Annotated in this window: 90 protein-coding genes and 1 pseudogene (1 of these 91 running past the window's edge); 63 read left to right on the top strand and 28 right to left on the bottom strand. The window is 64.5% G+C overall.

What is annotated here, in order from left to right; translation table 11 throughout:
* The first annotated feature begins 361 nt into the window (after nt 1–361).
* The 3 genes from dtd to arfB are packed head-to-tail and all read left to right on the top strand — an operon-like array spanning nt 362 to nt 1798.
* A complete protein-coding gene (gene dtd, locus GO606_RS15575; RefSeq protein WP_169118359.1) occupies nt 362–820 on the top strand; it encodes a D-aminoacyl-tRNA deacylase in 459 nt (152 codons plus the stop codon).
* A 41-nt stretch (nt 821–861) separates the two neighbouring features.
* Nucleotides 862–1389: a peptide deformylase gene (gene def, locus GO606_RS15570; protein WP_169118358.1), complete on the top strand. Its 528-nt coding sequence runs from the start codon at nt 862–864 to the stop codon at nt 1387–1389.
* A gap of 4 nt (nt 1390–1393) precedes the next feature.
* On the top strand, nt 1394–1798 hold the full coding sequence (arfB, locus tag GO606_RS15565; protein ID WP_169118357.1) for an alternative ribosome rescue aminoacyl-tRNA hydrolase ArfB: 405 nt from the start codon (nt 1394–1396) through the stop codon (nt 1796–1798).
* A gap of 595 nt (nt 1799–2393) precedes the next feature.
* Here arfB and glgP read toward each other — a convergent pair.
* From glgP to GO606_RS15525, 8 genes are all read right to left on the bottom strand, one after another.
* Entirely contained in the window at nt 2394–4088 is a 1695-nt protein-coding gene (glgP, locus tag GO606_RS15560; RefSeq protein ID WP_169118356.1) for an alpha-glucan family phosphorylase, read from the bottom strand.
* Nucleotides 4089–4188: 100 nt separating this feature from the next.
* Nucleotides 4189–5667: an ATP-binding protein gene (locus GO606_RS15555; protein ID WP_169118355.1), complete on the bottom strand. Its 1479-nt coding sequence runs from the start codon at nt 5665–5667 to the stop codon at nt 4189–4191.
* On the bottom strand, nt 5667–6326 hold the full coding sequence (locus tag GO606_RS15550) for a response regulator (protein WP_169118354.1): 660 nt from the start codon (nt 6324–6326) through the stop codon (nt 5667–5669). Before GO606_RS15550 ends, GO606_RS15555 begins: the two co-directional genes overlap by 1 nt.
* A 48-nt stretch (nt 6327–6374) precedes the next feature.
* A complete protein-coding gene (locus GO606_RS15545) occupies nt 6375–7025 on the bottom strand; it encodes a tetratricopeptide repeat protein (protein ID WP_169118353.1) in 651 nt (216 codons plus the stop codon).
* Nucleotides 7026–7040: 15 nt separating this feature from the next.
* Complete coding sequence (locus GO606_RS15540) at nt 7041–7832, bottom strand: SDR family oxidoreductase (RefSeq protein ID WP_169118352.1); 792 nt, start codon at nt 7830–7832, stop codon at nt 7041–7043.
* Nucleotides 7833–7842: 10 nt separating this feature from the next.
* A complete protein-coding gene (locus GO606_RS15535) occupies nt 7843–8496 on the bottom strand; it encodes an iron-containing redox enzyme family protein (RefSeq protein WP_169118351.1) in 654 nt (217 codons plus the stop codon).
* Nucleotides 8497–8507: 11 nt separating this feature from the next.
* The gene (locus GO606_RS15530) at nt 8508–9986 is read right to left on the bottom strand and encodes an AMP-binding protein (protein WP_246979631.1); all 1479 of its coding nucleotides are present in this window, start codon (nt 9984–9986) and stop codon (nt 8508–8510) included.
* Nucleotides 9952–10644 carry a thermostable hemolysin gene (locus tag GO606_RS15525; protein ID WP_169118350.1) on the bottom strand — a complete coding sequence of 231 codons (693 nt, stop codon included), beginning with the start codon at nt 10642–10644 and terminating at the stop codon, nt 9952–9954. Before GO606_RS15525 ends, GO606_RS15530 begins: the two co-directional genes overlap by 35 nt.
* A 167-nt stretch (nt 10645–10811) precedes the next feature.
* Between GO606_RS15525 and GO606_RS15520 the strand changes: the two genes are divergently transcribed.
* From GO606_RS15520 to GO606_RS15500, 5 genes are all read left to right on the top strand, one after another.
* Nucleotides 10812–11420, top strand: coding sequence for a TetR/AcrR family transcriptional regulator (locus GO606_RS15520; RefSeq protein ID WP_169118349.1), 609 nt, complete (start codon nt 10812–10814; stop codon nt 11418–11420).
* Complete coding sequence (locus tag GO606_RS15515) at nt 11417–12568, top strand: efflux RND transporter periplasmic adaptor subunit (protein WP_169118348.1); 1152 nt, start codon at nt 11417–11419, stop codon at nt 12566–12568. The genes GO606_RS15520 and GO606_RS15515 overlap by 4 nt, the downstream gene beginning before the upstream one ends.
* On the top strand, nt 12565–13767 hold the full coding sequence (locus GO606_RS15510) for an ABC transporter permease (protein ID WP_169118347.1): 1203 nt from the start codon (nt 12565–12567) through the stop codon (nt 13765–13767). Before GO606_RS15515 ends, GO606_RS15510 begins: the two co-directional genes overlap by 4 nt.
* 1 nt (nt 13768) lies before the next feature.
* Entirely contained in the window at nt 13769–14479 is a 711-nt protein-coding gene (locus tag GO606_RS15505; RefSeq protein ID WP_169118346.1) for an ABC transporter ATP-binding protein, read from the top strand.
* Between the two features lie 174 nt (nt 14480–14653).
* Nucleotides 14654–15121, top strand: a complete 468-nt coding sequence (locus GO606_RS15500) for a hypothetical protein (protein WP_169118345.1) — start codon at nt 14654–14656, stop codon at nt 15119–15121.
* 157 nt (nt 15122–15278) lie between these two features.
* Here GO606_RS15500 and GO606_RS15495 read toward each other — a convergent pair whose 3' ends face one another.
* Nucleotides 15279–16175, bottom strand: a complete 897-nt coding sequence (locus GO606_RS15495; protein ID WP_169118361.1) for an adenylate/guanylate cyclase domain-containing protein — start codon at nt 16173–16175, stop codon at nt 15279–15281.
* Between the two features lie 377 nt (nt 16176–16552).
* Between GO606_RS15495 and infA the strand changes: the two genes are divergently transcribed.
* Complete coding sequence (gene infA / locus GO606_RS15490; RefSeq protein ID WP_053421905.1) at nt 16553–16822, top strand: translation initiation factor IF-1; 270 nt, start codon at nt 16553–16555, stop codon at nt 16820–16822.
* A gap of 37 nt (nt 16823–16859) precedes the next feature.
* Here the strand turns inward: infA and GO606_RS15485 are convergent, their stop codons facing one another.
* Nucleotides 16860–17843: an HpcH/HpaI aldolase/citrate lyase family protein gene (locus tag GO606_RS15485; protein WP_169118344.1), complete on the bottom strand. Its 984-nt coding sequence runs from the start codon at nt 17841–17843 to the stop codon at nt 16860–16862.
* A 118-nt stretch (nt 17844–17961) separates the two neighbouring features.
* On the bottom strand, nt 17962–18951 hold the full coding sequence (locus tag GO606_RS15480) for a malate dehydrogenase (protein WP_169118343.1): 990 nt from the start codon (nt 18949–18951) through the stop codon (nt 17962–17964).
* Nucleotides 18952–19170: 219 nt separating this feature from the next.
* Between GO606_RS15480 and GO606_RS15475 the strand changes: the two genes are divergently transcribed.
* The 18 genes from GO606_RS15475 (at nt 19171) to moaE (ending at nt 38501) form a co-directional block, all read left to right on the top strand.
* On the top strand, nt 19171–19899 hold the full coding sequence (locus tag GO606_RS15475; protein ID WP_169118342.1) for a GntR family transcriptional regulator: 729 nt from the start codon (nt 19171–19173) through the stop codon (nt 19897–19899).
* A 105-nt stretch (nt 19900–20004) separates the two neighbouring features.
* Entirely contained in the window at nt 20005–20394 is a 390-nt protein-coding gene (gene sdhC / locus GO606_RS15470; protein ID WP_169118341.1) for a succinate dehydrogenase, cytochrome b556 subunit, read from the top strand.
* The gene (sdhD, locus tag GO606_RS15465; RefSeq protein WP_169118340.1) at nt 20388–20735 is read left to right on the top strand and encodes a succinate dehydrogenase, hydrophobic membrane anchor protein; all 348 of its coding nucleotides are present in this window, start codon (nt 20388–20390) and stop codon (nt 20733–20735) included. The genes sdhC and sdhD overlap by 7 nt, the downstream gene beginning before the upstream one ends.
* Nucleotides 20736–20737: 2 nt before the next feature.
* Nucleotides 20738–22531 (top strand): succinate dehydrogenase flavoprotein subunit, encoded by a 1794-nt coding sequence (gene sdhA, locus GO606_RS15460; protein ID WP_169118339.1) that lies wholly within the window; start codon nt 20738–20740, stop codon nt 22529–22531.
* A 19-nt stretch (nt 22532–22550) separates the two neighbouring features.
* Complete coding sequence (locus tag GO606_RS15455; protein ID WP_169118338.1) at nt 22551–23261, top strand: succinate dehydrogenase iron-sulfur subunit; 711 nt, start codon at nt 22551–22553, stop codon at nt 23259–23261.
* Nucleotides 23258–23494 carry an FAD assembly factor SdhE gene (locus GO606_RS15450; RefSeq protein ID WP_053421898.1) on the top strand — a complete coding sequence of 79 codons (237 nt, stop codon included), beginning with the start codon at nt 23258–23260 and terminating at the stop codon, nt 23492–23494. The genes GO606_RS15455 and GO606_RS15450 overlap by 4 nt, the downstream gene beginning before the upstream one ends.
* Nucleotides 23495–23555: 61 nt before the next feature.
* The gene (gene gltA, locus GO606_RS15445) at nt 23556–24851 is read left to right on the top strand and encodes a citrate synthase (protein ID WP_169118337.1); all 1296 of its coding nucleotides are present in this window, start codon (nt 23556–23558) and stop codon (nt 24849–24851) included.
* A 138-nt stretch (nt 24852–24989) separates the two neighbouring features.
* A complete protein-coding gene (locus GO606_RS15440; RefSeq protein ID WP_169118336.1) occupies nt 24990–27818 on the top strand; it encodes a 2-oxoglutarate dehydrogenase E1 component in 2829 nt (942 codons plus the stop codon).
* Between the two features lie 49 nt (nt 27819–27867).
* Nucleotides 27868–29058, top strand: coding sequence for a 2-oxoglutarate dehydrogenase complex dihydrolipoyllysine-residue succinyltransferase (odhB, locus tag GO606_RS15435; protein WP_169118335.1), 1191 nt, complete (start codon nt 27868–27870; stop codon nt 29056–29058).
* An 80-nt stretch (nt 29059–29138) separates the two neighbouring features.
* Entirely contained in the window at nt 29139–30569 is a 1431-nt protein-coding gene (gene lpdA / locus GO606_RS15430; protein WP_169118334.1) for a dihydrolipoyl dehydrogenase, read from the top strand.
* A gap of 88 nt (nt 30570–30657) precedes the next feature.
* On the top strand, nt 30658–31770 hold the full coding sequence (zapE, locus tag GO606_RS15425; RefSeq protein ID WP_169118333.1) for a cell division protein ZapE: 1113 nt from the start codon (nt 30658–30660) through the stop codon (nt 31768–31770).
* Between the two features lie 107 nt (nt 31771–31877).
* Nucleotides 31878–32495, top strand: coding sequence for a class I SAM-dependent methyltransferase (locus GO606_RS15420; protein WP_169118332.1), 618 nt, complete (start codon nt 31878–31880; stop codon nt 32493–32495).
* 188 nt (nt 32496–32683) lie between these two features.
* Nucleotides 32684–34639, top strand: coding sequence for a DNA repair helicase YoaA (gene yoaA, locus GO606_RS15415; protein WP_169118331.1), 1956 nt, complete (start codon nt 32684–32686; stop codon nt 34637–34639).
* A 32-nt stretch (nt 34640–34671) separates the two neighbouring features.
* Nucleotides 34672–36012 (top strand): hypothetical protein, encoded by a 1341-nt coding sequence (locus GO606_RS15410; RefSeq protein ID WP_246979630.1) that lies wholly within the window; start codon nt 34672–34674, stop codon nt 36010–36012.
* Nucleotides 36013–36055: 43 nt separating this feature from the next.
* Nucleotides 36056–36553: a molybdopterin-guanine dinucleotide biosynthesis protein B gene (gene mobB / locus GO606_RS15405; RefSeq protein ID WP_169118329.1), complete on the top strand. Its 498-nt coding sequence runs from the start codon at nt 36056–36058 to the stop codon at nt 36551–36553.
* A 3-nt stretch (nt 36554–36556) separates the two neighbouring features.
* Nucleotides 36557–37762 carry a molybdopterin molybdotransferase MoeA gene (locus GO606_RS15400; RefSeq protein WP_169118328.1) on the top strand — a complete coding sequence of 402 codons (1206 nt, stop codon included), beginning with the start codon at nt 36557–36559 and terminating at the stop codon, nt 37760–37762.
* 4 nt (nt 37763–37766) lie between these two features.
* Nucleotides 37767–38021 (top strand): molybdopterin converting factor subunit 1, encoded by a 255-nt coding sequence (moaD, locus tag GO606_RS15395; protein ID WP_169118327.1) that lies wholly within the window; start codon nt 37767–37769, stop codon nt 38019–38021.
* Between the two features lie 3 nt (nt 38022–38024).
* A complete protein-coding gene (gene moaE / locus GO606_RS15390; protein ID WP_169118326.1) occupies nt 38025–38501 on the top strand; it encodes a molybdopterin synthase catalytic subunit MoaE in 477 nt (158 codons plus the stop codon).
* 112 nt (nt 38502–38613) lie between these two features.
* On the opposite strand, the gene GO606_RS15385 is transcribed toward moaE, so the two are convergent.
* Nucleotides 38614–39123: a phasin family protein gene (locus GO606_RS15385; protein ID WP_169118325.1), complete on the bottom strand. Its 510-nt coding sequence runs from the start codon at nt 39121–39123 to the stop codon at nt 38614–38616.
* 279 nt (nt 39124–39402) lie between these two features.
* Here GO606_RS15385 and clpB point away from each other — a divergent pair, with 279 nt between their 5' ends.
* Nucleotides 39403–41985 (top strand): ATP-dependent chaperone ClpB, encoded by a 2583-nt coding sequence (gene clpB / locus GO606_RS15380; protein WP_169118324.1) that lies wholly within the window; start codon nt 39403–39405, stop codon nt 41983–41985.
* Between the two features lie 206 nt (nt 41986–42191).
* Nucleotides 42192–44093, top strand: coding sequence for a SurA N-terminal domain-containing protein (locus tag GO606_RS15375; RefSeq protein WP_169118323.1), 1902 nt, complete (start codon nt 42192–42194; stop codon nt 44091–44093).
* A gap of 78 nt (nt 44094–44171) precedes the next feature.
* Here GO606_RS15375 and GO606_RS15370 read toward each other — a convergent pair whose 3' ends face one another.
* Together GO606_RS15370 and GO606_RS15365 are read right to left on the bottom strand one after the other, a co-directional pair.
* Nucleotides 44172–44963 (bottom strand): enoyl-ACP reductase FabI, encoded by a 792-nt coding sequence (locus tag GO606_RS15370; RefSeq protein ID WP_169118322.1) that lies wholly within the window; start codon nt 44961–44963, stop codon nt 44172–44174.
* A gap of 186 nt (nt 44964–45149) precedes the next feature.
* The gene (locus GO606_RS15365; RefSeq protein ID WP_169118321.1) at nt 45150–45824 is read right to left on the bottom strand and encodes a hypothetical protein; all 675 of its coding nucleotides are present in this window, start codon (nt 45822–45824) and stop codon (nt 45150–45152) included.
* A gap of 426 nt (nt 45825–46250) precedes the next feature.
* Here GO606_RS15365 and GO606_RS15360 point away from each other — a divergent pair, with 426 nt between their 5' ends.
* The 6 genes from GO606_RS15360 (at nt 46251) to GO606_RS15335 (ending at nt 56229) form a co-directional block, all read left to right on the top strand.
* Entirely contained in the window at nt 46251–48422 is a 2172-nt protein-coding gene (locus GO606_RS15360) for an ABC transporter substrate-binding protein (RefSeq protein ID WP_169118320.1), read from the top strand.
* A complete protein-coding gene (locus tag GO606_RS15355) occupies nt 48422–49399 on the top strand; it encodes an ABC transporter permease (protein ID WP_169118319.1) in 978 nt (325 codons plus the stop codon). The genes GO606_RS15360 and GO606_RS15355 overlap by 1 nt, the downstream gene beginning before the upstream one ends.
* A gap of 4 nt (nt 49400–49403) precedes the next feature.
* Nucleotides 49404–50834, top strand: coding sequence for an ABC transporter permease (locus GO606_RS15350; protein ID WP_169118318.1), 1431 nt, complete (start codon nt 49404–49406; stop codon nt 50832–50834).
* Between the two features lie 190 nt (nt 50835–51024).
* Entirely contained in the window at nt 51025–52074 is a 1050-nt protein-coding gene (gene ku / locus GO606_RS15345; protein ID WP_169118317.1) for a non-homologous end joining protein Ku, read from the top strand.
* Nucleotides 52071–54632 carry a DNA ligase D gene (ligD, locus tag GO606_RS15340; RefSeq protein ID WP_169118316.1) on the top strand — a complete coding sequence of 854 codons (2562 nt, stop codon included), beginning with the start codon at nt 52071–52073 and terminating at the stop codon, nt 54630–54632. The genes ku and ligD overlap by 4 nt, the downstream gene beginning before the upstream one ends.
* A gap of 25 nt (nt 54633–54657) precedes the next feature.
* A complete protein-coding gene (locus tag GO606_RS15335) occupies nt 54658–56229 on the top strand; it encodes a protein adenylyltransferase SelO (protein ID WP_169118315.1) in 1572 nt (523 codons plus the stop codon).
* Between the two features lie 84 nt (nt 56230–56313).
* On the opposite strand, the gene smpB is transcribed toward GO606_RS15335, so the two are convergent.
* Nucleotides 56314–56793 carry an SsrA-binding protein SmpB gene (gene smpB, locus GO606_RS15330; RefSeq protein WP_281503927.1) on the bottom strand — a complete coding sequence of 160 codons (480 nt, stop codon included), beginning with the start codon at nt 56791–56793 and terminating at the stop codon, nt 56314–56316.
* A 75-nt stretch (nt 56794–56868) separates the two neighbouring features.
* Between smpB and GO606_RS15325 the strand changes: the two genes are divergently transcribed.
* Together GO606_RS15325 and GO606_RS15320 are read left to right on the top strand one after the other, a co-directional pair.
* The gene (locus GO606_RS15325) at nt 56869–57306 is read left to right on the top strand and encodes a type II toxin-antitoxin system RatA family toxin (RefSeq protein WP_011239574.1); all 438 of its coding nucleotides are present in this window, start codon (nt 56869–56871) and stop codon (nt 57304–57306) included.
* A gap of 2 nt (nt 57307–57308) precedes the next feature.
* A complete protein-coding gene (locus GO606_RS15320; RefSeq protein WP_169118314.1) occupies nt 57309–57632 on the top strand; it encodes an RnfH family protein in 324 nt (107 codons plus the stop codon).
* A gap of 18 nt (nt 57633–57650) precedes the next feature.
* Here GO606_RS15320 and GO606_RS15315 read toward each other — a convergent pair whose 3' ends face one another.
* Complete coding sequence (locus tag GO606_RS15315) at nt 57651–58139, bottom strand: DUF4124 domain-containing protein (RefSeq protein ID WP_169118313.1); 489 nt, start codon at nt 58137–58139, stop codon at nt 57651–57653.
* A gap of 81 nt (nt 58140–58220) precedes the next feature.
* Between GO606_RS15315 and guaB the strand changes: the two genes are divergently transcribed.
* Nucleotides 58221–59681, top strand: coding sequence for an IMP dehydrogenase (guaB, locus tag GO606_RS15310; protein ID WP_169118312.1), 1461 nt, complete (start codon nt 58221–58223; stop codon nt 59679–59681).
* Nucleotides 59682–59738: 57 nt separating this feature from the next.
* A complete protein-coding gene (gene guaA, locus GO606_RS15305) occupies nt 59739–61316 on the top strand; it encodes a glutamine-hydrolyzing GMP synthase (RefSeq protein WP_169118311.1) in 1578 nt (525 codons plus the stop codon).
* Nucleotides 61317–61662: 346 nt separating this feature from the next.
* On the opposite strand, the gene GO606_RS15300 is transcribed toward guaA, so the two are convergent.
* Together GO606_RS15300 and GO606_RS15295 are read right to left on the bottom strand one after the other, a co-directional pair.
* Complete coding sequence (locus GO606_RS15300) at nt 61663–62964, bottom strand: IS1182 family transposase (RefSeq protein WP_246979332.1); 1302 nt, start codon at nt 62962–62964, stop codon at nt 61663–61665.
* A gap of 123 nt (nt 62965–63087) precedes the next feature.
* A complete protein-coding gene (locus GO606_RS15295; RefSeq protein ID WP_169120845.1) occupies nt 63088–64311 on the bottom strand; it encodes an IS110-like element ISAzo28 family transposase in 1224 nt (407 codons plus the stop codon).
* Nucleotides 64312–64549: 238 nt separating this feature from the next.
* Here GO606_RS15295 and GO606_RS15290 point away from each other — a divergent pair, with 238 nt between their 5' ends.
* Entirely contained in the window at nt 64550–65287 is a 738-nt protein-coding gene (locus tag GO606_RS15290) for a tyrosine-type recombinase/integrase (RefSeq protein WP_246979629.1), read from the top strand.
* Here the strand turns inward: GO606_RS15290 and GO606_RS15285 are convergent.
* The 3 genes and pseudogenes from GO606_RS15285 to GO606_RS15275 form a co-directional block, all read right to left on the bottom strand.
* Entirely contained in the window at nt 65271–66338 is a 1068-nt protein-coding gene (locus GO606_RS15285; RefSeq protein ID WP_169200649.1) for an IS630 family transposase, read from the bottom strand. The genes GO606_RS15290 and GO606_RS15285 overlap by 17 nt on opposite strands.
* A gap of 57 nt (nt 66339–66395) precedes the next feature.
* On the bottom strand, nt 66396–67481 hold the full coding sequence (locus GO606_RS15280; protein ID WP_169120913.1) for a S8 family serine peptidase: 1086 nt from the start codon (nt 67479–67481) through the stop codon (nt 66396–66398).
* 241 nt (nt 67482–67722) lie between these two features.
* A pseudogene (locus GO606_RS15275) lies at nt 67723–68811 on the bottom strand (IS630 family transposase).
* Between the two features lie 371 nt (nt 68812–69182).
* Between GO606_RS15275 and GO606_RS15270 the strand changes: the two are divergent.
* The 3 genes from GO606_RS15270 to GO606_RS15260 all read left to right on the top strand — a co-directional run bounded on the left by GO606_RS15270 (nt 69183) and on the right by GO606_RS15260 (nt 71425).
* Nucleotides 69183–70289, top strand: coding sequence for a hypothetical protein (locus GO606_RS15270; protein ID WP_246979628.1), 1107 nt, complete (start codon nt 69183–69185; stop codon nt 70287–70289).
* Nucleotides 70290–70499: 210 nt separating this feature from the next.
* Nucleotides 70500–70904 carry an antitoxin Xre/MbcA/ParS toxin-binding domain-containing protein gene (locus tag GO606_RS15265; protein WP_169120903.1) on the top strand — a complete coding sequence of 135 codons (405 nt, stop codon included), beginning with the start codon at nt 70500–70502 and terminating at the stop codon, nt 70902–70904.
* Entirely contained in the window at nt 70901–71425 is a 525-nt protein-coding gene (locus GO606_RS15260; RefSeq protein ID WP_169120905.1) for an RES family NAD+ phosphorylase, read from the top strand. Before GO606_RS15265 ends, GO606_RS15260 begins: the two co-directional genes overlap by 4 nt.
* A gap of 112 nt (nt 71426–71537) precedes the next feature.
* Here GO606_RS15260 and GO606_RS15255 read toward each other — a convergent pair whose 3' ends face one another.
* Nucleotides 71538–72023: a LexA family protein gene (locus GO606_RS15255; RefSeq protein WP_246979627.1), complete on the bottom strand. Its 486-nt coding sequence runs from the start codon at nt 72021–72023 to the stop codon at nt 71538–71540.
* Between the two features lie 32 nt (nt 72024–72055).
* On the opposite strand from GO606_RS15255, the gene GO606_RS15250 reads away from it, so the two are divergent.
* The 4 genes from GO606_RS15250 to GO606_RS21960 all read left to right on the top strand — a co-directional run bounded on the left by GO606_RS15250 (nt 72056) and on the right by GO606_RS21960 (nt 75545).
* Entirely contained in the window at nt 72056–73177 is a 1122-nt protein-coding gene (locus GO606_RS15250; protein ID WP_169120929.1) for an IS630-like element ISAzo9 family transposase, read from the top strand.
* 220 nt (nt 73178–73397) lie between these two features.
* Entirely contained in the window at nt 73398–73568 is a 171-nt protein-coding gene (locus tag GO606_RS15245) for a VOC family protein (protein WP_169120841.1), read from the top strand.
* Between the two features lie 59 nt (nt 73569–73627).
* Nucleotides 73628–74905, top strand: a complete 1278-nt coding sequence (locus GO606_RS15240; protein ID WP_169120839.1) for a LodA/GoxA family CTQ-dependent oxidase — start codon at nt 73628–73630, stop codon at nt 74903–74905.
* The gene (locus GO606_RS21960; RefSeq protein ID WP_169120837.1) at nt 74850–75545 is read left to right on the top strand and encodes a LodA/GoxA family CTQ-dependent oxidase; all 696 of its coding nucleotides are present in this window, start codon (nt 74850–74852) and stop codon (nt 75543–75545) included. The genes GO606_RS15240 and GO606_RS21960 overlap by 56 nt, the downstream gene beginning before the upstream one ends.
* On the opposite strand, the gene GO606_RS15230 is transcribed toward GO606_RS21960, so the two are convergent.
* A complete protein-coding gene (locus GO606_RS15230; RefSeq protein WP_169200649.1) occupies nt 75542–76609 on the bottom strand; it encodes an IS630 family transposase in 1068 nt (355 codons plus the stop codon). The two genes, GO606_RS21960 and GO606_RS15230, sit on opposite strands and share 4 nt — an antisense overlap.
* Nucleotides 76610–76693: 84 nt before the next feature.
* Nucleotides 76694–77815 carry an IS630-like element ISAzo9 family transposase gene (locus GO606_RS15225; RefSeq protein ID WP_169120929.1) on the bottom strand — a complete coding sequence of 374 codons (1122 nt, stop codon included), beginning with the start codon at nt 77813–77815 and terminating at the stop codon, nt 76694–76696.
* A gap of 32 nt (nt 77816–77847) precedes the next feature.
* Between GO606_RS15225 and GO606_RS15220 the strand changes: the two genes are divergently transcribed.
* From GO606_RS15220 to GO606_RS15210, 3 genes are all read left to right on the top strand, one after another.
* Nucleotides 77848–78162 carry a LexA family protein gene (locus GO606_RS15220; protein WP_246979211.1) on the top strand — a complete coding sequence of 105 codons (315 nt, stop codon included), beginning with the start codon at nt 77848–77850 and terminating at the stop codon, nt 78160–78162.
* 106 nt (nt 78163–78268) lie between these two features.
* The gene (locus GO606_RS15215; RefSeq protein WP_169120843.1) at nt 78269–80464 is read left to right on the top strand and encodes an iron-containing redox enzyme family protein; all 2196 of its coding nucleotides are present in this window, start codon (nt 78269–78271) and stop codon (nt 80462–80464) included.
* Nucleotides 80461–81492 carry an FAD-dependent monooxygenase gene (locus tag GO606_RS15210; protein ID WP_246979626.1) on the top strand — a complete coding sequence of 344 codons (1032 nt, stop codon included), beginning with the start codon at nt 80461–80463 and terminating at the stop codon, nt 81490–81492. Before GO606_RS15215 ends, GO606_RS15210 begins: the two co-directional genes overlap by 4 nt.
* Before the next feature lie 680 nt (nt 81493–82172).
* On the opposite strand, the gene GO606_RS15205 is transcribed toward GO606_RS15210, so the two are convergent.
* The 3 genes from GO606_RS15205 to GO606_RS15195 are packed head-to-tail and all read right to left on the bottom strand — an operon-like array spanning nt 82173 to nt 83803.
* The gene (locus GO606_RS15205; RefSeq protein ID WP_169120352.1) at nt 82173–82550 is read right to left on the bottom strand and encodes a hypothetical protein; all 378 of its coding nucleotides are present in this window, start codon (nt 82548–82550) and stop codon (nt 82173–82175) included.
* A 50-nt stretch (nt 82551–82600) separates the two neighbouring features.
* Nucleotides 82601–83041 carry a hypothetical protein gene (locus tag GO606_RS15200; RefSeq protein ID WP_246979624.1) on the bottom strand — a complete coding sequence of 147 codons (441 nt, stop codon included), beginning with the start codon at nt 83039–83041 and terminating at the stop codon, nt 82601–82603.
* A 21-nt stretch (nt 83042–83062) separates the two neighbouring features.
* On the bottom strand, nt 83063–83803 hold the full coding sequence (locus GO606_RS15195) for a phage integrase N-terminal domain-containing protein (RefSeq protein WP_246979623.1): 741 nt from the start codon (nt 83801–83803) through the stop codon (nt 83063–83065).
* 1201 nt (nt 83804–85004) lie between these two features.
* Here GO606_RS15195 and GO606_RS15190 point away from each other — a divergent pair.
* The 7 genes from GO606_RS15190 to GO606_RS15165 all read left to right on the top strand — a co-directional run bounded on the left by GO606_RS15190 (nt 85005) and on the right by GO606_RS15165 (nt 90470).
* Complete coding sequence (locus tag GO606_RS15190) at nt 85005–86048, top strand: PRTRC system protein D (protein WP_042330560.1); 1044 nt, start codon at nt 85005–85007, stop codon at nt 86046–86048.
* Nucleotides 86045–86323 (top strand): hypothetical protein, encoded by a 279-nt coding sequence (locus GO606_RS15185; RefSeq protein ID WP_169120350.1) that lies wholly within the window; start codon nt 86045–86047, stop codon nt 86321–86323. The genes GO606_RS15190 and GO606_RS15185 overlap by 4 nt, the downstream gene beginning before the upstream one ends.
* Nucleotides 86277–86804, top strand: a complete 528-nt coding sequence (locus GO606_RS22180) for a CFI-box-CTERM domain-containing protein (RefSeq protein WP_425532215.1) — start codon at nt 86277–86279, stop codon at nt 86802–86804. The genes GO606_RS15185 and GO606_RS22180 overlap by 47 nt, the downstream gene beginning before the upstream one ends.
* A gap of 47 nt (nt 86805–86851) precedes the next feature.
* On the top strand, nt 86852–87346 hold the full coding sequence (locus tag GO606_RS15180; protein ID WP_169120355.1) for a PD-(D/E)XK nuclease family protein: 495 nt from the start codon (nt 86852–86854) through the stop codon (nt 87344–87346).
* A 184-nt stretch (nt 87347–87530) separates the two neighbouring features.
* On the top strand, nt 87531–88178 hold the full coding sequence (locus GO606_RS15175) for an alpha/beta hydrolase (RefSeq protein WP_169120348.1): 648 nt from the start codon (nt 87531–87533) through the stop codon (nt 88176–88178).
* Nucleotides 88175–89386: an XRE family transcriptional regulator gene (locus tag GO606_RS15170; protein WP_169120346.1), complete on the top strand. Its 1212-nt coding sequence runs from the start codon at nt 88175–88177 to the stop codon at nt 89384–89386. The genes GO606_RS15175 and GO606_RS15170 overlap by 4 nt, the downstream gene beginning before the upstream one ends.
* Nucleotides 89387–89507: 121 nt before the next feature.
* The gene (locus GO606_RS15165; protein WP_169120344.1) at nt 89508–90470 is read left to right on the top strand and encodes a KAP family P-loop NTPase fold protein; all 963 of its coding nucleotides are present in this window, start codon (nt 89508–89510) and stop codon (nt 90468–90470) included.
* Here GO606_RS15165 and GO606_RS15160 read toward each other — a convergent pair.
* Nucleotides 90456–91607 (bottom strand): ISAs1 family transposase, encoded by a 1152-nt coding sequence (locus GO606_RS15160; RefSeq protein WP_246979353.1) that lies wholly within the window; start codon nt 91605–91607, stop codon nt 90456–90458. The two genes, GO606_RS15165 and GO606_RS15160, sit on opposite strands and share 15 nt — an antisense overlap.
* A 145-nt stretch (nt 91608–91752) precedes the next feature.
* On the opposite strand from GO606_RS15160, the gene GO606_RS15155 reads away from it, so the two are divergent.
* From GO606_RS15155 to GO606_RS15130, 6 genes are all read left to right on the top strand, one after another.
* Nucleotides 91753–92670 carry a P-loop NTPase fold protein gene (locus GO606_RS15155; RefSeq protein WP_169120588.1) on the top strand — a complete coding sequence of 306 codons (918 nt, stop codon included), beginning with the start codon at nt 91753–91755 and terminating at the stop codon, nt 92668–92670.
* Nucleotides 92670–93506 carry a Qat anti-phage system associated protein QatB gene (gene qatB, locus GO606_RS15150; protein WP_169120590.1) on the top strand — a complete coding sequence of 279 codons (837 nt, stop codon included), beginning with the start codon at nt 92670–92672 and terminating at the stop codon, nt 93504–93506. Before GO606_RS15155 ends, qatB begins: the two co-directional genes overlap by 1 nt.
* Entirely contained in the window at nt 93503–94771 is a 1269-nt protein-coding gene (gene qatC / locus GO606_RS15145) for a Qat anti-phage system QueC-like protein QatC (protein WP_169120592.1), read from the top strand. The genes qatB and qatC overlap by 4 nt, the downstream gene beginning before the upstream one ends.
* Nucleotides 94768–95514, top strand: coding sequence for a Qat anti-phage system TatD family nuclease QatD (gene qatD, locus GO606_RS15140; protein ID WP_169120594.1), 747 nt, complete (start codon nt 94768–94770; stop codon nt 95512–95514). Before qatC ends, qatD begins: the two co-directional genes overlap by 4 nt.
* Nucleotides 95515–95753: 239 nt before the next feature.
* Nucleotides 95754–96368 carry a hypothetical protein gene (locus GO606_RS15135; protein ID WP_169120596.1) on the top strand — a complete coding sequence of 205 codons (615 nt, stop codon included), beginning with the start codon at nt 95754–95756 and terminating at the stop codon, nt 96366–96368.
* Nucleotides 96361–97098 carry the 5' portion of a nucleotidyl transferase AbiEii/AbiGii toxin family protein gene (locus tag GO606_RS15130; RefSeq protein ID WP_169120598.1) on the top strand. Its footprint extends 207 nt past the window's final position, so only the first 738 of its 945 coding nucleotides appear in the window; its start codon is at nt 96361–96363; its stop codon lies off the right edge, out of view. The genes GO606_RS15135 and GO606_RS15130 overlap by 8 nt, the downstream gene beginning before the upstream one ends.

The following is a 97098-nucleotide window of genomic DNA, read 5'->3' as shown; positions in this document are numbered from 1 at the left end:
ATGAAAAAAGGCCAGACGTTGCTCTGGCCTTTTTCACATCTGCCCGCAACGCCAGCACTGGCGCGGGTTCCAGCGATGCGTGCGAAAGGTGCGGGCGCGCCTGAAACCCCGCATTCGTCATAAATTGCACAAAAATGAGGCAGAGAGGGCTCTCTACTCTCTGTTTGTGCGAAGGGCGGTTTCGCACGCGCCCTGTACAAATCAATGGGTTGCGAAGGCATGTTTGAAACGTGCTTTGGCGACCGAGTGCGACCGAGTGCGACCGAGTGCGACCGAGTGCGAGATTATGATGCGAGCAAAACCGTGAACGTCGATCGGGTGCGCGGCGACTCGTTCGAACGCCGTTGGAAAGGCTGATACGATGCTGGCACTGGTACAACGGGTCTGCGAGGCGCGCGTCGTCATCGAGGGCGAAGTCGCAGGTCGGATCGGCCACGGGCTGCTGGTGTTCTTGTGTGCTGAGCGCGGCGACACCGAAGCCGAAGGCGAGCGCCTGCTCGCCAAGTTGCTGAAATTACGCATCTTCGCAGACGGAGAGGGATGCATGAACCGGTCGGTGCAGGATGTGGACGGGGGGCTGTTGATCGTGAGTCAATTCACGCTGGCCGCTGACACTTCGGGTGGCAATCGGCCCAGTTTCAGCGGAGCCGCCGCGCCCGCCGACGGACTGCGCCTGTACGAGGCGTTCGTGCGGTGTGCACGCGACTTGCACCCCGAGGTCCAGACCGGCAAATTTGGTGCCGAGATGCAGGTTCATCTGGTCAACGACGGGCCAGTCACCGTGCCGCTGAGGATCGTGCCGACGGCGCTGCCGGTCTGATCCGATCGTTGTTTCATTATTTCCGATAGCCGACTGAATCCATGACGATCCGCACTCTTCTTCGCATGGGCGACCCGCGCCTGCTCCAGCCGGCCGAGCCGGTCAACGCCTTCGGCACGGCAGAGCTCGCCGCGCTCGTCGTCGACCTGTTCAACACGATGGCAGCCCATGGCGGCGTCGGGCTTGCGGCGCCACAGATCGGCGTCGAGCTGCAGGTGGTGATATTCGGTTTCGAGCGCAGCGAACGCTACCCGGACGCTCCACCGGTACCGCAGACGGTCTTGCTGAACCCGGTGATTACCCCGCTCGGCGAACTTGTCGAGGAGGGCTGGGAAGGGTGCCTGTCGGTTCCCGGACTGCGCGGCATGGTTCCACGCCACAGCCGCATCCGCTATCAGGGCGTCGATCCGCAGGGGCAGACGATCGATCGCATTGCCGAAGGTTTTCACGCCCGGGTGGTGCAGCACGAGTGCGACCACCTGGCGGGAATGCTCTACCCGATGCGGGTGCGTGACTTCAGTCGCTTCGGCTACACCGACGTGCTGTTCCCCGAACTGGACAAGGCATAGCCCGATGCGATCCGCGTTCGTGATCCCGCCCGGTGAAGTCGAGATCACCGCAATCCGCGCCCAGGGCGCGGGCGGGCAGAACGTGAATAAGGTGTCGAACGCAGTGCATCTTCGCTTCGACATCGCCGCCTCCACCCTGCCGGAGGCGATCCGCACGCGCTTGCTGCAACTCGGCGACCAGCGCATCAGCAAGGACGGCGTCGTGATCATCAAGGCGCAGAAATTCCGCAGCCTGGAGAAGAACCGGGCCGAGGCGCTGCGGCGGCTGGAAGAACTGATCGACCGCGTTGCGGCACCACCCAAGGCGCGCCGCGCCACCCGGCCGACGCGCGCCTCCGTTACCCGGCGCCTGGAGGGCAAGGCGCGGCGAGCATCGGTGAAAGCGGGGCGGGGAAAGGTGGGCGAGTAGGGCGTGGAGCCGGCCGATGGCGCATCTCGGCGCCCTGCGGCAAGCGGCGAATCAGGCCGCGTCGAGCAGCTTCGTGCATTCGGCCATCAGTGCGCGGGTCAGGTCGGATTCGTACGCTTGCCGCACCCCACAGGGCCAAGGCTGCCCCGTTTGCCCAGACCATGCGGGAATGCTCGATATCGAAGATCCAAATTGGCGCGGTGAGCAACTTGAGAACTTGACAGCGCTCCTGTAAGGGAATCTGGGATGTGTCCAAGATGGAAGAGATCCACAGAATTTGGATGCCTGAATTATCTCCTCTGAATGGAGTGCGGAGCGTGTCGGACGTCTCGAATTTGCGGCTCGCCCCCGTTTGGGCAACTGCTCGACCGGCCGTATGCGCTGGGCCCCCTGCGGATCACCTTGCATGACCACGCTTCGTGGGGCAAGTCAGCGTTCGGAGCGGCCTTTGGTTATGACGCCGAGGATGTGGATCGGGAGATCGTCGCGGACAACGCGCCGGCCGACCGCCTGGGGCTGGTGTTTGACTCGGATCCCCGGCACGACAAGGGTGCCTGGGGTGACCAACTCGGATTCGATGCCGGAGCCTTCTGTCCTAGCGCATGTACGCCTCGGCGACGTAGCGGCGCATCATGCGATGGCTGTTGAAGTACGCCGCGTTCTTGCTGATCGCGCCCTTCATGAGCGCGATCCAGCCGCTGCGGTCGTTGCCGTTGCCGCGGTACAGCGGCAGCACGACGTTCTCGAGCTTGTCGTACAGCGACTGGGCGTCGTCCTCGCTTGCTGCGCAGTTGCCGACCGCCCAGCCGGTTACGCCCTCGATGCAACCCTCGATCCACCAGCCGTCGAGCACGCTCAGGCTCGGCACGCCGTTGAATGCCGCTTTCATGCCGCTGGTGCCCGATGCCTCGAGTGGGCACAGCGGGGTATTGAGCCAGACGTCGACGCCGGATACGAGAGTCAGCGCGATATCCAGGTCGTAGTTCGGCAGGAAGGCGATCGGGATGACGTCGTGCAGGTCGCGCCTATGCGCGTGCAGCGCTTCGATGAGCCGTTTGCCTTCGTCGTCGCGCGGGTGCGCCTTGCCGGCGAGGACAATCTGGAACGGATGCCGGCGGGCGATCGCCTTCAGCCGTTCGAGGTTGGAGAAGAGCAGGTCCGGGCGCTTGTAGGCGGTCATGCGCCGCGCAAAGCCGAGGATCGGCCACTGCGGTTGCAGCGCGACGCCGCACGCCGTGCGCACCTGCTCGATGAGCCGCTCTTTCGCCTGCTGATGAGCGTCCCAGATCGCGCTGTCGGTGATCCGGTCGGCGCGTGCGAGCAACTCCGGCTCGCAGCACCACCCCGGAAGGTGCGCGTCGTAGAGGGTGGCGAAGCCGGCACTTGTCCACCTTGCCGGATGCACGCCATTGGTGATCGACCGCACGTGATAACCCGGAAACATCAACCGCGAGACTTCGGCATGACGCTTGGCGACGCCATTGACGTATTCGCTGAGGTTCAGCGCGAGGTGGGTCATGTTCAGGCGCTCGGGGCCGGCGAGGGACTGGAGCGTCGCGATGTCGATGAAATCCCCGAGCACGCGCTGCACGAGTTCGTACGAGAACTGGTCGTGGCCGGCGTCGACCGGCGTGTGCGTCGTGAAATTGCACAGCGTGCGCACGCGCGGTATGTCGTAGCGTTGTTCGCCGGGGCGCAGGTTTTCAGCTGCATACGCATGACGGCGCAGCAGCTCCAGCGTCAGCAACGCCGAATGCCCCTCGTTCATGTGGTACTGGCGCAGCCGGTAGCCGAGCGCGCGCAGCATCCGCGTGCCGCCGATGCCCAGCACGATCTCCTGCTTGAGCCGGTACGCCGCATCGCCGCCATACAGGTAATGCGTCAGCTCGCGGTCCGCGCCTAGGTTTTCGGGCAGGTCGGTGTCGAGCAGGATGACCGGTTGCCTTCCGCCCATATGTCCTTCCAGCACGTACAGCCAGCCGCCGACCCATACGTCGCGGCCCTCGATCGGCACCGTGACTTTCGCCTCGAGCGGCCTCGCGTGCTGCGCCGGGTCCCATGGATCGGCAAGCTCGACCTGCCGTCCGCGCCCGTCGAACTCCTGGCGGAAGTAGCCTTTGCGGCTCACGAGGCTGACGGCGACAAGTGGCAGTTCGAGGTCGGCGGCGGCGTGGATCGTGTCGCCGGCGAGCACCCCGAGGCCGCCGCTGTACGTGGAGATGTCGTTGCGCAAGGCGATCTCCATCGAGAAGTACGCGACGCGCGACCGGTCGATGAAGGATTCAGGCATCGTGCGTCTCCGTGGGCGGCGGCCGATGAAGGACCGGCTTGCGGATGAAACCCGGGCTATCCGGCAGGCGCGCACTTCAAACCGGCAATATCGATCGGCTTCATTCTAAGCCTGAGCGGTCGCGGTGGTGCTGGCGAGGCAGGTCGACACGGACGTCTAGGCCGCCGAGCTCCGCGTCGCCCAGCGTGATCGTGCCGCCATGCAGTTCGACGACGCGCTGCACGATCGACAGGCCGAGGCCGGCACCGGCGCCGGTGCCGGTGTCGCCACGCAGGAAACGCTCGAAGAGTCTGCCTTTCATCGCGTCGGGCACGCCCGGGCCGCTGTCTTGCACGTGCAGCGTCAGGCTGTGCGGGGCTGTCTGCAGGGTCACGCGCAGGCGGCCGTGCTCGGGGGTGTACTGGATCGCGTTGCCGACGAGGTTCTGCAGCAGCACGGCGAAGCTCGTGCGGTCGGCCTGAATGCGGTAATCGCCCGTTTCGTCGGCGACGAAGGTCAGCTCCTGCCCGCGTTCGAGCGCCAGCGGGATGATTTCCGCCAGTTCGTTACGGATGAAGACGTGCAGGTCGAGCGTCTCGACGCCCAGTTCGACCGCATTGGGCTCCAGGCGCGCCAGCGTCAGCAGTTGCGCGACCAGGCGGGTGGAGCGATCGACGCCGCGCACGAGCTGGCGCAAGGATTCGGCGCGGTCGGCCGGATCGGGGGCGTCGAGAGCGTTCTGCGCGTGAATGCGCAGCACCGCCAGCGGCGTGCGCAGTTCGTGCGCGGCGTCGGCGAGGAAGCGTTTTTCCCGTTCGAGCAGCGCATTGAGCTGCTGCAGCAGGCGGTTCAGCGCGGCGACCATCGGCTCGAGTTCCTGCGGCAGCCGGCCGATGACGAGCGGGGCGAGGTTGTCCGGGTTGCGGGCCTTGATCAGCACCGCCATCTGCTTGAGCGGGCGCAGGCTCCAGCCGATCGCGACCCACATCAGGACGGCGAGCAGCGGCAGCCCGATCACGTCCGGCAGCAGGCTGCGCAATGCGATCTTGCCGACCAGCTCGCCGCGCACATCCTCACGCTCGCCGACGACGATCCATGACGCATCGCGCACATCCTGCAACACGAACACGCGCCAGCGATGAGTGTCGATCGGCACGTTGTGGTAGCCGACGAGCCGGCTCGCTGCCACCGTGGGCGGCGCACCGACGGGCTGCGCGACTTGCGGCGGCAGGTCGGCGGCGAGCGTGGAGACGAGACGGGCGAACAGATCGGCCGTGGCGCTCGCCGACTGCAGCACGATGCCGGCCCTGTCGTCCAGCACCTGGAACGCCACCTTGCTTTCGTACGGATGGCCGGGCCGCTTCGCCTCGCGGGCGCTGGAAGCCTGGTTCAGCGTCTGTTGCAGGGATTCGCGTGCAGACGGCGTCATGTCGCGGTCGACCATGCCTTCGAGCAGCCGCGCGGTCTGAGCCAGCTGGGCATCGAACAGCTCCTCGATCTCGTGCTGCGCGTCGGAATAGCTTTTCCACGAGATCGCCGCCATCGATGTCGCGAGCAGCCCCAGCACGAGGACCAGCGTGCGCGTGCGGATCGAGCCCATCAGGCCTTGTCGACGAGATAGCCGACGCCGCGCACGGTGCGGATCAGTTCCGGGAAGAATTTCTTCCGCAGGTGATGGATATGCACCTCGAGCACGTTGCTCTCGGCTTCCTCGCCCCAGCCGTAGAGCACCTGCTGCAGCTTGTCGCGCGTCAGCACGCGGCCGGGTTGCGCGATCAGTTCGTGGAGCAGGATGAATTCCTTGCGCTGCAGGCTTACCGTCTGTCCGTTCCACGTCACGGACTGGCTCGCGGGGTCGAGCGTGATGCCGCGATATTCGAGCGCCGGCTGCGGGCGATTGAAACTGCGCCGCAGCAGCGCGCGCAGCCTGGCCTTGAGTTCGGCGACGTCGAAAGGCTTGACGAGATAATCGTCGGCTCCGGCATCGAGCCCGGCGATACGGTCGGTGACCGAGTCGCGGGCGGTCAGTACCAGCACCGGTGTCGGATTCTCGGCGCCCCGCAACTGGCGCAGCACTTCGAGCCCGTCGAGCCGGGGCAGGCCGAGATCGAGCACCGCCAGCCCGAAACTCTCATGAGTCAGCGCGTGCAGCGCGCTGGGGCCGTCCCGCACCCAGTCCACCGTGTAGCCCTCGGGCTTGAGCGAGGTCAGGATCCCTTCGCCAAGGCTCGCATCGTCTTCCACCAGCAGAATCCGCATCGAGCGTTTTTCCCTTCGTGTCCTGTTCGTCCGTATCGCCGTGCCGAATCAGTCGAGTTCGGCCTCGACCTTGCCCAGCAGCGCGCGGATCTCGGCCCGGCGTCCTTCGTCGGCCAGCTTCCGCCCCGGGCGATCCGCGGCCGCCTGGGCGCGCACCAGCGCTTCCCGGGCCTGAGCATAACGCTTCTGGCGGTACAGGTAATCCCCGTAGAAATAATTCGGATCGATGCCGTCCGGGTTGATCTCGAGCGCTTTTTGCAGCAGTGCTTCGGCCTGTTTCTTGTCGCCGAAACCGATCGGCCAGCCGGGGACCTGGTAGTACAGCGAACCGAGGCTGGTGTAGGCCGAGCCGTTGAGCGCCTGCGGATCGATCGCGACGGCGGCCTCGAGGCTCGACCGGGCCTCTTTGACCAGGCCCAGCGCACCGAGCCCGCCTTTGGCGCCGGCCCAGGTGCTCAGGATGATGCCGCGCCAGATCAGCAACTCGGCCGCATTCGGCTCCGCTTTCACCGCCTGGCCCGCCGCCTCGCCGAGCTTCTCGAAGGCGGCTTCGCGCTCGTCCTGCGGCAGCCGGTAGTTGATTTCGGCCCAGCGCGACTGCAGCTCGACGAGGTGCTGGCGGGCTTCGTCGCTGAGGGCGAAGGCTGGCAGACTGCACAGGCAGGCGAGGGCCAGGACGAGATTGCGCAGGATTTGCATTGGTGTTTTCTCCATTCAGGTTCGTGTGCGGGCAAAACGCTTGATGACGGGCAGCTGCTTGCGCAGCGCCTGGTCAACCTGTCGCGGCAGCAGGTTGTTCAGGCGCACGAAGAGCTTTTCCGGCCAGCCGAGAAAAAGCTCTTCGCGTTCGTCGCGCAGCGCCTTCACGACGGCCGCGGCGACGACCGACGCGTCGTCCATCGTGACGCCGAGTTCCGCGTTCATCGCGACGATCTCGGTACTGTTCATCGGCGTGCGCGTGGCGCGCGGTGCGATATACAGCACCTTGACGCGGGTGTCGGCGAGTTCGCGGCGCAAGGCTTCGGAGAATCCGCGCAGCGCAAACTTGCTCGCGCAGTACACGCTGAAACCGGGATAACCGATCGAGCCGAAAGTCGAGCCGAGGTTGAGCACGAGCGACTTTTCGCGCTGGCACAGCTCCCGCAGCAGGCGGTGCGTGAGTTGCAGCGTGCTGGTGACGTTGAGTCCGATCAGCTCGGCGATCGCATCCTCGTCGTGGTGTTCGAGCAGGCTGAAGCGGTTCGTCCCGGCGGCGTTGATGAGGCAGTTCATGCCGCCGAAGCGCCGCACGGCGGCCTGCACCGTGTCGCGTCCGGCAGCGGTGTGAATGTCGGCCTGGACGACCTCGACCTGGCCGGGAAAGCGCCGGGACAACGCGTCGAGCGGCTCCGGGCGGCGCCCGGCCACGAGCAGGTGGGCACCCCGGCGGCACAATTCGTCCGCTACGGCCTGCCCGATCCCGCCGCTAGCACCGGTGATCAGGACCCGGCAATCTTCGATCTTCATCGCTGTCTCCTCACGCCGCCGCAGGCAGGCTGCGGAAAATGTCGCCGTACAGGCGATAGACGACGCGCGCCGTGTGCACCACGGCTGCCTTGTCAGCCGCGTCGTCGAGGCGATTCATCAGGTTCTTGAACAGCTCGATGTGTTCCAGGTCCAGGCTGCCGTGCGAGTTGAGGTAGCTGAAGGCCTGCGGCGGCAGGCCGAGCCGGTCCTGGATGATGCCGGCGGCGCGGGTCGCGAGCGTGACGCTGGTGCCTTCGAGGACATTCACCATGCCGAAGAAGCTCACCGGGTTGTCGCGGGCGATGCGGTCGTAAACGTAGGCGACCATCAGTTCGGTGGGCAGGCTCGGTGTCGCGCGGCGCACTGCGTCGGCGTCGCCGCCGCACGCGCGGATGTCATCTAGGATCCACTTTTCATGGCCGTTTTCCTCCTCGATGTATTCGGCGACCGCCGAGCGCAGCCATTCGAGCCGCTCCGGCAGACGGGCGCCGCACGCCATCAGCAAGGGCACCGTGTGCTTGACGTGGTGGTAGGCCTGGCCGAGAAAGGCGACGTAGCTTTCCAGCTTCACGTCGCCGCTCATCGCCTGCCGGATGATCGGCGCGCTCAACAGGTGGTCGCGCTCGCTGGCGGTCTGTTCGAGCAGGGATTCGTAGAACGACATCAAGTGTCTCCTCAGAGGGTTGCGGCGGCGATGCGCCGGTCGATGGCTCCCCGGTAGCGTTCAAGCAGCGCGGAGCGCCGCAGCCGGCCGTTCGGGGTCGCGAGGCCGTTGGCCGCGCTGAAGGGTTCGTCGGCTCGCAGCCAATGGTGCACGCGGGCGTAATCTGGCAGTTCGCGGTTTACCGCCGTCACCGCGGCAGCCAGCGTGTCGTCGGAAAACCCGGGCCCGCGCGGCACAAGCACCGCGACGTTGGCGGGCAGGGCTTCGCCGTGCAGCCACGCCTGCGCGATCGGCAGCTGCTGCACGAGCTCGGCTTCGACCCACTCCGGATTCACGTTGCGCCCGTAGGCGGTGACGAACTGGTGCTTGCTGCGCCCGTGCAGCACGAGAAAGCCGTCTTCGAAATGGCCGAGGTCGCCGCTGTCGAGCCAGTCGTCCGCGGCTCCGGCTTCACCGAGGTAGCCGAGCATGCGCGCGCCGCGAACCAGCACTTCGCCGCCGGGGCCGATGCGCACGTCGGCGTGCGGCAGCGGCCGGCCGACCGTGCCGATGCGCCGCTGCTCCGGGGTATTGAGGCAGACCACCGAGGCGCATTCGGACAAGCCGTAGCCTTCGAACACCGGCAGGCCGAGCGCGTCGGCGCGCTGCAGCAGCCCGGGCGAGACGCGCCCGCCGCCGACTGCGATGAAGCGCAGCGACGCCGGCAGCGCCGCGCCCCGCTCAGCCGCGGCGACGAGCACCAGCAACAGCTGCGGCAACAGGATCAGGCTGTTCGGCTGGCTGCGCTGCAGCGCGGCGAGAAAACGCTTGACATCGAACCCGGTGGCACCGGAGAGGCCGATGTCGCCCATCGGCATCAGGTCGACCGCCGCGCCCGAAAGCAGCGGTGTGTACAGGCCGGCAATGTTTTCCAGCAGCGTCGCGAGCGGCAGCACGCACAGGTGGCGCTCGACCGCGCGCGAACGGCTTGCCTGCCACAGGCTGCCTGCGACCGCCATCTGCGCCGCGGCATTGAGGCAGACGCCTTTGGGCTGGCCGGTGCTGCCGGACGTGTAGGTGATCTTCACGGTGCCGGCGGGCAGCGCGGGCGGGTGGTCGACGTGCCGTTGCGCCATCCGGCCTTCGGTCGCGCCGAAGCCGGCGGGGCCGAAAGGGGTGCTGTCGTCGATGATCAGCGTGTCGACGCCCGCGCTGTCGAGCACGTGCGCCTGCTGCATGGCCGAGAAGAAACCCGGCAGCGGCACGCACACGAGGCCCGCCTGCAGCGCGGCAAGATCCCAAAGGGCCCAGTCGACGCCGTTGTCGAGCGCGATCGCGACGCGGCGGCAGCCGGCGCTGCGCAGGCGCTCGGCGCGCAGCGCGACTTCGTGCAGCGTCTCGCGATAGCTCAGGCGACGGTCGCCCTGTTGCAGCGCGGGCCGCTCGCCCTGCACCCGCATCGCCGCGAACAGCATTTCAGGCGACGGCAGCATCGTGAGTTCCCGTGTCATGGAGAATCCTCTGGTGGCCGAGGCGGTGATAGACGCCCTTGCTCGTCAGGCGCTCGTGGCCGGTGCGAAGGTCGCCGGCCATCAACTTCGGGTGAGTCGCGTAGTAGCTGCCCCAGTCCGCGACTTCGTCACCCATGCGCAGCGGATCGGCATCCCCCAGCGACAGCGGCGACAGATGGAGGCGACGGACGCTGTTCAGCACCTCGGCCGTGCCGGTGAACACCACCCAGTCGAACCCGTGCGCGACCAGCAGATCGGCGAGGGCGACGATCAGCAGCCGGGCGTGCCCCGCGCCGCGGGCGGCGAGGTTGCCGACTTCGACGATGCGTTCGCGCGCCGGACGAAGGCCCGACAGACGGGCGATCTCGGTCTCGACCGGACGATCGAGATAACGCTCGAGGAACAGGGTGTCATCGGCCGCGCTGCGCACGCCCACAACCCCGTGCAGTTGTCCGGCGTCGTCTTCGAGCTGAAGCAGCGTGGGCATGAAGTGACGCACCCGGGCGCCATAACGAGCGGCGAAACGTTCGCGGATGAACGCTTGCGCGGCGGTGCAGGGACCTTCCGGCTCCCGTCCGTCGACGGCGCGCAAAGTCAGCGACGGATCGCGGCCGATTCGCGCTATCGCCTTGTAACAGCAGCCGTTCCGAGGGTTCATTTGAGCATCGCAGTCGAAGATTCGAGGCTCATTGTTGCCGTGCTGTCTTAAGCGAGCCTTAAGCGGACACCATGCGGCGCGTCGGCAACATTTCATCCACGTCACTCTTGCATATTTCGTCCTGCAGGATTAAGTTAGTAAGTAGTTACTTACTTCAAGAGAAGCGCGTGAGCACCCATGTAAAGCATCTTCCTGCGGATGAACGGCGGGCCGGGACGGTCGAAGCCGTGGTCGAGCTGGCGGGGTCGCAAAACCCCAGCGACATCACGACCTCGGCGATTGCGAAACACATGAACCTGACGCAGGGCGCATTGTTTCGGCATTTTCCGACGAAGGACGCGATCTGGCAGGCGGTCATGGAATGGGTCGCCGAACGTCTCCTGGCGCGAATCGACCGGGCCGCACAGGGGACCGAATCGCCGCTGGCGGCAATGCAGGCGATGTTCATGGCGCATGTCGAGTTCGTCGCCGAGCATCCCGGCGTCCCGCGGATGATGTTCGGCGAGCTTCAGCGCGCCGAATCGACGCCGGCCAAGCGCATGGTGCAGACCTTGATCCAGCGTTACGGTGAGCGTCTGCACCGGCTCATCGAGAACGGCAAGGCGTGCGGGGAGCTGTCCGCGACGCTCGACAGCGAGGCGGCGGTCACGCTGTTCATCGGCACGATCCAGGGACTCGTCATGCAGTCGCTGCTGGCCGGGGACGTGGCGCGTATCCGCCGGGAAGCGCCGCGAGTGTTCGCGATCTACCGGCGCGGAATCGGGGCTGCGCAATGAAACGCCTGCCTCTCCAGGGCCGTACCGTCGCCCTCGTGGCGGTGATCGTTCCGCTGCTCGCGCTGTTCATCTACGTCGCGCTGCGCTCGGGCCCGTTGGCGCCGGTATCCGTGACGGTCGCAAGCGTCGAGACCCGGCCGATCACGCCGGCGCTGTTCGGCATCGGCACCGTGCAGACGCGTTACACGTACCGGATCGGCCCCACTTTTGCCGGACGGGTGAAACGGCTCGATGTCCACGTCGGCGACCGCGTGAAGGCGGGCCAGGTGCTCGGCGAGATGGACCCGGTGGACCTCGATCAGCGTATCCGGGCGCAGGGCGCGGCGCTCAAGCGCGCCGAGGCGACGCTGCGCGAAGCGGCGGCGCGTCAGACTTTCGCCCGCAGCCAGGCACGCCGCTATGAGCAGCTCTTCGCCGTGCGCTCGATCAGCGAGGAACTCGCGACGACGAAACACCAGGAACTGCAGATCGCCGACGCGGCGTTGTCCGGCGCCCAGGAAGAGCTGATCCGGACCCGTTCCGACGGCGAAGCCCTCATCGCACAGCGGAACAACCTGCGTCTGGTCGCGCCGGTCGATGGCCTGGTCGCGGTTCGCGACGTCGACCCCGGTACGACGATCGTTGCAGGGCAGCCGGTCGTCGAAGTGATCGCGCCCGAAAGCCTGTGGATCAACGCCCGTTTCGATCAGATCAGCGCGTCCGGGCTGGCCGCCGGACTTCCCGCGCGTATCGTGCTGCGCTCCCACAACGGGCAGACGTTGACCGGCCGCGTGCTGAGAGTCGAGCCGATGGCCGACGCGGTGACCGAGGAGACCCTCGCGAAAGTCGCATTCGATTCGCGGCCGGAGCCGTTGCCACCGATTGGCGAACTCGCCGAAGTGACAATCGCGCTGCCGACGCTCCCCACCGCGCCGGTGATCCCGAATGCGGCGGTGCGCCGCGAAGCGGGGCAGGTCGGCGTGTGGAAAATCGTCGACGGCGATGCACGCTTCACGCCGGTGAAGCTTGGCGCCGGCGACCTCGACGGCCAGGTCCAGGTGCTCGAGGGAGTCCGGGACGGCGAACAGGTCGTCGTGTACAGCGAAAAAGCGCTCACTGCGCGCAGCCGGATCGACATCGTCGACGACATTCCCGGAGCGTCGCGATGATCAGCCTGGCCGGCCGCGACATCCTCCATGCGTGGGGAAAATTCGTTTTTACCGGCATCGGCCTGGGGTTGCTGATCGGTGTGACGCTGACGATGGCCGGCGTTTACCGCGGCATGGTCGACGACGGCAGGGCGCTGCTCGACAACAGCGGGGCCGACCTGTGGGTCGTGCAAAAGGACACACTGGGCCCTTACGCGGAGTCGTCCAGCGTCAATGACGATGTGTACCGCAGCCTCCTCGCGATGCCCGGAATCGCGCAGGCGGTCAACGTCACGTATCTGACGATGCAGGTCCGCAGGGGAGACAGCGACGTCCGGGCGATGGTCGTCGGCATCGCGCCCGGCGAGTTGGGGACTCCCGGCTGGCCGCCTTATCTCGTCGCCGGTCGCCAGATCACGCGCGGGCACTACGAGGCAGTCGCCGACATCGCGAGCGGTTTCAGGGTCGGTGACCGCCTCACGATCCGCCGCAATCATTACGTCGTGGTGGGGCTGACCCGGCGCATGGTGTCGTCGAGCGGCGACCCGATGGTGTTCATCCCGCTCAAGGACGCCCAGGAAGCGCAGTTCCTCAAGGACAACGACGCGATCTGGCAAAGCCGTCGGCGCACCGGCGCGAATCCGGCCTTCAACCGTCCGGGCGTGCCGGACCTGCTGGACGCAGTGATCGCCTCGCAAAGCACCAACGCTTTCGTCAATGCAGTCCTCGTGACCATCAAGCCTGGCCATGCACCGGACGAGGTCGCCCGGTCGGTGGGCCGCTGGAAGCGCCTGACGGCCTATACCCGGCTGCAGATGGAAGACATTCTCGTCGGCAAGCTGATTGCGACCTCCGCGCGGCAGATCGGCATGTTCCTCGTGATCCTCGCCGTCGTCAGCGCCGCCATCGTCGCGTTCATCATCTACACGCTGACGATGGACAAGATCCGCGAGATCGCGGTGCTGAAGCTCATCGGCACACGCAACCGCACGATCGCCGCGATGATCATGCAGCAGGCGCTGGCGCTGGGCCTGATCGGATTCGTCGTCGGCAAGATCACCGCGACGTTCGCGGCTCCGCTGTTTCCCAAATACGTGCTGCTCGTCCCGTTCGACTCGATCGCAGGCTTTTTCGCCGTGCTCGCGATCTGTGTGCTGGCGAGCGTCATCGCGATCCGCATGGCGCTCAGGGTCGATCCGGCCGAAGCGATCGGAGGTTGACGTGAGCAGCAAGGGTATCCGTATCGAAGGCCTGAAAAAGCGCTACGGCGGGGGCGACACTGCCGTCGATGCGCTCAAGGACGTGGCGATGGACGTGGCGCCGGGAGAGGTCGTCGGTCTCATCGGTCCGTCGGGCTCCGGCAAAAGCACGCTGCTGAAGTGCCTCGGCGCGGTGATCGATCCCACTGCCGGCCGCATGACGCTGGGCGATGAAGTGATTTACGACGACGGCTGGAAAGTGCGCGACCTGCGCGCGCTGCGGCGCGACAGGATCGGCTTCGTGTTCCAGGCGCCTTACCTGATCCCGTTTCTCGATGTCACCGACAACGTCGCGCTGCTGCCGATGCTGGCCGGCGTGCCGAACGCCGAGGCCCGCGCGCAGGCGCTCGAACTGCTCACGGCGCTGGATGTGCAGCACCGTGCACGCGCGATGCCGGCGCAGCTTTCCGGCGGTGAGCAGCAGCGGGTCGCCATCGCCCGCGGACTCGTCAACCGCCCGCCGGTGATCCTGGCCGACGAGCCGACGGCGCCGCTCGACAGCGAGCGCGCGATGGCTGTCATCCGCATCCTCAACGACATGGCGTGCAAGTTCGAGACGGCCGTCATCGTCGTCACCCACGACGAAAAAATCATCCCCACGTTCAAGCGCATCTATCACATCCGCGACGGCGTGACCCATGAGGAAGCGGGCGAGGGCAGGGGTTTCGCTTGAGCGAACGGCCCGCCGCCGTGGATGACTTCCGCGTCGCTTGCCGCGGGACGGCGTAGCAGATGTTCTCCAGCGCGCAGGCTGCAGGACCGCTTTTGCCTGTTACCAATCAGGTCTTTCGCGCGGAAGCCGCAATGTTTATGCTTGCGGGCAACTATCCAGGAACTCGGAGCTGCAATGAAGAGCGCAACAGATGAAAAGCGCAGACGCGCGGGTGAACGGGAGAGTGTTTCGGGCGGCCGCCCCGGCGTCGACCCGGCCTTGTGGGTAAAGTGGTCGGAATCGGCGATGCTCGAAGGGATGAAATGGTTCGACGTGTGGCTCCAGGGAACCCAGCGTTTCTGGAGTGCCGGATTCAGGACACTAGGATGTCCCGTCGCCGGAACGGAGGATCTGCGCCGTGCGTCGGACATGCCGTGGATTCCGCATCTCGAAGCCGAAGTCATCCCCTTGCGCCGCAAGACCGATCAGCCCGGAGCGGAAGCGACGCGCATCTCGATGCGGGTGCCGATGCCCTGGCCGATCGGGGGCGCGGACGTGATTTCGCTCCAGGCAATCGTCGGCCGTCGCAGCAGCAAGGAGGCCGAGTCGCAAGGCGGAGAAGATTCAGCCGGCCCGGACGAGGATCGCAGAACGCAGGGGTGAACCGGCCGCGACAGACGTCCCGGCCAGAACGCCGGGATCGTTGAAACCAGGGCGCTTGGCGGGACCGCCGGCTTTCGTCTCAAGAAAACGCCGCGCCGCCCCAGGTTTTCTTGCCCCCCGCGGGGGGCGGAAACGGCAAAGCCGTTTCCTGGGGCGCTCAGATGCAGACGAAGCCGATAAGGTGCGGATTATCGATGCACGTCCTGCCAAGGGCGAAGTGCCCCTGTTTCCTGAGGACGACTTCCTCACGCGACAGCACGAATTCCTTTTCGCCGTCTATCAATACGAAAGTACCGTTGCTGCTGCGGTCGACAAGCACGAACTTGTCGCCGCGCAGTTCGATTTCGGCATGCTGGCGCGACGCGCGGGTATCGCTCAGGCGCAGGTCCGACAAGGGATCCCGGCCGAGCCGCGCGCTGGGCATCTGCGCATTGAGCACAAGGGACTGCGTGCCGAGATAAAGCCGCAACTCCGGTTTTTCCTCAGCGTCGAAGTCGACCGTCTGCACCACAGTCAGGTCGCCCGCCGCTCCGCCGCACAGTAGTTCGAAAGGCTCGGTCAGCCGCGAAGCGCCGCGCAGGCTGCGTGCCTGCAGCGGGCGGAGCAGCGGGCGCCACTCGGCGCTGAGTTGCCGGGCCGTTTCCATCGACGTGATGGCGCGCCCCGGTGACGCGAGTTCCAGCAGGCGCGCCGCGATGTTGACCGTGTCGCCGAACACGTCGCTGTCGTTTTCGACGACGGGACCGTAGTGAAACCCGATGCGCACGGCCAGTTTCTGCCCCGCCGAGAGCGGCAGCTCCCGCACCACCTGGTGAATCCTGAGCGCCGCCTCGCACCCGTGATCGGCTTCACCGAAGACTGCCATGAGCCCGTCACCGGTGTGCTTGACGACCCGTCCACAACGCCGTTCGATTTCGGCGCGCATTTCGTGCAGGCAGCGATCGACCAGCCGGAAGGCCACGGAGTCGCCGACGCGTTCATAAAGGCGGGTGCTCCCGGCGAGATCCACAAAAAGCACAGTGCGTTCCGGCGGGTGAGGCTGAGCGTGGGTCATGGGACGAATTATAAGGAATTGGCCCGCACTTCTGCGTCCTTCTGCCGAAGCTGGGTTCTTGCTTACACTTGGGGAGCTCCGGGGTAATCCTGTATAGTAACCGCGATAACCCAAGCGCCGGCATATACGACCGCAGCGGGCGCCCTGTGCAACCTCCCATGTCCCGGTATTCTCAACGCCTCGACAGATCGGGCGCCGCAGCGGTGTCGGATCTGTTTCCTCCTGCTGCCGGAAGGGCTTCCTCGCAATGCTCGACACGAGGCGGGGGGTGCTGGCGGCGCGGGCGTTTCCCGGAATGCGGAATGTCCGGTTGACGGGTGAGGAGGGGCGAACGCGGGGAAATCCCTCGCCGGATGGATGATTGAAAGGAAAAGGAAATGGCCAAAGAAGAGCTGCTGGAAATGGAAGGGGTCGTCAACGAAGTGCTGCCCGATACGCGCTTTCGCGTGACGCTCGAGAATGGAGTCGAGGTACAGGCCTACGCTTCGGGAAAGATGCGCAAGCACCGCATCCGCATCCTCGCCGGAGACAAGGTCAGTGTCGAACTGTCTCCGTATGACCTGACCAAAGCGCGCATCAGCTTCCGTCACAAGGACGAGCGGCCGGCGGGGGCAGGTGCTCCGCCCCAGCAGTTTCGCCGCCGCTGATGGCAATCATGGCGGCAAATATGCTGCCATGCCGGGACTACGAGAAAAAGCGGCGCATCCCTTCGTCCGGCAGGACCATGCCGGTCGAGCGTGCACGCTGCAGCAGCTCCCAGTAGTAGCGGTAGGAGGCACGGTCGTGGAGCTTTCCGCGATGCTGGATCGGGCCCCAGCCGCCGTCCTGGGCGGCGGCGAGAATGTCACTCGCTTCTTCGACTTCGGAAAAATCCGGTCGCATCGCTTCGATGATCGGAAGGATCTGATTCGGATGGATGCTCCACATCCGCAGGTATCCGAATTCGCGTCGCGCCCGTTCGGCGTCGTGACGGATGAGTTCCATATCCTTGAGTTCCGTCGTCACGTTATGTGATGGAACGACGCCGTTGGCGAGCGCCGCGGCGGCAATTTCGACCTTCGCGCGAACGACGAGCGGATGCGTGAATTGACCCGGGCTTTTCATCGCGGCGCCGGGAATCGCGCCGTGGTGGCCGGAGACGAAATCCATCAAGCCGAAGTCGAGCGATTCGACTCCCGGCAGTGCCGCAATGTCCCACGCTTCGCGCAGGGCGCCGTGCGTCTCGATCAGGACATGGACCGGAATTTCCCGTCCGGTCCGGGCGGCGGCCTCGAGCCGGCGCAGGGTTTCGATCTGGTGGCGCGCATCGGCAGCGGAGCGCACTTTCGGCAATGTGACGAACGCGAGCCGGCTGCCGGCGCGGGCGATGAGGATCTCCAGATCGCGCTGCCAGTGGGGATGCGTGACATCATGGATTCTCGCCCCGATGCGGCCGTGGCGGTTGTCGCCGCCCATCACGATCTCGGCGACCATTTCGGCGTGCTCGGCTTCGGCGCCGGTGCGCGCGCCGTCTTCGCAGTCGCAGGTCAGATCGAAGACCGGACCCATTTCGTGCTGAAGCGCCAGCGCTTTCCTAATCAGTTTTTCCGAGCCGGCGTAGTGATCGACTGCGGCAAGGACGGGAAACGGTTTTTCGCCGGCGAACAGGACCTCAGCAGGGTGTCGCATCGCACATCTCCGTGGGCTGGGAAGGTGCTCGATTCTCGATGGAAGCCCAGCATTCCGCCATCAAAAAAAATGCCGCGGCATCGATCCGCGGCATTCTCTCGCAAGGAACCGGAAACGGTTACTTGAGCATGTCGGCGACTGCCGCGCGCTCGTCTTCCAGTTCGCCGAGGGTCTTGTTGATCTTTTCGCGCGAGTATTCGTCGATCTCCAGCCCCTGGATGATCTTGAAGTCGCCGTTCTTGCACTCGCACGGGAAGCCGAACACGACGCCGGTCGGGATGCCGTAGGAGCCGTCGGACGGCACGCCCATTGTCACCCAGTCATCGGAGCCGAGGGCCCAGTCGTGCATGTGGTCGATTGCGGCGTTCGCGGCAGAGGCCGCCGACGACAGGCCGCGCGCGTCGATGATCGCGGCGCCGCGCTTGCCGACGGTGGGCAGGAACACGTCGTTGTTCCATGCGTGGTCGTTCACCAGCGCTTTTACGGAGTCGCCGTTCGACGTGCAGAAACGGTAGTCGGCGTACATCGTCGGCGAGTGGTTGCCCCACACGACCATCTTCTTGAGGCTCGATACCGGACGACCGGTCTTCGCCGCGAGTTGCGACAGCGCGCGGTTGTGATCCAGGCGCAGCATGCCGTGGTAGTTGTTCGGGTTGGTGCGGCCGACTTTGCGCGCAGCAGCGCCGGCGATGTAGGCGTTGGTGTTGCAGGGGTTGCCGACGACCAGCACCTTGACGTTCTCGTTCGCGTTCTCGGCGATCGCCTTGCCTTGCACGGTGAAGATCGCGCCGTTGGCGGTCAGCAGGTCGGCACGCTCCATGCCGGGGCCGCGCGGGCGGGCGCCGACCAGCAGGCAGTAGTCCGCATCCTTGAAGGCGACGTTCGGGTCGTCGGTGGCGACCATGCCGGCGAGCAGCGGGAACGCGCAGTCCTCGAGCTCCATCATCACGCCCTTGACCGCCTTCTGGGCTTGGGGAAGATCGAGCAGTTGCAGGATCACGGGCTGGTCTTTGCCCAGCATCTCGCCGCTGGCAATGCGGAACAGCAGGCTGTAGCCGATCTGGCCGGCGGCGCCGGTGACGGCGACGCGCACGGGGGCTTTGCTCATGTGAGTACTCCCTCTAAAGCGAATTGAAGACAGTGAGAATGATTGGTCTGTCGCCCGCGATTTCAGTTCAGCGTTCGACTCGGGTGCCTGGTAAAGCCAGCCGCCGGGGCCAAAAGATGTTAGAAGCAAGTATCGCCGATGTCAATTCACCTCTGGTGTCTTATATAAGACACGAGACAGATGATGGACGCTGGAAAATTTTTATGATGAAATGCGCGAATGGCACAGGAATCCCCCACATTCAGTCCGCTTTACCGGCAGATCAAGAGCCTGATCCTGCAGGCGCTCGAGTCTGGCGAGTGGCGTCCCGGCCAGGTGATTCCGAGCGAACAGGAGCTCGCCGCCCGCTTCAGCGTTTCGCAGGGCACCGTGCGCAAGGCCATCGATGAAATGGCGGCCGACAATCTGCTGATCCGCAAGCAGGGCAAAGGCACTTTCGTTGCGTCCCATAACGACCCGCGGGCATTGTTCCGCTTCCTGCGCCTGGTGCCGATGGATGGCGATCTTGCGCCTCCGCAGAGCGTGCCGATGGACTGCTGGCGGGCGAAGGCGGGGCAGGAAGCGTCGCGCATGCTGGGCATCGAACTCGGTGATCCGATCATCATCGTCCGGCGCTTGCTGAAATTCGCCGCCAAGCCCGTCGTCATCGACGAGATCTACCTGCCGGGCGAAGTGTTCCCGGGGCTCACGCTGGAAGTGCTGCAAAGCTGGAGCGGCTCGCTCTACAGCCTGTTCGAAACCCGTTTCGGCCTGCGCATGATCCGCGCACAGGAACGCCTGCGTGCCGTGGCGGCGGACCGCTCGACGAGCGAGGCGCTCAAAGTGCCCGAAGGAACGCCGCTGCTGTCGGTCGAGCGGGTCACCTATACGTACGGAGACCGGCCCGTCGAGTGGCGGCGCGGCCTTTATTCGACCGCGGAGCATTTTTATCTGAATGAACTGAACTGACGGGGCGGGATCGGGCGGAGCATGTTCCGCGTATATAATCCCGGCTCCTTGCAATCTGGGAGAACCGCGTCGGGAAACCGACGCTCATCGAGGGGGTAAAACAATATGTCAGAAGCCATAGTGCGCAAGCAGCGGCCAAAATTCCTGGCCCTGCACGAAATCCGGCTCCCGCTGCCGGGTTTCGTCTCGATTCTTCATCGGGTGAGCGGAGCAGGGCTGTTCCTGATGCTGCCGTTCCTGCTGTTCCTGTTCGACCGCAGCCTGGGATCGCCGGAGTCCTTTGAAACATACAAGAGTGTGGTGGCGAACCCGCTCGCCAAGCTGTTGCTGCTCGGCCTGCTGTGGGCGTACCTGCACCACTTCTGCGCCGGCATCCGTTTCCTGCTGCTCGACCTGCACAAGGGGACCGACCTCAAGTCCGCCCGCAGCAGCTCGCGCATCGTGCTGGTCGTGAGCATCGCGCTGACCATCATCATCGGGGTGAAGTTATGGTAAAGCGTATCGTTGTCGGTGCTCACTACGGCCTGCGCGACTGGATCGCGCAACGTGCCACGGCCGTGTTCATGGTGGCCTTCACCATCCTGTTCGCGATTGCCGCGCTCCGCCTGCCGGAAATGAACCATGAAACGTGGTCCGGCCTGTTCCGCGGCGGCGTGATGCGCTTCTTCACGTTCCTGTTCTTCCTCGCATTGTTCTATCACGCATGGATTGGCGTGCGGGACATTTTCATGGACTACATCAACCCGGTCGGCGTCCGCCTGGTCCTGCATGTGGTAACGATCTTCGTGCTCGTCGGCTATGCCGGATGGGCTGCCCAGATTCTTTGGAGGCTGTGAGCGTGAACGTCGCAAAGCGTACTTTTGACGCGGTCATCGTGGGTGCCGGTGGAGCAGGGTTGCGTGCCGCCCTGCAACTTTCCGAGTCCGGACTGAAAACCGCCGTGCTGACCAAGGTGTTCCCGACGCGCTCGCACACCGTCGCGGCCCAGGGGGGCGTCGCCGCCTCGCTCGGCAACACCACCGAGGACAACTGGCACTGGCACATGTACGACACCGTCAAGGGGTCGGACTGGCTGGGCGACCAGGACGCGATCGAATTCATGTGCCGCAAGGCGAACGAGGTCGTCGTCGAACTCGAACACTACGGTATGCCGTTCGACCGCACCGACAACGGCAAGATCTACCAGCGGCCGTTCGGCGGCCACTCGCAGAATTATGGCCAGGCCCCGGTGTCGCGCTCGTGCGCGGCGGCCGACCGCACCGGCCACGCGATGCTGCACGCGCTGTACCAGCGCAACGTGCGCGCGAACACCCAATTCTTCGTCGAATGGATGGCGCTGGACCTGATCCGCGACGCTGACGGCGACGTCCTCGGCGTGACCGCGATCGAGATGGAAACCGGCGAAGTCTGTATCTTCCACGCGAAGGCGACGATTTTCGCGACCGGCGGCGCGGGACGCATTTTCCACAGCTCGACGAACGCGTTCATCAACACCGGCGATGGCCTCGGCATGGCTGCGCGCGCGGGTATTCCGCTCGAGGACATGGAGTTCTGGCAGTTCCACCCGACCGGCGTGTTCGGTGCGGGCGTGCTGATCACCGAGGGCGTGCGCGGCGAAGGCGGCATCCTGCGCAACGCCTCCGGCGAGCGCTTCATGGAACGCTATGCGCCGAACCTGAAGGATCTCGCGTCGCGCGATGTCGTGTCGCGCTCGATGGTGACCGAGATCAACGAAGGTCGCGGCTGCGGTCCGGACAAGGATCACGTGCTGCTCGACATCACGCACCTGTCGCCGGAAACCATCATGAAGCGGCTGCCGGGCATTCGCGAGATCTCGATCCAGTTCGCCGGCGTCGACCCGATCAAGGCACCGATCCCGGTCGTGCCGACCGCACATTACCAGATGGGCGGCATCCCGACGAACTACAAGGGCCAGGTCGTGGCGCCGAAGGACGGCAATCCGAATGCGCCAATCTCGGGCTTCTACGCTGCCGGCGAATGCGCGTGCGCCTCGGTGCATGGTGCGAACCGGCTCGGCACGAACTCGCTGCTTGACCTGCTGGTATTCGGCAAGTCGGCGGGCGAATCGGTCGTCGAGGACTTCCAGAGCGGCGACCTGAGCCTCAAGCCGCTGCCCGCGGACGCCGCCGACGTGTCTCTTGCGCGGCTCGCCCGCCTCGAAGGGCAGAAGAACGGCGAGAGCGTGTTCGAAGTCGGCCTCGAGATGCGTCGCACGATGCAGAAGCACGCCGGCGTGTTCCGCTTCGACAACCTGCTGAAGGAAGGCGTGGCCAGGATCAAGGAAGTCGCCGAACGTTCCAGGCGCACCGAGATCAAGGACAAGTCGAAGGTGTGGAATACCGCGCGGACCGAAGCGCTGGAACTCGACAACCTGATCGAAGTGGCCAAGGCCACGATGGTCTCAGCCGAGGCGCGCAAGGAATCGCGCGGCGCGCATGTGCGTGACGACTCGCCCGACACCGCGGAATTCCCCAACGGCCGTAAAGACAATGAGTGGCTCAAGCACACCCTGTGGTACAGCGAAGGTAACCGGCTCGACTACAAGCCGGTGACGATGAAGCCGCTGTCGCAGGATGTCGAGCCGATCGCACTCGCGAAACGCACCTACTGAGCGCGGGAGAATGACAGAAATGAACAAGCGCACCGTCAAACTGAAGATGTACCGCTACGATCCGGACAAGGACGACAAGCCGTACATGCAGGATTACACCCTCGAACTCGAACCGTCGGACAAGAAGCTGCTGGACGCGCTGGTGCGCCTGAAGTCGCAGGACGATACCTTGTCGTTCCGCCGCTCGTGCCGCGAAGGCGTCTGCGGTTCGGACGCGATGAACATCAACGGCAAGAACGGCCTGGCGTGCCTGACCGACATCGACGGCCTGCCGCAGCCGATCGTGCTGCGCCCGCTGCCGGGCCTGCCCGTGATCCGCGACCTGATCGTCGACATGACGCAGTTCTTCAAGCAGTACCACTCGATCAAACCATACCTGATCAACGACAACCCGCTGCCGGAGCGCGAGCGCCTGCAGTCGCCGGAAGAGCGCGAAGAACTGAACGGGCTCTACGAATGCATCCTGTGCGCGTGCTGCTCGACGTCCTGCCCGTCGTTCTGGTGGAACCCGGACAAGTTCGTCGGCCCGGCCGGCCTGCTCGCGGCGTACCGTTTCCTCGCCGATACGCGCGACGAGGCCACGAGCGAACGCCTCGACAACCTCGAGGACCCGTACCGCCTGTTCCGCTGCCACAGCATCATGAACTGCGTCGACGTCTGTCCGAAGAGTCTCAATCCGACGCGTGCGATCGGCAAGATCAAGGACATGATGGTCAGCCGGGCGGTATGAGCATCAACCGGGGACGCTTGCGCTGGCAATGCCGTCGGGCTTTTCTCGAGCTCGACCTTGTCTTCGCACGCTTTCTGGAAAGGGATTTCGACCGTCTCACGGACGGTCAACTGGCGGATCTGGAGGACTTGCTGCGCTGCGAGGATCATGAGCTTTGGGCCATGGTCAACGGCAGCGAGCCCTGCGGGAACGACCGGTGGAAGGAGATGATCGGCCTGTTGCGTCAGCAATGACCAGCAGGACGTTCGTTACAGGGAGCTAGTAGTTACTACCGGCAAGCAAAAGGGATGACCTATGAGCACTGAACGCACTGCAACGCTAACCGTCGATGGCAAGACCGTCGAATTCCCGGTAATGACCGGCACCCATGGCAATGATGTCATCGATATCCGCACGCTGGGGGCCAAGACCGGTTTCTTCACTTACGACTCGGGCTTCCTGTCGACCGCGAGCTGCAAGTCCACGATTACGTTCATCGACGGCGACAAGGGTGAACTGCTCTATCGCGGTTATCCCATCGAGCAGTTGGCCGACAAGTGCAACTTCCTCGAAGTCGCCTATCTGCTGAAGAACGGCGAGCTCCCGAACGGGAGGCAGAAGGTGGAGTTCGAGAACACCATCAAGAACCACACGATGCTGCACGACCAGATGACGAAGTTCTACACCGGCTTCCGTCGTGATGCGCATCCGATGGCCGTGATGGTCGGCGTCGTCGGCGCGCTGTCGGCCTTCTATCACGAGGCGATGGATTTCTCCGACTCCGAGCACCGCAACATCTCGATCAACCGTCTGATCGCGAAGCTGCCGACGATCGTCGCGATGGCCTACAAGTACAACATGGGCCAGCCGTTCATGTACCCGCGCAACGATCTCGACTACACGGCGAACTTCATGCACATGATGTTCGGCACGCCGTGCGAGAAGTACGAGCCGAATCCGGTGCTGGTGCGCGCGCTCGACACCATCTTCACGCTCCACGCCGACCACGAACAGAACGCCTCGACCTCGACGGTGCGCCTGGCCGGCTCGTCGGGTGCCAACCCGTTCGCGTGCATCTCCGCCGGCATCGCCTGCCTGTGGGGCCCGGCGCACGGCGGCGCGAACGAAGCCTGCCTGAACATGCTCGAGGAAATCGGTGACGTCTCGCGCGTCGGCGAATACATCACGCGTGCCAAGGACAAGAACGACAGCTTCAAGCTGATGGGCTTCGGCCACCGCGTCTACAAGAACTTCGACCCGCGCGCCAAGCTCATGCGCCAGGTCTGCTACGACGTGCTGGGCGAACTGGGCCTCGAGAACGACCGCCTCTTCAAGCTGGCGATGGAACTCGAGAAGATCGCGCTCGAAGACCAGTACTTCGTCGAGAAGAAGCTTTACCCGAACGTCGACTTCTACTCCGGCATCGTGCAGAAGGCGCTGGGGATCCCGACGTCGATGTTCACCTGCATCTTCGCGCTGGCGCGCACGGTGGGCTGGATCACGCAGTGGGAAGAGATGATCACCGATCCGGAATACAAGATCGGTCGGCCGCGCCAGTTGTACATTGGTGCGGCGCGGCGCGACGTACCGGCGCTGGACCAACGTCCGTAAGAGACGAACAGGGAGAGGCGGCGAACCGGTCCGACCACGACCTCGACGGGATGGCGCGATGTGGCCATCCCGTTTTTTTCGGGGCCGCCGGAGCAATTCGCCGATTGCAGCGATAACAAGACACAGGTGGCAATTAACATGATGAAGCAGCTCCGATCGACTTCGTACCTGTTCGGCGCGAATGCGCCATTCATCGAAGAGCTCTACGAGAATTACCTCGCCGACCCGGCGTCGGTGCCGGAAGCCTGGCGCGGCTATTTCGACGCCCTGCAGGCGCAGGCCGGTGCCGCGGTGCGTGATGTCGCGCATGGTCCAGTCATCGCGGCATTCACCGAACTCGCCAAGCGCGGCCCGGTGCGCACCGTGACCGCGGGCGGCGACGATCGTCGCCAGGTCAGCACGTTGCAGCTGATCAACGCCTATCGCTTCCTCGGCAACCGCTGGGCGAATCTCGATCCCCTCAAGCGCACCGAGCGGCCGCAACTGGCCGAACTCGAGCCGTCGTTCTACGGCTTCACCGAAGCGGACCTCAACCAGAGCTTCAATGTCGGGTCGTTCCACGGCTTCTCGGCCGATCACGCGACGCTGCGCGAAATTCTCGAAGCGCTGCGCCAGACGTATTGCGGCTCGATCGGTTCCGAATACATGCACATCTCGGATACCGGCCAGAAGCGCTGGATCCAGAGCCGTCTCGAGAGTGTCCGCGGCACGCCGCGCTTCTCCGCCGAGATGAAGAAGCGCATCCTCGAGCGCACCACCGCCGCCGAGACGCTGGAAAAATTCCTGCACACGAAATACGTCGGCCAGAAGCGCTTTTCGCTCGAAGGCGGCGAATCGACGATCGTCGCGATGGACGAGCTGATCCGCGTCGGCGGTACGCTCGGCGCGCAGGAGATCGTCATCGGGATGGCCCACCGCGGGCGGCTGAACGTGCTCGTCAATACCCTGGGCAAGTCGCCGTCGATGCTCTTCGCCGAATTCGAAGGCAAGGCGGCGGCCGATCTCACCGCGGGCGACGTCAAGTATCACCTCGGCTTCTCGTCCGACGTGATGAGCCCGGGCGGCCCGGTGCATCTGACGCTGTCGTTCAACCCGTCGCACCTCGAGATCATCAATCCTGTCGTCGAGGGCTCGGTCTACGCGCGCCAGGTGCGCCGCAAGGACGAGACCAAGAGCCAGGTGATCCCGGTGCTGATCCACGGCGACGCCGCGGTGGCGGGCCAGGGCGTGAACCAGGAGATGCTGAACTTCTCGCAGACGCGCGGCTATGGCACCGGCGGCACGGTGCATATCGTCGTGAACAACCAGATCGGCTTCACCACGTCCGATCCGCGTGACTACCGCTCCTCGCTCTACTGCACCGACATCTTCAAGATGGTCGAAGCGCCGATCTTCCACGTCAATGGCGACGACCCCGAAGCGGTCGCGTTCGTGACCGCGCTGGCTGTCGAGTTCCGCCAGGAGTTCAAGAAGGACGTCGTCGTCGATATCGTCTGTTACCGCAAGCTCGGCCATAACGAGCAAGACGAGCCGATGGTCACGCAGCCGCTGATGTACCGCAAGATCGCCAGCCATCCGGGCACGCGCAAACTGTACGCCGACCGGCTGGTGACCGAAGGGACGTGCGCGCCCGACGAGCCGGAAAAGATGATCAAGGACTTCCGCGAGCATCTGGACAAGGGCCAGTTGCTGTACAACCCGGTGTTGTCCGGCCATAACCGCCAGTACGCCGTCGACTGGACGCCCTACATCGGCCAGCCCTACACCGACGAAGGCGAGACCGGCATCCCGCTGACCGAACTCAAGCGCCTGTCCGAGCGCCTGACGACGCTGCCCGAAGGCTTCAGCTTGCACCCGCGGGTCAAGAAGATTCTCGAAGACCGTGCCGCGATGGGCCAGGGCGACCTGCCGCTCGACTGGGGGATGGGCGAGAACCTCGCCTATGCGAGCCTGCTCGCGCAAGGGTTCGGCGCGCGTATCTCCGGCGAGGACGTCGGCCGCGGCACCTTCTTCCACCGCCACGCGGTGCTGCACGACCAGAAGCGCGAGCGCTGGGACCAGGGCACTTACGTGCCGCTGAAGCATATCCAGGACGGCCAGGCCGCGTTGCAGATTTTCGATTCGGTGCTGTCGGAAGAGGCTGTCCTCGCGTTCGAGTACGGCTATGCGACCGCCGAGCCGAACGAGCTCGTCGTGTGGGAAGCCCAGTTCGGCGACTTCGTCAACGGCGCCCAGGTCGTGCTCGACCAGTTCATCTGCTCCGGCGAAGCGAAGTGGGGCCGCCTGTGCGGGCTCACGCTGATGCTGCCGCACGGCTACGAAGGCCAGGGCCCGGAACACTCCTCGGCGCGGATCGAGCGCTTCATGAACAACGCCGCCGAGAACAACTGGCAGATCTGCGTGCCGACGACCCCTGCGCAGATCTTCCACCTGCTGCGCCGGCAGATGCTGCGCAAGGTCAGGAAACCGCTGGTGATCATCACGCCGAAGTCGCTGCTGCGCCACAAGGAAGCCACTTCGACGCTGGCCGAACTGGAAGACGGGAAATTCCGCACCGTCATCGGCGAGACCGAGGCGCTCGATCCGAAGAAGGTCAAGCGGGTGGTGCTGTGCCAGGGCAAGCTTTACTACGAACTGCTTGCCTATCGCCGCGAGAACGCCATCAAGGACACCGCGCTGGTGCGGATCGAGCAACTCTATCCGTTCCCGGTCGCTGCCTTCGGGGCGGCCGTCGACCAGTTCCCGAACGCACGGGAAATCGTCTGGGCACAGGAGGAGCCCCGCAACCAGGGCGCCTGGTACTGGCTCGCGTCGCGCCAGCACCTTGTGAATGTGCTCGGACCGAAGCGCAAGCTTCTGCTGGTGTCGCGTCCGGCGGCCGCATCGCCGGCAGTGGGCTACTACGCGAAGCACAACGCGCAGCAAAAAGCGGTCATCGAGAACGCCTTCGGCCCGCTTCAGGACTGATTCAACTCATAACGCCGAACAATACCGGACAACACGGGGAGAGAAATTCATGTTGATTGAAGTGAAAGTGCCGCAACTGTCGGAATCCGTATCCGAGGCCACGCTGGTGGCGTGGCACAAGAAGGAAGGCGACGCGGTGTCGCGCGATGAGAACCTCATCGATATCGAAACCGACAAGGTCGTGCTGGAAACCCCCGCACCGGCTGACGGCGTGCTGGTGAAGATCGTCAAGGCCGACGGCGAGAACGTGACCAGCGGCGACCTGATTGCCCAGATCGACACCGAAGCGAAAGCGCCGGCCGGGGCCAGGCGCGTCGAGGCGGTCCAGGCTGTTGCCGCGCCGGCACCGGCCTTGGCGCTGGCCACCGGCGGAGCGCCGAGCCCCGCTGCGCGCAAGATCCTCGAGGAGAAGGGCGTCGCTGCCGGGGACGTTTCCGGCACCGGCCGCGGCGGTCGCGTAACGAAGGAAGACGCAGTGGCCGCCCAGCCGCCGCGCGCCGCTGCGCCGGCCGCGGCCGCGGCCGCGGTTCCGAGCGGCGATCGTGCCGAAGAGCGTGTGCCGATGACGCGCCTGCGCGCGCGCATCGCCGAACGTCTGATCCAGTCGAAGAATGAAAACGCGATCCTGACGACGTTCAACGAAGTCAACATGGCGCCGGTGATGGCGCTGCGCAAGCAGTACGGCGACAAGTTCGAGAAGGCGCACGGCGTGCGCCTGGGCTTCATGGGCTTCTTCGTCAAGGCGGCGGTCACTGCGCTCAAGCGTTACCCGATCATCAACGCCTCGGTCGATGGCAGCGACATCGTCTACCACGGCTACATCGACATCGGCATCGCCGTCGGCAGCCCGCGCGGTCTCGTCGTGCCGATCCTGCGCGACGCCGACCAGATGTCGATCGCCGACATCGAGAAGAAGATCGCCGAATTCGGCCAAAAGGCCAAGGACGGCAAGCTGTCGCTCGAAGAGCTCACAGGCGGCACGTTCTCGATCTCGAACGGCGGCGTGTTCGGCTCGATGCTGTCGACGCCGATCATCAACCCGCCGCAGTCCGCGATCCTCGGTATCCATGCCACCAAGGACCGTCCGGTCGTGGAGAACGGCCAGATCGTCATCCGCCCGATCAACTATCTGGCGCTGTCCTACGACCACCGCATCATCGACGGCCGCGAAGCGGTGCTCGGCCTGGTGGCGATGAAGGAAGCGCTGGAAGATCCGGCCCGCCTGATCCTCGACGTCTGATTGACCGGCTGCGTGGCGGACCGGCACGGCAGCTTCGCCGTGCCGGTTGGCCACGCTGTTCCCTTTCTCCGGAGTGAATAATGGCTGACAAGCAATTTGACGTCCTCGTCATCGGCGGCGGACCGGGCGGATACGTTGCAGCGATTCGCGCTGCACAACTGGGCTTCAAGACCGCGTGCGCGGAATCCAACCCTTATGCCGACCCGAAAGGCGAGCCGCGCCTCGGCGGCACGTGCCTGAACGTCGGCTGCATCCCGTCGAAGGCGCTGCTGCACACCTCGCACCTGTTCGAGGAAGCCGAGCATGCGTTTCCGACCCAGGGCATCAGGCTCGAGGGCAAGGTGAGCATCGACGTGCCGGTGATGATCGGCCGCAAGAACAAAGTCGTCGACCAGCTCACCAGCGGCATCAAGGGCCTGTTCAAGAAGAACAAGGTCACTTTCCTCGCCGGACACGGCAGCTTCGAAGGCAACGGGCCGGCAGGGTATGTCGTCAGGGTCGGCGCGGAAACCGTCGAAGCCAGGCACGTCATCATCGCGACCGGCTCGAAGCCGCGCCACCTGCCGGGCATCCCGGTCGACAACAGGATCGTCTGCGACAACGTCGGCGCGCTGGATTTCGATTCGGTGCCGAAGAAGCTCGGCGTGATCGGCGCGGGCGTCATCGGCCTCGAGATGGGCTCGGTGTGGCGACGGCTCGGCGCGGAAGTGACGGTCCTCGAAGCGCTGCCCGACTTCATGTCCTTCGCCGACGCGGACGTCGCGAAGGAAGCGCTGAAAGTCTTCACGAAGCAGGGGCTGGATATCCAGACCGGCGTGACGATCGGCGAGACCAAGGTTGGCGCGGACGGCGTGTCGCTCGCCTACACCGGCAAGGACGGCAAGGAAGCGACGCTCGAATGCGAGCGGCTGATCGTCTCGGTCGGCCGCGTTCCGAACACCGACGGCCTGAACGCTTCCACGGTCGGGCTGGAGGTCAGTGACCGGGGCCAGATCGTCGTCGACGGACACTGCCGCACGAACCTGCCGAATGTCTACGCCGTCGGCGACGTCGTGCGCGGCCCGATGCTCGCGCACAAGGCGATGGAAGAGGCGGTGATGGTCGCCGAGATCATCGCCGGGCAAGCCGGTCACACAAATCTCGACACCGTCCCCGGCGTCATCTACACGTCGCCCGAGATCGCCTGGGTCGGCAAGAGCGAGCAGCAGCTCAAAGCCGAAGGCGTTGCCTATCGTGCCGGAAAGATTCCGTTCATGGCGAACGGGCGCGCGCTGGGTTCCGGCGACCCGACCGGCTTCGTCAAGATGCTCGCCGACGCCAACACCGATCGCATCCTCGGCGTGCATATCATCGGCGCAAATGCGTCGGAGCTGATCTCCGAGGCGGTCGTCGCGATGGAGTTCGGCGGCGCTGCGGAAGACCTGGCGCGCATCTGTCACGCTCACCCGACGCTGTCGGAAGTCGTGCATGAAGCGGCGCTGGCGGTAGACAAGCGGCCGCTGCACTTCTGATCGTTGGCCTGCCGCAAGACAGGGGTGGCGCGGGAATATCCTGGCCACCCCTGATTTCGTTTCTGAACATCGCTTTTTCAGTGCCTTCATGCCCCATCGTGTTCTCAAAGTTGCGCAGCACGGAATGCTCGATGCCTACGAGGCGCAGCTCAAGGCCCGCGGCTACAAGTCCGACCCCGAGCAGCGCGCCGCCGTGCAGCGCCTGCAGCAGCTCTATACGGAATTGATCGGGTTCAAGGCCGCGCGCCGCGGGACGCTGCGCAAGCTCCTCGCCCGGCCGCGGATGCCGCGCAGCGTCTATTTCTGGGGCGGCGTCGGGCGCGGCAAGAGCTTCCTGATGGACTGCTTTTTCGACGCGGTACCTTACCAGCGTAAGCGCCGCGTGCATTTCCACGCGTTCATGCAGGAAGTGCAGAACGACCTGAAGAACTTCAACGACGCGCCCGATCCGCTGCAGCGCGTCGCCGATCGCATCGCGCGCCAGACGCGCCTGCTGTGCTTCGACGAGTTTCATGTCTCCGACATTGCCGACGCGATGATCCTCGGGCGCCTCCTCGATGCGCTGTTCGCGCGCGGCGTCATCTTCGTCATGACATCGAACTATCCGCCCGACGGCCTCTATCCGAACGGGCTGCAGCGCATCAACTTCCTGCCGGCCATCGAGATGATCAAGCGCCGCTTCGATGTCATTGAAGTGGACTACGGCACCGATTACCGTTTGCGCACGCTGGAGAAGATCGAGATTTACCTCGTTCCCGACGACGACGCGGCCGAGCGCAAGATGCGCGAGGATTTTCGTCGTCTGGCCGCGTGCGACGGCGAAACCGGCGCGATCGACCTGCTCGGCCGCCAGCTGCCGGTGGTGCGGCGCGCCCCCGGCGTCATCTGGTTCGATTTCACGACGCTGTGCGGGGGTCCGCGGTCGCAGAACGACTATCTCGAAATCGCCCGCGAGCACCACACGCTGCTGCTCTCCGGCGTGCCGCGCATGAGCGCCGGGAATGCGTCCGAAGCGCGGCGCTTCACGTGGCTCGTCGACGTCCTCTACGATCATCGCGTCAAGCTCGTGATGAGTGCCGAAGTCGAGGCGCACGAGCTGTACACGACCGGCCACAACGCCCACGAGTTCGTCCGCACGGTCAGCCGGCTGATGGAAATGCGCAGCCGCGATTACCTTGCCGAGGCCCACCGCACAGAGTGACGGGGCATGAGGCGCCCGCCGCGCACCCCGTCCCGCTCCAGCTTGAGCGCGCATAATCCCCGGGCGGCTGCTAACATGAGCTGATCATCCGACCCGTTGCGAGTGACATGGACCAGCAAGCCATTACTGCCGCCTACCGTCGCTATGCCCCGGTCTATGACATCCTGTTCGGCCCGGTTTTCGAGCCCGGGCGACGGCGGCTGGTGCAGGCCTTGAACTGCCGGCCGGGCGAGGAGGTCCTCGAAGTCGGCGTCGGCACCGGCTTGTCGTTGCGTCATTACCCCCGCTACGCCCGCGTCACGGGCATCGACCTTTCCCCCCACATGCTCGCGCGCGCGAGTCTCCAGGTGCAGCGCCACGATCTGCGCAATGTCGCGCTGATGGCGATGGACGTGCAGCGGCTGTCGTTTCCGGATGCGAGCTTCGACAAGGTGAGCGCCCTGTATGTCGCATCAGTCGTTCCCGATCCGGCGGTGATGATGCAGGAACTCGAGCGGGTCTGCCGGCCCGGCGGCGAAGTCGTCGTCGTCAATCATTTCACCCGCAGCAACGGTTTCGCGTCGCGCATCGAGCGCAGCCTCGCGCCGCTCGCGCGTTCGCTAGGGTTCCGGCCGCTGTTTCCGCTCGATGCGTTCATCGGCCTGACGCATCTCGAGCTGACCGAAGCCACGCCGGTGAACGCCTTCGGCTACTGGACGCTGCTGCGTTTTCGTAACCGCGCCTGAGCCGGGGACGGCGGCAGGCGATCGTCGACGCGGGACGGCGTCGTTCGTACGCCGGTCGCGTAGCGCCAATCGGCCGTCATCAACCGATCGGCGCTCTCTGGCGCGCGCGTTGCCGAAGCGGCCCGGGGCGAAAGCCGTCCTGCGCCATCCACTGGTGATAGCATTGCCGACTGCTCCTGTTTTGCGCCATGCCAGATATCGATTCCGCCTTTTCTCCCGATGGATTGCTTGCCACGGCAGTGCCGTCGTTCCGGCCTCGCCCGCAACAGCTCGAGATGGCGCGGCGCATCGCCGAAGCCCTGCAGGAAAACCGCGTCCTCGTCGCCGAAGCCGGCACCGGCACCGGCAAGACGTTCGCGTATCTGGTGCCGGCGCTGCTGTCCGGCGGCAAGGTGATCCTGTCGACCGGCACCAAGACGCTGCAGGACCAGCTCTTCAATCGCGACCTGCCGACGGTGCGCGCCGCGCTGAGGGTGCCGGTCACCGTGGCGCTGCTGAAGGGCCGCGCGAATTACGTCTGCCCGTACCACCTCGAACGCAATTCGCATGATGGCCGCTTCCTCACCGCGCAGGATGCGGTCGATCTGCGCGCGATCGCACGCTTCGCAAAAACGACGCACAGCGGTGACAAGGCCGAATGCACGGAAGTGCGCGAAGACTCCGCGGCGTGGCTGGCAGCCACTTCGACGCGCGACAACTGTCTCGGCCAGGAATGCCCGAACGTCAAGGAATGCTTCGTGCTTTCAGCGCGGCGTGCCGCGATGGACGCCGACATCGTCGTCGTCAATCACCACCTGTTCTTCGCCGACGTGATGCTGCGCGACGAAGGCATGGGCGAGCTGCTGCCGGCGTGCAACGCGGTAATTTTCGACGAAGCGCACCAGCTGCCGGAAACGGCGAGCCTGTTCTTCGGCGAGAACCTGTCGACGGCGCAGCTGCTCGAACTCGCGCGCGACACGCGCTCCGAGACGCTCGCCGGGGCGCGTGATTGCCGCGAACTGATCGACGCGAGCCGGGCGCTGGAGAAGGCGGCGCGCGACCTGCGGCTCGCGTTCGGTCCGGAGCCGGCGCGACTCTCGGCCGCGCAGGCCGCCGCGCTGCCGCAATTCCACGATGCGCTGAAGACGCTCGACGACGAACTGGGCCGCTTCGCCGCGATCCTCGGCACGCAGGCCGAACGCTCGGAAGGGCTCGCGAACTGCCTGCGCCGCACCGATGAAATCCAGCAACGGCTCGGGCGCTGGCGCACGCCCGATTCGGCCGAGCTGATCCGCTGGGTCGAAGTGTTCACACAGTCGGCCGCGCTGAACGCAACGCCGCTGCACGTGTCGCAGGTGTTCCGCCGCCAGCTCGAGAGCCATCCGCGAGCGTGGATCTTCACCTCGGCAACGCTCGCCGTGGGCAGCGACTTCGGCCACTACTGCGACGAACTGGGGCTGTCGTGGCTCGAGCCGCCACCGCTGACCGAAGTGTGGGGCAGCCCGTTCGACTACGCCGAGCAGGCCCTGCTGTATGCCCCGGCCGGCCTGCCCGACCCGAACCATCCGGCCTATGCCGAAGCCGTCGCGAGGACCGTGCTGCCGCTGATACGCGCGGCGCGCGGGCGGACGTTCGTGCTGTGCACGTCGCTGCGCGCGATGCGGCGCATCCACGGCCTGCTTGCCGACGGCCTCGAGCGCGCCGGCGACAAGCTGCCGATGCTGCTGCAGGGTGAAGGGTCGCGGACAGAACTGCTTGAACGTTTCCGCCGTCTCGGCAATGCGGTGCTCGTCGCGAGCCAGAGTTTCTGGGAAGGCGTCGATGTGCCCGGCGATGCGCTGTCGCTGGTCGTCATCGACAAGCTGCCGTTCGCGCCGCCGGACGATCCGGTACTCGCGGCACGCGTCGAGCACCTGCAGAAGAGCGGCCGCAACCCGTTCATGCATTACCAGTTGCCGCGCGCGGTGATCAACATGAAGCAGGGCGCCGGCCGCCTCATCCGCAGCGAACGCGACCGCGGCGTGCTGTGCATCTGCGACCCGCGGATGATCGACAAGCCCTATGGCAAAGTCATCTGGCGCAGCCTGCCGCCGATGCGTCGCACCCGCCTCGAGGCCGAGGCGGTCGCGTTTCTCGAACAACTGCCGCCACCCCCGGGCACGTGAGTCGCAGGGTGGGGGACACGATGGAGACACCAATGAGTACAGCTGTCGACCCCGGGCTGGATCCGCTGCTGCGCGCGTTGTCCGACGGCGATTGCCTGGATGTCGCCGAGCGCCTCAATCGCGGCTGCCAGTGCGTCTCGCTCGATCATGAGCGCCTGCGCAGCGAGCTCGAACGGGACGCCCGTGACGGCGCGCTCCTGTCGATGATCGTCTCGACCCGCCCGCACCTGTTTGCCGATTCGGTCGCCTTCGTCGCTGCGCATCACCAGGCGCGCATGGCGCAGATCATCGCCGCGGTCGAGCGCGTGGTCGCGCTGCCCGGCTGGGAGGCGCTGGTATTCGAACATGCGCCGGCGGCCGCGAAGCTGCCGACCGCGGCGGCGGGCGTGTTTCTCGGCTACGACTTTCACCTCGGCCCCGAAGGGCCGCAGCTTATCGAGATCAACACCAACGCCGGCGGCGCGCTGCTCAATGTTGCGCTGGCCCGCGCGCAGCGCACGTGCTGTGCCGAAGTCGCGCCGCTCGAAGCGGCCGTCGCCGCAGGCGGGCCGAACGATCCGGAAGCCGCGTTCATCGACATGTTCCGCAGCGAATGGCGCGCGATGCGCGGTGAACAGGTGTTGCGGACAGTTGTGATCGTTGATCGCGAACCGCAGTCCCAGTACCTGCTGCCCGAATTCGTGCTGTTCCAGCGCCTGTTCGAACGCCACGGACTGGCCGCGTTCATCTGCGATCCGGGCGAGCTCGAATTCGCCGACGGGCGCCTGTGGCTCGGTGAGGCCGTTGTCGATCTCGTCTACAACCGCCTCACCGACTTCGCGTTGACCGAGCCGGAAAGCGCAGCGCTTGCCCAGGCTTGGGCGGCGCAGGCGGCGGTGATCACCCCGCACCCGCGCGCCCATGCGCTGTACGCCGACAAGCGCAATCTCGCGCTGCTTGCCGACGACGCGGTGCTGCGGGCGATCGGTGTCGAGGCCGGTACGCGCGCCGTGCTCGCCGCCGGCATCCCGGCTACACGCCAGGTCCGGCCGGAGGACGCTGACGCGTTGTGGCGCGGCCGCAGGGAACTGTTCTTCAAGCCCGCGTCGGGGTTCGGCAGCCGGGCGACGTATCGCGGCGACAAGCTGACGCGCAGGGTGTTCGACGAAATTCTCGCCGGCGACTACATCGCGCAGCGACTCGTGCCGCCCAGCGCGCGGCGCCTGTCGGTCGGGGGTACGGCGACCGACTTGAAGATGGACCTGCGGAATTACGTGTACCGCGGCCGCGTGCAACTTCTCGTGGCGCGGCTGTATCGCGGCCAGACGACGAACTTCCGCACTCCCGGCGGCGGGTTCGCCGCAGTGGTGGCACTTCCCTGCGCACAATCCTGAGCATGTTGTATTCTCCTCAACATTTGAATCGAGCGAACCACTGATGATCGTATTCGGCATCGCCGGCTGGTCCGGTTGCGGCAAGACCACCCTGATCGAAAAGCTCATTCCCCAGTTCACCGCACGCGGGATCTCGGTTTCCGTCATCAAGCACGCCCACCACGGCTTTGACCTCGACCGCCCGGGCAAGGACTCGTTTCGCCACCGCGAGGCGGGAGCCAGCCAGGTGCTGATGTTGTCGAACGATCGCTGGGTGCTGATGCACGAGCTTCGCGGCGCACCCGAGCCGACGCTCGAAGAGCAGCTGCGCCTGTTGTCGCCGTGCGACGTCGTGCTGATCGAGGGTTACAAGGCCGCCGCCGTGCCGAAGATCGAAGTGCATCGTCCGGCGCACGGCAAGCCGCCGCTCTGGGCCGACAATCCCCACGTGGTCGCGGTCGCGACCAACGCCGGGATCGATTGTCCGCTGCCGACGCTCGCGCTCGACGACGGCGCGGCGATTGCCGAATTCATTCTCGCTCACTCACGTCTAGCCACGTAAATCATGAACGCCAATATGCTCTCCTTCGACGAAGCGCTCGAAACGCTGATCCGTAAGGCCCAGCCGATCCGCGAAATCGACATGGCCGACACCTTCGTCGCGCAGGGCAGGGTGCTGGCTGCCGATCTGCATTCCCCGGTTTCGGTGCCTGCGCTCGACACTTCGACGATGGACGGCTACGCGTTGCGTGCAGCCGACGTCACGGCGCCCGGGGCGTCCCTCGCGGTGTCGCAGCGGATTCCGGCGGGCAGCGTCGGCCATCCGCTTCAACCGGGCACGGCTGCCCGCATCTTCACCGGAGCGCCGCTGCCCGCCGGCGCCGACGTCGTCGTGATGCAGGAGATGTGCGAGCACCAGGGCGAGGCAGTGGTGATCAATCATCAACCCCGCGCGGGCGAGGCGGTAAGACTGGCGGGCAGCGAGATCGCCCGGGGTGATACGGTTCTGGCGGCAGGCACGCGGCTGCGCCCGCAAGAACTCGGACTCGCCGCCTCGGTCGGCATCGCGCAGCTGCCGGTCGTGCGACGGATGCGCGTCGCGCTGTTTTCCACCGGCGATGAACTGGTCATGCCGGGCGAAACCTTGCCGCCGGGCGGCGTGTATAACTCCAACCGCTTCCAGCTGCGCGCGCTGCTGCTGCAGCTCGGTTGCGAAGTCACCGATTTCGGCATCGTGCCGGACCGTCTCGAGGCAACGCGCGCGGTGTTGCGCGACGCCGCGCAGGGGCACGAGCTGATCCTCACGAGCGGTGGCGTCTCGGTCGGCGAAGAAGATCATGTGAAGCCCGCAGTCGAAGCCGAAGGTTCGCTCGACCTGTGGAAGATCGCGATGAAACCCGGCAAGCCCCTCGCATACGGGCGCGTCGGAGCAGCCGCGTTCATCGGCCTGCCGGGCAACCCCGTGTCGAGCTTCGTGACCTTCCTGATGATGGTGCGGCCCTTCATCCTCGCGACGCAGGGGGCGAGCGCGCTGAAACCGCGGGCTCTCGCGTTGCGCGCCGATTTCGACTGGCCGCGACCGGATCGCCGGCGCGAGTTCCTGCGCGCGCGCTTCAACGATGCAGGAGGCGTCGAGCTGTATGCTCACCAGGGCGCTGCGGCGCTGTCGTCGATCGTGTGGGCCGACGGGCTCGTCGATGTGCCGGCCGACACGCCGATCGCGCGCGGCGAGACGGTCCGCTTTCTGCCTTACGGCGAGTTGTTATACTGAAATCATGAACATCAAAATCCTTTATTTCGCGTCGCTCAGGGACACGGTCGGGCGTGCCGAAGAATCGTTCGTGCTGCCCTCCGGGGTCGCCACCGTCGGGGATCTGCGTGCTTTCCTTGCCGACCGGGGCGACAAGTGGGACGCGCTCGCGGAAGGGCGCAACGTGCGCGCCGCCCGCAATCAGCGCATGGCGAATCCGGCCGATCCGGTAGGTCCCGGCGACGAAATCGCATTCTTTCCGCCAGTCACCGGAGGCTGAAACATGTCGGTAAGCGTCCAGCAAGCAGATTTCGATGTCGGTGCCGAGATTGCCGCGCTGTCGCAGGGGCGCCTCGAGGTCGGGGCCGTGGCGAGCTTTGTCGGGCTGGTGCGGGATGTCAGCGGTGGTGCCGAAGTCGCGGCGATGACCCTCGAGCACTATCCGGGAATGACCGAGCGCTCGCTCGAAGACATCGTCGGTGAAGCCCGCCGGCGCTGGCAACTCGATGGCGTGCGCGTGATCCACCGCTACGGCAGGCTCGAGCCGGGAGACCGCATCGTCTTCGTCGGCGTCGCCGGGGCCCACCGTGGCGAGGCGTTCGCGGCATGCGAGTTTGTCATGGACTATCTGAAGACTCGCGCGCCCTTCTGGAAGCTCGAGGAAACACCGGACGGGGCGCATTGGGTCGATGCGCGGGACAGCGACGACAGCGCAGCGGCGCGCTGGGGTACGGAGTCGGAGCCGCGCCCGGGGGACTGATCCGCCTGCGCATTCGCGGCGGGAAGGAGGCCGCGGATGGAGTCTGGAGACGGCGGGAAAACGACGGAGAAACGGCGCCCATGGGCGCCGTTGTCGCAAAACCGGGCCGGCCTTACTTCTTGGTCTTGGTCGCAGCCGGCTGCGTGAACATCTGGAACGCTTCAGACGAAGCCCGCGTCATCTGCTCGAAGGCCGAGCGAGTCGTGTCCATTGCGGTCTGGAGCGCGGTCATCGCATTCTGGTCGGTGATCGGCATGCCGGTGAACATCTTCTGCATCGCCTCGAACATGTCCTTGCCGCCGGTGGACAGTTGTTCGCCAACGAGCTTTCCGACTTCGGCCTGCGTGCGGTTCGTCAGTTCCGCCATTTCACGTGCGCAGGACAGCATCTTTTCCGTCGTGCTCTGCGCGTACTGCGTGCGCAGTTCGATCGCCTGTTTCGGATCCTTGACGTTGGAAAGCGCTTTCGCGTTCTCCACTCCTTCTTCGAACAGGCTCTTCGCCACCGCAACCTGCAGTTCCATGATGCGCTGCGAGTTTTCGATCGACATCTGCGCCAGACGCACCGCCGCTTCGAGATTTTTCTTCTGAAGCTCGTTGATCTGGTCCTGTTTGATTGCCATATTCTTCCTCCACGCGCAAAGTTTTGACACTGGAACTACCAAGCGCTGTCGGCGCCGTACATGCGGCACCGCTTCCTCGCTCCGGCATCCGGACATATTACAGGAGGATGGAGTCGGCGTAATACCGCACTGCCTGTATCCGTTGCACCGCAGCAACAGTTGCCCGCACGCTTCCCCTGGCGTTGACCAGGCGTGGTCACCGGCTTTCGCAGACCGTTGACTTTGTTGTCCGTGCCCCCATCTTCGATGGCAATCCATTCAGAACAAGGAACGCCCACCATGCGCTTCGACAAGCTCACGACGAAGTTCCAGCAGGCCCTCTCCGATGCGCAGAGCATCGCAGTCGGCAACGACCAGCAGTTCATCGAGCCCCAGCATCTGTTGCTGGCGATGCTCGGCCAAGAGGATGCCGGCATCGTCTCGCTGCTGCAGCGTGCCGGCGTCAACGTGCCGCCGCTCAAGGCTGCGCTCGACAAGGCGCTCACGCGGCTGCCGAAGGTCGAGGGACACGGCGGCGAGGTGCAGATCGGGCGCGACCTTTCGAACCTCCTGAATCTGGCCGATCGCGAAGCGCAGAAGCGCGGCGACCAGTTCATCGCCAGCGAGATGTTTCTGCTGGCGCTCGCCGACGACAAGGGCGAGACCGGGCGCCTGCTGAAGGAGCACGGCCTGTCGCGCAAGCCGCTCGAAGCGGCGATCACCGCGGTGCGGGGCGGTGCCGGCGTCGGCAGCCAGGACGCCGAAGGGCAGCGGGAGGCGCTCAACAAGTACTGTCTCGACCTTACCGATCGCGCGCGCGCGGGCAAGCTCGATCCGGTCATTGGACGTGACGACGAGATCCGCCGTGCGATCCAGATCCTGCAGCGTCGCACGAAGAACAACCCGGTGCTGATCGGCGAGCCGGGCGTTGGCAAGACCGCGATCGTCGAGGGCCTTGCGCAGCGCATCGTCAATGATGAGGTTCCCGAAACGCTCAAGGGCAAGCGCGTCCTGTCGCTCGACATGGCGGCGCTGCTCGCGGGGGCTAAATACCGTGGCGAATTCGAGGAACGGCTGAAGGCGGTGCTGAAGGAGATCGCGCAGGAAGAAGGGCGGATCATCGTCTTCATCGACGAGCTGCACACGATGGTCGGCGCCGGCAAGGCCGAAGGCGCGATCGACGCCGGCAACATGCTGAAGCCGGCGCTGGCGCGCGGCGAACTGCACTGCATCGGCGCGACGACGCTCGACGAATACCGCAAGTACATCGAAAAGGACGCGGCGCTCGAACGGCGCTTCCAGAAGGTGCTCGTCGACGAGCCGAGCGTCGAGTCGACAATCGCGATCCTGCGCGGCCTGCAGGAGAAATACGAGCTGCACCACGGCGTCGACATCACCGACCCGGCGATCGTCGCCGCGGCCGAGCTGTCGCACCGCTACATCACCGACCGCTTCCTGCCCGACAAGGCGATCGATCTGATCGACGAGGCCGCGGCGCGGATCAAGATGGAGATCGACTCGAAGCCGGAAGTGATGGACAAGCTCGAGCGTCGCCTGATCCAGCTCAAGATCGAGCAGGAAGCGGTGAAGCGGGAAACCGACGAGGCGTCGCAGAAGCGCCTCGTGCTGATCCGCGACGAGATCGACAAGCTCGGCCGGGAGTACGCCAACCTCGAGGAGATCTGGCGCTCGGAGAAGGCGAGCGTGCAGGGCAGCCAGCACATCAAGGAGGAGATCGAGGCGCTGCGCACGCAGATGGCCGAGATGCAGCGGAAGGGCCAGTATGACAAGCTCGCCGAGCTGCAATACGGCAGATTGCCGCAGCTCGAGGCGCAGCTGAAGGCAGCCGAATCCGCAGGCGGCGGCGAGCGCAAGTTCAAGCTGTTGCGCACCGAGGTCGGCACCGAGGAGATCGCCGAAGTCGTGTCGCGCGCGACCGGAATCCCGGTCAGCAAGATGATGCAGGGCGAGCGCGAGAAACTGCTGAAGATGGAAGAACGGCTGCACCAGCGCGTCGTCGGCCAGGACGAGGCGGTGCGCCTTGTCGCGGACGCGATCCGTCGCTCGCGCGCCGGCCTCTCCGACGAGAACCGCCCGTACGGCTCGTTCCTGTTCCTGGGCCCCACCGGCGTCGGCAAGACCGAACTCTGCAAGACGCTCGCCGAATTCCTGTTCGATTCGGAAGAGCACCTGGTCCGCATCGACATGAGCGAGTTCATGGAGAAGCACTCGGTTGCCCGCCTGATCGGCGCGCCGCCGGGCTACGTCGGCTACGAGGAGGGCGGCTACCTCACCGAGCAGGTACGCCGCAAGCCCTACAGCGTGATCCTGTTCGACGAGGTGGAGAAGGCGCACCCGGACGTTTTCAACGTGCTGCTGCAGGTGCTCGACGACGGGCGCATGACCGACGGGCAGGGCCGCACCGTCGACTTCAAGAACACCGTCATCGTCATGACGTCGAACCTCGGCAGCCAGATGATCCAGCAGATGGCCGGCGACGATTACCAAGTCATCAAGCTGGCGGTGATGGCCGAGGTCAAGACCTACTTCCGCCCGGAGTTCGTCAACCGCATCGACGAGGTCGTCGTGTTCCACGCGCTCGACGAGCGGCACATCGCGAGCATCGCGCGCATCCAGCTCCAGTACCTCGACAAGCGGCTGGCGCGGCTGGACATGTCGATGGAGGTGTCGAATGCGGCGCTCGCGGAGCTCGCGTCGGCCGGCTTCGATCCGGTATTCGGGGCGCGCCCGCTCAAGCGCGCGATCCAGGAGCGCATCGAAAATCCGCTTGCGAAGGCGATCCTGGAAGGACAGTTCGGCGCAAAGGACAAGGTGCTCGTCGACGTCGAAGGCGGCCGGATCGTCTTCGCGAAGGGCAGCTGACGAAACCGGGCTCTCTCGTACCGCCCGGCGGCGGGTTTCCTCGTCGCCGGCGCCGTCCCGGGAAGCACGGATTTCCGGCGCTTCGGTATCGTTGCCCGGACGCCGGTCGCCGCGGTGGCCTGCCGCCCGCAGCGATGCGATAATGCCGCCTTTGCGTTTTCGGCGCAGGCCGAACGCCCTTCCCCTGGTTTCCACGGAAAAACACGATGTTTGATGCCGTTCGCAACAACAAGCGCATCGCCCAGATCATCCTGGCGCTGCTGATCGTCCCGTTCGCTTTCTTCGGGCTCGATTCATACTTCACCGACGGGCCCGGCGGGACCGAGGTGGCGACGGTGGGCGGGTCGAAAATATCGATGAATGAATTCGACCAGGCGTTGCGCGATCAGCAGGACCGGCTGCGTCAGTCGATGGGCGGACAGGTCGACAGGGCGATGCTCGAATCGGAAGCAATGCGCCGCTCGGTGGTGGAGAACCTCGTCAACCAGCGCCTGCTGGCCATGCACGCCGCGGACAGCGGCATCATCGTGACGCAGCAGCAGCTGCAGCAGGTCATCGCGACGGTGCCGGCGTTCCAGCAGGACGGACGTTTTTCGCTCGAGCGTTACGAGGCCGCGGTGCGGGCACAGGGGATGACGCCGGCGATGTTCGAGGCGCGCCTCGGGCAGGATCTGCGCATCCAGCAGGTTGCGCTGGCGGTCGGTCAATCCGCTTTCACGGCCCAGGCGTCCGTGCAACGTTTCCTCGAGGCACAGCTCGAAGAACGCAAGGTCAGCGAATTGAAATTCTCACCTGACGCATTCCTTGCCCAAGTCGAGTTCCCGGACGATGCGGCGAAGAAATACTACGATGCGAACCCGGAGCGATTCGAGCGCCCGGCCCGGTTGCGCGCGGAATTTCTGGTGTTCGACGAAAACGCGCTGCTGAAGCAGGTTTCGGTGTCCGACGACGAGATCCGCAAGTTCTACGAGGCAAATACTGCGCGCTTCGGCCAGCCGGAAGAGCGCAACGCACGCCATATCCTGATCGCGGCGGCAGCCGATGCGCCGGCCGAAGAGGTCGCAAAAGCAGGTGAAAAGGCGGCGGCGCTGCTCGCCGAGGTGCGTGCGAATCCGGAGCGCTTCGCGGAACTGGCGAAGGCCGAGTCGCAGGATCCGGGGTCGGCGGCGCGCGGCGGCGAACTGGGGTTCTTCGGCCGCGGGGCGATGGTCAAGCCGTTCGAGGACGCGGTGTTCAGCCTCGGAAAAGGCCTGATCAGCGATGTGGTCCGGTCGGATTTCGGTTTTCACATCATCCAGGTCGTCGACGTCAAGCCCGCGAAGGCCCGTCCGTTCGAAGAAGTTCGCGACGAGATTGCCGAGGAGCTGAAGCGACAGGCGGCGAGCCGTCGCTTCGCCGAGCAGGCCGAGCAGTTCGCCAACCTCGTCTATGAGCAGGCGGACAGCCTCCAGCCGGCCGCCGAGGCGCTGGGCCTCGAGATTCGCCAGACGGACTGGATCTCCCGCGATGAAGGATTGATCGGCGGCTTCAAGAACGAAAAGCTCCTCAGCGCGCTGTTTTCCGACGAAGCGGTGAAGAACGGCCGCAACGTCGAGGCGGTGGAGGTGTCGCGCGGCACCCTCGTGTCAGCGCGGATGCGCGATTTCGAAGCGGCGCAGCGTCTGCCGTTCGAAGAGGTCAAGGCTTCGATCGAGAAACAGCTGCGTGCCGAGGAGGCGAGCAAACTCGCCGTCGTCCGCGGTGAAGCAGCGCTGGCGGCGCTCGCGAAGGGTGAACAGGCGAGCGGGGCGTGGAGCGAGGCGCGCGTCGTGCGCAGGGGAGGTCCGGAACTCGCTCCGGCGGCGATCGATGCGGTGTTCGGTGCCGCGGAGAGCAAGCTGCCGGCGTACGCGGGGGTGGCGATGCCGGAGGGCGGGTATTCGGTATTCCGCATCGAGAGTGTGACGCGGCCGGAACTGGCAAAGGACGATCCTCGCCTGCAGGCCGTGTCGCAGCAGTACCAGCGGCTGATCGCGGAGCGCGATTTCAACGCTTTCCTCGCGTCGCTGCGGGAGCGGTACGAGGTCGAAATCAACGAAGCGGCGCTGCGGACGGCACAGCAGCCGTAACGGCAGGAGGGCCCCTTCGGGGCCGAAAAAAAACCCGGCGCGATCTGGCCGGGTTTTTTTCGCTGCGCGAACCTGCGCTCAGTTTTGTTCGGAGTTGCCCAGCGCCGTCGTATTGAAGCCGCCGTCCACGTACATGATCTCGCCGGTCATGCCGCTGGCGAGGTCCGAGCACAGGAACGCGGCCGCGTTGCCGACTTCTTCGATCGTCACGTTGCGGCGCAGCGGGGCGTTGTGCTCGTTGAACGACAGCAGTTTGCTGAAGTTGCCGATGCCCGACGCGGCGAGCGTCTTGATCGGGCCTGCGGAGATCGCGTTGACCCGCGTCCCCTCCGGGCCGAGGCAGACCGCGAGGTAGCGCACCGAGGCTTCGAGGCTCGCCTTCGCCAGGCCCATGATGTTGTAGTTGGGCATCGTGCGCACTGCGCCGAGATAGGACATCGTCAGCAGCGCGCCCTTGCGGCCCTTCATCATCGGGCGGGCCGCTTTCGCGAGCAGCGGGAAGCTGCACGCGCTGACTTCCTGCGAAATGCGAAACGCCTCGCGCGAGAATCCGTCGAGGAAATCGCCTTCGAGCGCATCGCTCGGTGCGAACGCGATCGAGTGAACGAGGCTGTCCAGGCCATCCCATTTCTGCCCGAGCTGTTCGAACAGGCCGGCGATTTCGGCATCGTTCTGCACGTCGCATGCAAAAATCAGGTCGGAACCGAATTCGGCGGCCATTTTCGCCACACGTTCCTGAAAGCGCTCGTTCTGGTACGTGAAAGCGAGCTCGGCGCCTTCACGATGCATCGCTTTTGCAATGCCGTAGGAAATCGAGCGATTGCTGAGCAGTCCGGTGATCAGAATCCGTTTTCCGGCGAGAAAGCCCATTTTTGGTAATGCTCCGTCTTGTTGAGCGGCCGATTATAGCTGGGTCCGTCGCCGGACGTGTGCTTCGGCAGCCCGGCAGGGGCTGGCATTGTGGCGCCGAACCGTCTGTCCGGTGCTGGGGCGGCGGCGGGCGCGGAGCCGGCCGGCGGGGTGGCGAGCGGGAAACGGGTGCTGCGGAAGGCCATCTTATCGCGAATCCGTGAACGATCCTTGCAACTCCTGATGAAGCCGGAAAATGCCGAGGGACAGCGCACAGATCAGCGTGAAGGTGACGAGTTCGCCACCATCCTCGATGACCGTGAGCACGGTCTGGAAGCGGCCCAACTGCTGATGGATGACGCCGTGCACGATGTCCATCCCGACGGCGAAGAAGAGCAGGAGCACTATGGCGACGAAGAGCACCTGTGCGTCACGCCTGCTTCGCGAATCGCTGCGCAGATAGCCGAGCAGGACGGCAAGCATCGGCAGCAACCCGAGAGTGCTCCACCCGACGAGCTCTCCTGTCGCCACCGATGTGCCGACTTTCATCGCGAAATAGTTCCCCATCGCCTCGTGCAGTGCCATCGAATCGTCGAGCACGGACACCGCGAACAGCAGCGCCAGCATCAGGTACACGGGCTGTCTGCGCTTCGAGTAGGTCGCGAGCAACAGCAGCGTCGCAACGGCCTGCTGGGCATAGCCGTAGCGTTCGGGATAGCCGCCGTCGACGAACGAGAACTTCACGTTGCCGTAGAGCGGGCTCGCCTCGATGCCGTAGTGCTCGGCGAAGGCGTACGCGACAAAAATGCCGATGAAGGCGAAGTCGGCGACCAGCGCCATCGCGAGAAACGCCGCGTCGCATTTTCGTTTCGGCGTCGCCACGGAAACGAGTTGCCGCAGTATCGTGCGGGCGTCCACCGGCCAGGACGAAGGATTCGTCGCGAGCAGTGGTTCAGGTATGGCGTCTTGCGCGGACGGGGGAAGCTGAAGCGCGTCGGGGGTAAAGGGTGAGCGGGACGGATTCGCCATTATTGACCCCCGGAGTCAGCGGAGAACATGGACGCGCCGCTCGGAAACGAGGGGCGCGCGGGTAATGCCCATGAAACAACTGTGGCAAAGACTGGCGTGTTTGCAAGGGGGGGGCGTGCGGGCATGAAGTCCGCAGCTTCGTGTCCGCATGCTTTGCAGGTCGGCGATGGCGAGGTCGGAGGCCGGTGAAGCACCGTACGGAATCTCACTTCACTCTCGTACCGTTGCTGTCACGAGCACACGAGCGGCGCGCCTGCCGCAACGGGTAGAATCGGCCCCATGTTTTCGCGCGCCTGCCTACTGCTGCTGTCATGCGTCCTGCTCGCCGCGTGCGGGCAGGTGTGGAACGACCCCTATCCGGTCGCCGAGCGCGGCCAGAACGTCATGTACACGGCCTTCACCGATCGCCCGAAGCACCTCGACCCGGTGCAGTCGTACAGCGAGGACGAGGCGGCGTTCCTGTACCAGATCTACGAACCGCCGCTGCAATACCATTACCTCAAGCGGCCCTACACGCTGATTCCCGGCAGCGCCGCGCAGCTGCCGGTCGTGCGCCGCTACGATGCGCGCGGCCGCGAGCTTCCCCCCGATGCGCCGGCCGGGCGCGTCGCTCGCAGCGAGTACGAGATCCGCATCACGCCCGGCGTTCTCTATCAACCTCACCCGGCTTTCGCCAAGGCAGCCGATGGCAGTCCGCGCTATCTCGAGCTCGGCCCGCAGGACCTGGAAGGCGTGCGCGGTCTCGGGGATTTTCCCGAAACCGGCACGCGCGAGCTCGAAGCGGGCGACTTTGTCCACCAGATCAAGCGCCTCGCGCACCCGCGCCTGCATTCACCGATTTTCGAGCTGATGGCCGAGTACATTCCCGGCCTGAAGGTGCTGCAAAAGCGCCTTGCCGACGAGGCACAGCGCAACCTTGGCTGGATCGACCTCACCGCGCACGCGCTGCCGGGCGTCGAAGTCGTCGATCGCCATACCTACCGCATCACGTTGAAGGGCGCTTATCCGCAGTTCCTGTACTGGTTGTCGATGCCGTTCTTCGCGCCGGTTCCTCCGGAGGCGGACCGCTTTTTCGGCCAGCCGGGCATGGCCGAGCGCAACCTGACGCTCGACTGGTGGCCGATCGGCACCGGCCCGTTCATGCTCGCCGAGAACAACCCGAACGCGCGCATGGTGCTGGTCAGGAATCCCAACTACCGCGGCGATCCCTACCCGTGCGAGGGCGATCCGGCGGACCGCGACGCGGGATTGCTGGCCGATTGCGGCAAGCCGATGCCGTTCCTCGACAAGGTCGTGTTCTCGCGCGAACGCGAAGGAATCCCGTACTGGAACAAGTTCCTGCAGGGCTATTACGACGCCTCCGGCGTGTCGTCGGAGAACTTCGACCAGGCCGTCAATATGAGCAGCCAGGGGGAAGTCGTGCTGTCGGACGACATGGTCGAGCGCGGCATCGAGCTGCTGACCTCGGTGTCGCCGTCGGTGTTCTACCTCGGCTTCAACATGCTCGACCCGGTCGTCGGCGGTGGCGACACGGCGGCAGGGCGCGAGCGTGCGCGCAAGCTGCGCCAGGCGATCTCGATCGCGCTCGACATGGAGGAGTTCGTGTCGATCTTCCTCAACGGTCGCGGCGTGCCGGCAATGCATCCGATCCCGCCGGGCATTTTCGGTGCGCGTGACGGCGAGGCGGGCATCAACCCGGTCGTCTATGAATGGCGCGACGGCAAGGGCGTGCGCCGCAGCAAGGACGTCGCGCGGCGGCTGCTCGCCGAAGCCGGCTATCCGGACGGGCGCGACGCGAAGACCGGCGAACCGCTGATCATCAACCTCGACACGACGCCGGGCGGGCTCGGCGACAAGGCGCGTTCGGACTGGCTGGCGAAGCAGTTCCGCGAACTCGGCGTGCAGTTCGTCGTCCGCCCGACCGACTACAACCGCTTCCAGGACAAGATCCGCGAAGGCAACGCGCAGCTGTTCTTCTTCGGCTGGAACGCCGACTATCCCGACCCCGAGAACATGCTGTTCCTGCTGCACGGTCCGCAGGCCAAGGTCAGGGAGTCGGGGCAGAACGCGGCGAACTACCAGAACGACGAGTACGACCGCCTGTTCGAGCAGATGAAGGGGATGCCCGACGGGCCCGAGCGCCAGAAGATCATCGACCGCATGGTCGCGATCCTGCAGCACGACGCGCCGTGGATTTTCGGCTTTCATCCGAAAGCCTATTCGCTGCAGCACGGCTGGGTCGAGAACCGCAAGCCGGGCAGCATGATCCGCAACACGCTGAAGTATCAGCGCGTCGACCTCGAACGCCGGCAGGCGCTGCGCGCGCAGTGGAACCAACCCGTCGTGTGGCCGCTCGGGCTCGTCGCGCTGCTGTTCGTCGTCATCGTGGCGCCCGCATTCCTGCATTACCGCCGCCGCGAACGCGCGACCGGCGTCGGAGGCGCCGCCTGATGTTCGCGTATATCGTCCGTCGCCTGCTGTACGCGCTACCGATCCTGATCGGCGTGAACCTCATCACTTTCGCGCTGTTCTTCGTCGTCAATTCGCCGGACGACATGGCGCGCATGCACCTGGGCGTCAAGCGCGTGACGCCGGAGGCGATCGAACGCTGGAAGGCCGAGCGCGGCTACGACCGGCCGCTGTTCGTCAACACGCATGCGGACGGCACGCAGAAGCTGACCGACACGATCTTCTTCGACAATTCGCTGCGCATGTTCGCGTTTGACTTCGGCCGCGCCGACGACGGCCGCGACATCGCGCAGGAGATCCGCGACCGCATGCGCCCGTCGCTCGCGATCGCGCTGCCGACCTTCGTCCTCGGGTTGTTCGTCTCGGTGTCGTTCGCGCTGATGCTGGTGTTCTTCCGCGCGAGCTACCTCGACTTCTGGGGCGTCGTGCTGTGCGTCGCGATGATGTCGATATCGAGCCTGTTCTACATCATCGGCGGGCAGTGGCTGGTGTCGAAAGTGTGGGCGCTGGTGCCGATCTCGGGCTATGCGCCGGGGCTCGACGCGGCGCGCTTCCTCGTGCTGCCGGTGCTGATCAGCATCGTCGCCGGGATCGGCGCGAACGCGCGCTGGTACCGCACGATCTTCCTCGAGGAAATCTCGAAGGACTACGTGCGCACTGCCCGCGCCAAAGGCCTGTCGGAACTGGCGGTGCTGTTCCGCCACGTGCTGAAGAACGCGATGATCCCGATCCTCACCGGCGTCGTCGTCGTCATTCCGCTGCTGTTCATGGGAAGCCTGATCGTCGAGTCGTTCTTCGGCATTCCGGGCCTCGGCAGCTACACGATCGACGCGATCAACGCGCAGGACTTCGCCGTCGTGCGCGCGATGGTGTTCATCGGTTCGGTGCTGTACATCGTCGGCCTGCTGCTGACCGACATTTCCTACACGCTCGTCGATCCGCGCGTAAGGCTGGAGTAGGCGCATGGATTTTCGTTTCGTGCTGTTGTGGACCGATGCGCTGTTCTTCGTGCTGCTCGCATTGGGGCTCGTGACGATCGTGTACGTGCGGCGCAGCCAGCCGCTGCGCGCGGCGTGGCGCAAGGTCGGCAGTCGCGCGACGGGGATGGCCACGGCAACGATCCTGCTCGCGTTCCTCGCGATCGGGCTCGCCGACAGCCTGCACTACCGCCCGTCGCTGCCGGCCGCTGCAGCCAATGGCGGGGAAGCCCCTGCGGATTCCCGGGATGCCGCCTATTCGTCCGAAGTCCTGAGTGCGCTCGATGCGCTGCTCGCACCGCTGCGCACCCGCCTCGAAAAAACCTACTCGGCGCCCTTCGCCGGCGAACTGTACGCGCGCGAAACCGTCGAGCTGCCGGACGGCGAACAGACGCGCATTCATCCCCGTTTGAAATACGGCGCCGCGCATCTGGACGATCCCGAAAGCGAGCGTGGGCAGGACATCGCCGGACGTCTCGGCAAAGGCGCCGCTGCCGCGTTCGGCCTGTGGCTGGTCGCCGCGCTCGCGCTCACCGCCTCGCTCGCGCGACGTCGCGGTCGAGGCTGGACGGAAGCCGCCTCCGCGCTCGTCCGCGGCGAAACGGTGCTCGCGTGGCGGGCCGCGCTCTTCACGCTCGGCGCGATCCTGCTCGTGGCTGGCGCTGCAGTCGCGCTCGGCTCGCACTACCACGTGTTCGGCACCGACAAGGTCGGCCAGGACGTGCTCTACCTGTCGCTGAAGAGCGTGCGCACGGCCCTGATCATCGGCACGCTGACGACGCTGGTGATGCTGCCGTTCGCGGTTGCGCTCGGCATCATGGCGGGCTACCTCGGCGGCTGGGTCGACGACGTCATCCAGTACCTCTACACGGTGCTCAACGCGATCCCCGGCGTGCTGCTGATCGCCGCGGCGGTGCTGATGATGCAGGTCGTCATCGATACCAACCCGCAGTGGTTCGCGACCGCCGCCGAGCGCGCCGATGCACGGCTGCTGGCGCTGTGCCTGATCCTCGGCATCACCAGCTGGACCGGCCTGTGCCGGCTGCTGCGCGGCGAGACGCTGAAGCTGCGCGAGCTCGACTACGTGCATGCGGCGCGCGCGTTCGGGGTCGGCACGGCGGCGATCCTGCGCCGCCACATCCTGCCGAACGTCATGCACATCGTGATGATCGCCCTCGTGATGGATTTCTCCGGGCTGGTGCTCGCCGAGGCGGTGCTGTCCTACGTCGGCATCGGCGTCGACCCGGGCACGATCAGCTTCGGCACGATGATCAACATGGCGCGCGCCGAGCTTGCCCGCGAGCCGATGGTGTGGTGGTCGCTCCTCGCGGCGTTCGCGTTCATGTTCGTGCTCGTGCTGTCGGCGAACCTGTTCGCCGACGTCGTGCGCGACGCGTTCGATCCGCGGCGCGGCTGAGGTTCGCAGCGCGGCTGAAGTTCGCAGCGCGGCTGAAGTTCGCAGCGCCGCCGCCCCGTTCTTCTCGTCCGGCGCCGCGGTGGTCCAGGCTTCCCGGGAACGTCGATTGCTGCGCGTTTATTCCCGTTCCCGGCGCGCGCAATCCGGCCTTCGCCGGCCGCACGCCCTTGCCGCATGCAGGAGAGCAATCATGCCCAGGGTGGTCTGGAAAGGCGCCATCGCCTTCGGTCTGGTTCATGTCCCGGTCGCTCTTTACCCCGCGAGCACTGCGAACCGGCTCGATCTCGATCTGCTCGATCGCCGCGATTTCGCGCCGGTCGGCTACCAGCGCATCAACAAGCGCACCGGTGAACCGGTGTCGCCGTCGGACATCGTCAAGGGTTATCAGTACGAGGATGGCCAGTACGTCGTCGTCACCGACGAGGACTTCCGCGAGGCGAACGTCGAAGCGACGCAGACAGTCGAGATCGTCGCCTTCGTGTCGCAGGACGACATCCCGCCTTACTACTTCGACACGCCGTACTACCTCGAGCCCGGGCGCCGCGGCGAAAAAGGCTATGCGCTGCTGCGCGAGACCTTGCGACGCACCGCACGCGTCGGGCTCGCGCTGGTCGTGATCCGCAGCCGCCAGCATCTGGCCGCCGTGATCCCGGTCGGCGCGGTGCTGCTGATGAACACGCTGCGCTTCGCCGACGAGATCCGCTCGATGGACGAACTGAAGCTGCCGGGCGAAGACATCAAGACGCTCGGCGTGAGCGCGCGGGAGCTCGACATGGCCGAGCGCCTCGTCGAAGGCATGGTCGAGGACTGGGCGCCCGAGCAGTACCGCGACACTTATCGCGACGACCTGATGGCGCGCATCGAGGCCAGGATCGAGTCCGGGCGCACGCACGTCCTCGCCGAGACGCCGGCGAAGGAGCCGGCCGAGGCCGGAGCCGAGGTCGTCGACCTGATGGCGCTGCTCAAGCGCAGCCTCGAAGGACGATCCCCCAAGCGCACAGGTGGCAAGGCGCGCAGCGAAAATGAGGAGGAGGGGGCCGTCGCCGACGAGGATTCTGCGCCGCCACCGTCGCGCACCGCTGCGCGCAAGTCCGCGGCGAGCGGGGCGTCGGTGACGAAACCGCCTGCTGCCGGACGGAGCGCTCGCGCGCGGACGACTGCGTCCCGCAATCCCGCCGGCGAGCCGGGCAAGGACGGCGGAGGTCGGTCGGGGGCTGAGACGCGGCGTCGGCGCGCATGAAGCGAAGCGAGTCCGGCAAGGCCCGCGGGGGCGATCCGCTTGCGCGCTACCGCGCGATGCGCAATTTCAGCGCCACGCCGGAGCCGGGCGGCGATACCGTTTCGCTTAAAGCCGAAGACGGGCCGACGTTCACGGTTCAGCGTCACGCTGCGCGCCGCCTGCATTACGACTTCCGTCTCGAACTCGATGGTGTGTTGCGCAGCTGGGCGGTGCCGAAAGGTCCGAGCCTCGACCCGTCGGAGCGCCGGCTCGCGGTCGAGACCGAGGACCATCCGCTCGACTACGGCGACTTCGAAGGCGTGATTCCAGCCAGACAGTACGGCGCAGGCGAAGTCGTCCTGTGGGATCGCGGCCACTGGTCGACCGACTCGCCCGACCCCGCTGCCGATCTCGCTCGCGGAAAACTGAAGTTCCGCCTCGACGGCGAAAAGCTCCATGGGGGCTGGACGCTGGTGAGGATGCACGCGAGAGCGGGTCAAGAGGACAGCGAAGGCCATCACAACTGGCTGCTGATCAAGGAGGACGACGACGAGGCGCGTGTCGGCGACGAGGCTGAGATTACCGCGGCTCGCCCCGGCAGCGTCAAGCAGGTCGACGAACGGGCAGGGCGCCGCAAAGGGGAAATGGCGAAGCCCCCAAAACAAGACCACGCAGCGTTCCCCGCTTTCGTTGCACCGCAACTCGCGAGCCTCGTGGACGAGGCGCCGCCCGGAGAGGCTTGGGTCTACGAGATCAAGTACGACGGCTATCGCGTCCTGGCGCGTCTCGAAGCCGGAACCGTCACGCTCTACACGCGCACCGGCCAGGACTGGACGCACCGCATGCCGCAGCTTGCGACGGCGCTGGCGGCGCTGAAGCTCGATGACAGCTGGCTCGACGGCGAGATCGTCGTCAATGGCGACAATGGTTTGCCGGACTTCCAGGCACTGCAGAACGTGTTCGAACAGGGTTCGTCCGGCCGCATCGTCTATTACGTGTTCGACGCACCGTGGCTGTCCGGAGACGAGCTGGCATCCCTGCCGCTGGTCGAGCGCAAGCGCCGGCTCGCCGCTGCGCTCGCCGACGGCGAGGGCGGGGCGATCGTGTACAGCGAGCATTTCGCCGGCGATGTCGGGGCCGCGCTCGAGCAGGCCTGTCGCCTCGGTCTGGAAGGGCTGATCGGCAAGCGCGGCGACGCCCGCTACGTGTCGGGCCGCAGTCGCAGCTGGATCAAGCTGAAATGCCGGCCGCGGCAGGAGTTCGTCATCGGCGGCTACACCGAGCCGGGAGGCGCGCGGGAGGGCTTCGGCGCGCTGCTCGTCGGGCTGTATGACGACGCCGGCGCGCTGAATTATGCCGGCAAGGTCGGCACGGGCTTCGATCGGGCGACGCTCGACCGGCTCGCCCGCCAGCTTGCCGCGCTCGAGCGCAAGGACTCGCCGTTCGCGCGCAAGCCGCGTGGCGCGGGCCAGCACTGGGTGCGGCCGACGCTCGTCGCCGAGGTCGAATACGCCGGCTGGACGCGCGACAACCTGCTGCGCCAGGCGGCATTCGCGGGATTGCGCGAGGACAAGCCGGCCAATACGGTGCAAGACGAGCTTGCGTTGAGACCGGAGGGCGATGCGCCGGGCGAAGTGCGCGTCGCCGGCATCGTCATCACGCATCCGGAGCGCGTCGTGTGGCCGAATGCGGGTCTGACGAAGGCCGATCTCGCGCATTACTACGAGGACATCGCGCCGTGGCTGCTGCCGCACGTGGTCAGCCGCCCGCTGAGCCTGCTGCGCTGTCCCGATGGCAGCGAGGCGGAGTGTTTTTTCCAGCGGCACATGGGGCAGGAGCGGCCCGGCGGGGTCGAAAGCTTCATCTGGGAAGCGTCCTCGAAAGACCGCCGCAGCTATCTGTACGTGACGAATCTCGAAGGGGTGATCGGCATGGTCCAGCGCGGCGTCGTCGAATTCCATACCTGGGGCGCGACGATGCCGCGCGCGGACCGGCCGGACCGGATCACGATCGACCTCGACCCGGGGCCGGAGCTGGCGTGGGCGCGGGTCGCCGAAGCGGCGCAGCTGGTGCGCGGGCTGCTCGGGGAACTCGGGCTCGGGAGTTTCCTGAAAACGACCGGCGGCAAAGGGCTGCACGTCGTCGTGCCTTTGCGCCGCGGTCCCCAATGGGCCGACGTCAAACGCTTTGCGAAAGCCGTCGCGACGCACCTCGCACGCATCCTGCCGGATCGCTTCACCGCGAACATGGCCAAGAACCAGCGGACTGGCAGGATCTTCGTCGATTACCTGCGCAACGACGCCGGGGCGTCGGCGATCTGCGCGTATGCTGCCCGGGCGCGTCCCGGCGCTCCGGTATCGACCCCGCTCGCGTGGGACGAGCTCGGGCCGGAACTGAAACCGGGCGCGTTCACGATCCTCACCGTTGCGGACCGGCTCGCCCGGCTGCGCGAGGATCCGTGGCGCGATTACGCGAAGCAGCGCTTCGTCCTGACCTCCAGCATGTGGGAGGCGCTCGGCGAGAGTCCACCGCAGCCGCGCAAGACACCGAACCAAGCGGAGCAGCGCGACTCTGACTGAAACCCCCCGCGGAACCGCAAGGCCCATGAAAAATCTCGTATTCGACAACCGTTTCGTCCACGAACTGCCCGGTGATCCGAACCCGTCGCCGGACGTGCGCCAGGTCCACGGCGCCTGCTACTCGCGCGTGATGCCGACGCCGGTCAGCGCGCCGCACCTGATCGCATGGTCGCCCGAAGTCGCGGCGTTGCTCGGCTTCGACGAGTCGGACGTGCGCTCGCCCGAATTCGCCGCGGTCTTTGCCGGCAACGCGCTGATGCCCGGAATGGAGCCGTATGCCGCCTGTTATGGCGGTCACCAGTTCGGCAACTGGGCGGGCCAGCTCGGCGACGGCCGCGCGATCACGCTCGGTGAAACGGTCACTACCCGGGGCGACGGACGCACCCGGCGCTGGGAGCTGCAACTCAAGGGTGCCGGCCCCACGCCGTACTCGCGCCACGCCGACGGCCGCGCGGTGCTGCGCTCGTCGATCCGCGAATTCCTCTGCAGCGAAGCGATGCACCACCTGGGCGTGCCGACGACGCGCGCGCTGTGCCTCGTCGGCACCGGTGAAAAAGTCGTCCGGGACATGTTCTATGACGGCCGGCCGAAAGCCGAGCCGGGAGCGGTCGTGTGCCGCGTCGCGCCGTCCTTCATCCGCTTCGGCAATTTCGAGATCTTCACGTCGCGTGGCGATGAGGCGCTGCTGACGCGCCTCGTCGATTTCACGATCGCGCGTGATTTTCCCGAGCTTGGGGGCGAACCGGCAACGCGCCGGGCCGAGTGGTTCCGCACGGTGTGCGAACGCACGGCGCGAATGATCGCCCAGTGGATGCGCGTCGGTTTCGTGCACGGGGTGATGAACACCGACAACATGTCGATCCTCGGCCTGACGATCGATTACGGCCCATACGGCTGGATCGACAATTTCGATCCGGGCTGGACACCGAACACGACCGATGCCGGCGGCCGGCGCTACCGCTTCGGCAGCCAGCCGCACATCGCGCACTGGAACCTGCTGCAGCTCGCGAATGCGCTGTATCCCGTGTTCGGCGCCGCCGAACCGCTGCACGACGGACTGGACCTTTACGCCCGGGTCTTCGACGAAGAAAACCGCCGCATGCTGGCCGCAAAACTCGGCTTCGAGGCGTTCGGCGACGAGGACGCGGCGCTCGTCGAGACGCTGCACGCCCTGCTGACGCGGGCCGAAGTCGACATGACGATCTTCTTCCGCGGCCTCGCGTCGCTCGACCTCGAGACGCCCTCGATCGATCCGGTGCGCGACGCGTTCTATTCGGCCGAAAAAGCCGCTGCGGCCGAGCCCGAGATGAACGACTGGCTTGCTGCGTACGCGAAGCGGGCGAAGCACGACCGGACGCCTGTCGATCGGCGCCGCGCGCGGATGAACGCCGCCAATCCGCGCTTCGTGCTGCGAAACTACCTCGCGCAGGAAGCGATCGATGCCGCCGAACAGGGGGACTATGCGCTGATTTCCGAGCTGCTCGACGTCATGCGCCACCCGTACGACGAGCAGCCGGGTCGCGAGCGCTTCGCCGCCAGGCGGCCGGACTGGGCACGCAATCGTGCCGGCTGTTCGATGCTGTCGTGCAGCTCATGAGGGCGCGGGCCGGGTTCCGGCTCGGCGGCGGGGCTGTCGTCGACGAAGGCGGGGGTGAGGTAGTCTGCGAAACGCGCGCGACGTTCAGGTCTTGACGCGCATCAGGCGCGCCTTGTCGCGCTCCCAGTCGCGTTCCTTCTCGGATTCGCGCTTGTCGTATTGCTTCTTGCCTTTCGCCAGCCCGATCGTCGCCTTGATGCGACCTTTCGCGTAGTGCAGGTCGAGCGGCACGAGCGTGAAGCCGGCGCGCTCGACCTTGCCGATCAGTTTCGCGATCTCCTTCGCGTGCATCAGCAGCTTGCGTGTGCGCACCGGGTCTGTCTTGACGTGAGTCGAGGCGCTTTGCAGCGCACTGATGTGCATGCCGAGGATGAACAGCTCCTCGCCGCGCAGGATCACGTACGCTTCCTTGATGTTCGCGCGCCCGGCCCGGATCGCCTTGACTTCCCACCCTTCCAGGACGAGCCCGGCCTCGTACTTCTCTTCGATGAAGTAGTCATGGAAGGCCTTGCGGTTGTCGATGATGCTCATGGGTTTGTCGTGGGTCCTTGGCGTGTGCTTCAGGCCGGCGCCGGCCGCGCGGCTTGCGGTAGAATCGCGGATTTTAGCAGTTCGGCGCCAAGGCCGTCCCTATCCCCAATGGCTGACGTCAAGAAGCTGGTCCTGGTCGAGTTCACCCCCGCGCAGATGTTCGAACTCGTCGATCGCTGCGAGGATTACCCGCAATTCCTGCCGTGGTGTGGCGGCACGGAGGTGCATGCGCGCACCGAAAAAGTCACCGTCGCGACGCTGCATATCAACTATCACGGGCTCAAGGCGCATTTCAGCACGCAGAACGAAAAGCTCGCGCCGGTGAAAATGCTGATCCGGCTCAGGGACGGTCCGTTCAAGCATCTCGACGGCAACTGGCATTTCACGCCGCTGGGCGAGAGCGCCTGCAAGGTCGAGTTCAACCTGCACTACGAATTCTCGAACCGGCTGCTGGAAAAGGCGCTCGGGCCGGTGTTCAATCACATCGCGAACACCTTTGTCGATTCGTTCGTGAAACGGGCGCACCAAGTCTATCCAAAGAGCTGAGCATGGCCGATCTGATCACTGTCGAAGTCACCTATGCGTTACCGCAGGTGCAGGAATTACTGAAAGTGCGCGTGCCGGAAGGGGCGACCGTACGCGATGCGATCGAGGCGTCGGGGATTCTTGCCAAGCATCCGGAAATCGACCTCGACGGGCCGAACAAGGTGGGCGTCTATGCCAAGCTGACCCGGCTCGACACCCCGTTGCGCGACCGCGACCGCGTCGAAATCTACCGTCCGCTGATCGCCGACCCGAAGGCAGTGCGCAAGAAGCGCGCCGAGGAAGGCAAGGTCATGAAAAAAGGTGGCGGGCCGGCAGGCGAGGAGTAACGCCGCGGCCCTCGGGCGTTACCTGCAGGCGGATTCGACGAACTTCTGCGTCCGGGTGATCTCGTCGGCGCGGCCTTTGTCGCCGAGCACTTCGCGTTCGCCGTCGCGATTGAAGCGCGCGAGGCGCTGGCCGGATTCCAGCGCGACGAGCTGGTTGCGCGCCTGCTCGCAATCGCGCTGTCGCTCGGCCGACTGCTGGCGTTCCTGCTCGGCCTTCGCGGCGGCTTCGGCCGCTTCGGCGCGGCGCTGCCGGAAAGCGAGATCCCGCTCCGCGAGCGTCTCCGGCTTTGCCGCTTCTGCGCTGCCGGCCGCTGCGGTGCCGGTCGCCACATCCTTGCCCGGCTGAACCGCCGGTGCCACGGCCGGGCGCAGCCTCGTCGCGTTCTCGCCGGCCGGCGGCGTGTCGGAATAATGCACGCGGCCCTGGGCATCCCGCCACTGGTAGATTTCGGCCCCGGCAGGCAGCGCGACGAGCAGGCTGATGACAAAGAGGTTGATGCGGCGCATCGGTCGGACTCCTTGGAAGCGCTGCTTACAACGCGCGAGCGCGATCTGTATAATACGGATTTGGCCGAAAGGAAAGAAGCCATGCGAGTGATTCAGAAGGCGCTGACGTTCGACGACGTCCTTCTCGTACCCGCCCACTCGACCGTTCTGCCGCGCGATGTCAGTCTCAAGGCGCAACTGACGCGGAACATCCGGGTCAACATTCCCCTCGTTTCAGCCGCCATGGATACCGTGACCGAATCCCGCCTCGCGATCGCGCTGGCGCAGGAAGGCGGCATCGGCATCCTGCACAAGAATCTCGCGGTCAAGCAGCAGGCCGCGATGGTCGCGAAGGTGAAGCGTTTCGAATCCGGTGTGCTGAAGGACCCGATCACGATTCCGCCGACGATGAGCGTGCGCGATGTGATGGCGCTGACCCGCCTGCACAAGTTCTCCGGCCTGCCGGTCGTCGAAGGCAGGCGTGTCGTCGGCATCGTGACGAACCGCGATGTGCGTTTCGAAACCAATCTCGACCAACCGGTGTCGGCGATCATGACGCCGTTCGAGCGCCTCGTCACCGTCAAGGAGGGCGATAGCCTCGAGGAAGCGCGCCGCCTGATGCACAAGCACCGCCTCGAACGCGTGCTGGTGCTCAACGACGCGGCCGAGCTGCGCGGGCTCATCACCGTCAAGGACATGATGAAGTCGACCGAGCATCCGCTGGCGGCGAAAGACGACCTCGGTCGGCTGCGCGTCGGCGCGGCGCTGGGCGTCGGAGCGGGCACCGAGGAGCGCGCCGAAGCGCTTGTCGAGGCCGGCGTCGATGTCGTCGTCGTCGACACCGCGCACGGTCACTCGCAGGGCGTGCTCGATCGCGTCCGCTGGGTCAAGAAGAACTTCCCGCATGTCGAAGTGATCGGCGGCAACATCGCGACCGCCGCGGCAGCGAAGGCGCTCGTCGATTGCGGCGCCGACGCGGTCAAGGTCGGCATCGGTCCCGGCTCGATCTGCACGACGCGCATCGTCGCCGGCGTTGGCGTGCCGCAGGTCACGGCGATCGACAACGTCGCGACGGCGCTCGCCGGCACCGGCGTTCCGCTGATCGCCGACGGCGGTATCCGCTATTCGGGCGATATCTCGAAGGCGATCGCCGCCGGGGCCAACGTCGTGATGCTGGGCGGGCTCTTCGCCGGCACTGAAGAGGCGCCCGGCGAGACGGTGCTGTACCAGGGCCGTTCATACAAGTCGTACCGCGGCATGGGTTCGCTCGGCGCGATGCAGCAGGGCGCGGCCGACCGCTATTTCCAGGAATCCGACGGCAACGCCGACAAGCTCGTGCCCGAAGGCATCGAAGGCCGCGTGCCGTACAAGGGCCCGGTCACCGCGGTGATTCACCAGCTGATCGGCGGGCTGCGCGCGTCGATGGGCTACCTCGGCTGCGACAGCATCGCCGCGATGCACGAGCGGGCGCAATTCGTCGAGATCACCTCCGCCGGCGTTCGCGAATCGCATGTGCACGACGTGCAGATCACGAAGGAAGCGCCGAACTACCACGTCGATTGATTCGGCTCAGACGTTCACGGGGCGGCTGCGGCCGCCCTTCTCATTTCCGGTCCCGTCATGGCACACCAAAAAATCCTCATCCTCGATTTCGGTTCCCAGGTCACCCAGCTCATCGCGCGGCGCGTGCGCGAGCAGCAGGTGTATTGCGAGATTCATCCGTTCGATGTCTCCGATGACTTCGTCCGCGAGTTCGCGCCGGCCGGCGTGATCCTCTCGGGCGGCCCGAACTCGGTCTATGAAGCAGTCGGCTGGCACGCGCCGCAATCGGTTTTCGAGCTGGGCGTGCCGGTGCTCGGCATCTGCTACGGCATGCAGACGATGGCGCAGCAACTCGGCGGCACCGTCGAAAGCTCGGGCAAGCGCGAGTTCGGCTACGCTGAAATCCGTGCCCGCGGCCATTCCGAGCTCTTCCGCGGCATCGAGGACCGCACCAACGACGAAGGCCATGGCCTGCTCGACGTGTGGATGAGTCACGGCGACAAGGTCACGGCGCTGCCGCCGGGCTTCAAGGTCATCGCCAGCAACGAATCCTGCCCGGTCGCCGGCATGGCCGACGAGGTGCGCAAGTTCTACGCGGTGCAGTTCCACCCGGAAGTCACGCACACGATCAAGGGCAAGGAGATGATCGCCCGATTCGTGCACGAGATCTGCGGCTGCGGGCACGACTGGAACATGCCCGATTACGCGAACGAGGCGATCGAGAAAGTGCGCGCGCAGGTCGGCCAGGAAGAGGTCATCCTCGGCCTGTCCGGCGGCGTCGATTCTTCCGTCGTCGCGGCGCTGCTGCATCGGGCGATTGGCGAGCAACTGACCTGCGTGTTCGTCGACAACGGCCTGCTGCGGCTCAACGAGGCCGAACAGGTGATGCTGACCTTCGCGCGCAACCTCGGCGTCAAAGTCATCCATGTCGATGCCACCGAGCAGTTCATGGGGCATCTGAAAGGCGTGACGGACCCCGAAGCGAAGCGCAAGATCATCGGCCGCGAGTTCGTCGAGGTGTTCCAGACCGAGGCGCAGAAGCTGCGAGCCAACGGAGCTGAGGCGAAATGGCTCGCGCAGGGCACGATCTATCCGGACGTGATCGAATCCGCCGGCTCGAAAACCGGCAAGGCGCACACGATCAAGAGCCACCACAACGTCGGCGGCCTGCCCGAGACGCTGAACCTGAAGCTGCTCGAACCGCTGCGCGAACTCTTCAAGGACGAAGTCCGCGAACTCGGCATCGCGCTCGGCCTGCCGCACGAGATGGTGTATCGCCATCCGTTCCCCGGTCCCGGCCTCGGCGTGCGCATCCTCGGCGAAGTGAAGCACGAATTCGCCGACCTGCTGCGCCGCGCCGATGCGATCTTCATCGACGAGCTGCGCGCCGCCGACTGGTACGACAAGACCAGCCAGGCGTTCGCGGTGTTCCTGCCGGTCAAGAGCGTCGGCGTCATGGGCGACGGCCGCACTTATGAATACGTCGTCGCGCTACGCGCGGTGCAGACACAGGATTTCATGACGGCGCACTGGGCCGAGCTGCCGCACAGCCTGCTCGGCAAGGTCAGCAATCGAATCATCAACGAGGTGCGCGGCATCAACCGCGTCGTGTACGACATCTCGGGCAAGCCGCCGGCGACAATCGAGTGGGAATAAAATATCATCCTTTCAAGTCGTCTCACGCCGTCCGGATTTTCTGCAATTTACCCGCTATAACAACCAGTTAGCGTCTCATGGCGTCTCACGCCGTCCTAGTAAAGCCCGACTAAAGTGTCGGTATTGCTGACGGTATCGAGATCTGGTCCTTGAACGACCCAAGTTGATACCGTCAACTGCGTTGACGGTATCGGTTGACGGTATCAGAGTTTGTGAATCTTTCGTTCGCAGGACCGATTAGACGCGCGAGCGGGGTTAACGCCGTTTTGCTGGGCGCGATAGGGTTTTTGCATCGTTTGTGCTGCTATCGACGGTTCATTTGACGTTTTTCCCCATTTTTCGCCCCTTAAACCCCGATTCCGGGAACTGCGGACGCACCTGTCCCTACCCCGAGCAATTCCGGTGCGAGGCTGACCATGCGCATCAGGTTGTGCGCCAAAGCAAAGATCAGCATCACACACTTGACCTTCGCCAGACCCCGCACCCGGAACTGCTGCAGGCCGCGGTTGCGGCTGTGCGCATTGACGCATTCGGCCGTTGCCGCTCGCCGCTTGTAAATGACCTTGGCCTCGTCCGTGCCCATCCGCTGCCGCCAGGCCGCCACCGCTTCGCTGTCGCCGGCCTTCGCCTGGTGCGGATCGACCGCCTTGTCCTTGGGTTGCGGCACCGGCCCATAAACGACGGTGCTCCGGCTCGCCTGCTCGATCTGCTCGTGCCCGACGTAGCCGCCATCGACCAGCCAAGCCTCCGGGGCCTGACCACAGCGCGCGGTGACCTGCTCGATCATCGGCACCATCTGCCCTTGGTCGCTGCCGACGGTGGCCACCTCGACCCCCACGATCACCAGCGAGTCGGCGTCGCTCGCCAGCTGCGGGTTGTACGCCGGCCGAAAGCCGCCGTCGCCCATCTTCATCACCGTCGCTTCGGCATCGGTCATCGACGCGCGCGCCTGGTCGGGGTTTTTGCCTTGCCGCTGCTTGATCGCTTCGATCTCGGGCAGCCGCGCCAGCGCTTTCTCAAGACGCGCTTCACGCTCTTTCGCCGCCCGTAGCCGGGCCGCTTCCCGCGCCCGTTCGGCCTGCGCCGGGTCCGCCTCCACCTCGGCTTTGAGCCGCGCCACGGCCGCGCGCGCCGCCTCCAGGTAGCCTTCGAGCTTCTCCTTGCGGCGAAACGAGCCCGCCCCGGCGCTGGCGCGCACCCGCATCCCGTCCTGCGCCACCTGTTTGAGCTTGACCACCCCGGCCGCCATCAGGCTGGCGATGCTCACACTCAACAACTCGTCCAGCCCTTCGCCCTGATCCTTGCGAAAGTCCGAAAGGGTGTGGTGATTGACCTGAACCCCGCCGCACAACCAGCGGTAGGCGTCATGCGATTCGAGCAGCCGTGACACCGCCCGCGCGCTGCCCACCCCGTCGAGCGTGGCGTACAACCACAGCGCCAGCAAAATCTCCGGCGCGATTGCCGAGCGGCCCACCCCGCCATCGACCGCACGAATCCCGGCGTAGAACCGTGACAGGTCCTGCCGCTCGACGTACGCCCACACCAGGCGCGCCCGATGCCCCTCCGGCAGCAGTGACTCCAGGTCACTTGCCCGAAACTCCATCTGCCCCCGGTTGGGCAGCAGCACCCGTGCTCGCATCTTCGTCATCGGCGCAAATCCAGACCTCGTAGCAAGACCTAATTATAACAACGGCATATAACTGGCCGGGGATTTTTCACAGCCTCTCAGTTTACGGAGGATCAGATGCTCACTAGGATGAAACCCAGTCTTTTAAACGGGCACGACGCTCGCGGCATAACCGATCTGTTGAAGCCTTCGGATCAGTCGGTTGGCGGTCTTGTGAGCATCGGCACGATCGAAGTGTGCGGCGCCCAGGTCCTGCCATTCGGTGCCGTCTCGCAGCATGTGCCAGGCGGCGGTGAGCATCGAGGCGGCCACGCCGATGATGGCCTTCTTGGCACCGCGGCGAGCGCGCAGGCGATGGAACTGCGCCTGCAGGTAGCTGCCCTTGACCTTGATGGCGGCCCAGGCCGCTTGTACCAGCGTGGTCTTGAGCCAGTTGGCACCGCGACGCAACCGGGTGCTGCGGCGTTTGCCGGCGCTCTCGTCGTTACGCGGGCACAGGCAGGCCCAGGACAGCAAATGGCCGGGCGTGGCGAAGCGCGACATGTCGATGCCGATTTCGGCCACCACCACGTGGGCGCTGACCGCGCTCAAACCCGGCATCGTGCTCAGCAGCGCGGCCGCCTGTCGAAAGGGTTCGAGCCCCTGGCCGACCTCCTTCTCGATGGCGGCAATGGCGTGATCGAGCGCATCGATGTGCGTGAGGTGCAGCTTGAGCATGAAGCGGTGGTGCGGGCTGACGTGGCCGCGCAGGGCTTCGAGCAGCTCGGTGCGAGTCGCCTTCACGCGCGTGCTCACGCACGCGAGCAGGTGGTGGGGATCGTCCTGCCCCGCGATGCTGGCCTGCAGCACCGCGCGCCCGCTCTGGCCCAGGATGTCGCTGAGCACGACGCCGAGTTTGAGATTGGCGTCTTCGAGCACTTTCTCGATGCGCTGGATGTGCGCACTGCGCTCGCGCACGAACTGTTTGCGGGTGCGGGTGAGCGAACGCAGTTCCTGCACCGCCACGGGCGGCACGAAGCTCGCGCGGATCAGGCCATGGGCCAGCAGGTCGGCCAGCCACGTCGCGTCATTGACGTCGGTCTTGCGCCCGGGCACGTTCTTGACGTGTGCCGCGTTGGCCAGTACCAGCTCGAAGTGGCCTTCGAGCACGTGCCACACCGGCTTCCAGTACACCCCGGTGGCCTCCATCGCGACCTGCTCGACGCCAAAGCTCTCGAGCCAGTCGGCCAGGGCCAGCAGCCCCGAGGTGGTCGTGACGAACGTGCGCACTTGCTGCAACGGCGGGCCGTCGCCAGCGATACGGGCGCAGGCCACCACTGTTTGTTTGTGCACGTCGAGTCCCGCGCAGCGCGGATAGATGACTTCCATGATCGCCTCCATGTCGCGGCGACATCGGCGTGCGGCCCACGTCATCGAACTCTAGGATGCGTGCTCCGGGGCGCGAAGCCCCGGGCGACAGTACGGGGTGCTCGTGTGGCCGCGGGTCCAACTGACATACGGGTTCAAGACACCAAGGATGAACCGACCTCTGTGCCGGACGCCGCCCCACTATTTAACGCCCGTTTCATGCGTCGTGGGACGCGTGCAGCGCGGTGGAGCAACTGACATGCAATTAAGGGCGTTGAAGCCCACTGGGAAGATTTACAAGGTTGTTGACCAGCAGGGGCTCTATGCCGCTGTTACGCGGACTGGGGTTGTCAGTTTTCGGTTTGACTACCGGGTGAATGGACGCCGCGAGACCCTGGTGATAGGCAAGTACGACCCGACGGTCGGCGCCAAGAAGCCGCGCGAACTGGACGAGTTGGACTATGGCATGTCCGTGTCTCTGGCAGAGGCGCGCCTATTGATGACACGGGCGCACCGATCCGTCGAGCAGGGCGAGAGCCCCTCACGTTCCAAGGTTGAGAAGCGGACCGAAGCTGCTGACGCGCTCACGTTTGGTAGTTGGGCAGAAAAGTACTTCGCGGAGGCTGATCTGGCCGAGTCCACAAAGGCCATGCGTAAGTCGGTCTATGATCGCAACCTGGCAGATGAGTTTGGCCGTCTGAAACTGGAAGAAATTACCCCGGTTCGTCTGATGGCCAGATGCGAGAAGATCAAAGAGCGTGGCGCGGCAGCGCCGGCCGTCCACGCTCGCGAGATCGTGTTGCAGGTATTTCGCTTCATTCAGGCTCGCGGATTGAAGATCGATAATCCCGCCGCGTCGATTCGACCCAGTGCCATTGCCACATTCAAAGCTCGCGACAGAGCGCTGACGCCAGCCGAGATTCATACCTTTTTCAACGCGCTTGAGCACACAGCGACGATGTCCACGTTGCGCCTAGTGTTTAATTGCGTAAGTTAACAATAGTATTACGAAGCTGTGACCCGCGAACCTCTCGTTTGCGCCAGACGAATGGCGCTGCGTTTTCGTTGTAGGCGGCAGTGAAGGCATGGATGGCCTCAATGAGTTGCTCGACGCTTCGGAAGCTCGCGTTGTTCAGCGTCTTTCGCTGGAAGATGCCGAACCAGATTTCGACTTGGTTGAGCCAGCTCGCACTGGTAGGCGTGAAGTGAAAGGTGACGTTCGGATGTGCGGCGAGCCAGTCCTCGTTCTTCTTGTGGGTGTTCAAGTTGTCCAGGATGACGTGGATCTGCCGGTCGACGGGCTGGTCGGCAACGACCTCGTCCATGAAGGCCTGGAAGTCGGCGCGCTTTTTAGTCTGCGTCGTCTTGCCTCGGATGACGCCGGTGGCGACCTCCAATGCGGCGAACAAATTGACGGTGCCGTGCCGCTTGTAGGTGCTCTTCATTCCCTGGACGACCTTGCCACTGCTGGTCTGCACGTAGCCGCGCGCCCGCTCGAGGGCTTGAATCGAGGGCTTCTCGTCGACGCTGATCACCAGGGCGTTCTCGGGCGGGTTCAAGTACAGCCCGATTATGTCGGCCGCTTTGGCGGCAAACTCCGGGTCCGTGCTGACGCACCACGAACGGTGGCGCTGCAACTGGATGCCTTCCTTGCGCAGGATGCGCCACACCGCGTGATCGGACACGCTCAGCGCCTTGGCCAGCGAGCCCCCATCCCAGCTCGCCATGCCGGCCGGTGGCGGCAATTCGAGCTGTGCCAAGATTCGGTCGCGCAACTCGACACCGTACTTGGCGGGCTTGCCGGGCCGGGGCGCGTCGCGAAGCCCTGCGATACCTTGCTCGGCAAAGCGTCGGCGCCACAGCCCGACCGTATTCGGTCGAACACCGAGCTCGCTGGCAACCTCGTCATTGCGCTTGCCATGCAGGCACGCCAGAACGATGCGCGCACGCTCGACCAGGCGAACCTCGCCGCTCCGACTTCGAGACAGACGCTCAAGCTCCGACATCACTTCTGCCGGACACGACAACTCAACCGCCACTCGCGCCATGAGACCCCCTTGTGTCAAGCGAAGTGGGTATCATAATACTATCTTGTATTAACGCAACTAAACACTAGTGCCGCTGTCATACATGTACTCCGGATCCGCCGATACACCAAAACCGGTTGACGTCGTGTCACGTGAACGTGCCGAAAGGACGTACGTGCCGGGCGCGACGACGTCGGGTTTGAAACGGAGGTCGCGCGTGGGCCCGCGGCTGCTGAAGGCGACCATGCCTTCGGGATTGTTTGCTGTGAGGTCGGAGGCTACCGGGTTGGTCGGGAAGTCAATCGGCCAGCCACTTCCGTACTTCAGCGCGAACGTCGGCCGATCGTTCTCGCTCGCTCCGACGGTGATGCAGTTTTTAGCGGTTCCGGGCGGCGTGATCGAAGTAGGATCAACCACGCCATCGGCGTCGGCGTCAGTGCCCTCGTTTCCGGCAGCGAAGCAGATGATGCAGTCTCGATTCTGCCAGACAAAATCATCCAACTCGTACGCCTGCGAGTCGTAGCGCCCGTCTCCCACAGTGCTCCCCCACGAGTTTGTGTGGACGCGCGCCCCGTCGACCGAGTAGGGGGGCGAGAATAACGCCTGAAGGTTGACCGGGATTCCGCCGAGCCCGCCAGCAGGGTCCAACAATGCCTGAAGCACAAGCTTCGCTCGCGGCGCCGTGCCACGCACGCGCTGGCCGAGCTTCGTTGAGTTACCGTCGGCGAGCACCGAACCAGCGACATGCGTGCCGTGGCCATGCGGGTCGTTGGCCTTCGCCCGACCGAGCGGGTAGAGCTTCAAGACCCGCCCAGTGAATGCCGGGTGTACGGTGGTCGTTAGACCTTTGTCGAAACCGGTGTCAGCGACTGCAACAATCTGCCCGTCGCCCTCAAACTGCAGCGGGCCGGGATTGGTGGAATCGATGCGGAGAATCTTGCGCGCGACGTCGTTGTGGAGTTTGACTGGTACCACGGGTTCAATCGTGCGGACCTCGTCGAGTGCCGCAAGTTCCGGCAGCCGGGACTCCGCGACAACGATACGGGCCTTGTGCCCCATTGGCGGCACATCGGCCGGATCCAGACCCGCGGCCAGCGCCACCTTCACGGTTGCATTAGTGGGATCGACGTCCCGATGAAACACTACGTCAATCGTCTGTGGCATCGTGCTATGGGTTTGGGCGGGACCTGCTGCCGCCTCGGCGAGACTCATCCGGCCCTTGATGGTGGCTTGCGAGAGCGGAGCCGCGATTTTGAATCCTCGCAAATACGGACCAGCCCAAACTACGAAGGGGAGTTGCCGCACGGGCGCGAGGTCCGGTGGATCGTAGCGGCAGATATATGAGCTTTCCGGCACGTATTCCAGCAGAATTGCGCCCGCTTCTTCTAGTACCTCTGCACAGAGGTTATGACTGTTTGGCTGGGTGCGGGTAAGCGCGGGCCAGTTTGCTCCGGGCGCGGTCGGTGGTGAACATCCAGTGGATGCGAGCGCCGATGGCGTTGCGCTGCTGCTCCCAAGCTGCAATTTCGCTGACGAGTCGGTCGCGGTCGCCGATGCGCCGGTCGAGGCACTGGCTGCGCAGCACCCCGATTTCGATCTCGACCATGTTGAGCCAGCTGGCGTGCTTGGGGGTGTAATGGAATTCCAGACGATGCAGCAACCGATGAGCTTCGGGCGCCGGGAAGGCTTCATAGAGCGCGCCGGGCGTATGGGTCGACAGGTTGTCGAGGACGACACGGATACGCTCGGCCTGCGGATAGTGGCAGTCGACCAGTTCGCGCATGCATTCGGCGAAGTCGCGCGCGGTGCGCTGCTCGGTTACCTTGACCCGGCGCCAGGACCGGTGCGCGTCGAGGAAGACGAACAGGTTGGCGGTCCCGTTGCGGCGATACTCGTAGTCGTAGCGCTCGAGCTGTCCGGGCATCGCCGGGATGGGCTGGCGCGCCTCGCCGATGAAGCTGGGTGGGACTTCATCGAAGCAGACCACCGGGCGCTCGGGATCGGGGACTTCAGCGTAGAGGTCGAGCACGTCCTCCATCCGGGCAACGTAGTGACTGTCGACCTGCGGGATGCACCACATCTTCTGGCGCCAAGGTTGAGGCTCGTTCTCCGCCGGCAGCAGCGCCGTCTCGCGTCGGCAGGCTCGCGTGCCGGTGACGACGACTCTCCCCGCCAGCGTTGAGCGTCCTCAGCGCGACGCCCCGTTGGCGGCTTGGTGCATGCCGTGGCGACCAGCAGCGCCCCTTCCTTGCCGGTGAGCTGCGCTCCGCCCGGGGCGCGGCTCGTCAGCGGAGCGCCGCTTCGATGCTGCCCAGCACGAAGCGGCGTTTAATGGGCGTCGAGCCTCCGACGTTCGTGGCAATCTCCTCGTCGCCGGCTCCGGCATCGGCCGCCAGCAGGATCTGCGCGCGTTTCACCTTGCGCGCTGCTGCCGCCGCAGCAGCATCCTCAATTCGTCGCGTTCGGCTTGGCTCAATTCGACCCGGTAGCGCATTCATCGCGGCCTCAAAATCTGGAGAGACAGCTCGGCTGGCCAGAACTCCGACGCGGAACTCACCCCTTCGTCACCGCGCTTCACACCGGTGCAAGGGCAGTACCTCGCCTTCATCATGCGTACTCAGGTGCTCGGCGGCGCGGCCGGCCGACTTGCAACGCTGCGCTTCACGCCACCTCGGTGCATCAGATGGTGCTCACGCTCGAGCGCCTGGAACCTCCAGCCGACAGCCTGAGTCGCACGCGGCATCCGACTCCTCGCCCCGCCGAAGCCCTGCCCCTCCTGCGCTCGCCCGACCATCAACCCGTCAAATTCTGTGTGCAGAGGTACTAGAGGGCCTGGATGGTCGCATCGCGGCGCTGCACGCGCAGATGGAAACGCTGGCCGACGAAGACGGCGACGAGGAGACCTTCTATCAGCTCGAAGGCGAAGCCGAAGGCCTGGAGGAACAACGCAAGGCGTTCGACGAAACGCTCAGCGTGTGGCCGGCCGACCTGATGGCCCAGGCCGGCTGCGTCGTTCATGTCGGCCACAACGGCGCCGTCGCGGTGAAGTACGGCCTGATCTGCCCCGAGGATCGCAGCGACATGGTCCAGGCCGCCCGCCAGGCCGCTGAAAACGGTACCGACGAACCTCTGGTGTCGCTGCCGTCGCCCAAGACCCGCCCGGTGCATTCCGAGAAGCTGGTGCGCTGTCTCACCGCCCACCGGGTCGCTGCCGTCCAGGCCGAACTGATCGATCGTCCCGACGTGGCGCTGGCCGCGATCACCGCGCATCTGGCGCAGAAGATTTTCCGGGGCAATGATCTCTACTATTGCCGCTCGGAGAACGTCTTCGCCATCAGCGCGACCGACAGCCAATCCGAGTTGCGCTCCGCCGCCGAGGACATGGTGGCCAGTGCCGTCTGGGCGAAGCTTCAGGCCGAGCGCACTGCCTGGGCCGAGCGGCTGCCGGAGAACCTGGAGGACATCTTCCCGTGGCTGCTCGCCCAGGAGCAGGCGACGGTGCTGCGCCTGCTGACCTTCGTCGTTGCGGTCACCGTCACCGGCATCTACGGCACCGAGCCCGAGCGGCAAAGCAACGATGCGCTGGCGCGGGCCTTGGGGTTGGACATGAGCCAATGGTGGACGGCCACGGGGGCTTCCTACTTCAACCACGTCTCCAAGGCACATGTCCTCGAGGTCGTCACCGAGGCCGTCGATGCCAATGCCGCCAGCCCGCTGGCCGCGCTCAAGAAGGGATGCCGTGGTGACGGGGGCGGAACAAACGGGGCGGAACAAACAGGGGGCGGAACAAACGGGGCGGAACAAACAGGGCGGAACAAACGGGGGCGGAACAGACGGTGGCGGGAACCGGCTGGGTGCCGGCGGTGTTACAGATTCAGGCTCTACCGACAGCACGCGAGTGCTCAGAATCTTTGCATGGCGAAGAAGAGGAACCGGCGTTGGCCGAGTAAGCCTGCAATGCAATACCGTTGAACCGATGCGGGGAAAAACGAAGCGCTGGCGCGTTGCGCGGCACTCGCCCGCCTCGGTGGGTGTCAGCAAGGAGGGCATCCAGGCTTGGGAGGTGGGGGCGGATGGGTAGTCCAAAGCCCAGCCAGCTTGAGTTACCTGGATTTGTGCCAAAAGAGTGCATATAATGTGCGTAAGAGCTGCAGTACAGTAAATGCTTGCCGGAGAGACGCCATGCCAATGACCACTGCCTATGCCCCTGCCTTGACCCACGGCTTCGAAGGCTTCCTGGATTTCCTGCGTGACCAGGAAGCCGGGCCGGCAGTGCTGTCGCCGAAGCGGTTCAGCGATGTGTTGAGCATTGACCTCCAGACACTTGCCGGGCAGGCCCATGTTCACCGCAACACCTTGAGCCGGGCGCCCGCCTCGGAGAGCGTGCAGCGCTTCATGCGCGAGGCCCTGCGCGTGCTGCGTGCCGCCAACGACCTGACCGGCGATGTCGGCCGGGCCATCTTCTGGTATCGCAACGAACCCCTGCCGCCGTTCAATTACAAGACGGCTGAGCAACTGGTGTCGGAAGGGCGGGCCGAGGATGTGCTGCGCTACGTGGAGTCCCTCGAAGCGGGCGCGGCGGGATGAAGCTGATCCGGCTGGCTGGCGTCACCGCCTATCGCCTGCATGTGCCGAAGTGGGCGGTTGCGCCGACGAGCGGCGCCGGGGCGGCCAAACACGGCGGGCGAGCCAACCGGCCGGGAGTCGAGGCGCTCTATCTGGCCCTCGACACCGAAACGGCGGTGCGGGAATACCAGCAGGTGTCGAGCCTGCTCCCGCCGGGAACCCTGACCAGTTATCAGCTGACGGTCGAGCCGGCGGCGGACTTCACCGCCGGCTACGATGCCTCGGTGTGGCCACCGATCTGGGAGGACTTCTACTGCGACTGGCGAGCGTTGTGGTTCAACCAGCGTATCGAGCCGCCGAGTTGGATCGTCGGGGACACGGTGATCGCGGCGGGCGGCAAAGGGATTCTTTTCCCCTCGCAGGCGAGGGTGGGCGGCACCAATCTGGTCCTGTTCGTCAATGCGCTGACGGCGACGGATTCGCTCCAGGTCTACGATCCCGGCCAGTCCTTGCCGCAAAACCAGGACTCCTGGGCAAGGTAATCGTCAGGCATCGCTTTGCACGCCGGTAGAACGCTTGTCCGACGCCCGTGGCGGCACGACCGAACCCGCCCGCGGCAGGATGCCTCGGGGGGACCGGTGGCCACAGAGCGAGTCAATGCGGACTTGGGCCAGAAACGACACGGCCATGCATGCCTTGAACGAACCGGACCGCTTTCCCGGGGCGCCATGGGGCGTTCGGGCGAGAGGAGGAAGCGATGGAGACGGGCAGACGCCGCCAGGCCTGGCAGTCGCGGCTGGCCTGTCGAATAATTTTACAAATCATGTAGTACCTCTGCACACAGAATTTGACAGGTTGATGGTCGGGCGAGCGCAGGAGGGGCAGGGCTTCGGGCGGGGCGAGGAGTCGGATGCTGCGTGCGACTCCAGGCTGTCGGCTGAGGAGTCCCAGGCGCTCGAGCGTGAGCACCATCTGATGCACCGAGGGTGGCGTGATGTGGAAGTAGCGTTGCAAGTCGGCTTCGGCCGGCGGCCGGCCGAGCACCTGAGTGTACGCATAGATGAAGGCGAGGTACTGCCCTTGCACCGGTGTGAAGCGCGGTGACGAAGGGGTGAGTTCCGCGTCGGAGTTCTGGCTCATTTGTTGTCTCTCCAGATTTTGGAGGGGCCGCGATGAATGTACGCTACCGGGTCGAATTGAGCCAAGCCGAACGCGACGAATTGAGGATGCTGCTGGGCGGCGGCAAGGCAGCGGTGCGCAAGGTGAAACGCGCGCAGATCCTGCTGGCGGCCGATGCCGGAGCCGGCGACGAGGAGATTGCCACGAACGTCGGAGTGGGCAGCTCGACGGTCTATCGGACCAAACGCCGCTTCGTGCTGGGCAGCATCGAAGCGGCGCTCAGCGACGAGCCGCGCCCCGGGGCGGAGCGCAAGCTCACCGGCAAGGAAGAGGCGCTGCTGGTCGCCACGGCATGCACCAAGCCGCCAACGGGGCGGTCGCGCTGGACGCTCGAATTGCTGGCGGGGGAGATAGTCAAGCTCACCGAGCACGCGAGCCTGTCACGCGAGACGGTGCGCCGCCGCCTGGCGGAGAACGAGCTCAAGCCTTGGCGCCAGAAGATGTGGTGCATCCCGCAGGTCGACGGTCACTACGTTGCCCGGATGGAGGACGTGCTCGACCTCTACGCTGAAGTCCCCGATCCCGAGCGCCCGGTGGTCTGCTTCGATGAAAGTCCCACCCAGCTCATCGGCGAGGCGCGCCAGCCCATCCCGGCGATGCCCGGACAGCTCGAGCGCTACGACTACGAGTATCGCCGCAACGGGACCGCCAACCTGTTCGTCTTCCTCGACGCGCACCGGTCCTGGCGCCGGGTCAAGGTAACCGAGCAGCGCACCGCGCGCGACTTCGCCGAATGCATGCGCGAACTGGTCGACTGCCACTATCCGCAGGCCGAGCGTATCCGTGTCGTCCTCGACAACCTGTCGACCCATACGCCCGGCGCGCTCTATGAAGCCTTCCCGGCGCCCGAAGCTCATCGGTTGCTGCATCGTCTGGAATTCCATTACACCCCCAAGCACGCCAGCTGGCTCAACATGGTCGAGATCGAAATCGGGGTGCTGCGCAGCCAGTGCCTCGACCGGCGCATCGGCGACCGCGACCGACTCGTCAGCGAAATTGCAGCTTGGGAGCAGCAGCGCAACGCCATCGGCGCTCGCATCCACTGGATGTTCACCACCGACCGCGCCCGGAGCAAACTGGCCCGCGCTTACCCGCACCCAGCCAAACAGTCATAACCTCTGTGCAGAGGTAGTAGTAACGTCAGGCCATTCTGCGGCAAGCCATTGATTTTGCGTGCGTGGCATGCGGTTTGCTGCGAAGCACTTGCGGGGGCATCGGCAAGTCTCGGCCAGGAATGTACGGTCCGAAAAGCTCGTCCATCATTGACGTCTACGACTATCTAAGGAGGGCTGAGGATGTACAAGAAGCTACTTGTTTCGGCACTACGCGTTCGGTGTGAGCGGTGACAGGTTCCAAGCCGCCCTCGACCAGTTGCGCGCGGCCGGCGTCAAGCTGGGCGCGATCGAAGACACCGGCATCGCGTACTCCATCTTCAAGAACGACCCGGACGGCCATCAGGTCGATCTGACCACCTATCACGGCAAGGCGGGAGCCACACCAAAGTAGAGGCGGCTGATTGCCGTGCACCGCTGTTCCTTTGACCAGTGACAAGAACGGAGAGGGCGGTGATCGACTTGGACAAGATTGCGTTCTGCAAGATCTTTCCTCCCCTGGGTATCGCAAGGGTGGGCGATAGCGTCGAGCCGGAGGGCTACTTCTTTGCGCCGGAAACCCCCGACGGCAAGCCGCGCCCTGCCAGTGGTGGATCGGCGGATGCCGAGTTCAAGTACCGCGATGGCAAAGGCGCCATTCGAAGGCAGGCGGCTCTATTTCACATCTACGCCTTCGACGCCGATGGCAAGCCCCTGGGTGAACTGCTCTCAAAGCAGGCGCAGATCAGGTGGACGGTCGCGCTTGCGAACAAGAAGGCAGCCTGGTTCGAGTTTGATGGCGCCCAGAGCGCGCGAAGCGCATTCGAAGGGCTCGAAAACCCGGTCAACATTAGTGGCGACCCCCTGGTCTGGCGCAACGTTGACGTGGGGGAGCTCTGCCGCGAAGCGAAGGGTCCTCACGGGCACCGCTTCGTTGCCGACAAAGTCCGCAAAGAGCAGTTGGAGATCATCGCACCCGAGCGCAGCGTCAGCGGCGCGAGCCTGCGTCACAAGACCGGGGAAAGAGAGCTCCAGTTCGTCGGTAAGTTCCAGCGCCACCATGACGTCTACCTGGGCGAGATCGCCACCGACAAAGAGGGCAGACTCATCGTCTTGGGTGGCCACGGCGTTTCGGCGCCCGTGGACGCGCAGGGCAAGCTGATGGATGACCCCACCTACGCCTGGATAACGCACTACGCCAACAACAACAACTGGTTCGATGACACCGCCGACGGTCCCGTCAAGGCGGAAGTGGCCTTGGTGGATGCAGACGGCAAGCCCACGAAAAGGATCGAGGTTGTCGGCGGCAGCTGGGTCGTGGTGGCGCCGCCTGATTTTGCCCCGGACAGCACAAACGTCGTGACGCTCTACGACGTGATGGAAGAAGTTGCGCACGATCTCCCCGCACTCTGCAACTCCACCACACCACCGGTTCACACAGTGGCGGACTTGGACCTGCATCGCGATATCTGGCCGATCATCGAGCGCAGCGCGGGGTATCGGTGGGTCAGCAAGCTGGGCCTTCGTGGCCACGGTCAGGGCCGGCCCGGCGATGGGCTCAACGGGAACAGCACGAATTTCGACGGGTTCAAGAAGGCGATGAAAGCGCGGGATGGTGCGCTGCGCGAGCAGCTGACCAATGCGCTGCGGCCCCCGGTATACACACGCGGCCGGCGTTGTACCGCCCGATCCAGAGATGGAAAAGGCCGTCGATGCAGCAACGACTTTTTTCATGCCCCCGCTTTCCGGTGACGAAGGCACGAGGGTGTCCGGACAAGTCCATTCTTGGCTGTCATTGACCTATCTTCAGTACGCGAGGATGAAGGCATGGCTCCAGAAGGACAAAGGCTGGGGGCAGAGCCAAACGGCCAAGGTTGAGCCGCACTTGCTCGAGGACGGTTCGATCCATCCATCTGTGCTCACGAGGGCGCTCCTGGACCGAGCCTGCGGCGGCGCCTTCTTCCCCGGGATCGAAGTCACCGCCATCGTGAGGGACCCGAAGCTATACGCCGAGGCGTTCCGGTTTGATCACAACGTCCTTGAACCGGGCGACGTGACGAAGTACATGGCATGTCCATGGCAAGCGGACTTCTACGAGTGCAAGGATGCATGGTGGCCAGCGCAGCGCCCTGATGACGTGGTCCACGAGGACAGCTTCAAGAAAATCTTCGACGAGTTCGATGAAGACGCGTTGGCGGGTACGTTCGAGCGCGCCCTTGGCGAGAGGCAGCCCTGGGCGAGAGGTGTCGGAGACGCGGTGCCGCGAGCGAGTGGTACCTTCCTCATGGAGCAAGTCCTGCCGGAGATCAAGAAGGGCGAGACTTTCGGGGAATATGCTGAACGCCTGGCCAACACCTGGTTGGGATTCCTGGCGGGTGCAGCTAGTGTTTAATTGCGTAAGTTAACAATAGTATTACGAAGCTGTGACCCGCGAACCTCTCGTTTGCGCCAGACGAATGGCGCTGCGTTTTCGTTGTAGGCGGCAGTGAAGGCATGGATGGCCTCAATGAGTTGCTCGACGCTTCGGAAGCTCGCGTTGTTCAGCGTCTTTCGCTGGAAGATGCCGAACCAGATTTCGACTTGGTTGAGCCAGCTCGCACTGGTAGGCGTGAAGTGAAAGGTGACGTTCGGATGTGCGGCGAGCCAGTCCTCGTTCTTCTTGTGGGTGTTCAAGTTGTCCAGGATGACGTGGATCTGCCGGTCGACGGGCTGGTCGGCAACGACCTCGTCCATGAAGGCCTGGAAGTCGGCGCGCTTTTTAGTCTGCGTCGTCTTGCCTCGGATGACGCCGGTGGCGACCTCCAATGCGGCGAACAAATTGACGGTGCCGTGCCGCTTGTAGGTGCTCTTCATTCCCTGGACGACCTTGCCACTGCTGGTCTGCACGTAGCCGCGCGCCCGCTCGAGGGCTTGAATCGAGGGCTTCTCGTCGACGCTGATCACCAGGGCGTTCTCGGGCGGGTTCAAGTACAGCCCGATTATGTCGGCCGCTTTGGCGGCAAACTCCGGGTCCGTGCTGACGCACCACGAACGGTGGCGCTGCAACTGGATGCCTTCCTTGCGCAGGATGCGCCACACCGCGTGATCGGACACGCTCAGCGCCTTGGCCAGCGAGCCCCCATCCCAGCTCGCCATGCCGGCCGGTGGCGGCAATTCGAGCTGTGCCAAGATTCGGTCGCGCAACTCGACACCGTACTTGGCGGGCTTGCCGGGCCGGGGCGCGTCGCGAAGCCCTGCGATACCTTGCTCGGCAAAGCGTCGGCGCCACAGCCCGACCGTATTCGGTCGAACACCGAGCTCGCTGGCAACCTCGTCATTGCGCTTGCCATGCAGGCACGCCAGAACGATGCGCGCACGCTCGACCAGGCGAACCTCGCCGCTCCGACTTCGAGACAGACGCTCAAGCTCCGACATCACTTCTGCCGGACACGACAACTCAACCGCCACTCGCGCCATGAGACCCCCTTGTGTCAAGCGAAGTGGGTATCATAATACTATCTTGTATTAACGCAACTAAACACTAGTACCTCTGCACAGAGGTTATGACTGTTTGGCTGGGTGCGGGTAAGCGCGGGCCAGTTTGCTCCGGGCGCGGTCGGTGGTGAACATCCAGTGGATGCGAGCGCCGATGGCGTTGCGCTGCTGCTCCCAAGCTGCAATTTCGCTGACGAGTCGGTCGCGGTCGCCGATGCGCCGGTCGAGGCACTGGCTGCGCAGCACCCCGATTTCGATCTCGACCATGTTGAGCCAGCTGGCGTGCTTGGGGGTGTAATGGAATTCCAGACGATGCAGCAACCGATGAGCTTCGGGCGCCGGGAAGGCTTCATAGAGCGCGCCGGGCGTATGGGTCGACAGGTTGTCGAGGACGACACGGATACGCTCGGCCTGCGGATAGTGGCAGTCGACCAGTTCGCGCATGCATTCGGCGAAGTCGCGCGCGGTGCGCTGCTCGGTTACCTTGACCCGGCGCCAGGACCGGTGCGCGTCGAGGAAGACGAACAGGTTGGCGGTCCCGTTGCGGCGATACTCGTAGTCGTAGCGCTCGAGCTGTCCGGGCATCGCCGGGATGGGCTGGCGCGCCTCGCCGATGAGCTGGGTGGGACTTTCATCGAAGCAGACCACCGGGCGCTCGGGATCGGGGACTTCAGCGTAGAGGTCGAGCACGTCCTCCATCCGGGCAACGTAGTGACCGTCGACCTGCGGGATGCACCACATCTTCTGGCGCCAAGGCTTGAGCTCGTTCTCCGCCAGGCGGCGGCGCACCGTCTCGCGTGACAGGCTCGCGTGCTCGGTGAGCTTGACTATCTCCCCCGCCAGCAATTCGAGCGTCCAGCGCGACCGCCCCGTTGGCGGCTTGGTGCATGCCGTGGCGACCAGCAGCGCCTCTTCCTTGCCGGTGAGCTTGCGCTCCGCCCCGGGGCGCGGCTCGTCGCTGAGCGCCGCTTCGATGCTGCCCAGCACGAAGCGGCGTTTGGTCCGATAGACCGTCGAGCTGCCCACTCCGACGTTCGTGGCAATCTCCTCGTCGCCGGCTCCGGCATCGGCCGCCAGCAGGATCTGCGCGCGTTTCACCTTGCGCACCGCTGCCTTGCCGCCGCCCAGCAGCATCCTCAATTCGTCGCGTTCGGCTTGGCTCAATTCGACCCGGTAGCGTACATTCATCGCGGCCCCTCCAAAATCTGGAGAGACAACAAATGAGCCAGAACTCCGACGCGGAACTCACCCCTTCGTCACCGCGCTTCACACCGGTGCAAGGGCAGTACCTCGCCTTCATCTATGCGTACACTCAGGTGCTCGGCCGGCCGCCGGCCGAAGCCGACTTGCAACGCTACTTCCACATCACGCCACCCTCGGTGCATCAGATGGTGCTCACGCTCGAGCGCCTGGGACTCCTCAGCCGACAGCCTGGAGTCGCACGCAGCATCCGACTCCTCGCCCCGCCCGAAGCCCTGCCCCTCCTGCGCTCGCCCGACCATCAACCTGTCAAATTCTGTGTGCAGAGGTACTAGTCGGCAGGCCGGCGCCAGTCCTTGGAGACAGCGTTACCTGCTTCAGGAGGGCTGCGACCGCTATGCAGGACGGTACTTTCAGCCGCGGTTGCTAGACCCGGACACAGTGCTGGATATCGAGAACATCAAGAGCGAGCACGCAGCGTTGGTCAAACGCTTCAATATCTGCTGCCTGCTTGACCTGCGGCAATGCTGGCGCGACGCGTCGCGCCTGGACGACGACGCTATCGCTGCAAGCTTGGCCGCCATTGGCAAGATGTACAGGGACGCCATGGTCAAGGACCTGCTCGACTACCTCCGAGAGTGCGTCGTCGACCATCCGTTTGACGGCGGCCCCAAGAACGACAAGCGCACTGCGCTCGCCTTCCGTGAACTGCTAAGCGATGACCGCTATACCGTCAGCAAGCTTGACACGGAGCACGTCGAAGATGTCCCGCTGGGCAGCGCTGTGTACGGCGAGTACAGGATGGTCGAACTGCGCGAGTCGATGATGGACGGGGCCTATCTGCAACATGCCTCCACGAATGGAGACAATGGCATGGTGCAGCAGTGGAAGCACCTGGGCTTCGTAGTCAAGCGCGAGTTGCCGCTTGCGAACGGACGCTCGGTGGCGGTACACGTCGAGACCGAACGCGACAAATTCGATGGCCGCAGCTACCGAGACAGCTTCTACTACCTCCTGAACATCCAGGAGCACCAGGACTTCATGCCGCAAGCGATTCGTATCGCCGATGAAGTCCTGGCCTATGCCAAGTCGGTCATTGATACGACGGCGGTCGAGAACCCATTGCATCCTGAGTCATTCGTTCCATACAACCAGGCGACCTTCAGGGCCAAGCTCGAAGAGATCTACGAGATTCATCGCTCCCGCGCGCAGAACTACGACATCTACTACGCGGCGCGCAACAGGAACCTGGCCGATCTTGTCAGAGGGATGATGGACAATGCTCCTTTCAATCAATGCGACGGGGCCTGGCTGAGAAACATCTCGGCGGCAGGGCCAGGCGATGACGTACGGGCGCTGCTGTTCGAGATTTGGAGCGATGAGATCGGCAACGGCAACCCGCTGCTGCATCACGGCAACCTCTATACCAGCCTACTGGCCAGCCATGGCGTGCATATGCACGCGCTCAACACGCGGGCCTACGCGGACGATCCGAAGATTCACGAATCGTCGTACATCAGTCCGGTGTTTCAGCTCGCAATATCCCAGCACACCAACCAGTTCTTTCCCGAACTGCTGGGCATGACGCTGTATCTGGAATGGGAGGTACTGAGTCTGGCGCGGGGGATCAAGCTCAACGACTACCTTGGCCTCGACACGCACTTCTGGCAGATGCATGTCGGCATCGACAACGCCACAAATGGGCACGGCGCGAAGGCAAGGGATGCCGTCATCACCTATCTGGACCGAATTCGCAACGAAGGTGGCAATGCAGCGGTGGATGAGCACTGGGCCCGGATATGGCGAGGCTTCGTCGCGTTTGAGTCGGTGGATAGTATGGGCTTTGGCGACGACGTTGCCGTCTCTCGGCGCAGGCCCGCCAATCCGGACGAGCGGTTGGCTGAAGTCATGACCCGAAAAGCCAACTACGGCGCGCTGAACCACTTCCAGCATCGGCTGGGCCAACACAGGATCAACGATCTCTTTGACGAGCCCGGCCTCTTTCAGCGAATGCTCGCCAGCTCCAAGTGGATCGTTCCCGGCGATCCGGAGCAAAGCATGTTCCTCAAGCACCTGACCACATTTGAGGGTCCGATGTATCAGATCTTCGACGCGGCAGACCTGGCTGTGTGGCGTTCCTGGATTGAATGGCTCGGCAGGGACGGCGATACGCCTCGTGTGAAGCGGTACTTCGACAAGGCACAGGCGATGGAGGCGTTGCTCATCGAAATGAAGTCCGTTGCTGAAGGCGTGGGGGCGCACTCGCGGTTCAAGGCCCAAGCCCCTGGGGGCAAGCGCAACACTATCGCCGAACTGTTCGCAGCCGACGACATCAAGTGCCTTATGAAGGCGCTCAGAGCGCCGGACTCTGGATGGGTCGTTCCCGGCAACGCCGAAGCGAGCCCGCTGGTCGCCGACATGCTGCGCGGGACGAATGGGATGGGCAAGGCACTGGATCGCCGCTTCCCGACGATCAACAATCGAATCGGCAGGCAGATCATCATCGAATGGGTTCGTGCAGGATGTCCCATCCCCGGCGAAGTTCAGCAGGTGCCTAAAGAACAGATGGCGCCGCCCCTGAAACCCCTCGGGCCCGATCTGTTCATGCATACCCACGGACTGGGCGCGGTGCATTGAAGCATCGTGTCGCTATTGTCGGCGCAGGGATCGCGGCATTCGCTGCAGCCCTGCGATGTGCCCGTCAAGGTATGGCTGTCACCGTGCTTGCGCCAGCCCGAAAGGCCAGACCTGAATTTCCCGAGATGCTGAGCGTGGGCGGGGTCGGGGCTCTGCTGGGGCTGGGGCTTCAGCGAAGCGATCTGGCTCGGCGCTTTCCCGAGGTGCGCGAACGTCAGTCGCGCTGGGGCGATTCGAGGATGGAGATTCGGGCCCGCATTCCAGGCGTGCCGAACCCGGTGATGCTTGGCAAAACATCTCTGGTGGGCGTGCTGCGGGAGGCCGCGGTGGACAGCGGTGCTGACGTTGTCGAAATCGACCGGCTCACAGCGGCAATGCAGAACGGATCTGGTTTGCAGGTGACGTTCGTCCATGACAACCATGTTCACGAGATGGCATGCAGCTACGCCATCGACGCTAGCGGTCGGCCTGCGCTTCTGGCCCGCCAGGTCGGCGCCAGGCGCTCAACTCTGGATCACCTCGTCGCATTCTTTATCCGCGGGCCGGCTCTGCCAGAATTCGCTTGCTTCGTTGCCACCATGAGCATCGCCGACGGCTGGGTGTTCTGGGCATGCGATGAAGCGGGGCAGGGTACCTGCGCGTTCTTCACTGCCGGGCGCAAGCTTGGCGAGCATGTGACTGCGGCGAGTGTGATGTCGCGCGTACCGGCGGAGATACAGGGGATGATGACCGACACGCAGGCGTGGGCGGCGTCCGAGGTTGAGCCCTTCAATTGCTCGACCTCTGCGCTGGATCAGTCCTGCGCCGATCGCTGGCTGGCTTGCGGTGATGCGCTGCAGACATTCGACCCACTGGCCTCGCGGGGCGTCGCAACAGCCTTGCAGCAGGGAGATGCTGCCGCGCAGGCAATCGCTGCGGCGGTCGGCGGCGACCGTTCGGTGCTCGCCAGCTACAGGGAGCAGGCCCAGAGTTCCTTCAGACGTTACGTCGCCGAGCGCAACGCGTACTACGGGTCCGGGCATAGCTGAGCCGCCGGTGCGGGACGGCCCGGGCGCACGCGCTCCCAACCGACTGTATGTAGATCGCCGCAATGAGTTGGGAGCAATATGCAGCCCCTCGATCGAGTCAACACCGGCGCGAGGCCGACATAGCTGACGATCTTGCCGAGTGTATTGTGAATCTAGTACGTTCCGAACACGCCGCGGGCTCTCATCATCGAGTTGAGATTGAAGCTCGCGAAACGGGACCTTCCGCCGAGACACCCAACTGCCGATGCCGGCGGTCGAATGTCCGCTCTGCGGCGATCAATCAAAGCTGTTGGACTACCGCCTCGGGGGGGTCGCGCTCTGCCCGACAGCTTCATCGGACGCATGACCGGTGTCAGATCGACCAACAGACGCCCGACCTCGTTGAGCCGTGAGTTCCTTCCTGGCCGGTCGGGTGAAGCCCAGCCAGAACCGAACGACTATCGGTCACAGTGACCCCATTCGACGTTCGGGGACGAGCCGGCCGCGAGGCCAACCAGCGCGATTCGGACTGGATGATCACAAGCCACTTTCGCCGCCCGCAAGAGGTGGGGATCCCCGCGCCGCCAGTCCGTGCTCCCAGCCCTTCCGTGGTGATCGCCTCGCGTGGATCTGCACCGCACCCTCACGCACTCCGATGATTCTTCGTCCGAAGTCATCGCGTGAAGCAAGGCATCGGGAACCTAGAGTTTTGACACGGCGCGTTGTGAAGCGCCTTGGCATGAAGCCCATCCCGCTTCGTCCAGGTCAGGACTCTCATGAACAGCTTCACCACTCAACACGCGACAGCCAGGGCTGCCAGGCCACGCATCGCGATCCGCGTGGCAGCCCTGTGCACCCTGCTCGTCGGCCTCGCCGGATACACGGTGCCAGCCTGTGCCGTCGACGGCTGCCTCGTTCTGCTGTGCTTCGCCGCGCCGAGCTGGCGCTCGATCCCCAGCTCGGTCCACATAGAAGCCGCGCAGCGTGCTGCGCGATAACAACGACAGCAATTCGTCGCGTGTCGGCACATCGATGCCGGGGCTCAGACAGTAAGGACTACGTCTATCGATTTCGTTCATGTTGGCTCCTTCAAATGATGCCATGGGGCCAGGCGTTGACCGGGTTGCAGTCAGGTCGTGGGCGAATCGTCGATGCCGGGGCCGTGCGCGCGCGGTGGTGGATTGCCGGGTGCTTCACTGCGCATGACAACCGACTTTCCACAATAGGCACTTGCGGCTCTTGCGCGTGCATGCCCCGCCAACTGCGACACCGCCAGCCGCGCCGCCCGATCCAGTTCCAGGGATACCGGCCCACCACCCCGGACCGGTGACGGCACACCGGCGACGTCCTCATAGGCATCGTTCAGAACCCCGTGGCGCAAACCGTGACTGGTCGCACCCCGCTGGCGCAGGGTGATGCCGAATTTCTCTAGGACGTAATCCAGCCGCCGCAGGTTGCGCTTCAGGTCCCGATGCGGATACCCCATGTGGGCGTCGCGACTGTCGACCACGCCTTGGGCAAACTCCAGCGCCGCCAACTGGGCCGGGTTGTCCAGGGGAATCCAGCGCACACGGCCGCCCTTGCCCTTGACCTATGCATACCGATCCGCCTGCTGCTGGTGCGCCGGTAGGCCGGTCTCGCTGAACGGCATGACGTGCAGGAACGGTCGGAACTGCACCGACTCCTTGCGCCGCAGCCCCATGGTCGACATCAGCTGCAGCGACGCGCCGACACGGCGGTCGAACCTGCACACTTCGGCGATCACCGCCTCCACACCGATCCCTTGGGCCGTCCAGCTCTTGTCGCGCTGGGCGGACTCGTGGCGCTGGTACTCCTCCAGGCTCAAGCCGTAGTGGCCCGGCTTGCGCACGAAGCCGTGCTTGCCCATCCACATCGCCAGCCCCCGCAGGAAGCTCAGGTAGGTCTGGATCGTCGCCGGCGCCAGATGCTCCTGCTGCCAGACCTGCACCATGGCGTGGATGTGCTTCTGCCCGAGGTTGCGGGGGTCCGGCACCGTCTTGAAGCCCGCCTTCTGCTTCAGGTCGCGGAAGAAGCGGCGCAGGAATTGCGCACGCTCCTGCCGCGTCTTGTGTGAGACGGTCTTCTCCAGCGCCGTGTGCTGGGTGTTGAAGAGTTTGATCAGGACCTCCAGCACCTTGAGTGGCGGCGCCTTGCCTGGCTGGTAGCGGGCGAGGATTTCCTGGGGCGTCTTGCCCGACCAACCCTGCGGGCGAACGGGTTGCTGCTGGCTCGAACGCCCCGGGCTGGCAGGGTCCTGCAGCCGGCGGCAAGAGCTACGGCGAACGGTGTTGCTGGGGATTGCGTCCGACATGGTGATGACTCCCGGATCGAAGGCCCTCCGCCCGAACGGCAAGCCGATGTTGGCGATGAAAGTGGAATCCAGGGCAACTCCCGGCAGGACGGATTCCGTTGCCCGCGCCGGTCAGTGGTCAAAGACTTCGGTACCGCGCGCGACCACGGCGTCGCGGCACCTACCCAGTGGGTTCGTCGGCCAGCGCGTCTGCGCTCGCCAACTCGGTCGGTCTTAAAAACGAAACGGGTTGATCCGGCCCATCCGTGCATTTCTGCAGCCATGGGGGTGGTGATGCCGGCCGGCCTCTGGGGCGTGGCTTGGGCATCGGCGGCGAGGTCGGGCCTCGCGCCATCTGGTGGATCGGTTCTGGAGTCGTAGCGCCATCCACCCGCATGGGTCCGCCCCTGACCGAAAGTCCAGGGCAGTGTCGAGTATGTGAGCGAAGGCGCGCGGGGAGCCCAAGAGGGCAAACACGACCGCGCGCTGCGTGAAACGCGTGCTCAAAGGATGGCGGGAACAGGGCGCGGCATCGGGTGCCGGGCGGGTGCTCTGTTGGCCGTGGTGCGCTTCAGGGAGCGCCCAGCGATGAACGCTGGCCAAGCCACGGCGACTTGCACTACGAGAAAGACCTCGGGACGGTCGCCTCAAGGGCGACCGCATTGCCGGTTCGAGACCGGCGCTTCAAGGGCAGGTAACGACTGCGACGCCTTTTGCTCCGCGATGGAGCGGGGCCAGGATGGCCCTCGGGAAACCATAGTTGACGCCAAGCGGGTAGGGCGGTCAAGGGGGCGGCTCGAAAGCGCGGCGATTTGCGGAGGATTGCGGGTGGTACTTGCGCGCCCGGGAGATTGCGGTAAGGCGCATTTATTGTCGCAAAGTTGCGGGCAACGATGCGGCGGGCGGGCTTGACGGGGGAAATCTCTGCCTCTGGTCCTGAGCGGGACAGTTCAGGGAGGTGCTCGCGCGCGAACCGCTCCGACGGCAACCGCCGCGCATGGGGTTGATGCCCGCCATTTGAATGAGAGCGTAGTGACACACACACCGCCCCGCCGGGGGATGACGCTTTCAAGTGTCAGCGAGATGTCCGTGGATCGCCGGTTCGCTGACAGCGGGCCGAGCCCGATGCCGAAATCGGCCTCTTTGAGTGGGGATTCCGTGTGGCGGGATCAGGTCGCCCTGTCGATGCTGATCGACCTGAAACCAACCTCGGAGTCTTGCTATGGAATTGATCGTCAGAGCGGTGGATGTCGGATCCGGCAACACCAAATTCGTCACGGCCGCGGCCGGTACCGACATCCGCTGCGCCAGCTTTCCGTCCGTTGCCTATCCGTCGAGCGACGACTCACCGTCGTGGCCGGCGAGTGAGCGCAAGAAAACGGTGTGCATCCCCATCGGCCCGCTGTTCTATGAGGTCGGGCCGGACGTGAGCCTCGCCGCTGATACCTTCCGCGCCAAACAACTGCATGATGAATACACCGAGACGCCCGAGTACATGGCGTTGCTCAGGGGAGCGCTCTCCATGATGAAGGTGAGCCACATCGACCTCCTCGTGGTGGGGCTGCCGGTGGCGCTCTTCGCGGTCAAGAAAGCGGCGCTGGAGAAGGCCATGACCGGCCGGCACGGCATCGGCGGCGGCAAGGTCGTGACGGTCGGCAAGGCCATGGCCGTCGCTCAGCCGCAAGGGGCGCTGGCGCACTTCGCCTCCGAGCACCAGAAAATGGCGATCATCGGCAACGAGCAGAGCCTGATCATCGATCCGGGTTCGCGTACCTTCGACTGGCTGGTGGCCCGAGGCATGCGCCTCGTGCAGAAGCAGAGTTACTCATTCAACCGCGGTATGTCGGACGTGCTGCGCTTGTTGGCGGCCGAGATCACCAAGGATATCGGCTCGCCGTACCGGGACTACGACGCCATCGACCTGGCGCTGCGCACCGGCAAGCAGCCGATGATCTTCCAGAAACCGTACGACATGAAGCGCCTGCTGCCCCTGGCCGAGACCGTCGCCGAGCAGGCCGTGTCGACGATGAAGGAGTGGATCGAGGCACCGCACAGCCTGCAGAACATCATCCTGGTCGGCGGTGGGGCGTTCCTGTTCCGCAAGGCGGTCAAGGCAGCGTTCCCGAAGCACCGCATCCACGAGGTGAAGGAACCGATGTTCGCCAATGTGCGGGGTTTTCAGCTGGCCGGGCAGAACTACGCGCGCAGTTCAATGGCAGCCACCGGGAAGGAGCGTGCCCAAGGCGTGTCGGGAGAAATTGAATGAGCACCGATCATGTGAAGGATCCCAAGCCCATTCGTCTCGTCTTCGAACTGGCGCGGGCCGACCATCCACGTCTGTATGACGAATTGATCCAGTTTCACAAGGGTACCAAGCGGGTCAATCGCCTGCGCGTGCTGGCTTACGATGGATTGCTGGCGCAGAGCGGTGTCTTCGCCGAGACGGGACGTGGCTCGCCTCATCTGCCTTCCGCAAGTAGCGCGCAGGAGGGCAATGGCGACATCACCAACGACCTCTTCGCGCCCGCGATCGACGCGTGAGCCGGCCATGGGCAAGCGATCGCGCCGGCCGGTGAGCGGCCGGATGGTCAGTGCTTCGGACCTGGCACAGATGGGCCGCTGCGAACGGCTGGTGGTGTTCGAGCATCTCCATGGAACCCGTCGTACGGCCAGGCAGCAGCGAGCCCGGGCACGCGGGCTGGTCGAGCATGAGCACTTCTATAGGGAAGGTTTGGCGGCTTCCGCGCAGGCCGCCCGGAAGGGGCGCTGTTTCATCGCCACCTGCGTGTTCGGCGAGGCTTGGCAGACGGAGGTCCTGCGCCGGTTCAGGGACGATGCACTGCGACCCAGCGCTTGGGGACGCCGGGTGATCCGCCTCTACTATCGGGGGGCACCCGGCATCTGCGTCGTCCTGCGCCGGTGGCCCCCGTTGCAAGTTCCGGTGCGCATGGTCTTGGGTGCGATAGCGACGGGGCTTCGGTGGTGGTCAGGCTTGCGTGGGGGCGGCAAGTGTCGGCGCTAGCGTGGGGCGTCGTTTGCGCCGTTGCAGTCGTAGGCTTCGCGCTGGTCATGGCGCGGTGGCGATCACTTGAGACCCATGCCGCACGGGCTGAGCGGGCCTCCCGACCGGCAGCGCTGCGGGATGCCGAGTTGGTCTACATAGAAAGGCTGTTCCGGATTTCCACGCCCGTCGGGCTGGTGGCGAAACTTGACCGGGCATATCGGATGCCCTCCGGTCTGCTCGTGTTGGTGGAGTTCAAGACTCGCTGGAGCAACCAGCCGTGCCTGTCGGATGTTATCCAGTTGTCGGCGCAGAGGATGGCGGTGATGGGACAAACAGGGCAGCCAGTGGCCTCCTACGCGTATGTGATGGTGAAGGCGCCTGCCAGGGGAGCCTTACCGATCATGCACCGCGTTCAATTGATGACTGACGAGCAAGTGGTCGCCTTGGTGGGGCGGCGGGAAGGCATTCTCGCAGGCCGCATTCTGCCGCGCTGGTCCCCATCTCGTAAGGCATGCCTTACGTGCGCGTTCCGCGCGCAATGCGACCATCCCCATCTTTGAGGAAGCTCGGGACTTGACGTAATCAGGCGTCCGCCAAATCGATATTCGGACTGCGCAGTGAATACGGGCGAAGCAGCAAACTTCCCCTTCTCTACGTGGCGCAACCAAGATGCATCATTTGGCTTCTAAACGAAATATTTTTGATATAGAATCCACTTAAGCGAAACTCGAATCGGAGCCTCCCATGCCTCTTCCACCGACAGATTCAATCCCTGATCTTCTGCTGCGCAGCATCCCGCGCGGGCTGGTGATGGCCGTAGACGAAGCCTTGGGGGTCGGTGCGCAACGCGCGCATGCCGCCGCTAAGGGGATGGACGAAGGTCATCTGCCCCATGTGGTCGGTCAACTGCGGCATTTTCACATGAATGAGTCATTTCATCGTGCGTTGGCGATGGGAGATGCGTCGCCAACGGCGATTCGCGGTAATGGCATCGTCAGCGGCCGTTCGGGCGTGTTTACCCTGGCCCGGTTCAACATCCCGGAGGGTTTCTGGATCAACGGTCGCCGCAGCCACACCCGCCGGCAGATGTCGTTTGCCAACAAGGCCATCGAGCCATTGGTGCAACCCGAGTTGTTCGATCAGTACACGACGCCTTCCGACGCGGTGGCGTTCTTTGTGGCGTGCTTCTCTGGCTCGCTGCACATTCAGCCGGAGTCGCCTGTGTCGATCCAGATTGCAGTTCCGGACCGTGACATGCGGGGATGGCTGTTCAGGGAGCCGGTGAACGCGTTCTTGCAGCGCTACGAGCAAGAGCCGGCGGTGCAGGACGACTTGGCCAAGCCCAAGCTCAAGAAGTACAAGAAGCAGGGTAACGACGGTACTGCGCCATGAGCCGTGGGGGCATTCAGGGTTTCGAGAGCGAGCGCCTCAGCCAGATTCTTGCTGCCCGGCGCTTGAGTCAGGCGCAACTCGCCGCGCTGGTTGGTGTCTCGCCCGCGACGGTCAGTAAATGGCGCTCGGGCAATCAAGCTCCGGAGCGTGACACCCTGGAGCGTCTTGCCAGCGTGGTCAACGTTATGCCGGAGTGGTTCACCCGGTCGCCTTCGGCCAGGGTGTCGCTACCGCTGTTCCGCAGCAACGCCTCGGCGCATGTCGCCGCGCGTGCGATGTTGGAAGCTCGCATGGAGTGGGCTCAGGATGTTGCTCTCGCATTGTCGGAGTTCGTGGACTATCCGGCGCTGAAATTGCCGACCAGGCAGTTCAGGGAGCCGGATGAGATCACGCCGGATGAGATTGAACTGGCCGCGAGCGAATGCCGTGATCTCTGGCGCATAGGCCGCACAGCGGTGCAGGACTTGGCGTTGGCGATCGAAGGCGCTGGGGTGATCCTGATCCGCGAGGAAACCGGCATTTCCCAGATCGAAGGACTGTCAGCATGGAGTGAGGGACTGGGGCGTCCGCTCGTTCTGCTCTCGGCTGATAAGGACAACGGCTACCGAAGCCGTTTCGACTTGGCGCATGAACTCGGCCACCTGATCCTGCATCGGCACATTCCCCGGCCAACCGAGCGCGACCGCCACAAGCAGTTGGAGCAGCAGGCGCATCGTTTCGCGGGTGCATTCTTGTTGCCAGCAGAGACATTCGCCAACGAAGTGCGCACGCCCGTGACGCTGGATGACCTGCTGTTGCTGAAGCGGCGTTGGGGTGTTTCCGTGGCCGCGATCGTGATGCGGCTGCGCGCCTTGAAGATCTTGGACGAGGAAGGTGCGCAGTCGCTGTTCAAGCGGCGCTCCGCGCGTTGGGGAGCCAAGTCGGAGCCAGGCGATGATGACAGGCCGCCGGAGCGTCCACGCCTATTGCGCCGCACGATCGACTTGCTGGTGGAAGAGAACGTGATGCCGCTCGATTCGATCCCACGCCATATTGGGCTGGTTGCGCATGACATAGAAATGCTGGCCGGCTTGTCTGAAGGCTACTTCCAAGGCAAGACCAAGGTCGTGCAACTGGCACGATTGCGGCCGGTATCCGGCAGTTCAACGGAGTCGGCGGCAGCGGACGGCAACACCGTCGTGCCATTTCGATTTACGCCCAAGCGGTGATGCGCGAAATCGTGTTGGCCCTCCAATGGTTATTTCAGAGAGTGAAGAGTCCACTAGATTGCAGCCGTAGCTGTGCTGGGCGCGATGGACATCCACAGCAAGAAGAAAGGAGACATCGCGGATGTGGAACGACGTCGAGGCCAAAACTGACCTGCTGAATTTCTCCCATGTGGCGAAGGCTGCCGCTCAGCTGATCCAGGACGCTGGCGGCGAGCCGCTGACCATCGGCGTTTCCGGGAACTGGGGCACTGGCAAATCGTCGCTGGTGAAGATGATCGGTGCCGAGCTTAAGGCCAGCGCTGGTGACGAGAAGTACATCTTCCTGGAATTCAATGCTTGGCTCTATCAGGGTTATGACGACGCTCGCCAAGCGCTGCTGGACGCCGTAGCAGACCAGTTGGTCGCCGTTGCGGAGTCGCGTAAGACTGCCGTTGAGAAAGCCTGGCGGTTCGTCAAACGCATCAAGTTGCTGCGCGTGGGCCGAATGCTCGCGCCCATCGGAGTCCAGGCGCTGATGGGTGGAACCCTTGGCGGACCTCTTGGGGCGCTCGTTGGTGCTGTCAGCGGAATGGTGCAAGCTGGCACGGTCGCTGAGGCAGACATCGAGAAAATCAAAACAGCCTACGGTGAACTGCAGCCCGAATTTGCCGGCCTGCTCAAGGAAAAGAGCGGGCAGTCCCTGCCCAAGGAAATTGAGGCACTGCGTGGCGCCTTCGCGGAGCTTCTGAAAGAACTGGACGCCACCCTTGTGGTGCTCGTCGACGACCTGGACCGTTGCCTCCCAGACACGGCGATCGACACGCTAGAGGCGATGCGATTGCTGCTCCATGTCGAGCGCACCGCTTTCATCATTGCCGCCGACGAGGGGATGATCCGCAGCGCCGTACGCTCGCATTTCAAGGACGCGGACATCAGCAACGAACTGGTCACCAGCTACTTTGACAAACTGATCCAGGTCCCGTTGCAGGTGCCGCGCCTGGGCACCACCGAGGTCAAGGCCTACTTGGTCCTGCTGTTGACCGATCTGGCTCGCCGGCGCAAGCAGATCACTGACAACAGGGCAATCGCATCAAATCCCCTGTAGTCCCAAGATAGTTTCGCGGTAGGAGTCGGAAGAGGCGGCGATGATGCGTCGAGTGTGGATGCCGGTTTTTCGAGAAGAGTCGAGGCGAAAGAGATTGAGGACAAGACGACGAATGATGGCGAGGTTGGCGCCGGCGTTCTTTACGCGGGCACGCATCTGGTCGTCGTTCAAGGCGACATCGAGGCACCAATGAACACGATTTTCTATGCCCCAATGACTGCGAACCGCATTCGCCAGCGTTGCGGCATCGGCGGCAATGCTGCCGATATAGAGGCGACGCTCGCAGCTGGTCTTGCCGTTGATCGTCCGTTCTGCCTCAATCACCCCGAACATCATGAGGTCCGGCCATTGCTGCGGATTGGCCAAACACGCCAGTTGATCGAAGGCCCAGCAGCGGCGCACTTCCAGACGGCCGTGATCCTTCTCGACCGACTCGACGTAGGTGTGCCTGGTCGCTTTCCAGCCCTCGGACTGGCCGATCTCGAAGAAGGTCGTGATCGATTCAGCCAGGGTCGGCTGGTTGTCCTTCACGGACAGGACGTAATCGGCTTCCTTGTCCCGAATCGATTGGGCGATGTTGGCGTGGGTACCCATGGCATCGATGGTGACGATGACACCCTTGAGCATCAGGGCTTCCAGCAGGACGGGAATCGCGGTCAGTTCGTTGGACTTCTCGGCACAGGCTTCCTGCCCCAACACCAATCCGGCCTCGGCGGCGAACGCACTGACCATGTGCAATGCCTGCTTGCCCGCCTGACGACTGCGCCGACTCGCTTTGCCGTCGATCGCCACGACCGTGCCTTCGGCCAGCGCCGGCAGCACGCCGCCGACCCAGCGGCGGAACCCTGCCTCCAGCGCTTTCTTGTCCAGCAGCCCGAACAGACGGCCAATAGTGTCGTGCGACGGAATCCCGTTCTCCAGCTTCAAGAAGCGCCGCAACCAGTCAAGGCGCTCCTTGGACCAGTCTTCAACGCCGACAAAGTCGTCGATCCCGCACACCAGGGCGCAGACCGTGATCACCAGTATCTCCACCAAGTCGTGTTTCGACCGTCCCGCCACACGCGGATCAGGAAGGCCAGAAAACGCCTCCACCAGCGACAACTTCTCGCTTCCAGTTCCCCGATTTCCCGTCTCCATGAGTCACCCCAAAAAGACAGAAAACTACACAAATCAAGATCCTGTGAACAGCCCCGGCGTAATCCATTGACTGTTAACGGTTTTTTCAGTGGGTCAACGACAATGGCATCCGCATTTTGATGCGATTGCCCTGACTGACAAGACCATGAACGAGGCGCAGCAGAAGGTGCTCGAACTCGCGAAAAAGGGATGGTCAGGCTTGTCTGCGAAGGACATCCGCGGCGCCTTTGGCACCGAGGCCGACAAAGTCGCGAAGGAGATCGACCTGGCGGATCAGCTTGCGCACATTCTTGCGAGCGCGGAACAGATCGCCGGCAACCCGCGGTTGATCAAGCGCTTCCTCAACAACCTGGTGATCCGCGAAACGATCGCCAGATCCCAAGGCATGAGCATCGGCTTTCCCGAGTTGGTGAAGCTTCAGCTATTTGAGCGGTGCGCGAACGCGGTTGGCTTCGAGCATCTGGCCAAGGCCGTGGCAGCCAGCGATGATGGAAAAGTGCAGTTTCTTGCTGACCTGGAAGCGGCCGCCCAGAAGGGTAATCCATGGGTCGCGCCCACGCCCTGGTCTCAGCCCTTCTACGAGCAGTGGGTGAAGCTCGCACCGCAACTGGGAGATGTCGATCTGCGTCCGCTGATGCACTTGAGCCGGGATCGGAAGCTTGCGATCGCAGCGTATGACGAACTCAGCCAGGAAGCGCAGAAGATGCTCGATGCGCTTGTCAGTGCGACATCCGTGATTCCCACTCTGGTCGATCACATCAAGGCCCTGGGCGAAAGCGAGGCTGAGCGCGTGCTGACGCGTCTGGGTCGCAAGGCGCGGACCGAGCAGTTCACCTCCGATTCCGTGGCGCGCTGCCTGAATATTACCAAGGCCTTTCCTGCACTGGGACCTCAACTCGCCCTCCTGTTGGGTGAAATTCCTGCCAACCGCCGTCCCATCGCATTGGTGCCGCTTTTGCAGAACGAGACGTGGGCAGCAGGTGAGTTGCAGCGCTGGGAGAGTGATGCCGATACGCCTCCTCAAGTCAAACGCGCGATCTCCGCCAAAAGGGGGAAGGCGTAGTGGGAACCTCCGCATCCAGCGCTGGCCCTGGTGCCAACGTTTCTTTCGACCCTCCATGGCTGAACGACATTCCGGTCGGTGGCGCGGGCGAGGGCGGTACAGATGGTGGAGCGGAAAGCAGCGATGCAGCTTCGTCGCCGCAATCGCCCGCGGAAGGCGTGGCGCCTGCAAGCCGGTTCAAGGCTGCGCGCACCAGCCTCGGAATCTTCGCCCGCAACGGCGACACCCAATCGTTGGGGCGTGCGGCCGGCCACTATTCCCGAACCGGCATGGGTGGTGCGCGCAACGTTGCAGCCCGCATGCGCACGTCGACCAAGGCAGCGGCTGGCTTGGGCTCGTTCTTGCAGGCCGCTCGGGATCGGTCGGATCCCCGGATCAATCAGTGGATGGATGCCCTGCGTGCGACCAGTCCCTCGGCGCAGACTGTGATTGATGCCATTGTTGCCCAAATCATTCCGGAGGGTGGCAGCGTCGATGAAGAGTCGGCCAAGGATTCGATGGCGCAGGCCCTTTCTGAACTTACTATTTTGGACCCGGATGTCGATTTGCTAGAACTGCAGGACCCGCAGATCTGGACGCTGATGCAGTTGTACCTTGGCCATGAAGCCTGCAACCGCATGTACGCAGACATTGGTCAACTGTTCGAGAGCGCGAGATTTTCCCCCGCCACGATCGTCCAGCGGACCAACGAGATGCGCAGCTTTTTGAAGAACTCCGTGGCCGCACAGTTGGAAACGATCCGGCAGGCGACGCCCAACCCCACGCGCCAGCAACTGGAAACGCTGTTGCGCGACGCGGTGCAGATAACCTTCACGGTGTTCGAGGATTCGATATGAGCCGGGTGATCTGCCTCCCCCAGCAGATGTTGCCACGCCAGTTGGAACGCGGCGCGGTGTATTACTCGATGTACACCTCATCGCAGCGCCAGGACGTTGGTTCCGTAGGTACCGGCCTGCTGGAAGATCTCGAACTCAAAGGCGTTTACCCAAGCCTGCCGGCGTGGGACTTCGCGACCTTCGCGCTAGCTGTCGGCGCGGCAGACTTGGCCGTTCAGCGCTCCGGCGGAGCGGACGGTTGGACACGTGTCATTGAACTGGAAATCGCCCTACAAGATCCTGAGCCGTTCACTGCACGCAAGCAAGGCATCGAAGAGATGCTTCGCTTTCTGACGGGTGACTTCTGGCACCTGACGTTCTTCGAAGGAGGCCGGGCACGGCCACTTTCCACGGCGCCGGCGCGCTTCGACGCGGACTGCGTGTGCTTTCTCTCAGGCGGGATGGACAGCCTAGTCGGTGCAATCGACCTTACGGTGCAGGGGAAGAAGCCTTTGTTCGTGTCCCAGCTTGTGAAGGGCAATCGAGAGGATCAGCATCATTTTGCTCGCCGGCTGGGTGGTGCAGATCGGCATCTGCTGTGGAACAGCAATGTGCGATCGACGGTGGATCACGAACTGTCGACCCGCGCCCGCTCGATCGTGTTCTACGGCTTCGCAGCCGTGGCGGCTTCAGCATTGCCGAACATCGACCCTCTGCACGTCTACGTGCCTGAGAACGGTTTCATCAGCCTCAATATTCCGTTAAACCCTGGCCGCATGGGGTCGCTCAGCACGAAGACTACACATCCTGTTTTTCTCCATCGCCTGCAGCATCTCTGGGATGGGCTGGGTATTGGGGCGAAGTTCTGCTCGCCCTACAAGCACCTGACCAAAGGCGAGGTTCTCTTGGGATGCCAAGACATACCATTGATGCACCAGCTAATGTCTCGGACGACGAGTTGCGGAAAGTACGGCCGACTGAACGAGCATTGCGGACGATGCTTGCCATGTCTTGTGAGGAGAGCTGCATTCTTCAAGGCCGGCATGCCCGATCCAACACCAAGCTACCGATACGGCAACCTTGGGGAAGCGGCGCCCTCTGGTAATGCGAATGACACGCACGCTGTGGCGATCGCCTACCTCAGGTATCTTTCAGACGGTATTCGCCCCTTGGCTGCCGGCGCATTGACGTTTGCCGCTCCTGATGAGCGCGCTGACTTTCAACGCGTCGTAGAGGCCGGCATCAGCGAGTTGGGGAGCTATCTCGAACACGAGGGCATCATTTGATCGATTTCCACTGTCACCTTGATCTCTACCCGAATGCCCTAGATTTGCTTCCACAAGTCGCGCGGCAGAACGTCTTTACGCTGGTCGTCTCCACAAGCCCAAGGGCCTGGCTGGCAACATCAAGGGTTTTTGCGGGTTATCCCAACATCAAGGTGGCGCTTGGGCTCCACCCTGAGATAGCTGTTGTTAAGGCGTCGGAACAGGATCTCTTGGTCAGTCTCGTCGGCCAAGCCGAGTTCATCGGCGAGATTGGTCTGGATGGATCACCTCGCTTCAAGCAGTCGATGGCGCTGCAGCGAAGGATTCTGGACGCGGTCCTCGCCGAGTGCGAGCGTGTCGGCGGACGAACCATGAGTCTGCATTCTCGTGGTGCGGTCGACCAGGTGCTGGATGCACTCGAGGCACAGCCGAAGGCAGGTACGCCCGTGCTTCATTGGTTCTCCGGCACAAAGAAACAGCTACGCCGTGCGGTTGATCAGGGGGCATGGTTCAGCGTCGGGCCATCCATGGTCGCGAGCGAGAAAGGGCGACAACTTGTGGCAGAGATGCCTGCTACGAAGGTGCTGCTGGAGACAGATGGACCATTCGCAACCAAAGCAGACGGAACGCCGTGGTTTCCGTGGGAAACTGACCGAGTTACGCAGACCATGTGTGATCTCTGGGGAACGAGCCTAGACCACGTACGCGCTCAACTACTCTCCAACTTCAAAGCGATCACGCCGACGTTGTCGATTTCTGGCTGAGCCCAGGTACCCCTTCGTGGAGTCGCAGCCCCCGCATCACCGCGATGACGATGGAGTCCATCACCGCCTTAACTATCCAGGCGACGGCGGACGTGCGGGTCGGCGACCATGGGTCTATCGATCAAGGACCCTGGCGCAGGTTGGGTCAGGCCAGCCGGACTCGGACCGTTCATCCTCGGACGCGCGACATACCTGTCTGGAAGAGGTAGAATGCATGAAATCTCAATGAGAAGTTAGTCATGCCTGCTTCTACCGCTTCACGTTCGACTCTGTCCCTGCACGGTGCTGCTGCTCACCTTGCGGATGAACTGCAAGCTGGCCGCGTCTATCGGCGGGAGGATCTCGTACGTCTGTCCACCGCCGTGGACCGGCACCTGCGTGAACTGGTGTCCACGGGAAAGCTGAAAAAGCTTGCTCAAGGGCTGTACCACGCGCCGAAGCAGTCAAGCTTCGGTCCGCTGCCGCCGGCGGATGAGCAAGTGGTGGGAAGCTTCCTGCGCGACAAAGACTTCCTGGTGTTCTCCCCCTCGGCCTACAACTCCGTGGGACTGGGGACGACCCAGCTCTACAACAAAACACTGGTCTACAACCACAAGCGCCACGGCGTCTTCCGGCTCGGCAACCGGCAGTTCGATTTCCGTATGAAGCCACGCTTCCCCAAGAAGCTGACGCCTGAGTTCCTTTACGTCGACCTGCTGAACAATCTCGATGAACTGGCCGAGGACCGTGATGCGGTATTGCGCCAGGCGCGCAACAGGTTGTCTTCGTTCGATCCAGCCCGTCTGCAACGCGCGGCCGACAGCTTTGGCAGTGTGGCGACGCGCAAACGGCTCCGGGAGTGGGCTGGTGGCTGACTTCCTGCACGAGCGGCGTGACTTCGACCAATTGCTCGCGTTGGTCGCCGACGAGTGCGGACTCGATCCTATGTTGGTCGAGAAGGACTACTGGATCATGCATTGTCTGTGGGGCCTGCAGGCCCAAGGCTTCCAGTACGAGTTGAAGGGCGGCACGTCGTTGTCTAAAGGCTTCGGCGTCATCCATCGCTTCTCCGAGGACATCGATATCCGCATCGAACCGCCCGACGGCATGGATGTGAAGGTCGGCCGCAACCAGGACAAGCCGGCCCATGTCGCATCACGGTGTGCTTACTACGATGAACTCGCCGCACGCATCCGCATTCCCGGCATCGACCGCGTCGAGCGGGACACCCGGTTCGATGACGACAAGATGCGCAGCGCAGGCATTCGCCTTATCTACACCCCGCGCGCGGCCGCCCTGTCGGGAGTCAAGGACGGCATCCTGCTGGAGTTGGGATTCGATGACACGGCGCCCAACCGACCAGTCACCATCTCTTCATGGGCCTTGGGCGTCGCCAGCGACCGAGGCGTCGAGGTGTTCGACAACCGCGCAGTGGCGATCCCGTGCTACGCGCCGACGCACACCTTCGTCGAGAAGCTACAGACCATTTCCACCAAGTATCGCCGGCTCGGCGAGGCCCAGGAATTCCCAGCCAATTTCCTGCGCCACTACTACGACGTGTACTGCCTCCTCAGCTTGGAGGAAGTGCAAGCGTTCATGCGGGAC

It is taken from the genome of Aromatoleum anaerobium, assembly GCF_012910705.2.
Lineage (GTDB): Bacteria > Pseudomonadota > Gammaproteobacteria > Burkholderiales > Rhodocyclaceae > Aromatoleum > Aromatoleum anaerobium.
Note: the sequence above shows the minus strand (reverse complement) of the source record. Positions and strands in the feature narration are given on the sequence as shown.

Coding starts and splice junctions, on each gene's coding strand:
- dtd (WP_169118359.1), top strand. CDS start 362: ATGCTGGCACTGGTACAACGGGTCTGCGAGGCGCGCGTCGTCATCGAG.
- def (WP_169118358.1), top strand. CDS start 862: ATGACGATCCGCACTCTTCTTCGCATGGGCGACCCGCGCCTGCTCCAG.
- arfB (WP_169118357.1), top strand. CDS start 1,394: ATGCGATCCGCGTTCGTGATCCCGCCCGGTGAAGTCGAGATCACCGCA.
- glgP (WP_169118356.1), bottom strand. CDS start 4,088: ATGCCTGAATCCTTCATCGACCGGTCGCGCGTCGCGTACTTCTCGATG.
- GO606_RS15555 (WP_169118355.1), bottom strand. CDS start 5,667: ATGGGCTCGATCCGCACGCGCACGCTGGTCCTCGTGCTGGGGCTGCTC.
- GO606_RS15550 (WP_169118354.1), bottom strand. CDS start 6,326: ATGCGGATTCTGCTGGTGGAAGACGATGCGAGCCTTGGCGAAGGGATC.
- GO606_RS15545 (WP_169118353.1), bottom strand. CDS start 7,025: ATGCAAATCCTGCGCAATCTCGTCCTGGCCCTCGCCTGCCTGTGCAGT.
- GO606_RS15540 (WP_169118352.1), bottom strand. CDS start 7,832: ATGAAGATCGAAGATTGCCGGGTCCTGATCACCGGTGCTAGCGGCGGG.
- GO606_RS15535 (WP_169118351.1), bottom strand. CDS start 8,496: ATGTCGTTCTACGAATCCCTGCTCGAACAGACCGCCAGCGAGCGCGAC.
- GO606_RS15530 (WP_246979631.1), bottom strand. CDS start 9,986: ATGACACGGGAACTCACGATGCTGCCGTCGCCTGAAATGCTGTTCGCG.
- GO606_RS15525 (WP_169118350.1), bottom strand. CDS start 10,644: ATGAACCCTCGGAACGGCTGCTGTTACAAGGCGATAGCGCGAATCGGC.
- GO606_RS15515 (WP_169118348.1), top strand. CDS start 11,417: ATGAAACGCCTGCCTCTCCAGGGCCGTACCGTCGCCCTCGTGGCGGTG.
- GO606_RS15510 (WP_169118347.1), top strand. CDS start 12,565: ATGATCAGCCTGGCCGGCCGCGACATCCTCCATGCGTGGGGAAAATTC.
- GO606_RS15500 (WP_169118345.1), top strand. CDS start 14,654: ATGAAGAGCGCAACAGATGAAAAGCGCAGACGCGCGGGTGAACGGGAG.
- GO606_RS15495 (WP_169118361.1), bottom strand. CDS start 16,175: ATGACCCACGCTCAGCCTCACCCGCCGGAACGCACTGTGCTTTTTGTG.
- infA (WP_053421905.1), top strand. CDS start 16,553: ATGGCCAAAGAAGAGCTGCTGGAAATGGAAGGGGTCGTCAACGAAGTG.
- GO606_RS15485 (WP_169118344.1), bottom strand. CDS start 17,843: ATGCGACACCCTGCTGAGGTCCTGTTCGCCGGCGAAAAACCGTTTCCC.
- GO606_RS15480 (WP_169118343.1), bottom strand. CDS start 18,951: ATGAGCAAAGCCCCCGTGCGCGTCGCCGTCACCGGCGCCGCCGGCCAG.
- GO606_RS15475 (WP_169118342.1), top strand. CDS start 19,171: ATGGCACAGGAATCCCCCACATTCAGTCCGCTTTACCGGCAGATCAAG.
- sdhC (WP_169118341.1), top strand. CDS start 20,005: ATGTCAGAAGCCATAGTGCGCAAGCAGCGGCCAAAATTCCTGGCCCTG.
- sdhD (WP_169118340.1), top strand. CDS start 20,388: ATGGTAAAGCGTATCGTTGTCGGTGCTCACTACGGCCTGCGCGACTGG.
- GO606_RS15455 (WP_169118338.1), top strand. CDS start 22,551: ATGAACAAGCGCACCGTCAAACTGAAGATGTACCGCTACGATCCGGAC.
- GO606_RS15450 (WP_053421898.1), top strand. CDS start 23,258: ATGAGCATCAACCGGGGACGCTTGCGCTGGCAATGCCGTCGGGCTTTT.
- gltA (WP_169118337.1), top strand. CDS start 23,556: ATGAGCACTGAACGCACTGCAACGCTAACCGTCGATGGCAAGACCGTC.
- GO606_RS15440 (WP_169118336.1), top strand. CDS start 24,990: ATGATGAAGCAGCTCCGATCGACTTCGTACCTGTTCGGCGCGAATGCG.
- odhB (WP_169118335.1), top strand. CDS start 27,868: ATGTTGATTGAAGTGAAAGTGCCGCAACTGTCGGAATCCGTATCCGAG.
- lpdA (WP_169118334.1), top strand. CDS start 29,139: ATGGCTGACAAGCAATTTGACGTCCTCGTCATCGGCGGCGGACCGGGC.
- zapE (WP_169118333.1), top strand. CDS start 30,658: ATGCCCCATCGTGTTCTCAAAGTTGCGCAGCACGGAATGCTCGATGCC.
- GO606_RS15420 (WP_169118332.1), top strand. CDS start 31,878: ATGGACCAGCAAGCCATTACTGCCGCCTACCGTCGCTATGCCCCGGTC.
- yoaA (WP_169118331.1), top strand. CDS start 32,684: ATGCCAGATATCGATTCCGCCTTTTCTCCCGATGGATTGCTTGCCACG.
- GO606_RS15410 (WP_246979630.1), top strand. CDS start 34,672: ATGAGTACAGCTGTCGACCCCGGGCTGGATCCGCTGCTGCGCGCGTTG.
- mobB (WP_169118329.1), top strand. CDS start 36,056: ATGATCGTATTCGGCATCGCCGGCTGGTCCGGTTGCGGCAAGACCACC.
- GO606_RS15400 (WP_169118328.1), top strand. CDS start 36,557: ATGAACGCCAATATGCTCTCCTTCGACGAAGCGCTCGAAACGCTGATC.
- moaD (WP_169118327.1), top strand. CDS start 37,767: ATGAACATCAAAATCCTTTATTTCGCGTCGCTCAGGGACACGGTCGGG.
- moaE (WP_169118326.1), top strand. CDS start 38,025: ATGTCGGTAAGCGTCCAGCAAGCAGATTTCGATGTCGGTGCCGAGATT.
- GO606_RS15385 (WP_169118325.1), bottom strand. CDS start 39,123: ATGGCAATCAAACAGGACCAGATCAACGAGCTTCAGAAGAAAAATCTC.
- clpB (WP_169118324.1), top strand. CDS start 39,403: ATGCGCTTCGACAAGCTCACGACGAAGTTCCAGCAGGCCCTCTCCGAT.
- GO606_RS15375 (WP_169118323.1), top strand. CDS start 42,192: ATGTTTGATGCCGTTCGCAACAACAAGCGCATCGCCCAGATCATCCTG.
- GO606_RS15370 (WP_169118322.1), bottom strand. CDS start 44,963: ATGGGCTTTCTCGCCGGAAAACGGATTCTGATCACCGGACTGCTCAGC.
- GO606_RS15360 (WP_169118320.1), top strand. CDS start 46,251: ATGTTTTCGCGCGCCTGCCTACTGCTGCTGTCATGCGTCCTGCTCGCC.
- GO606_RS15355 (WP_169118319.1), top strand. CDS start 48,422: ATGTTCGCGTATATCGTCCGTCGCCTGCTGTACGCGCTACCGATCCTG.
- GO606_RS15350 (WP_169118318.1), top strand. CDS start 49,404: ATGGATTTTCGTTTCGTGCTGTTGTGGACCGATGCGCTGTTCTTCGTG.
- ku (WP_169118317.1), top strand. CDS start 51,025: ATGCCCAGGGTGGTCTGGAAAGGCGCCATCGCCTTCGGTCTGGTTCAT.
- ligD (WP_169118316.1), top strand. CDS start 52,071: ATGAAGCGAAGCGAGTCCGGCAAGGCCCGCGGGGGCGATCCGCTTGCG.
- GO606_RS15335 (WP_169118315.1), top strand. CDS start 54,658: ATGAAAAATCTCGTATTCGACAACCGTTTCGTCCACGAACTGCCCGGT.
- GO606_RS15325 (WP_011239574.1), top strand. CDS start 56,869: ATGGCTGACGTCAAGAAGCTGGTCCTGGTCGAGTTCACCCCCGCGCAG.
- GO606_RS15320 (WP_169118314.1), top strand. CDS start 57,309: ATGGCCGATCTGATCACTGTCGAAGTCACCTATGCGTTACCGCAGGTG.
- GO606_RS15315 (WP_169118313.1), bottom strand. CDS start 58,139: ATGCGCCGCATCAACCTCTTTGTCATCAGCCTGCTCGTCGCGCTGCCT.
- guaB (WP_169118312.1), top strand. CDS start 58,221: ATGCGAGTGATTCAGAAGGCGCTGACGTTCGACGACGTCCTTCTCGTA.
- guaA (WP_169118311.1), top strand. CDS start 59,739: ATGGCACACCAAAAAATCCTCATCCTCGATTTCGGTTCCCAGGTCACC.
- GO606_RS15300 (WP_246979332.1), bottom strand. CDS start 62,964: ATGACGAAGATGCGAGCACGGGTGCTGCTGCCCAACCGGGGGCAGATG.
- GO606_RS15295 (WP_169120845.1), bottom strand. CDS start 64,311: ATGGAAGTCATCTATCCGCGCTGCGCGGGACTCGACGTGCACAAACAA.
- GO606_RS15290 (WP_246979629.1), top strand. CDS start 64,550: ATGCAATTAAGGGCGTTGAAGCCCACTGGGAAGATTTACAAGGTTGTT.
- GO606_RS15285 (WP_169200649.1), bottom strand. CDS start 66,338: ATGGCGCGAGTGGCGGTTGAGTTGTCGTGTCCGGCAGAAGTGATGTCG.
- GO606_RS15280 (WP_169120913.1), bottom strand. CDS start 67,481: ATGCCACAGACGATTGACGTAGTGTTTCATCGGGACGTCGATCCCACT.
- GO606_RS15270 (WP_246979628.1), top strand. CDS start 69,183: ATGGAAACGCTGGCCGACGAAGACGGCGACGAGGAGACCTTCTATCAG.
- GO606_RS15265 (WP_169120903.1), top strand. CDS start 70,500: ATGCCAATGACCACTGCCTATGCCCCTGCCTTGACCCACGGCTTCGAA.
- GO606_RS15260 (WP_169120905.1), top strand. CDS start 70,901: ATGAAGCTGATCCGGCTGGCTGGCGTCACCGCCTATCGCCTGCATGTG.
- GO606_RS15255 (WP_246979627.1), bottom strand. CDS start 72,023: ATGAGCCAGAACTCCGACGCGGAACTCACCCCTTCGTCACCGCGCTTC.
- GO606_RS15250 (WP_169120929.1), top strand. CDS start 72,056: ATGAATGTACGCTACCGGGTCGAATTGAGCCAAGCCGAACGCGACGAA.
- GO606_RS21960 (WP_169120837.1), top strand. CDS start 74,850: ATGGAAAAGGCCGTCGATGCAGCAACGACTTTTTTCATGCCCCCGCTT.
- GO606_RS15230 (WP_169200649.1), bottom strand. CDS start 76,609: ATGGCGCGAGTGGCGGTTGAGTTGTCGTGTCCGGCAGAAGTGATGTCG.
- GO606_RS15225 (WP_169120929.1), bottom strand. CDS start 77,815: ATGAATGTACGCTACCGGGTCGAATTGAGCCAAGCCGAACGCGACGAA.
- GO606_RS15220 (WP_246979211.1), top strand. CDS start 77,848: ATGAGCCAGAACTCCGACGCGGAACTCACCCCTTCGTCACCGCGCTTC.
- GO606_RS15205 (WP_169120352.1), bottom strand. CDS start 82,550: ATGAACGAAATCGATAGACGTAGTCCTTACTGTCTGAGCCCCGGCATC.
- GO606_RS15195 (WP_246979623.1), bottom strand. CDS start 83,803: ATGTCGGACGCAATCCCCAGCAACACCGTTCGCCGTAGCTCTTGCCGC.
- GO606_RS15190 (WP_042330560.1), top strand. CDS start 85,005: ATGGAATTGATCGTCAGAGCGGTGGATGTCGGATCCGGCAACACCAAA.
- GO606_RS15185 (WP_169120350.1), top strand. CDS start 86,045: ATGAGCACCGATCATGTGAAGGATCCCAAGCCCATTCGTCTCGTCTTC.
- GO606_RS22180 (WP_425532215.1), top strand. CDS start 86,277: ATGGCGACATCACCAACGACCTCTTCGCGCCCGCGATCGACGCGTGAG.
- GO606_RS15180 (WP_169120355.1), top strand. CDS start 86,852: ATGGCGCGGTGGCGATCACTTGAGACCCATGCCGCACGGGCTGAGCGG.
- GO606_RS15175 (WP_169120348.1), top strand. CDS start 87,531: ATGCCTCTTCCACCGACAGATTCAATCCCTGATCTTCTGCTGCGCAGC.
- GO606_RS15170 (WP_169120346.1), top strand. CDS start 88,175: ATGAGCCGTGGGGGCATTCAGGGTTTCGAGAGCGAGCGCCTCAGCCAG.
- GO606_RS15165 (WP_169120344.1), top strand. CDS start 89,508: ATGTGGAACGACGTCGAGGCCAAAACTGACCTGCTGAATTTCTCCCAT.
- GO606_RS15160 (WP_246979353.1), bottom strand. CDS start 91,607: ATGGAGACGGGAAATCGGGGAACTGGAAGCGAGAAGTTGTCGCTGGTG.
- GO606_RS15155 (WP_169120588.1), top strand. CDS start 91,753: ATGAACGAGGCGCAGCAGAAGGTGCTCGAACTCGCGAAAAAGGGATGG.
- qatC (WP_169120592.1), top strand. CDS start 93,503: ATGAGCCGGGTGATCTGCCTCCCCCAGCAGATGTTGCCACGCCAGTTG.
- GO606_RS15135 (WP_169120596.1), top strand. CDS start 95,754: ATGCCTGCTTCTACCGCTTCACGTTCGACTCTGTCCCTGCACGGTGCT.